The organism is Hymenobacter ruber, assembly GCF_054783255.1.
Genome location: NZ_BAAGQX010000004.1, coordinates 1,138,341 through 1,253,683, shown reverse-complemented (window position 1 = coordinate 1,253,683; position 115,343 = coordinate 1,138,341). Strand labels below are relative to the sequence as shown.

At 61.4% G+C, this 115,343-nt stretch carries 90 protein-coding genes and 1 tRNA gene (2 of these 91 cut by a window edge); 54 read left to right on the top strand and 37 right to left on the bottom strand.

The window, feature by feature from the left end:
• Both ACYVM5_RS15915 and sbcD read right to left on the bottom strand, forming a co-directional pair.
• Positions 1 to 2,428 carry the 5' portion of an AAA family ATPase gene (locus tag ACYVM5_RS15915; protein WP_460619096.1) on the bottom strand. It extends 1,286 nt beyond the left edge of the window, so only the first 2,428 of its 3,714 coding nucleotides appear in the window; it begins with the start codon at positions 2,426 to 2,428; its stop codon lies beyond the left edge, outside the window.
• Positions 2,429 to 2,495: 67 nt separating this feature from the next.
• A complete protein-coding gene (sbcD, locus tag ACYVM5_RS15910; protein ID WP_460619095.1) occupies positions 2,496 to 3,749 on the bottom strand; it encodes an exonuclease subunit SbcD in 1,254 nt (417 codons plus the stop codon).
• A gap of 292 nt (positions 3,750 to 4,041) precedes the next feature.
• Between sbcD and ACYVM5_RS15905 the strand changes: the two genes are divergently transcribed.
• The gene (locus ACYVM5_RS15905; RefSeq protein ID WP_460619094.1) at positions 4,042 to 5,928 is read left to right on the top strand and encodes a chloride channel protein; all 1,887 of its coding nucleotides are present in this window, start codon (positions 4,042 to 4,044) and stop codon (positions 5,926 to 5,928) included.
• A 56-nt stretch (positions 5,929 to 5,984) separates the two neighbouring features.
• On the opposite strand, the gene rhuM is transcribed toward ACYVM5_RS15905, so the two are convergent.
• Positions 5,985 to 6,869 (bottom strand): RhuM family protein, encoded by an 885-nt coding sequence (gene rhuM, locus ACYVM5_RS15900; RefSeq protein WP_460620192.1) that lies wholly within the window; start codon positions 6,867 to 6,869, stop codon positions 5,985 to 5,987.
• A gap of 207 nt (positions 6,870 to 7,076) precedes the next feature.
• A complete protein-coding gene (gene lpdA, locus ACYVM5_RS15895) occupies positions 7,077 to 8,471 on the bottom strand; it encodes a dihydrolipoyl dehydrogenase (protein WP_460619093.1) in 1,395 nt (464 codons plus the stop codon).
• A 222-nt stretch (positions 8,472 to 8,693) separates the two neighbouring features.
• Here lpdA and ACYVM5_RS15890 point away from each other — a divergent pair, with 222 nt between their 5' ends.
• The gene (locus tag ACYVM5_RS15890; RefSeq protein WP_460619092.1) at positions 8,694 to 9,617 is read left to right on the top strand and encodes a tetratricopeptide repeat protein; all 924 of its coding nucleotides are present in this window, start codon (positions 8,694 to 8,696) and stop codon (positions 9,615 to 9,617) included.
• A gap of 115 nt (positions 9,618 to 9,732) precedes the next feature.
• Here the strand turns inward: ACYVM5_RS15890 and ACYVM5_RS15885 are convergent, their stop codons facing one another.
• A complete protein-coding gene (locus tag ACYVM5_RS15885; protein WP_460619091.1) occupies positions 9,733 to 10,974 on the bottom strand; it encodes an NAD(P)/FAD-dependent oxidoreductase in 1,242 nt (413 codons plus the stop codon).
• 135 nt (positions 10,975 to 11,109) lie between these two features.
• Between ACYVM5_RS15885 and fabG the strand changes: the two genes are divergently transcribed.
• Complete coding sequence (fabG, locus tag ACYVM5_RS15880; protein ID WP_460619090.1) at positions 11,110 to 11,859, top strand: beta-ketoacyl-ACP reductase; 750 nt, start codon at positions 11,110 to 11,112, stop codon at positions 11,857 to 11,859.
• 56 nt (positions 11,860 to 11,915) lie between these two features.
• Here the strand turns inward: fabG and ACYVM5_RS15875 are convergent, their stop codons facing one another.
• Complete coding sequence (locus ACYVM5_RS15875) at positions 11,916 to 12,611, bottom strand: hypothetical protein (RefSeq protein WP_460619089.1); 696 nt, start codon at positions 12,609 to 12,611, stop codon at positions 11,916 to 11,918.
• Between the two features lie 70 nt (positions 12,612 to 12,681).
• Between ACYVM5_RS15875 and ACYVM5_RS15870 the strand changes: the two genes are divergently transcribed.
• The gene (locus ACYVM5_RS15870) at positions 12,682 to 13,359 is read left to right on the top strand and encodes a C40 family peptidase (protein WP_460619088.1); all 678 of its coding nucleotides are present in this window, start codon (positions 12,682 to 12,684) and stop codon (positions 13,357 to 13,359) included.
• Here ACYVM5_RS15870 and ACYVM5_RS15865 read toward each other — a convergent pair.
• Entirely contained in the window at positions 13,356 to 16,841 is a 3,486-nt protein-coding gene (locus ACYVM5_RS15865) for a beta strand repeat-containing protein (protein WP_460619087.1), read from the bottom strand. The genes ACYVM5_RS15870 and ACYVM5_RS15865 overlap by 4 nt on opposite strands.
• Before the next feature lie 689 nt (positions 16,842 to 17,530).
• Between ACYVM5_RS15865 and ACYVM5_RS15860 the strand changes: the two genes are divergently transcribed.
• From ACYVM5_RS15860 to ACYVM5_RS15815, 10 genes are all read left to right on the top strand, one after another.
• Complete coding sequence (locus ACYVM5_RS15860; protein WP_460619086.1) at positions 17,531 to 19,612, top strand: VWA domain-containing protein; 2,082 nt, start codon at positions 17,531 to 17,533, stop codon at positions 19,610 to 19,612.
• 116 nt (positions 19,613 to 19,728) lie between these two features.
• Complete coding sequence (locus ACYVM5_RS15855; protein ID WP_460619085.1) at positions 19,729 to 20,409, top strand: Rossmann-fold NAD(P)-binding domain-containing protein; 681 nt, start codon at positions 19,729 to 19,731, stop codon at positions 20,407 to 20,409.
• 4 nt (positions 20,410 to 20,413) lie between these two features.
• On the top strand, positions 20,414 to 21,544 hold the full coding sequence (locus ACYVM5_RS15850; protein ID WP_460619084.1) for an MBL fold metallo-hydrolase: 1,131 nt from the start codon (positions 20,414 to 20,416) through the stop codon (positions 21,542 to 21,544).
• A 90-nt stretch (positions 21,545 to 21,634) separates the two neighbouring features.
• Positions 21,635 to 22,222, top strand: coding sequence for a pseudouridine synthase family protein (locus ACYVM5_RS15845; RefSeq protein ID WP_460619083.1), 588 nt, complete (start codon positions 21,635 to 21,637; stop codon positions 22,220 to 22,222).
• Between the two features lie 8 nt (positions 22,223 to 22,230).
• On the top strand, positions 22,231 to 23,196 hold the full coding sequence (locus tag ACYVM5_RS15840; protein ID WP_460619082.1) for an alpha/beta hydrolase: 966 nt from the start codon (positions 22,231 to 22,233) through the stop codon (positions 23,194 to 23,196).
• 27 nt (positions 23,197 to 23,223) lie between these two features.
• Entirely contained in the window at positions 23,224 to 23,829 is a 606-nt protein-coding gene (locus ACYVM5_RS15835) for an immunity 53 family protein (protein ID WP_460619081.1), read from the top strand.
• A 238-nt stretch (positions 23,830 to 24,067) separates the two neighbouring features.
• Positions 24,068 to 26,008 (top strand): Hsp70 family protein, encoded by a 1,941-nt coding sequence (dnaK, locus tag ACYVM5_RS15830; RefSeq protein WP_460619080.1) that lies wholly within the window; start codon positions 24,068 to 24,070, stop codon positions 26,006 to 26,008.
• A 152-nt stretch (positions 26,009 to 26,160) separates the two neighbouring features.
• Positions 26,161 to 26,889: a hypothetical protein gene (locus tag ACYVM5_RS15825; protein WP_460619079.1), complete on the top strand. Its 729-nt coding sequence runs from the start codon at positions 26,161 to 26,163 to the stop codon at positions 26,887 to 26,889.
• A gap of 27 nt (positions 26,890 to 26,916) precedes the next feature.
• Positions 26,917 to 27,579 carry a hypothetical protein gene (locus ACYVM5_RS15820; RefSeq protein ID WP_460619078.1) on the top strand — a complete coding sequence of 221 codons (663 nt, stop codon included), beginning with the start codon at positions 26,917 to 26,919 and terminating at the stop codon, positions 27,577 to 27,579.
• Positions 27,580 to 27,683: 104 nt separating this feature from the next.
• On the top strand, positions 27,684 to 28,346 hold the full coding sequence (locus tag ACYVM5_RS15815) for a hypothetical protein (protein ID WP_460619077.1): 663 nt from the start codon (positions 27,684 to 27,686) through the stop codon (positions 28,344 to 28,346).
• Between the two features lie 101 nt (positions 28,347 to 28,447).
• On the opposite strand, the gene ACYVM5_RS15810 is transcribed toward ACYVM5_RS15815, so the two are convergent.
• Positions 28,448 to 29,566, bottom strand: a complete 1,119-nt coding sequence (locus tag ACYVM5_RS15810) for an endonuclease/exonuclease/phosphatase family protein (protein WP_460619076.1) — start codon at positions 29,564 to 29,566, stop codon at positions 28,448 to 28,450.
• Between the two features lie 159 nt (positions 29,567 to 29,725).
• Positions 29,726 to 30,211 (bottom strand): 5-(carboxyamino)imidazole ribonucleotide mutase, encoded by a 486-nt coding sequence (gene purE / locus ACYVM5_RS15805; protein WP_460620191.1) that lies wholly within the window; start codon positions 30,209 to 30,211, stop codon positions 29,726 to 29,728.
• A 211-nt stretch (positions 30,212 to 30,422) separates the two neighbouring features.
• Here purE and ACYVM5_RS15800 point away from each other — a divergent pair, with 211 nt between their 5' ends.
• The 5 genes from ACYVM5_RS15800 to ACYVM5_RS15780 all read left to right on the top strand — a co-directional run bounded on the left by ACYVM5_RS15800 (position 30,423) and on the right by ACYVM5_RS15780 (position 35,617).
• Positions 30,423 to 31,043, top strand: coding sequence for a MarC family protein (locus tag ACYVM5_RS15800; protein WP_460619075.1), 621 nt, complete (start codon positions 30,423 to 30,425; stop codon positions 31,041 to 31,043).
• Between the two features lie 64 nt (positions 31,044 to 31,107).
• Entirely contained in the window at positions 31,108 to 31,542 is a 435-nt protein-coding gene (locus ACYVM5_RS15795) for a MarR family winged helix-turn-helix transcriptional regulator (protein ID WP_460619074.1), read from the top strand.
• Between the two features lie 147 nt (positions 31,543 to 31,689).
• Entirely contained in the window at positions 31,690 to 34,134 is a 2,445-nt protein-coding gene (locus ACYVM5_RS15790; RefSeq protein ID WP_460619073.1) for an outer membrane beta-barrel protein, read from the top strand.
• Between the two features lie 118 nt (positions 34,135 to 34,252).
• On the top strand, positions 34,253 to 35,278 hold the full coding sequence (gene hemE / locus ACYVM5_RS15785; protein ID WP_460619072.1) for a uroporphyrinogen decarboxylase: 1,026 nt from the start codon (positions 34,253 to 34,255) through the stop codon (positions 35,276 to 35,278).
• A 129-nt stretch (positions 35,279 to 35,407) separates the two neighbouring features.
• Entirely contained in the window at positions 35,408 to 35,617 is a 210-nt protein-coding gene (locus ACYVM5_RS15780) for an alkylphosphonate utilization protein (RefSeq protein ID WP_460619071.1), read from the top strand.
• A gap of 75 nt (positions 35,618 to 35,692) precedes the next feature.
• Here the strand turns inward: ACYVM5_RS15780 and ACYVM5_RS15775 are convergent, their stop codons facing one another.
• The 5 genes from ACYVM5_RS15775 to ACYVM5_RS15755 all read right to left on the bottom strand — a co-directional run bounded on the left by ACYVM5_RS15775 (position 35,693) and on the right by ACYVM5_RS15755 (position 41,324).
• On the bottom strand, positions 35,693 to 36,688 hold the full coding sequence (locus ACYVM5_RS15775; RefSeq protein WP_460619070.1) for a bifunctional heptose 7-phosphate kinase/heptose 1-phosphate adenyltransferase: 996 nt from the start codon (positions 36,686 to 36,688) through the stop codon (positions 35,693 to 35,695).
• A 138-nt stretch (positions 36,689 to 36,826) separates the two neighbouring features.
• Positions 36,827 to 38,050, bottom strand: a complete 1,224-nt coding sequence (locus ACYVM5_RS15770) for a pyridoxal phosphate-dependent aminotransferase (RefSeq protein WP_460619069.1) — start codon at positions 38,048 to 38,050, stop codon at positions 36,827 to 36,829.
• Between the two features lie 113 nt (positions 38,051 to 38,163).
• Complete coding sequence (locus ACYVM5_RS15765; protein ID WP_460619068.1) at positions 38,164 to 40,179, bottom strand: glycosyltransferase; 2,016 nt, start codon at positions 40,177 to 40,179, stop codon at positions 38,164 to 38,166.
• Between the two features lie 227 nt (positions 40,180 to 40,406).
• Entirely contained in the window at positions 40,407 to 41,021 is a 615-nt protein-coding gene (recR, locus tag ACYVM5_RS15760; protein WP_198068955.1) for a recombination mediator RecR, read from the bottom strand.
• A gap of 21 nt (positions 41,022 to 41,042) precedes the next feature.
• Complete coding sequence (locus tag ACYVM5_RS15755) at positions 41,043 to 41,324, bottom strand: ATP-dependent Clp protease adaptor ClpS (RefSeq protein WP_460619067.1); 282 nt, start codon at positions 41,322 to 41,324, stop codon at positions 41,043 to 41,045.
• 175 nt (positions 41,325 to 41,499) lie between these two features.
• Here ACYVM5_RS15755 and ACYVM5_RS15750 point away from each other — a divergent pair, with 175 nt between their 5' ends.
• Both ACYVM5_RS15750 and ACYVM5_RS15745 read left to right on the top strand, forming a co-directional pair.
• Positions 41,500 to 42,057, top strand: a complete 558-nt coding sequence (locus ACYVM5_RS15750; RefSeq protein ID WP_460619066.1) for a hypothetical protein — start codon at positions 41,500 to 41,502, stop codon at positions 42,055 to 42,057.
• Between the two features lie 30 nt (positions 42,058 to 42,087).
• Positions 42,088 to 42,801, top strand: coding sequence for a hypothetical protein (locus tag ACYVM5_RS15745; RefSeq protein ID WP_460619065.1), 714 nt, complete (start codon positions 42,088 to 42,090; stop codon positions 42,799 to 42,801).
• A gap of 124 nt (positions 42,802 to 42,925) precedes the next feature.
• Here ACYVM5_RS15745 and ACYVM5_RS15740 read toward each other — a convergent pair whose 3' ends face one another.
• Together ACYVM5_RS15740 and ACYVM5_RS15735 are read right to left on the bottom strand one after the other, a co-directional pair.
• On the bottom strand, positions 42,926 to 43,561 hold the full coding sequence (locus tag ACYVM5_RS15740; protein ID WP_460619064.1) for a YceI family protein: 636 nt from the start codon (positions 43,559 to 43,561) through the stop codon (positions 42,926 to 42,928).
• A 77-nt stretch (positions 43,562 to 43,638) separates the two neighbouring features.
• Positions 43,639 to 44,124 (bottom strand): MarR family winged helix-turn-helix transcriptional regulator, encoded by a 486-nt coding sequence (locus ACYVM5_RS15735; RefSeq protein WP_460619063.1) that lies wholly within the window; start codon positions 44,122 to 44,124, stop codon positions 43,639 to 43,641.
• A 157-nt stretch (positions 44,125 to 44,281) separates the two neighbouring features.
• On the opposite strand from ACYVM5_RS15735, the gene ACYVM5_RS15730 reads away from it, so the two are divergent.
• Positions 44,282 to 44,857, top strand: a complete 576-nt coding sequence (locus ACYVM5_RS15730) for a DUF6799 domain-containing protein (RefSeq protein WP_460619062.1) — start codon at positions 44,282 to 44,284, stop codon at positions 44,855 to 44,857.
• A gap of 18 nt (positions 44,858 to 44,875) precedes the next feature.
• Here ACYVM5_RS15730 and ACYVM5_RS15725 read toward each other — a convergent pair whose 3' ends face one another.
• A complete protein-coding gene (locus tag ACYVM5_RS15725) occupies positions 44,876 to 45,880 on the bottom strand; it encodes an enolase-like domain-containing protein (protein ID WP_460619061.1) in 1,005 nt (334 codons plus the stop codon).
• 208 nt (positions 45,881 to 46,088) lie between these two features.
• Here ACYVM5_RS15725 and ACYVM5_RS15720 point away from each other — a divergent pair, with 208 nt between their 5' ends.
• From ACYVM5_RS15720 to ACYVM5_RS15700, 5 genes are all read left to right on the top strand, one after another.
• Positions 46,089 to 47,339 carry a DUF6799 domain-containing protein gene (locus ACYVM5_RS15720; protein WP_460619060.1) on the top strand — a complete coding sequence of 417 codons (1,251 nt, stop codon included), beginning with the start codon at positions 46,089 to 46,091 and terminating at the stop codon, positions 47,337 to 47,339.
• Positions 47,340 to 47,498: 159 nt separating this feature from the next.
• Positions 47,499 to 48,881, top strand: coding sequence for a dicarboxylate/amino acid:cation symporter (locus ACYVM5_RS15715; protein WP_460619059.1), 1,383 nt, complete (start codon positions 47,499 to 47,501; stop codon positions 48,879 to 48,881).
• 217 nt (positions 48,882 to 49,098) lie between these two features.
• Positions 49,099 to 49,758, top strand: coding sequence for a hypothetical protein (locus tag ACYVM5_RS15710; RefSeq protein WP_460619058.1), 660 nt, complete (start codon positions 49,099 to 49,101; stop codon positions 49,756 to 49,758).
• Between the two features lie 113 nt (positions 49,759 to 49,871).
• Positions 49,872 to 50,441 (top strand): hypothetical protein, encoded by a 570-nt coding sequence (locus tag ACYVM5_RS15705; protein WP_460619057.1) that lies wholly within the window; start codon positions 49,872 to 49,874, stop codon positions 50,439 to 50,441.
• 74 nt (positions 50,442 to 50,515) lie between these two features.
• Positions 50,516 to 52,885 (top strand): GAF domain-containing protein, encoded by a 2,370-nt coding sequence (locus tag ACYVM5_RS15700; protein WP_460619056.1) that lies wholly within the window; start codon positions 50,516 to 50,518, stop codon positions 52,883 to 52,885.
• A gap of 1 nt (position 52,886) precedes the next feature.
• Here ACYVM5_RS15700 and ACYVM5_RS15695 read toward each other — a convergent pair whose 3' ends face one another.
• Both ACYVM5_RS15695 and ACYVM5_RS15690 read right to left on the bottom strand, forming a co-directional pair.
• Positions 52,887 to 53,567 (bottom strand): phosphatase PAP2 family protein, encoded by a 681-nt coding sequence (locus tag ACYVM5_RS15695; protein ID WP_460619055.1) that lies wholly within the window; start codon positions 53,565 to 53,567, stop codon positions 52,887 to 52,889.
• Positions 53,568 to 53,662: 95 nt separating this feature from the next.
• Positions 53,663 to 53,744: transfer RNA gene (locus tag ACYVM5_RS15690), tRNA-Leu, on the bottom strand.
• A gap of 191 nt (positions 53,745 to 53,935) precedes the next feature.
• Here ACYVM5_RS15690 and ACYVM5_RS15685 point away from each other — a divergent pair.
• From ACYVM5_RS15685 to ACYVM5_RS15635, 11 genes are all read left to right on the top strand, one after another.
• Entirely contained in the window at positions 53,936 to 54,637 is a 702-nt protein-coding gene (locus ACYVM5_RS15685; RefSeq protein ID WP_460619054.1) for a class I SAM-dependent methyltransferase, read from the top strand.
• A 338-nt stretch (positions 54,638 to 54,975) separates the two neighbouring features.
• Entirely contained in the window at positions 54,976 to 56,886 is a 1,911-nt protein-coding gene (locus tag ACYVM5_RS15680; protein ID WP_460619053.1) for a M61 family metallopeptidase, read from the top strand.
• A gap of 208 nt (positions 56,887 to 57,094) precedes the next feature.
• Complete coding sequence (locus ACYVM5_RS15675; RefSeq protein ID WP_460619052.1) at positions 57,095 to 57,790, top strand: hypothetical protein; 696 nt, start codon at positions 57,095 to 57,097, stop codon at positions 57,788 to 57,790.
• A gap of 36 nt (positions 57,791 to 57,826) precedes the next feature.
• Positions 57,827 to 58,822: a hypothetical protein gene (locus tag ACYVM5_RS15670; protein ID WP_460619051.1), complete on the top strand. Its 996-nt coding sequence runs from the start codon at positions 57,827 to 57,829 to the stop codon at positions 58,820 to 58,822.
• Between the two features lie 110 nt (positions 58,823 to 58,932).
• A complete protein-coding gene (locus tag ACYVM5_RS15665) occupies positions 58,933 to 59,949 on the top strand; it encodes a hypothetical protein (RefSeq protein ID WP_460619050.1) in 1,017 nt (338 codons plus the stop codon).
• A 197-nt stretch (positions 59,950 to 60,146) separates the two neighbouring features.
• Entirely contained in the window at positions 60,147 to 61,199 is a 1,053-nt protein-coding gene (locus ACYVM5_RS15660) for an MBL fold metallo-hydrolase (protein ID WP_460619049.1), read from the top strand.
• 119 nt (positions 61,200 to 61,318) lie between these two features.
• Positions 61,319 to 62,824 carry a sodium:solute symporter gene (locus ACYVM5_RS15655; protein ID WP_460619048.1) on the top strand — a complete coding sequence of 502 codons (1,506 nt, stop codon included), beginning with the start codon at positions 61,319 to 61,321 and terminating at the stop codon, positions 62,822 to 62,824.
• Positions 62,825 to 62,916: 92 nt separating this feature from the next.
• Complete coding sequence (locus ACYVM5_RS15650; RefSeq protein WP_460619047.1) at positions 62,917 to 63,411, top strand: energy transducer TonB; 495 nt, start codon at positions 62,917 to 62,919, stop codon at positions 63,409 to 63,411.
• An 80-nt stretch (positions 63,412 to 63,491) separates the two neighbouring features.
• Positions 63,492 to 65,342 (top strand): ABC transporter ATP-binding protein, encoded by a 1,851-nt coding sequence (locus tag ACYVM5_RS15645; protein ID WP_460619046.1) that lies wholly within the window; start codon positions 63,492 to 63,494, stop codon positions 65,340 to 65,342.
• A gap of 23 nt (positions 65,343 to 65,365) precedes the next feature.
• Complete coding sequence (locus tag ACYVM5_RS15640) at positions 65,366 to 65,890, top strand: hypothetical protein (protein WP_460619045.1); 525 nt, start codon at positions 65,366 to 65,368, stop codon at positions 65,888 to 65,890.
• 86 nt (positions 65,891 to 65,976) lie between these two features.
• The gene (locus ACYVM5_RS15635) at positions 65,977 to 66,861 is read left to right on the top strand and encodes a DUF2911 domain-containing protein (RefSeq protein ID WP_460619044.1); all 885 of its coding nucleotides are present in this window, start codon (positions 65,977 to 65,979) and stop codon (positions 66,859 to 66,861) included.
• A gap of 103 nt (positions 66,862 to 66,964) precedes the next feature.
• Here ACYVM5_RS15635 and ACYVM5_RS15630 read toward each other — a convergent pair whose 3' ends face one another.
• From ACYVM5_RS15630 to ACYVM5_RS15610, 5 genes are all read right to left on the bottom strand, one after another.
• On the bottom strand, positions 66,965 to 67,759 hold the full coding sequence (locus ACYVM5_RS15630; protein ID WP_460619043.1) for an SDR family NAD(P)-dependent oxidoreductase: 795 nt from the start codon (positions 67,757 to 67,759) through the stop codon (positions 66,965 to 66,967).
• A 249-nt stretch (positions 67,760 to 68,008) separates the two neighbouring features.
• Positions 68,009 to 68,902, bottom strand: a complete 894-nt coding sequence (locus ACYVM5_RS15625) for a glycerophosphodiester phosphodiesterase (protein ID WP_460619042.1) — start codon at positions 68,900 to 68,902, stop codon at positions 68,009 to 68,011.
• Positions 68,903 to 69,053: 151 nt separating this feature from the next.
• Positions 69,054 to 69,695: a phosphatase PAP2 family protein gene (locus ACYVM5_RS15620; protein ID WP_460619041.1), complete on the bottom strand. Its 642-nt coding sequence runs from the start codon at positions 69,693 to 69,695 to the stop codon at positions 69,054 to 69,056.
• 103 nt (positions 69,696 to 69,798) lie between these two features.
• Positions 69,799 to 71,175: an aspartate kinase gene (locus ACYVM5_RS15615; RefSeq protein ID WP_460619040.1), complete on the bottom strand. Its 1,377-nt coding sequence runs from the start codon at positions 71,173 to 71,175 to the stop codon at positions 69,799 to 69,801.
• A 127-nt stretch (positions 71,176 to 71,302) separates the two neighbouring features.
• Positions 71,303 to 73,924, bottom strand: a complete 2,622-nt coding sequence (locus tag ACYVM5_RS15610) for a PIG-L family deacetylase (RefSeq protein ID WP_460619039.1) — start codon at positions 73,922 to 73,924, stop codon at positions 71,303 to 71,305.
• A 338-nt stretch (positions 73,925 to 74,262) separates the two neighbouring features.
• Here ACYVM5_RS15610 and ACYVM5_RS15605 point away from each other — a divergent pair, with 338 nt between their 5' ends.
• Positions 74,263 to 74,730 carry a hypothetical protein gene (locus tag ACYVM5_RS15605; protein WP_460619038.1) on the top strand — a complete coding sequence of 156 codons (468 nt, stop codon included), beginning with the start codon at positions 74,263 to 74,265 and terminating at the stop codon, positions 74,728 to 74,730.
• A 142-nt stretch (positions 74,731 to 74,872) separates the two neighbouring features.
• Positions 74,873 to 76,528 (top strand): S8 family peptidase, encoded by a 1,656-nt coding sequence (locus tag ACYVM5_RS15600; protein WP_460619037.1) that lies wholly within the window; start codon positions 74,873 to 74,875, stop codon positions 76,526 to 76,528.
• 181 nt (positions 76,529 to 76,709) lie between these two features.
• On the opposite strand, the gene ACYVM5_RS15595 is transcribed toward ACYVM5_RS15600, so the two are convergent.
• A complete protein-coding gene (locus ACYVM5_RS15595) occupies positions 76,710 to 77,519 on the bottom strand; it encodes an SDR family oxidoreductase (RefSeq protein WP_460619036.1) in 810 nt (269 codons plus the stop codon).
• Positions 77,520 to 77,794: 275 nt separating this feature from the next.
• On the opposite strand from ACYVM5_RS15595, the gene ACYVM5_RS15590 reads away from it, so the two are divergent.
• From ACYVM5_RS15590 to ACYVM5_RS15570, 5 genes are all read left to right on the top strand, one after another.
• The gene (locus ACYVM5_RS15590) at positions 77,795 to 80,065 is read left to right on the top strand and encodes a GEVED domain-containing protein (RefSeq protein ID WP_460619035.1); all 2,271 of its coding nucleotides are present in this window, start codon (positions 77,795 to 77,797) and stop codon (positions 80,063 to 80,065) included.
• Positions 80,066 to 80,177: 112 nt separating this feature from the next.
• Positions 80,178 to 86,243 carry a T9SS type B sorting domain-containing protein gene (locus ACYVM5_RS15585; protein ID WP_460619034.1) on the top strand — a complete coding sequence of 2,022 codons (6,066 nt, stop codon included), beginning with the start codon at positions 80,178 to 80,180 and terminating at the stop codon, positions 86,241 to 86,243.
• Between the two features lie 186 nt (positions 86,244 to 86,429).
• Complete coding sequence (rlmD, locus tag ACYVM5_RS15580) at positions 86,430 to 87,842, top strand: class I SAM-dependent RNA methyltransferase (RefSeq protein WP_460619033.1); 1,413 nt, start codon at positions 86,430 to 86,432, stop codon at positions 87,840 to 87,842.
• A gap of 9 nt (positions 87,843 to 87,851) precedes the next feature.
• Entirely contained in the window at positions 87,852 to 88,379 is a 528-nt protein-coding gene (locus tag ACYVM5_RS15575) for a hypothetical protein (RefSeq protein ID WP_460619032.1), read from the top strand.
• A gap of 5 nt (positions 88,380 to 88,384) precedes the next feature.
• Positions 88,385 to 88,759 carry a hypothetical protein gene (locus ACYVM5_RS15570; protein WP_460619031.1) on the top strand — a complete coding sequence of 125 codons (375 nt, stop codon included), beginning with the start codon at positions 88,385 to 88,387 and terminating at the stop codon, positions 88,757 to 88,759.
• Positions 88,760 to 88,848: 89 nt separating this feature from the next.
• Here the strand turns inward: ACYVM5_RS15570 and ACYVM5_RS15565 are convergent, their stop codons facing one another.
• The 4 genes from ACYVM5_RS15565 to ACYVM5_RS15550 form a co-directional block, all read right to left on the bottom strand.
• Entirely contained in the window at positions 88,849 to 89,304 is a 456-nt protein-coding gene (locus tag ACYVM5_RS15565) for a YybH family protein (RefSeq protein WP_198066345.1), read from the bottom strand.
• A 123-nt stretch (positions 89,305 to 89,427) separates the two neighbouring features.
• Positions 89,428 to 89,952, bottom strand: coding sequence for a hypothetical protein (locus ACYVM5_RS15560; protein WP_460619030.1), 525 nt, complete (start codon positions 89,950 to 89,952; stop codon positions 89,428 to 89,430).
• 142 nt (positions 89,953 to 90,094) lie between these two features.
• On the bottom strand, positions 90,095 to 91,123 hold the full coding sequence (gene thiL / locus ACYVM5_RS15555) for a thiamine-phosphate kinase (protein ID WP_460619029.1): 1,029 nt from the start codon (positions 91,121 to 91,123) through the stop codon (positions 90,095 to 90,097).
• A gap of 150 nt (positions 91,124 to 91,273) precedes the next feature.
• The gene (locus ACYVM5_RS15550; RefSeq protein ID WP_460619028.1) at positions 91,274 to 92,428 is read right to left on the bottom strand and encodes a T9SS type A sorting domain-containing protein; all 1,155 of its coding nucleotides are present in this window, start codon (positions 92,426 to 92,428) and stop codon (positions 91,274 to 91,276) included.
• A gap of 285 nt (positions 92,429 to 92,713) precedes the next feature.
• On the opposite strand from ACYVM5_RS15550, the gene ACYVM5_RS15545 reads away from it, so the two are divergent.
• On the top strand, positions 92,714 to 93,334 hold the full coding sequence (locus ACYVM5_RS15545; protein ID WP_460619027.1) for a hypothetical protein: 621 nt from the start codon (positions 92,714 to 92,716) through the stop codon (positions 93,332 to 93,334).
• A 103-nt stretch (positions 93,335 to 93,437) separates the two neighbouring features.
• The gene (locus ACYVM5_RS15540; RefSeq protein ID WP_460619026.1) at positions 93,438 to 93,605 is read left to right on the top strand and encodes a hypothetical protein; all 168 of its coding nucleotides are present in this window, start codon (positions 93,438 to 93,440) and stop codon (positions 93,603 to 93,605) included.
• Positions 93,606 to 93,683: 78 nt separating this feature from the next.
• Here the strand turns inward: ACYVM5_RS15540 and ACYVM5_RS15535 are convergent, their stop codons facing one another.
• Together ACYVM5_RS15535 and ACYVM5_RS15530 are read right to left on the bottom strand one after the other, a co-directional pair.
• Positions 93,684 to 95,426, bottom strand: a complete 1,743-nt coding sequence (locus ACYVM5_RS15535; protein WP_460619025.1) for a M3 family oligoendopeptidase — start codon at positions 95,424 to 95,426, stop codon at positions 93,684 to 93,686.
• Between the two features lie 255 nt (positions 95,427 to 95,681).
• Positions 95,682 to 96,782 (bottom strand): 2Fe-2S iron-sulfur cluster-binding protein, encoded by a 1,101-nt coding sequence (locus tag ACYVM5_RS15530; RefSeq protein WP_460619024.1) that lies wholly within the window; start codon positions 96,780 to 96,782, stop codon positions 95,682 to 95,684.
• A gap of 196 nt (positions 96,783 to 96,978) precedes the next feature.
• Between ACYVM5_RS15530 and ACYVM5_RS15525 the strand changes: the two genes are divergently transcribed.
• The gene (locus ACYVM5_RS15525) at positions 96,979 to 97,665 is read left to right on the top strand and encodes an aminotransferase class III-fold pyridoxal phosphate-dependent enzyme (protein WP_460619023.1); all 687 of its coding nucleotides are present in this window, start codon (positions 96,979 to 96,981) and stop codon (positions 97,663 to 97,665) included.
• Positions 97,666 to 97,852: 187 nt separating this feature from the next.
• On the opposite strand, the gene ACYVM5_RS15520 is transcribed toward ACYVM5_RS15525, so the two are convergent.
• Positions 97,853 to 99,076 (bottom strand): ABC transporter permease, encoded by a 1,224-nt coding sequence (locus tag ACYVM5_RS15520; RefSeq protein WP_460619022.1) that lies wholly within the window; start codon positions 99,074 to 99,076, stop codon positions 97,853 to 97,855.
• Between the two features lie 109 nt (positions 99,077 to 99,185).
• Between ACYVM5_RS15520 and ACYVM5_RS15515 the strand changes: the two genes are divergently transcribed.
• The 3 genes from ACYVM5_RS15515 (at position 99,186) to ACYVM5_RS15505 (ending at position 102,282) form a co-directional block, all read left to right on the top strand.
• Positions 99,186 to 100,409, top strand: coding sequence for an exo-beta-N-acetylmuramidase NamZ family protein (locus ACYVM5_RS15515; protein ID WP_460619021.1), 1,224 nt, complete (start codon positions 99,186 to 99,188; stop codon positions 100,407 to 100,409).
• A gap of 299 nt (positions 100,410 to 100,708) precedes the next feature.
• Positions 100,709 to 101,644, top strand: a complete 936-nt coding sequence (gene fmt / locus ACYVM5_RS15510; protein ID WP_460619020.1) for a methionyl-tRNA formyltransferase — start codon at positions 100,709 to 100,711, stop codon at positions 101,642 to 101,644.
• A gap of 149 nt (positions 101,645 to 101,793) precedes the next feature.
• A complete protein-coding gene (locus tag ACYVM5_RS15505; RefSeq protein WP_460619019.1) occupies positions 101,794 to 102,282 on the top strand; it encodes a dihydrofolate reductase in 489 nt (162 codons plus the stop codon).
• A 71-nt stretch (positions 102,283 to 102,353) separates the two neighbouring features.
• Here the strand turns inward: ACYVM5_RS15505 and porU2 are convergent, their stop codons facing one another.
• Positions 102,354 to 107,546: a putative type IX secretion system sortase PorU2 gene (porU2, locus tag ACYVM5_RS15500; protein WP_460619018.1), complete on the bottom strand. Its 5,193-nt coding sequence runs from the start codon at positions 107,544 to 107,546 to the stop codon at positions 102,354 to 102,356.
• A gap of 95 nt (positions 107,547 to 107,641) precedes the next feature.
• Entirely contained in the window at positions 107,642 to 108,757 is a 1,116-nt protein-coding gene (locus tag ACYVM5_RS15495; RefSeq protein ID WP_460619017.1) for a putative type IX sorting system protein PorV2, read from the bottom strand.
• A gap of 388 nt (positions 108,758 to 109,145) precedes the next feature.
• Between ACYVM5_RS15495 and ACYVM5_RS15490 the strand changes: the two genes are divergently transcribed.
• On the top strand, positions 109,146 to 109,493 hold the full coding sequence (locus tag ACYVM5_RS15490; protein ID WP_198066359.1) for a PadR family transcriptional regulator: 348 nt from the start codon (positions 109,146 to 109,148) through the stop codon (positions 109,491 to 109,493).
• A 61-nt stretch (positions 109,494 to 109,554) separates the two neighbouring features.
• Complete coding sequence (locus ACYVM5_RS15485) at positions 109,555 to 112,221, top strand: PspC domain-containing protein (protein ID WP_460619016.1); 2,667 nt, start codon at positions 109,555 to 109,557, stop codon at positions 112,219 to 112,221.
• 97 nt (positions 112,222 to 112,318) lie between these two features.
• Here ACYVM5_RS15485 and ACYVM5_RS15480 read toward each other — a convergent pair whose 3' ends face one another.
• The 3 genes from ACYVM5_RS15480 to mce all read right to left on the bottom strand — a co-directional run bounded on the left by ACYVM5_RS15480 (position 112,319) and on the right by mce (position 114,853).
• Complete coding sequence (locus ACYVM5_RS15480; RefSeq protein ID WP_460619015.1) at positions 112,319 to 113,758, bottom strand: CCA tRNA nucleotidyltransferase; 1,440 nt, start codon at positions 113,756 to 113,758, stop codon at positions 112,319 to 112,321.
• A 40-nt stretch (positions 113,759 to 113,798) separates the two neighbouring features.
• A complete protein-coding gene (locus ACYVM5_RS15475) occupies positions 113,799 to 114,371 on the bottom strand; it encodes an L-threonylcarbamoyladenylate synthase (protein ID WP_460619014.1) in 573 nt (190 codons plus the stop codon).
• A gap of 77 nt (positions 114,372 to 114,448) precedes the next feature.
• Positions 114,449 to 114,853 (bottom strand): VOC family protein, encoded by a 405-nt coding sequence (mce, locus tag ACYVM5_RS15470; RefSeq protein WP_460619013.1) that lies wholly within the window; start codon positions 114,851 to 114,853, stop codon positions 114,449 to 114,451.
• Positions 114,854 to 115,063: 210 nt separating this feature from the next.
• Here mce and ACYVM5_RS15465 point away from each other — a divergent pair, with 210 nt between their 5' ends.
• A protein-coding gene (locus ACYVM5_RS15465; RefSeq protein WP_317191669.1) for an IscS subfamily cysteine desulfurase crosses the window boundary here: on the top strand, positions 115,064 to 115,343 show its 5' end (the start). 935 nt of this gene lie beyond the right edge of the window; only the first 280 of its 1,215 coding nucleotides appear in the window; it begins with the start codon at positions 115,064 to 115,066; the stop codon falls past the right edge of the window.

The following is a 115,343-nucleotide window of genomic DNA, read 5'->3' as shown; positions in this document are numbered from 1 at the left end:
GCGTGGCCAGCAGGCCGTCGTAGGGCGGCTGGGCGGGCAATGGCAGCTTGTGTGGCTGGAGGAAATCCCGAATCGAGCTTTGGAAAATTTCAGCCTGTTCCTGCCAATGCACCAGCTCATCGGCCAGCTTGGCCAGGTCGGTTTCAATGGTCGCTTCCCGGTCCACAAGGCGCGGAATCTCACGTTGCGCGGCGGTGATAGCCTCGCCGGCCTGCAGGTATTTTTCGCGCAGCTCGGCCAGCTTTTCATCCAGCACAGCCAGCCGGCGGCGGGCGGCCACCGCAGCTTTCTGCTCTTCGTCAGCGACTTCCAGCAGCGCACGCACGGCGGCGGGGTCAGCCGGCTGGGCGGGCACGGGCACCAGCGCCGCGGCCATTTCAGCCGCTTGCTGCCGGGCAGTTTCGGCGGCGGCAGCGGCATTCTCCCGCAGCTGCTGGCGCTGGCGTTGCTCGGTTTGGTGGCGGGTGAGGGCTGTGGTGGCCTGGCGCAACTCCTCATCGAGCGAGGCCAGGGCCTGTTCCTGCTGGGTCACGCGTAGTTCCTGGGCATCGGCTTCGGCCGTAAAATCGGGGGCGAAGGCGTGCTCCAACGCGCCGCACAGCGGGCAGGGCTGGCCGGCCTCCAGGTGCTGGCGGTGGGCGTTGAGGTCGGCCAGGGCCTGCTGGGTACGGAGCTCGCGGCGGTAGCTATCGAGCAGCTTCTGGCCGTCGACCCGATGTGTTTCGAGGTGAGCAGCGGCAGTTTCGGCGGTAGTTAGGGCTGGGGCTTGCTGGTCGATTTCAGCGGCCAGGGCATCGGCGCGGGTCTGGTGCTCGTGGGCCGCTTCGGCTTTGGGCAGCAGCTGTTGCAGGGCTTGCCGGTGGGCAGTAAGGTCGTCGGCGCGCTGGACGAGGGCGGCGGCCGTGGTGCCGGCTAGCAGGGCGTCGCGCTCGGTGCGGCAGGGCTGGCCTTCGTCCTTGATGGCCTGCTGGCGGGCCTGAGCCTCGGTTTCGAGGCCGCGCTGGCGGCGTAGGTCGGTGGCGGTTTGGTCCTGGGCTTTGCGCAGCTCAGTGCGGCTGGCTTCGCGGGTGGCTATTTCTTTCTGCGCACCTTGCAGGTCGATGATTTCGCGGTCCAGTGCCAGCACCTGGTTTTTCAGGTCGATTTCGGCACTGTGCTCAATGAGCCAGCGGTCCAGGGCCTCGTTGCGGGTTTGCAGGGCTTCAATGGCCAGCGTCTCGCGGCTCAGGTCGGCTTCAGCCTGGTCGTAGGCTTTCCGGTTTACGTCGTGGGCTTCGCGCTTTAAGTTGAGTTGATGTAAAGCAGCGACAATTTCGGCATCCTGCTGCTGCGCCTTGCTGAGCAGGGGGCGCAAGCGGTTTTCGTCGGCCAGCGCGGTGGCGTGGGCGACAGTAGCAACGGTGTGGGCAGTGGCAGCAGCATCAGCGGCCAGGCGCAGGCGGGGTAAAGATTCGGCCAGTTCCCGCAGCTGCGCTTCGTCGCTGGCAACCTCCTTTTCGGCGGCTGCGGCCAACTCCAGCGGCGTATCCACCGCAGCGGCGCGGGCGTGGCCGTCCAACCGGGCAAACTCAGGTTGCAGGGTTTCGTCGTCGCGGCGTAGCCGTTCCGTTTCGCGGGCTGTGTCGCTTAGCTGGCGGTCAAGCTGGTCGAGAATGGTGCGCCAGGTCAGGCACACAGTCAGTTCCTGCTGCTCGAGATGGTGCCATTCGGCCTGCTGGTGCAGCACATCAAGCTGGGCTTCCAATTCAGCCCGCTCCTCGTCGGTCAGCAGCCGGGTGGCATCAAGCTTGGCGCGCAGCAATTTGGTTTTCAGCTCCTCTTCCTTGGCCTTCTCAAACGCCGCCACGCTCAGCCGCGAGTAGATGCCCACGTTGGTCATCTTTTCCAGCAGGGCGCTCCGCTCCTTTTCGGGCGCGTGCAGGAAGCGCGCAAATTTGCCCTGGCTCAAGAGTACCGACTGCTCAAACTGCCCAAAATCCAGCCCCGACAACTCCCCCACCCGCTTCGGCACCGCCTCCTTGCCGCTGATGACGGCCACATTGGAAGGGCTCATTACCAGCGTCATGGCATCGGCATTCAGCGCGCCCTTGTCTTCGCCGCGCACCTTGCGCTTCACTTCCCAGCGCGAGCGGTAGCGCACGCGGTCCACCACGCCGGTGTCGGGGTTGGTTTCGTGCACTTCAAATTCTACCTCCGAAAAAGCGTCTTTGGCGTGGCGGCTCACCATCTCGCCCACCTGGCGGTCGTGGCGCGGCACGCGGCCGTAGAGGCCCACGGCAATGGCGTCAAGCAACGTGCTTTTGCCCGCGCCGGTGGGCCCGGTGATGGCAAAAAGCCCCGTGTCCGCCAAGGGCGTTTCATCAAAGCGAATCAGAAACGGGCCGGGCAGCGAGTTAAGGTTAGCGAAACGGACGCTGATAATTTTCATGCGGATAGTTTTCCCATCAATACATCCCGAAGGTACAGCCGGGCAGCAGCGCGCGGCGTATTGCGCGCTACTGTCCGCCCCAGGCCAGCGGGTCGGCTTCGGCCAGCAGCTGGCGCAGCTCGCCGAAGGTGGCGGCCAGGGCGGCAGCCCGCTCGGGCGGCAGGCTGGCCACGCGGCGGCTAAACACTTCGTCCACGGTTAATTCATGCAGCAGGGCCAGCGGCATCGTGCTTTCGGCCAGGTCCGCAACCTCAGTGGCGCGCTGGTGGCGCACGCCGCGCGGGGCCAGCACCTGGGCCTTTTGCAGCTGCAATACGGCCTGCACGCGACGCTGCACCTCGGCGGGCGTTTCGTCGGAGCGCACCAGCACATCGGCCCAGGCCACCAGTGGGAAAGCCGAATTATCAAAAGCCAGAATGTCGGCTTCCACCTCTTCCAGCGTGCCGTGGAAGCGCTGCAAGCGCCGCGCTACCGGCACGGGCAGGCTGGTGATGGCCGGCGCGCCGGCCCCACTAAACTCGAGCAGCAGCACCTGCTGTCGGTCGTCGGCTTCGGTGAAGGATAGCGGCACCGGCGAGCCCGAGTAGCGGATGTGCGCCCGCCCGCCCACCAGCTGCGGGCGGTGCAGGTGGCCCAGCGCCACGTAGTCGAACGCAGCCGGGAAATGCTCGGCCCCAATCAGGCCTAGGCCACCAATGTGCACGTCGCGCTCGGCCCCTTCGCGGGCTTCGCCGCCGGCCGCGTAGAGGTGGCCGGTGGCCAGCACGGGCACGTCGTGCTCGCGCTGGCGCACTACGGATTCGTGGTCGGCCAGGGCGGCGTAGTGGCCGGCAATACTCTGGCGGATGCGGAGTTGGCGGTCGTCGGGGGTTTCGCCGGCCACGGCCAGGCGGATGTCGCGGTCGCGCAGGAAAGGCACGGCGCACACCACCAGCCCCGGCCGGCCATCGGCGGCGTTGAGGTGCAGGATTTGCTCGGTCGCATCGGTGGGCACGCCGCCCACTACGTGGATGCGCAGCTGCCGCAATAGCCGCCGCGAAGCATTGAGCATGGTGGGCGAATCGTGGTTGCCGCCCACCACCACAATGTCGCGGCAGCCGGTGGCCTGCATCTTCACCAGGAAAGTGTAATACAACTCCTGTGCCGTGTAGGACGGCGTTTGGGTATCGAAAATATCGCCGGCTATTACCAGCACCTCAATGGCCTGGGCCTGCACCGTCAGCAGCAGCCAGTCGAGAAAAGCCTGTTGCTCGGTGGTGCGCTCCTGGCCGGTGAGGAAGTGCTGGCCGAGGTGCCAGTCGGCGGTGTGAAGGACGCGCATTTGGAAAAGTTGCGGTAGTTGAGAAAGGCGAAGAACTGCTGCAACGAAAATCGAAGCAGAAAATTCACCCACAAAGGTCGGCCAAAGTCCACAGACGGATTTGGCTTTCCGGCTGGCCTGTTCAATAAAACCAGCCAAAGCCATGATGCCCTGGACTTACAACCGCTCAAAGGCGCACCCCGTTATTCTCAACGAATATCCGGGTGGCGGGGCACTCATCCCGCTTTCATGAAGTTGGTATTAAAATGCACCGCCAATTCGTTGGTCTGCGCTTCACCCTTTTCCATCTTCTATGAAACATTCGCCACTGGCCCAGGCCGGTATTCCCATTGCCCCTTCCCTCGATTCTACCCTGGCCGATGACGGCGTGCGGCCCCGCGTGGCCCCCGACAAGCAGCGTCTGGTGCGCATTTCGGCCCTGGCCGTGCTGGTGGCCGTGGTCATCAGCTTCGTGGCCCGCCTGCTGGTGTATCTCATCAACCTCGTCACCAACCTGGTTTTCCACGGCACGGCCTCGGTAGAATACCACAGCCCGGCCGATAACCACCTCGGCCTCTGGGTTATTCTCATGCCTGCGCTGGGCGGTTTGTTGGTGAGCCTGATGGCCATTTATGGTTCGAAAGCCATTCGCGGCCACGGCATCCCGGAAGCCATGGAGCAGATTCTCACCAACCAGAGCCGCATCAAGCCTTCCATTATGTACCTGAAGCCGTTGTCGGCGGCTATTTCCATTGGTACGGGCGGGCCGTTTGGGGCCGAGGGGCCGATTATTGCCACCGGCGGGGCGCTGGGCTCCACGCTGGGCCAGCTCATCAAAATCACCCACCACGAGCGCAAGGTGCTACTAGCAGCGGGCGCGACGGCGGGCATGTCGGCCATTTTCGGCACGCCCATCGCAGCGGTTTTCCTGGCCATCGAGCTGCTGCTGTTTGAGTTTTCGCCGCGCTCGCTGCTGCCGGTGGCGCTGGCCTGCATCACGGGGGCGGCGGGGCACCACTTGCTGTTTGAGCAAGGCCCGACGTTTCCCATGCCCGCGCTGCTGGCCCCCAGCAATGGTGCGCTGGCTACCTATAGCGCCATTGGCCTGCTGATTGGACTGGCCTCGGTGGGCATCACCAAAATCGTGTATTTCATTGAGGACCTGTTCGAAGAACTGCCCATTCACTGGGCGTGGTGGCCGGCGCTGGGCGGACTGGCCGTGGGCGGCATCGGCTACTTTGCGCCGCGCACCATGGGCGTGGGCTATGAGAACATCACCGCCGTGTTGTCCGGCAATGCGCCCCTGAGTTTGCTGCTGACACTGTGCTTATTGAAGTTTGCTTCGTGGGCCATTTCACTGGGCAGCGGCACGTCGGGCGGCACGCTGGCGCCGCTGCTCACTATTGGCGGGGCCACGGGCGCGCTGCTGGGCGTGGCCATCCGGCACTTCTTTCCGGCCTCGGATATCGTCATTCCGCTGGCGGCGCTGGTGGGCATGGCTGCCATGTTTGCAGGCGCGTCGCGGGCGCTGCTCACGTCCATCGTGTTTGCGGTGGAGGGTACGGGCCAGGCGCAGGCGTTGCTGCCGCTGCTGGGTGCCTGCACCGGCGCTTACCTGGTGTCGTTTCTGCTGATGGGCAATACCATTATGACCGAAAAAATTGCCCGCCGCGGCGTGAAAACGCCCGTCGACTACGAGCCCGACCTGCTCGACAAAGTGAACGTGGGCCGCGTACTGCAAAACGGCATGCTGGCCATCAGCACCGACAATACCATTGCCGAAGTGCGCACTTGGACCGAGCGCGAGGCCGAACACACCGGCCCGCACTTAGTGGTGGTGAACCCCGACGGCGCTTTCGCCGGCATTGTGAGCACGGTGGCCCTGGCCGGCTGGCACGCCGACGAAAACGCGCCCATTAGCGCCCTGCTCCAGCCCCGCTCCTCCACCCTGCTGGCCACCGATACCCTACGCACCGCCGTGGAGCGCATGGCCCGCGAAAACGTGGATGTGCTGCCCGTGCTCGGCAGCAAGGCGCAAGTGAGCGGCGTGATTTCCTACCGCGACATCCTGACGGCCTACAAAAACCGCCTCGACGACGACGGCAACATGGCTTCCAACATTTCGCTCAAACGCAAAAGCCTGCGCGTGCTGCTGCGCGGCCAGGCCATGTTCCAGAAGCAGAAATCGGAGATTGAGTAAGCCGCTTGAAATTGGCTGATTCATCGAAAAGCCTCCCGCACCATGCGGGAGGCTTTTTAATTGTCTTGATTAATCAGGTTCACCACCAGCGTTATCATCGTGGTTTTGTCCTCTGGTTTGCTTTCGGCAATGAGCAACGTGAGGGCCACTAGTGCATTGTCGGCCAGTCGGCGCGTGCCGTCGGGGTGGTACAGGCAGTAGTTGCGGTCCAGAAACCAGACGAACAGGAAGGCCGCGATGCGCTTATTACCATCCGAAAACGAGTGGTTCTTCACCACAAAATACAGCAAATTAGCCGCTTTTTCCTCCACGCTCGGGTACAAGTCCTCGCCGCCGAAACTCTGATAAATAGAGCGTACTGAGCTTTGGAATGAAGCATCCTTTTCCCGTCCAAACAGAGCGCTGCCCCCAAACTGCGTGCGCAGGCTGTCCACCGCCTCCAGCCCAGCTTCGTAAGTTAGTTCGAAGGGCTCTTCGATAGCCGTGCCACGCACCCGCAGGCGTTGGTGGTCGTACTGGTCGAGTACGTCAAGTGCGCGGGCGTAGTCGCCTAGCACCCGTAGCAGGGCGTCCGACTGGTCCGAAGTCAACTCCTGATTCGCGGCTACTTCGCCTTGCAGTTGCACCAGTCGCTTGAGGTCGGCCAATTGGCGGGCGCTTTCACGCAGGCGCTTTTCATTCAGCGCATAGCCCTGCACAAGATATTGGCGCAGGATGTTGGTGGCCCACTGGCGGAAGTGCGTGCCGCGCAAGGACTTCACGCGGTAGCCTACCGAGATGATGACATCCAGATTATAGTGCTTGACGCGGTAGCTTTTTCCATCGGCGGCAGTTGTCAAGGATTCCTTGACAACTGAATCTTCCGCTAACTCAGCCTCACGGAACAAATTCCGAATGTGTAGGCTAACATTCTGTTTGGTTGTATCAAACAATTCAATCATCTGCGCCTGCGTTAGCCAAACCGTTTCGTGGTCCAACTGCACTTCCAATTGTGTTTGGCCATCAGAAGCTTGGTAGAGCAGAACATTATCGGTAGAATTCATAGGGGTCGGGATTACAAGAACAAGATAGTAGGATAAAATCCTGCCCAAACGAAAGAGGCCCGACTGAATCAGCCGGGCCTCTCGGTTGCTTGAGCTTCTAAAATGCTACAGGTGAATCACCTCGCCATAAGCCGCCGCGGCAGCTTCCATAATGGCTTCCGACATGGTGGGGTGCGGGTGCACAGCCTTTATGATTTCCATGCCAGTGGTTTCCAGCTTGCGGGCCACCACTACCTCGGCAATCATCTCGGTCACGTTCATGCCAATCATGTGGGCACCGAGCCACTCGCCGTACTTCTTGTCGAAAATGACTTTCACGAAGCCGTCTTTGGCACCAGCGGCGCTGGCTTTGCCCGAGGCCGAGAAGGGGAACTTGCCCACCAGCACGTCGTAGCCTTTGGCTTTGGCTTCGGCTTCGGTGTAGCCCACGCTGGCGATTTCGGGCGAGGCGTAGGTGCAGCCGGGGATGTTCTGGTAGTTGAGGGGCTCGGGGTGGTGGCCGGCAATTTTCTCAACGCAGATGATGCCTTCGGCCGAGGCGACGTGGGCCAGCGCGGGGCCGGGCACGATGTCGCCAATGGCGTAGATGCCGGGCACGTTGGTCTGGTAGAAGTCGTCCACCAGCACGCGGCCGCGCTCTACTTTGATGCCCAGCTCTTCGATGCCGATGTTTTCGAGGTTGGTGGTTACGCCCACGGCGCTCAGCACCACGTCGCACTCAATCACCTGCTCGCCTTTGGCGGTTTTGATGGTCACTTTGCAGCCTTCGCCGCTGGTGTCCACTTTGGTTACTTCGGCGCTGGTGAGCACGTTCACGCCGATTTTGCGGAACGACTTCTCCATCTGGCGCGACACTTCCTCGTCCTCCACGGGCACGATGCGGGGCAGAAACTCCACCACCGTCACCTCCGAACCCATGGTGCGGTAAAAGTAGGCAAACTCGACGCCGATGGCGCCCGAACCTACCACCACGAGGCGCTTGGGCAGTTGCTCCATGCTCATGGCCTTGCGGTAGCCGATGATTTTCTTGTTGTCAACCGGCATGGTGGGCAGCTCGCGCGAGCGGGCGCCGGTGGCCAGGATGATGGATTTGGCTTCCACCATTTCCTTGCTGCCGTCGGCTTTGGTTACCTCCACTTTGCCGGGGGCCACCACTTTGCCGGTGCCCATCACGGCTTCAATTTTATTTTTTTTGAACAGGAAGTTGATGCCCTTGCTCATGCCGTCGGCCACGCCCCGGCTGCGCGAAATCACAGCGCCGAAGTCGTAGCCAATGCCTTCGGCCTTCAGGCCATAGTCGGCGGCGTGGTTGAGGTACTCGAACACCTGCGCGCTTTTGAGCAGGGCTTTGGTGGGAATGCAGCCCCAGTTGAGGCAAATGCCACCCAGCGACTCGCGCTCGATAACGCCCACTTTCAAACCCAACTGCGACGCCCGAATGGCGGCTACGTACCCGCCGGGGCCGCTGCCGACCACGACCAAATCAAATTGCAATGCCATAGAATGCTGCGAAAGAAAAAAGAAAACCGGGCCCGGCTGGGGGGCCCACCCATTACGAGCCGTAAAGATAGCCGCCGCGCCGCGTCGGGATTGTAGTGGCCGCCGGGTTATCTTGCCAACAAGATTTTGGCGCGCTCTGTGCTGGCAGCCAATTTTTCAATTTTCCCGTATAAGGCCCGGCTCCGGCGCAACTTGCCGTGGCCACACATTTTCTGCAATTCCATGAAACCACATTTTCGCGCTCCTATGGCGGCCCTCGGGTTGCTCGCTTTTCTCACCAACTGCGCCACCACCGTTACTGAAAAAGAGAAATCGGGCAACACCAGCCAGCTTTTGAACATGCCGCCCGTATCCGACGCGCGCCGCCCTGACTCGACCGGTGCGGCTACTTCGGCCCCCGACGCCCGGACCACCGGCGAAGCCAACGGCATTGCCGCCACGCCCGCCACCGCCGTGGCTTCGGATGCCGCCTCGGCTGCCGCGCTGGCCGCCGACCGGCCCGACCCGAATGCGCTGTCGGCCTCGGCGGCCTCGGCCGAGCGGGAGAAAGAGAAGAAAATGACGGCCCTCGACTACCGCAATATGCTGGCCAATGCCGACGCCATTCTGAAAGTAGACCCCAAAAATTCGGCGGCTTACCTGCAACGCGCCAAGGCCAAAAGTTACCTCAAGAACTACGCGGAGGCCTTGCCCGACTACGCCACGGCCATCAAGTACCAGCGCAACAACCCCGACGCCTACTACAACCGCGGCGTGAACCGCCTGATGATGAAGCAGTACAAAGCGGCTTCGACCGACTTCTCGGGCGCCATCAAGTACCGGGCCGATGACAAGGAATCGTACTTCGGCCGGGGCGTGGCCAAGATGCAGATGTACCAATACAAGCCCGCCGTGGCCGATTTTACCAAAGCCATCCAGCTCGATTCGACCTACGCCGATGCCTGGGAATACCGCGGCATCAGCTACTCGTCGTTCGATAAATTATCCGAAGCCCGTCGCGACTTGGAACGCGCCACCAAGCTGAACCCTGAGGCCGCCAAGAGCCTGCGCCGCTACGTGGGCAACGACGAGGGCAAAGCGCCCATCAAGCCCGCCCCGGTAGCCAAGCCCGGCACCGGCTACCACCCCAAGCCCGGCCAGCACTAGGCCGTAGCTTGGACTCTGCGAGTCCGAGCCGCGAGCAGAGCGAGCATCCGGAACCGGACGAATCCCCTGACGCGCGATGCTCGCTCTGCTCGCGCTCGGACTCGCAGAGTCCAAGCTACTTCCCGCCGAAAAATAGCTTGAAGTAGAAACTCGGCTGGCGCAGCCGCTCGCGCAGGTCCAAATCCATGAACATCATGGATAGGGTTTCGGCCAGCGTGGGGTTGTTCACGGCGCGGTTGGCCACAATGTTGAAGAGGCTGGGGAAGTTGAGCAGGCGCTGCATTACGCGGCTCAGGCGCAACTCCTGGCCGAGACGGTTGTACACGGCCTTGTCGTAGTTTTTGAGGAAATCGGGGCTAAAATCGGATTTTTTCACGGCCTCCACGGCCCAGATGGCGGCGTGGCGGCCGCTCACCATGGCGTGCGAAATGCCCTCGCCCGAGAATGGGTCGATGAGCGAGCCGGCATCGCCGAGCAGGAAATACCCCGCCCCCGACAGCGCCCGCCGCTTCGAGCCCAGCGGTAGGCCGAAGCCTTTGACGGAACCCAGCCGCGTGGCCCCGGCGAAGCGCGGGGCCAGCGTGGGGTGCGTGGCCAGAATCTCGTCGAGGCGCTGGCGCAGGTTGATTTTTTTATCGGCTACGGTTTTGGAGAGCATGCCCACGCCTACGTTGGCCTGGCCGTTGGGCAGCGGGAATACCCAGAGGTAGCCGGGCAGAAAGTCCTTGATGAAGTGCAGCTCGATGAAATTATCGGGGCTGAGGCCACTTACGCCGTCGTAGTAGGTGCGGAGGCCGGCGCAATGGTGGTCGGGCTCCAGGGCGTGGCCGGCCACTTTGCGGGCGAACTCGGACTGGGCACCGTTGGCGACGAGGAGCAGGCGGCAGGTGGCGATTTCCTGGCCAGCTTTGTCGAAGAGCTGCCAGCCGGTGGGGGTGCGCTCGGTGCGGGCCACGTCTACGTTTTCGCGGAAGTCGATTTCGGGCCGCTGGCGCACTTCTTCGACCAGGAAATTATCGAAGTCGATACGCTTGGCCACGTGGCCGGCGGTGTGGTCGGTGGCCTTGTCGAACTTGGGCTTGAAGGGGATGCCGAGCTTGCGGCCGTTGGGCGCGATGAAGTCGATGCCCCAGCTTGGAATCTGGATGGGCGAGGCCGCGAGCTTGGCGTGCAAGCCGGGCGCGATGCGCTTCAACTCGTTGATGACCTTGCCGCTGAGGGCGTCGCCGCAGGTTTTATCGCGCGGGAAGGCGGCACGGTCCAGCAGCAGGCAGGGCTGGCCGGCGTTGGCGAGGTGCAGGGCCGCGGCGGCCCCGCCGGGGCCCGCGCCCAGAATGCAGATGTCGTGATGGGGCATAATGTAGGGCGAAGTTAGCCCGCTGCAGCGCGAACGTAGCGCGGACTTTGTAGTCCGCGAGACTTCTCTCGTCAGACCCATTTCCTAAACCACTCACTCGCGGACTACAAAGTCCGCGCTACTTACCTTCGCCCCATGACCAACACACTCACCGGAAAAGTGGCCCTCGTGACGGGCGCTTCCAAAGGAATTGGCCGCGCCATCGCGGCGCATTTTGCCCAGCTCGGCGCCGATGTCGCCTTCACGTATTTATCCTCGGTAGAGAAGGGCCAGGCCCTGGAAACCGAGCTTTCGGCCAACGGCACGAAGGTGAAAGGCTACCGCTCCGACGCCTCCGACTACGCCCAGGCCGAAAAGCTGATTGAAGACGTAGTGGCCGATTTCGGCAAGCTCGACATCCTCGTCAACAACGCCGGCATCACGCAGGACGGCCTACTGATGCGTATGAGCGAGCAGCAGTGGGACAACGTGCTCACCGTAAACCTCAAGTCGGTGTTTAATCTCACCAAAGCCGCCACCAAGCCCATGATGCGCGCCAAAAGCGGCTCCATTATCAATATGACCAGCGTGGTGGGCATCAAGGGCAATGCCGGGCAGGCCAACTATGCGGCCAGCAAAGCCGGCATTATCGGCTTCACCAAATCGGTGGCGCTGGAGCTGGGCTCGCGCAACATCCGTTGCAACGCAGTGGCCCCCGGCTTCATCGAAACCGAAATGACCGACGCCCTCGACCCCAAGCAGGTGGACGAGTGGCGCAAGGCCATCCCGCTCAAGCGCGGCGGCCGTCCGGAGGACGTGGCGAAGGCCACGGCGTTTCTGGCATCGGACGATTCAGCCTACATCACTGGCCAGGTGCTGCAAGTGGATGGGGGGATGCTGACGTAAGAAAAAGCAAAAGCCTTCAACGAGGGCCCGCGCGATTTCGGCCGCGTCAGCTTTTCCTAAGCATCGGAAAAGCTGACGCGGCCGAAATCGCGCGGGCCCTCGTTGTTTTCGTGCACTGTGGCCGTTGTGTCGTTGCAAGAATAGCTTGATTCGCTTCTGCTTTTCAGAAACCAATCATGCCGGGCTGGGTCGTACGCAAACTCGCTGACGTACTCCGTTTTATCGCAGGCCCCGAATAATTGCGTCACCTTAAAACCCTGGTCATAGGCCTCAAAACTTTGAAACGGGTCGCCTACGCCGGCACCGCCGCAGTCGGTGCAGCCTACCAAATTCTTGCTGACAGCTGCCACCCGGAACCCGGCGGCTCCGGCATTGAGGACAATGAATACTTTTCGGCCATAATTAACATCTTCGGCGAGTTTTTCGATGGGACGTCTCGAACGGGTCAATACCAAGTAATCCCATTGCCCATCGCCATTGAGGTCTCCTTCTGAATAATCTTCGAACTCGACCGTGGAATCAGCTTTTGCGAGTACGGCTATTACGCGTAAGGAATCAGCGCGTTCCCGTGCCAAAAAAGCGGCAGCTGAGATTGGTTTGGGCGGTATCGACGGGCGAGCAGTTGTAGCTGGAGCAGCACTTGCATCGGCTCTCAGGGCTGAAGGGGCAACAGCATTTATCTTCTTATTAGCTTGCTCGCAGGCAGCAGCGGTAACAAGCAGACAAATGCAAACCAGAGTAGTATTACGCATGCGTCGCAATTGGCTAAATTTTCCTAAAGCTAGCAAGAGCGCATGGCTAGTTGACTTGCACTGTAAGACAATGACCCGCCGCCTGCTCCTCCCCTTTCTGCTGCTGGCCGCCCTCGCCCTTGCCGCCTACCCGCGCCTGCATCGCCGCCTGCTCCGCTACCAGAGCCACCGCGCCGCGACGGCTACTGCGAACCAAGTTGCAGCTCAGCTTTGCGAAGGCGACCTGATTTTTCACACCTCTCAATCGGCCCAGAGCCGGGCCATTCAACTGGCCACGCACTCGCCCTGGAGCCATTGTGGTATCGTGTACAAGGATGGGGCAAACTGGCAGGTATTCGAAGCCGTGCAGCCGGTGAAGCGCACGCCGCTGGCCGATTGGGTGGCGCGGGGCCAGGGCGGCCACTTCGTCACCAAGCGGCTGCGCGATGCGGCCACGGCCCTCATACCCGCCGCCCTGGCCCGCCTGAAAGCGGCCGGGCAGCCGATGCGGGGGCACAGCTACGACCTGTATTTCGGCTGGTCCGACGACCAGATTTATTGTTCCGAGCTCATCTGGAAAGTGTATGAGCGCGGGCTGGGCCGGCGGCTGGGGCAGCTGCAGCAGCTACGCGATTTCGACCTGAACCACCCCACCGTGCAAGCCAAGCTGCGCGAGCGTTACGGCGACAAGCTGCCGCTGAATGAAACCGTCATTTCGCCGGTCAGCATCTTCCGCAGTCCCGAACTGATTACCGTGCTGGCCCGCTAAGGCCGCACCAGCTTGATTTGGGCACGCTGATTCCGGCCTTTCAGCAGCAGATAGTACAGGCCGGAAGTGGTAATCTCACGAGAGAAGTCGAGCGGCTGAACGGTCCCGGTCAGCTGGCCACTTGCCAGCTTAGCTCCCAGCACCGATACCAGAGAGTAAGCCACCGGCCCCTCAACATCATCGGGCAGCGCTACCCACAGCCGGCCGTCATCGGTTGGGTTGGGGTACACCTGAGGCATGGCGCTGCCGGTGGCACCGGTTAATCTCGCCTCATCCGGGGTGTGGCTGATGCCGGTTGACGGGGACGGCTGCGTGGCGCTGTTTAATTCCGAGTTCAGAATGGTTCTGGCTGCACTGGTTGTGTTCTGGCGCCACACTTCCACCCCCGACAGGTTGGCGTAGCCGCCACTGGTGCTCAGTACCAACGTTCCGTTGCCGGTGACGGTGGCAGTGTATGGCCCCAGCAGGCTCCAGCGCCCCGCCGGGCCGCTGTTGTAGTTGGCCAGTACTACCTGGCCCTGCACGCGCACATCGAAGGTCTCCGGGCTATTGTCCTCCCACACGTAGGCGTACACGGCGTAGGTGCCCGCCGGCACGTTGCGCAGGGTCGCGTCGATGCTGGGACCGTACACCGACGAGCGAATCATGCTGGCCCGGAGAGCGTCGGTGGCAGGGTTCAGGGTTACGTTCTGATTCGCAAACCGCGTCCCCGTCACGGTGAAGTTGGCCGCGCCCGTGGCGGCTTCCCAGTTTTGGCCGTCCAGCACCAGCGCGTTGCCGTTGATATTCAGGGCGCGGTAAAAGGTTAGGCCAGTGCCGCCAGTGGTAGTGGCCGTGAAAGTGGCCGTGATGGCCTTATTAGCCGTCATCGTCACCGTCAATGGATTGGTGCTGCCGCTGGCATCGCCGCTCCAGCCGCTGAACTGGTAGCCGGCGGCGGGCGTGGCCGTTAGGCTGACCGTGGTGCCGCTGGAATAGGTAGCCTGGTTAGGGTTTTTAGTTACCGTGCCACTGCCGGTAGTGGCCGTGGTCAGCGTGTACGTCGTCGGGGCCACGGCCGTGAAAGTGGCGGTGATGGTCTTGTTGGCCGTCATCGTCACCGTCATCGGATTGGCCGTGCCGCTGGCATCGCCGCTCCAGCCCGTGAAGGTGTAGCCCGCCCCGGCCGTGGCCGTGAGCGTTACGCTGCTACCGCTGGCGTAAGTAGCGGCGTTTGGGTTTTTCGTCACCGAGCCCGTGCCCACCGTGGCCGTGGTCAGCGTGTACGTCGTTGGGGCCACAGCCGTGAAGGTGGCGGTGATGTTTTTGTTGGCCGTCACAGCTACGGTAAGCGGGTTGGTGCTGCCCGTGGCGCTGCCGCTCCAGCCCGTGAAGGTGAAGCCCGCCGCTGGGGTAGCCGTCAGCGTCACGTTGGTGCCGCTGGGGTAGCTGGGCTGGTCCGGGTTTTTGGTCACCGTGCCGCTGCCAACCGTATTAACAGTGAGCGAATAATTGGCCGGAGCGGCCTGATTCGATACACTGAAGCTGATGCTGAGCGGCGTGCCGGCCGTGCCATTGCCACTGCCCGCCGTGTAAGGCGTAGCCGTGAGGGTATAACTGCCCACTGCCGGCGTCCAGGAATTGTATTTGCCCGCGCCGTTATCGCCGAACAGCGAGTAAGGGGCCGCCGTTTCGGTCTGGTTCTGGGTTTGCGTTCCGCGCAGGGCGAAGACGACACTGCCCACCGTGGCCGGATTGGTAGTGGCCCGGATATTCAGGTTGCGGGTGGGCAGCGTAGCCAGGTTGAGCGTCGCGCCCGTCGCAATTACCTGAATATCCGTGTTGCTATCGGCGTTTACCAGCATATAGCTCACCACGCTTTGGCCAGTAGCCGTGAAAGTGGCGGTAATGGCCTTATTGGCCGTCATCGTGACGGTGAGCGGATTGGTGCTACCCGTGGCATCGCCGCTCCAGCCCGTGAAGGTGAAGCCCGCCCCGGCCGTGGCCGTGAGCGTCACGCTGCTGCCACTGGCATAGCTGGCCTGATTCGGACTTTTGGTGACCGTGCCCGTGCCCACGGTGCTGGTGGCCAGGGTATAAGTAGCAGGCGGGACAGCAATGAACGTGGCGGTGATGTTTTTATTAGCCGTCATGGTCACCGTCATCGGATTGGCCGTGCCCGTCGCGTCGCCGCTCCAGCCACTAAAGGTGTAGCCGGCGGCAGCGGTAGCCGTCAGGCTCACGCTAGCACCACTGGCATACGTGGCCTGGTCCGGGTCTTTAACGACTGTACCATTACCGGTAATGGCCGTGGTCAAGGTGTAGGTAGTCGGGGCCACGGCCGTGAAGGTGGCGGTGATGGTCTTGTTGGCCGTCATGGTCACGGTCAGCGGATTGGTCGTGCCCGTGGCGTCGCCGCTCCAGCCCGTGAAGGCGAAGCCCGCCGCTGGGGTAGCCGTCAGGCTCACGCTCGTGCCACTCGCGTAGCTGGCCTGGTCCGGGCTCTTGGTCACCGTACCGCTGCCAGTGGCCGCTACCGAAAGGGAATATGTGGCAGGACTGGTCGTAGCACTTAGCTGGTTGTAAGCCACTTGCTGCAAGGCCACGGCATCGGCCGGCGCAATACCCAGGTCGGCAGCGGCAGTTTCACCGGTCCCCAGGCTGCGCGGGTCCGCCCCCGTGATTTGGCCAAACAACACACAGGCACTCAGGTACGAGCCCCATTTGCTGGCGTGGAAATAGCTGGACCACAGGTCGAGCTGGCCGGCGGTGGGATTATAAGGGTTGGGCATGGCCACCCCGGTTTGCATGGCCAGCTGCCAGGCATCGCCCACGGGCGCCACTGCTTCAAAATGCCCATCCTGTGTAAATAGCTGGCTGTAGGCGTTGTGCAGGTCCGTGCCCATAGCCGTAATGGGCTGCCCCGAATACGGCTGGCCGGCCGGATAAGTGAGGTCGGCCCGCGCCCAGGTTTCGTATAAGTACACCCTGGCCGCCGCGTTCGCCGAATGAACCGCTTGTTCCAGCCGCGTGGTATAAGTGAAAAAGTCGGCCGGGTTGCCGCCTTTATTCGTCGGCAATGGGCCGGTGCTTAACTCCTGCAGCACCACTTTGTCCCAGCCGGCCGGTCGCCCGATAACCGCGAGGGCGTTGGTGTAGTGGTAGGTAAGGTCCACGCCATTGATGGCTTCGATGTGCACTTCATAGGCCAGGCCCGCCTCGTCGGTGAACCGCTTGAAAATGCCGGGTACGCCACCCCACGGCCCTGTGCCGTCGCTTTCGTGCCGCGGGGAGTTTGCGGGCAACCCGTAATTCTCGTCGAAAATAGCCGCAGCGTTGTAGTTGAGCACGGGTGCGACGTAGCCGTGGGTGAAGCTGTTGCCCACAAATAAAATGCGGGTTTGGGCCAGCGCCGTGCCGGAACCGGCCAGTATGGCCAAGCCGGTGCACAAGGCAGCAATCAGCAATTTCAAATCACGGAAGGAAGTGTACAGAATTGGCATGGCGCGTTTATTAATAAGTGTTAGAAATTATATGTTTCTATGTTTTTGGATACAGGGCATGCGCTGCCAGACCGTGAGGCATGGTTTAGCAACGGGCTATTGGTAGAAAGCAGAAGAAGCAATGTGGGCAGTTCAGCCGCACCTGCCGGCTAGCAGCGCCTGGCTTTGGCGATGTGCAGGTCGCAGCTCCTCCATTTTCATGGGCTTATACGACCTTATGCGCCACGAAGTCGACGATTTACCATGCCGGAGCTTTGGCGCAAACCGAATGGCAGCAACCCTGGCCTACCAGACAGGCATACCTTTTCATGCATAATATCATTGTTTTCCAATTATTTATGTCAACATAATGCTCACCTCTCCGGACGTAAGCCTTCCATAATATTATAAACAAAATATTAAATTCTTATTATTAACTATCCTCATTCTCACTTTAAGAAGGCTCATGCGGGCCGCTGGTGCCCGGTTGGTGCTGCTTCATTTCGCAAAAGGGATTTCCAAGCGACTTCGCTTTACCGCTTCTGCCACCGACTTTAGCCGCAGCCGGCAAGTTCGCCGGGGCATAATTTTGTTGGCAAACCGTGCGCCTGGCACCAAACAGCCAGCCACGCCCAGCCGTTGAAGCAGCGGCCGGCTGCAACTTTAGCGGCGCGGGCCGACCTTTAGCGCTGATTCAATCCGATATCCGTTTGCTGACCACTCAATATTCCTCCTGGTTTATCCTGCTCTGCCTGGCCGTAGGCGCAGGCTACGCGGCCCTGCAATACTCGGCCAACGCGCCCTGGAGCAAGCAGCGCAACTACGCGCTGGCCGCCCTGCGCTTCGCGGTGGTGAGCTTTTTGTGCTACCTGCTGCTGGCCCCGGTCATCCGGACAACCACCACGCACACCGAAGCGCCAGCGCTGGTGCTGGCCGTCGACAACTCGCAGTCGGTCGAATTATTTACGCCCAAAAACGTGCTCAGCCAGGCCACCACCGGCCTCGCCCGTCTTGCCGAAACGCTGCGCAGCAAGGGCTTCACCGTCGAAACCCGCAGCCTGACCTCCACACCCGCCCGCCCGGCCCGGCTCGATTCGCTGCGCTTTTCCGCTGCCACTTCTGACCTCGACCAGCTGCTCAGCGGCACCCGCGACGCCTACGAGGACCGCAACCTGGCCGGCGTGGTGCTTCTGAGCGACGGCCTCGTGAACCGGGGCCGCAGCCCCGCCTACTCCGATTTCAACTTCCCGATTTACAGCGTGGCCGTGGGCGACACCATCCCCAAGCGCGACCTGCGCCTGACCGGCCTTACCTATAACCGCGTGGCCTTCAGCGGCAATAAATTCCCCATCGAGGCCGAGCTGGGCTTTGAAGGCTACGCCGGTGGCGCGGCCACGGTGGAATTGCGCGAGGGCAGCCGGGTGCTCGACAACCGCCGCGTGGCCCTGCCGGCCGGCCGCCGCCGGGTGCGCACCACCTTCCAGCTTACGGCACCCGCGCCCGGCAAGCGGCGCTACGAGGTGCGCATCGTGCCCCAGGCCGGCGAGTTTACCGAACTGAACAACGCCCGCACGGCCTTCATCGAAATTGTGAAGGGCAAGCTGCGCGTGCTGCTGGCCGGCGCGGCCCCCCACCCCGACCTCAAGGCCCTGCGCGCCGCCATTCTGGCCAACGACAACTTCGACCTCACCCTGGCCCTGCCCGGCGTGCAGCCGCTCAAAGCCGGGGCTGATTTCGATGTGGCCATTCTGCACCAGCTGCCGGCCCAGGGCGGGCTCGGCAATGAGATTCTGGCCCAGGTGAAGGCCCGGCGCACCCCGGCGCTCTATATTATTGGGGCGCAGTCCGATTTGGGGGCTTATAACCAGCTCGGCGCGGGCCTCACCGTGCAGCCGCGCGGGGCGCAGACCGATGAAGTGACGCCGCTGCCCAACCCTGGTTTTGCCCGGTTTGCGACGGACGAGGAATCGGCCCGCCGCTTTGCGCAGTACCCGCCCGCGCCGGTGCCATTTGGCGAGCTGCGCCTGGGCCCGGGAGCCGAGGCCGCGCTCTGGCAGCGCGTGGGCCGCGTGCCCACCCAGAAGCCCCTGCTGGTTTTCGGTGGCGCTACGGACCGCCGCCAGGCCACGCTGCTCACCGATGGCAGCTGGCAATGGCGCCTGAGCGAGGCCGTGGCCCACGACGACAAGCCCGAAGCCTACGACCGCCTCATCATCCGCACGCTCCAGCTCCTCACCCAAAACGCCAACAAAAAGCGCCTCGACGTGTACCCCACGCAGGATGTGTTCGGCACCCAGGACGACGTGACCCTCGGGGCCGAAACCTACAACGCCGTGTTCGAGCGCCTCTACAACCAGCAAATTGACCTGACGCTGACCGACGAGAAAAAGCAGGCCCGCCGCTTCTCCTTCGCCAACCCCGAGGACGGCTCGCCCCTGCACCTGGGGCCGCTGCCCGCCGGTCTATACCGCATTCAGGCCCGCGCCACGCTGGGCGGCCAGCCCCAGCAGGACGTGGGGGAACTGCTGGTGCAATCCCAGCCCCTCGAAGCCCTGGAATCGAAGGCCGACCACAACCTGCTGGCGCAGCTTTCGCGCCGCAGTGGTGCGCGGCTGTACTACCCGGCCCAACTGGATAAGTTGGCGCAGGACATCATCAAGGCCAACTACAAGCCGGTGATTACGGCCGAAGAAGACCTGAAAGACCTGATAAATCTGAAGTGGATTTTCTTCGTTATTCTGGCTTTCCTGACGGTGGAATGGGCCGTGCGGAAGTATTCGGGCAGCGTATAAATCAGAGCATCGAACGGTGTGGAGACGCAAGGATGCGTCTCCACACCGTTCTTTTGGCATCTGCGTAAAGTAGAAACGCCCTCACTGCGTCCTCCCTCCTACTTTACCTCATCCCTATGAAACTACGAGTCATCCTGACCGGGGCCACCGGCATGGTGGGCGAGGGCGTTCTGCTCGAATGCCTGGAGAACCCCACCGTGGAGCACGTGCTAGTGCTCACGCGCAAGCCCACCGGCCGCAGCCACGCCAAAATGCGCGAGCTGCTGGTGCCCGACCTGGCCAACCTGAGCGCCGTGGAAAGCCAGCTGACGGGCTACAACGCCTGTTTTTTCTGCGCGGGGGTGTCGTCGGTGGGCATTTCGAAAGAAGAATACGAACGCATCACCCACGACATGACGCTGGCCGTGGCTAAGACGCTCGCACGACTAAATTCGGATATGACGTTCATCTACGTATCCGGCGCGGGCACCGACAGCGCCGAAAAAAGCAGCCAGCACTGGGCCCGCGTGAAGGGCCGCACCGAAACCGAGCTACTGACGCTGCCCTTCTACGCAGCTTATATGTTCCGGCCGGGCTTTATGAAGGCCACGCCCGGCCAGCGCAATATTCTGAAGTATTACGGCGCCATTGCCTGGCTGTATCCGCTGGCCCGCAAGCTGACCCCGCAGTTTGTGAGCACCATGCAGGAAGTAGGCCAGGCCATGATTAACGCCGCCGATTTCGGCTACACCAAACCCGTGCTCGAAGTGCGCGACATTGTGGCCCTGGCCCACAGCACTGCCGCACCGCGCGACTAAGCACATGCGCCAATTCTTAAAGAAAATTCTGATGGCAACCGGCGGCATCCTCGGTACCTTACTTATTGCGGTGGTGGCCTTCACCAGCCTCAGCCCGCAGCTGGGGGGTACGCCCACCAGGGCCGACAAGGCAGTCTACCTCAAATCGGGCCATTACAATGCGCAGGAGGACAAATTCGTCAACCTGATTCCGACCCGGGAAATGACCGGCGGCAGCATGCCCTCTGTGATGTGGAAATTCCTGTTTCATAAATCGCCGCAGGCGGCCCCGCCCGCCCCCCTGCCCCAGCAGCCGCTCGATTCGCTGGCCATCACCCACAAAACGCCCGAACTGGTGCGCGTGACGTGGTTTGGCCACTCGGCCAGCCTGGTCGAAATCGCGGGCCAGAACATTCTGCTCGACCCCATGCTGAGCGTGAAGATGGGCCCCGTGAGCTGGGCCACCCCCAAGCGCTACAACCGCAGCCTGGCCATCACACCGGAAAAGCTGCCGCCCATCGCCGCCGTCCTCATTTCGCACGACCATTACGACCACCTCGACTACGCCACCATCCGCAAAATCAAGGACAAGGTGGGCCATTTTTACGTGCCGCTTGGCATTGGCCCGCACCTGCGGGCGTGGGGGGTGCCGGCTGCGCGCATCACCGAAATGAACTGGGGCGACAGCGCCGCCATCCCCGGCCTCACGCTGCGCTGCACGCCCAGCCGCCACTTTTCGGGGCGCGGCCTCACCAACCGCAACTCCACGCTGTGGTGCTCCTGGGTGGTGCAGGCACCGGCCAAACGCGTTTTCTACACCGGCGATGGCGGCTACGGGCCGCATTTTGCCGCCATCGGCCGGCAGTATGGCCCGTTCGATTTGGCGCTGGTTGAGTGCGGGCAATACAACGAGAGCTGGGCCGATATCCACATGAAGCCTGAGCAAAGCGTGCAGGCCGCCCGCGACGTGCGCGCCGCCGTGATGATGCCCGTGCACTGGGGCGCGTTTACCGAATCCCTCCACGCCTGGAACGAGCCCGTGACCCGCGCCACCGCCGAGGCCGCCCGCCTGGGGCAGCCCATCACCACGCCCCACCTGGGCGAGCCCGTAACTTTGGGCACCGAGCTGCCAAAGTCGCGCTGGTGGGAAAAGTAGCGTGGACTTTGTAGTCCGCGATTGAACAAGTTGCCTGCTGCCGGCCAACCCACAAGACTTATACCCGCGGACTACAAAGTCCGCGCTACGATGCGTTACATCCTCCTCAACAAGCCCTACGAAGTCCTCACCCAGTTCACCGACGAGCACGGCCGCGCCACGCTCAAGGATTTCGTGCCCGTGCCCAACGTGTACCCCGTCGGCCGACTCGATTTCGACAGCGAGGGCCTGCTCCTACTCACCGACGACAAGCAGCTCCAGCACCGCCTCAGCGACCCCAAGTTCAAAGTCCCGAAAACCTACTGGGCCCAGGTCGAAGGCCTGGTTTCCGAAGAAGCCTTGCAGCTGCTGCGGCGCGGCGTGCAGATAAAAGAAGGCCTCACCGCCCCCGGCGAAGCCACCGAGCTGCCCGAGCCCGCCCACCTCTGGCCGCGCACCCCGCCCATCCGCTACCGCGCCAGCATCCCCACCAGCTGGCTGGAAATCCAGATTTCGCAGGGCATGAACCGGCAGGTGCGCAAGATGTGCGCCGCCGTGGGCCTGCCGTGTCTGCGGCTGGTGCGGGCGGCCATCGGGCCGCTGGGACTGGGCAAGTTGCAGCCCGGCGAGTGGCGCGATTTGACCCAAGCGGAAGTGGATTTGCTGCGTAAAATATCCGGCGTGGCGCGGCGTTTCTGAGCCCGATTATGCTAAAACGCTCCCGCCGCTGGCTACTCCTACTGCTCCTCACCGGCTTCGCCACGATGAATGCCGTGGCCTTCTTCCACGCCTGGCGCTTCACGCATTTCTCCAACGAGCCCGGCCTGCACTCGCCCAACCCCGAGCAGCTCAGCCCCGGCCAGAAGCTCTGGTTGCTGCTCACCGGCATCCGCAACCCCAAGCCCCGAAACGGCCCCAAACCCGGTTTCCCGGTCGAAACCGTGCGCATTGCCAGCCCCAACGGCCCCCTCGAAGCCTGGTATGCCCGCCCCGACAGCAGCCAGGCGCGCGGCACCGTGGCCCTGTTTCACGGCTACACCAGCAGCAAGTCGCACCTCACCCACGAGGCCGGCTACTTCCGCCGCCTGGGCTACAACGTGCTGCTCGTGGACCAAGCCGGCAACGGTAACTCGGCCGGTTTCCGCACCACCGTGGGCTACCGCGAGGCCGACGATGTGGCCGCTGCTGTGGCATGGTTGTATGATAACGATAGTGCAACAACAACCAAAGGCCACGCACTTATTCTTTATGGTGTGAGCATGGGTGCAGTGGCAATAATGCGGGCCGAAGCCGATTTACGTGTCCGTCCCACCGCCAACATCCTGGAATGTCCCTACGGCAACATGCGCCAAACGGCCTACAACCGCTTCGAATCTATGCACGTCCCTGGTTTCCCGATGGCCGATTTGCTGGTGTTCTGGGGCGGCGTGCAAAACGGCTTCTGGGCCTACGGCCTCAACGCCGAGCATTACGCCAGCCAAATCCACATGCCCACCCTCCTGCTCTGGGGCACCGCCGACCCGCGCGTGACCCGCGCCGAAACCGATGCCATCTTCGCCCACCTCGCCGGCCCCAAAGCCCGCCACGACTTCCCCGGCGTGGGCCATGAGCCTTACTGGCACCGTTACGCCGCCGATTGGGAGCAGCAGACGCGGGAATTTCTGGGGCGCTGAGTCGTCGGATTCATCGTTATTCGCTGCATGGACTTATTACAACGAATTCAGCGCTGGTACACCATCAATTGCAATGGAGATTGGGAGCACGATTATGGCGTTTCCATTTGGCATGGAATCTCTGTTCAGACATTAGATAATCCCGGATGGATAGTTACAATTAATTTGAAAGACACTTGCCTTGATGCAAGTGATATGCCTTCCGTATTGCACGAACGCAGTACAACAAACTGGATTGCCTATAAGGTCGAAAAAGGAAATTTCGAAGGTGTTGGGGGTCCTGAAAATCTCACTGAAATCCTCACCTATTTCCTCGACACCTTTCTACCTGAACATATTAATACTGAATTTACCTACGATGTGCGCCTTCCTGTCCGAGATTATGAAGGGAAGTTATGGCTGAAGGCTGAAGCGACTGTCATCTCCGAGTCGGCAATGAGAATTGTATCAATTGATAATCCGAGCTTTCCGCCATCGTATAATTGGGACTTCATTAATGAGCCTGATTTATCGGATGTATTGGAGGCTAATATATTGGAATTAGGTACAGATTATAATATTGGTGACCTGATAGAACCTTCATTTCTCCACGCTGGCGATAACACCTTTTTAGTTGCGCCACTCAAAAAATGATACTCGAGTTGCTGCGGAAGCTTCAGCAACCGCCCTTTCCGCCCCCTTGTCAGGAAAATTTTGACCCTTTGCAACAAATCCCGCCACCGCGTCGGATAATCTCTCACGCCGGGCCGAATCGGTGACAATCTGTCACCAAAACGACGCTGGTACGTTGCTTGTAATCCCCCGGTAGCGGCTGCAAAGCTGCTTCAAACCTGACAAACTCCACTCTTCTTAACCCAACACACCCCCTATCATGGGCAAAATAATCGGCATTGACCTCGGCACCACCAACTCGTGCGTAGCCGTAATGGAAGGCAACGAACCCGTTGTAATTCCCAACAGCGAAGGCCGCCGCACCACCCCCAGCATCGTCGCTTTCCTCGACGGGGGCAAGGGCGAGCGCAAAGTGGGCGACCCGGCTAAGCGCCAGGCCGTGACCAACCCCCAGAATACGATTTCCAGCATCAAGCGCTTCATGGGCCGCCACTTCAACGAAGTGACCGCCGAGCAAAAGCACGTTTCCTACCAGGTAGTAGCCGGTGCCAACAACACCGTAGCCGTGAAAATCGGTGACCGCAACTACACGCCGCAGGAAATCTCGGCCATGGTGCTCCAGAAAATGAAGCAAACCGCTGAGGATTACCTCGGCCAGCCCGTAACCGAAGCCGTTATCACGGTGCCCGCTTACTTCAACGACGCCCAGCGCCAGGCCACCAAAGAGGCCGGTGCCATCGCCGGCCTCGACGTGAAGCGCATCATCAACGAGCCCACCGCAGCCGCCCTGGCTTACGGCCTCGACAAGAAGCATAAAGACCAGAAAATTGCCGTGTATGACCTCGGCGGTGGCACGTTCGATATCTCCATCCTGGAGCTTGGCGACGGCGTATTCGAAGTATTGAGCACCAACGGTGATACCCACCTCGGCGGCGACGACTTCGACCAGGTTATCATCAACTTCCTCGCCGACCAGTTCAGCAGCGAAAACGAAGGCCTCGACCTGCGCAAAGACCCCATGGCCCTCCAGCGCCTAAAAGAAGCCGCTGAGAAAGCCAAAGTAGAGCTCTCCAGCTCGACCGAAACCGAAATCAACCTGCCCTACATCACCGCTACGGCCTCGGGCCCCAAGCACTTGGTGGTGAAACTGAGCCGCGCCAAGTTTGAACAGCTCGCCGATGACCTCGTGCGCCGCTCGATGGAGCCCGTGAAAAAGGCCCTGCAAGACGCTGGCTTGTCTACTTCGGATATCAACGAGGTTATCCTCGTGGGTGGCTCGACCCGCATTCCCCGCATTCAGGAGGAAGTGGAGAAATTCTTCGGCAAGAAGCCTTCCAAAGGCGTGAACCCCGACGAAGTAGTAGCCATCGGTGCTGCCATCCAGGGCGGTGTGCTGACTGGCGAGGTGAAGGACGTGCTGCTGCTCGACGTGACCCCGCTTTCGCTCGGCATCGAGACGATGGGCGGCGTGATGACCAAACTCATCGAGTCGAACACGACCATCCCGACCAAGAAATCGGAAACCTTCTCGACGGCCTCGGACAACCAGCCTTCGGTTGAAATCCACGTGCTGCAAGGCGAGCGTCCGCTGGCCGCGCAGAACCGCACCATCGGCAAGTTCCACCTCGACAGCATCCCGCCCGCACCTCGTGGCGTGCCGCAAATTGAGGTAATCTTCGACATCGACGCCAACGGCATCCTGAACGTAACCGCCAAGGACAAAGGCACCGGCAAAGAGCAGAAAATCCGCATCGAAGCCAGCAGCGGCCTGAGCGAGGACGATATCAAGCGCATGCGCGATGAAGCCGCCGCCAATGCTGAGTCGGACAAAGCCGAGACCGAGCGCATCACCAAAGTGAACGCCGCCGACTCGATGATTTTCCAGACCGAGAAGCAGCTGAAAGAGTACGGTGAGAAGCTGAGCGGTGGCAACAAAACCGCCATCGAAGGTGCCTTGGCCGACCTCAAATCGGCCCACGAAGCCAAAGACCTCGCCCGTATTGACACGGCTATGGAGGCCATGAATGCCGCCTGGCAGGCTGCCTCGCAGGAGATGTACGCCGCTGGTGGTGCCGAAGGTGGCCAGCCCGGCGGGGGCTTCCCCGGCGGCGACGGCCAGCCCCAGGACGGCAACGGCCAGGGCCAGCCTGCTGGCGACCACGTAACCGATGTGGACTACGAAGAAGTAGACGGTAAATAAGGACCACGGATTCGCTCGGATTTTTCGGATTCCACGGATTTTGTGAATAAGAAAAAAGGCCGGAGGCGCATGCTTCCGGCCTTTTTTTGTAGGTTTATGGCATGTTGACTGGCTGGAATTGTAAGCTTTGGCTGATTGGGTTTCTGGTGTTTTTGAGTAGCGCTGCCGTAGTGGCGCAGGATAAACCGGCGCTGGGTGGCTCGGAGGCCACGCCGGCCGCCAAGATTCCGGTGCGGCCGTTTCTTGGCCACGCCAGTACGGCCGACACCTCCCGATTTCCGCTCAATTACTGCATCGCGCTGCCGACCATCAATCCTGCCGAACAGTGGGAAAAAGACTACGCCCGCTACCATCGGCTACTGCCTCCCGAAATCAGGAAAACCCAGCTGGGCCTTGATTTCATGGCTGCCAACGGCGTGGACACCTGGTGGTGCGCCAACTCGGCCAGCCCTTACGCCCAATTGGACACAACCACCCGCATTGCCGACGCACAACGCCTGGTGGGCGAATGGCAGGGCGTGGCCAACCGGCTCATCACGCACATCGACTCGTTTTCGATAGCCGACCAGAAGTTTTACCGCAGCGTGACAGCGAAGGACACCCCCGGCCCGTTCACGGTCCGATTCACGGGAAGCAAGCTGGAACTGAAGCCGGCCTCGCTGCGCCGAAACCGAAACCACCGCAACTACGTGCTGCTCAACCAACGCTACCTGCTGCTGTACGGAACGACGAAAAGCAGCGGCAATGTGTCGCTGGTGGGTCTGGACCCGGCGGGCCGGCTCGTGTTTCACACCAGCACCGTAGTCGAGCGCAAAGTGCGCGGGCAGTTTCTCACGTACCAAACGGTAACCCGCCAGCTCATTTGCGAGCGCACGCCATAAATCGGCAGTCACCCCATAGTTTTTTCCATGCTCGATTTTCTACCATTCCAGTCGTTTCCCTCGGCTGAGGCGGCCCAGCCGCTGCTGACGATGCTGCGGCAGCGCGCCATTCCCTTCGAAACCGCTACTGATACCGGCGAGCCCGTTTTCAACCCGGCATTTACCTTCAACAACACCTACGCCACCTTCGTGGTGAAGCTGCACGGGGCCGACTTTGAGTGGGTGCGCCGCTTGCAGGAAGAGGCCAACCGCGACGCCCTGGCCACGCTCAGCCCCGACCATTACCTGTTCAGCTTCTCCGACGCCGAGCTGTTTGACCTGCTGGCCAAGCCCGAAGAATGGAGCCCGCTCGACGTGAGCCTGGCCGGGCAACTGCTGCGGCAGCGGGGCCGCGATGTATCGGCCGATGCCGTCCGACTGCTGCGCGAGCACCGCGTGGTGGAGCAGAATAAGCCGGAGCGCAACAACGCCGGCCGCATCCGGCTGGGGTATTTGTTTGCGTTGCTGGGCGGCTTCGGGGCCATTTTTATGGGCTGGGAGCTGTATTCGCACAAGAAAACCCTGAATGATGGCCGTCAAATCCCCGGCTATTCGGCCCGCGACCGGGTGCACGGCCTGCGCATTATGACGCTTGGGGCGGCCAGCTTCATCCTTTGGATTGCGTGGCGCGTGGCAATGATGCCGCAATAGCCGGGCTTACCTTTGCAGCCATTGGCCCCGCATTCGCGTAAGCACGCCCACGGCGGCGCTTAGTGCCAGCCTCGCTTCTATTTCGATTTCTTGCTTCCCTTTTTATGAAAGTTTCTTCCCTCCTGTCTCCCGCCCGCGCCCTGGCTTTGGGCTCGCTGCTAATTGCCGCTGCTTCGTGCAGCGTGAGTGAACAAGTAAAAGACAAGCCCACCGGCAAAAACGTCTCGACCGAAGCCCTCGAAAACGAAGCGTACAGCCTGATGCAGTACCGCCTCAATTTCATCGACGAAGCCAAGCTCGGCGGCCAGGACATCCTGTTTGTGCGCCAGGCCACCGACATTGCCTCCCCCCAGCAGGCCCAGCTCCAAACCGCACTGCAAAAGGGCAACCTGCCCCTTCACCTCAAAATGCGCGTGTACGCCAAAAACCCCAGCGCTACCACCAGCATTCAGCTCAAGCAGCTCGACTACAAGCTGCTCCTCGACGGCAAGGAGCTGACCGCCGGCACCACCGGCGCGGGCACCACCGTAGAGTCCAGCGCCATCGAAACCCTGCCCATCACCGTTGACCTCAACGTGAAGCCGGCCCAGCTCGCCGGTAGCACCCCGGCCGCCTTCGCCGCCGGCCTCACCGATTTCACCGCCGCCAACCGCCGCCTCACCGTGCAGATTCGGCCTATGTACGTGGGGGCCAACGGCCGCCAGGTGCCACCCGCCGGCTTTGAGACCGTGGAGCTGGTGACGGCGAAAAAAGCCGCAGTAAAGTAGCACGGGACGCACGGCATTATCCGCGCTGCCCCAAAAAAGAACGTCATGCTTCGACTTTGCTCGGCATGACGTTCTTTTTTTTGATACCCCTTCGGCCCGCATTAATCATTGCCCGCCGCCACGTCCTCCACGCCTTCTTCAATCTTCTCCTCGGCCTCCTGATGGTCGTCAGAGTCGGCGGCTTCGAGCTCGTTTTCCTGCTCCTGCCAGCCTTGGGGCTCGTAACTGAGGCGGATGTAGATGGGGTAGTGGTCGGAGCCGATGTGGGTAAGGCGGCGCAGGTCCTGCAAGCGGAAGTGGGCCGAGTGAAACACGTGGTCAAGCGGCCAGCGCAGCAGCTTGTAATCGGCGTGGAAGGTGGGCAGCAGGCCCCGCCCGATGCGCGGGTCGAGCAGCCGCGACAGCCGCCGGAACAGCTCCGACGTGTGCGACCACGCCACGTCGTTGAGGTCGCCGGCCACGATGGTGGGGCCGTCGTGGTGCTGAATGACCTTGCCCACCACCAGCAATTCCGCATCGCGGCGGGCGCTGGTTTTCGATTCCTGCGGGGCCGGTGGCTTGGGATGCAGAAAGTGCAGATTGACGGTGAGGCCGCTGGGCAGCCGCACACAGCCGTGAAACGACGGAATATCGGGGTCGAGAATGTAGTGAATCCGCGGTTCCACCAGCGGCAGGCGCGAGAACACCAGCATGCCGTACGTATTGGGCAGCGGGGCGTGGCAGGTGTACGGGTAGTCTTTTTCGATGCGCTGGAGCTGGCTTAGCCACCAGTCGTCGGTTTCCACGGCCAGCACCACATCGGGCCGCAGATGCGTGATGTGGCCCAGCAGGCGCGAGGCATCCCGGTTATACATCAGCACATTGGCCACGATGATGCTCAGGTGGTGGGCATCGTCGCTGGCCGGGCGGCTGGCATCGGACACCTGCTTGCGGTGCAGCGGCGTGTAGGGCCAGATGCGGCTGAATTGGTACACCACCGCCACCGCCAGACTCACCACAAACAGGCTGTTGCCGAAGCTGCGCGGCGTGGGCAGCGCCAGCGCCGCGCTCAAACTCAGCAGCAGCGCCGCCACAATTTGCAGGCGCGGAAAGTCGCAGATGCGAATCCACCACGCGGTTTGGCGGAACACGGGCAGCAGCGTCACGAGCAGGCCCGCGCCGCCAATTATCCATACCGCCCAGTGGCCGGTGGTCAGCATTGCAGAAAGAAAAGTGGGCATTAACAGGGGAAGCGGGTGGGATTTGTAAACAAGCGAAGCGGCAACGAGCAGCTGTCATCCTGAGCGCAGCGAAGGACCTTATCGCGTCTGAACAATTTACTCAGCGGTGATAAGGTCCTTCGCTGCGCTCAGGATGACAGATTTGGAAAACAAAATGGCCTACACATCATCCTGAAACCCGCCCTTGCGCAGTTCCTCAATGGTCCGCATCACCCGGTCCTTGAGGGCGGTACGGTACTTCTCCAGCGCATCGGCCAGCCGGGCGTTGCCGATGGCCAGCATTTGAATGGCCAGCACGGCGGCATTGGCGGCGTTGTCGAGGCCCACGGTAGCAACGGGGGTGCCGGCCGGCATCTGAATCATGCTAAGAATCGAATCGAGCCCCTGAATGGACAGCGTGCTATTAATAGGCACCCCAATCACGGGCAGAATGGTGAACGCGGCCACCATGCCCGGCAGGTGGGCCGCCCCGCCCCCACCCGCAATCAGCACGCGCAGGCCGCGCTTGCGGGCGCTTTCGGCGTACTCTACCATGCGGTGCGGCGTGCGGTGCGGCGACACCAGCGTGATTTCGTAGGGCACCCCAAACTGGCGGCACACTTCAGCAGCAGCCGACATAATTTTCAAATCGGACCGCGACCCCATAATAATGCCCACCAAGGGAATTTCGGTGGTGGGTCGGTCGTCGGCACCGCTCGGAGCGGCGGCAGGAGTAGCGTCAGGAATCATTCGGCGAAAAGAACAAGAAGGGCGAAAAACCGGCCTACGCCGGCAATGGGCGGACCAAGAGCCGCCGTTGAAGCGGCAAAATAGGGCTTTTCTGTCCGGTCCGCCCCTTCTCCTACCTTTGTTGCCTATGGAAATTCTGCTCGCCACCTTCACCACCCTGTTTTCCATCGTCAATCCGTTCGGGGCGATGCCGGTTTTCCTCACCCTCACGGCCGACGACCGCGCCTCCGAACGCGCCCGCACGGCCCTGCGCGCCTGCATCTACATGGTGGCCGTGTTGAGCGTGGCCTTCTTCGGGGGACAGTATATTCTGAATTTCTTCGGCATTAATATTCAGCACCTGCGCATCGCGGGCGGCATTCTGCTCATCCGCTCGGCGTTCGATTTGCTCACGCCCGGCGGCAACCGCGACCGGGTAGGCCCCGAAGCCCTCGAAGAAAGCAAGCAGAAGGACGACATCAGCTTCACGCCGCTGGCCATGCCCATGCTCTCGGGGCCGGGCTCGATGGCCATTTGCATCGGCCTGATTCGCCCCACCTACGTCGACAAGGCCATGACCGTGGCCGGCTTCGTGCTGGTGGCATTGGCTGCTTTCATTGTCCTAATTTTTTCATTACGCCTCACGCGAGTGCTGGGCAAGCCTGGCATGGCGGCCATGTCACGCATCATGGGCTTTATCACGCTGGCCATCGGGGTCAATTTTCTGGCTTCGGCCATCGGCGTGCTGTTTCCGGGGCTGACGCGGTAAGTCAGTTGTCAGCTGGATAAGGCGAACTGCATCCGCATCCGCCCGCGCTACTTTTGCCCCGCCCATGCTTAACTCCGTCATCTTCTATTCGCTTGATAAGGCCATTCGCAGCTACCGGCGGCTGGCCCAGGCCAACATCGACCGGGCCGGGCTGGACATCACCATCGACCAATGGCTGGTGCTGCAAGTGCTGCTGGAACACGACGACCTAACCCAGCAGGAAATCGCGGAGAGGGTATTCAAAGACCAGGCCTCGGTGGCGCGCATGCTGAGCCTGTTGCTGAAGCGGGGCCTGCTCTCGGCCGTGCCCCTGCCGCACGACGGCCGCCGCACCCGGCTGCGGGTGACGGAAGACGGCCACCGCATGCTGGCCGCCGTGCAGCCCATTGTACTAAGCAACCGGGCGCTGGCGCTGGCCGGCATTTCGGCCGCCGACCTGACTTTGCTGCAACAGGTGCTGGAGCGCATTGCACTCAACTGCACGCCAGCCGCCGAGTAACGCACTTTTCTGGAAAGCCCATTAGCCTACAGGCCGCTGGCAAACGCAGCACCGTGCAACCTTTATGATATGTCATAATCTTTTGTTTGTTTTCCCTCAAACTGCTTTCCCTGACTGTCATCTTTTTCTCTGCAATTCCATTTCACTATGAAACGTCACCTCTTTCCGTCTGCTGTTGCCAGTCTGTTGATGCTGATGATTGGGCTGCTAAACGGGCAGCCGGCCCGGGCCCAAACGGGCACCGCCGTGCGCGGCAAGGTGCAAAGCGCCGGCAGCAAGCCCGTTGAATTTGCCACCGTTACCCTGCACCGGGCCACCGACTCAACGGTGGTCAAAACCGAGTTCAGCGACGCGCAGGGGGCCTTTTTGTTTGAGCGGGCCGCGGCGGGGCGCTACCTGGTTTCGGCGGCGCAGGTGGGCTTTGGGCGGCAATGGACCACGCCATTTGAAGTGACGGACCAGGCCGTGGAACTGCCCGCGATGCTGCTGACGACCAGCGCCGCCACGCAGCTAAAAGAAGTGACGGTAGTGGGCCAAAAACCGCTGTACGAGCACGAGGCTGACCGCACCATTGTGAACGTGGAGGGCTCGACGCTTGCGGCCGGCAACACGTCGCTGGACGTGCTGCGTCGCTCGCCGGGCGTGACCGTGGATGGCAGCGACAACCTGGCCCTGCGCGGCCGGCAAGGCGTGCTGGTGCTCATCGACGGCAAGCGCCAGCCCATGACGGGCACCGAGCTGGCCGACTACCTGCGGGCGCTACCAGCCGAACAGTTGAAGAGCATCGAGCTGATAACCAACCCACCGGCCAAGTACGACGCGCAGGGCGGCGCCGGCATCATTGCCATCAACCTCAAGAAAGACCAGCGCCTGGGCACCAACGGCACCCTTAACCTGACCTACGGCCGCAGCCAGTACAACAAATACACGAGCGGCCTGAGCCTGAACCACCGCCAGAAAAACCTCAACCTTTTCGGCGCTTACAACTACGCCGACCGTTCGGGGCTGGCCCAGCTCACCATTCACCGCGACTTTTATGGCCGGCCGGTGGGCGCCGACCGACCACTGACCGGCACCACCGACCAGGACAACCGCGTGCCCAACCAGCAACGCTCGCAGAGCTGGCGCGGCGGCCTCGACTACAACTTGTCGGAGCGCACGACGGTGGGCGTGGTCGTGAGCGGCCTCGACAACCACAACTCGGCCGACGGCACCAACTTTTCGGTGCTGCACGACCTGGTGCGCGGCACAACCCAGAGCTATAACTCCGTCAATACGAGCACGGGACTTTCGGGCAATGTGGCGGGCAACCTCAACTTTCGGCATACCTACACCAATGCGTTTGGCGCGCAGGAGCTCACGGCCGACGTGGACTACGCCCGTTACCGCTCCAGCCGCGACCAGCTGCTGACCACCTATTTGGTGAACGAGCCCGACCAGGCCAGCAGCAGCGACCAGGAGGGACGTTTGGCTATTCAGTCGGCGAAGGTGGACTACACGCACCCGCTCAGCAGGGAGTTGCGGCTGGAACTGGGGGCCAAGTCCAGCCTCGTGACGGCGGATAATGACCTGAAGTTTTTCACGAATAACCTGCTGGATTTGAACCGCTCAAACCGCTTTCGCTACGACGAAAACATCAATGCCGGCTACGCGAACCTGAGCTACAGCAAGCCAAAACTGACCCTGCAGGCCGGCCTGCGTGGCGAACATACCCATGCCGTGGGCCAGCAGGACCGCGAAGTGGAGTTTAAGGATTTCACCCGCAATTACTTCCAGCTGTTTCCGAGCGCGGCCATTAAGCGCCAGCTTAGCGAGAACCACGAACTGGCCTTGTCGCTCAGCCGCCGCATCGACCGGCCCAGCTACGGGCAGCTCAACCCCTTCCGCCAAATCATCGACCGGACCACCTTTGGCAGCGGCAACCCCACCCTGCTGCCCCAAACCAGCTACAATTTCGAGCTCACGCACACCTTCCGGCAGAAGTACAGCTTGGGCCTAAGCTACAGCCGCACCACCAACCCGCTCATCGGCGTGGTGCAGCCCGAAACCGACAGCACGGTGCTCGCCACCACGCGTAACCTCTCGCAGCAGCATTATTACGCCCTCACCCTGACGGCCCCGGTGGACATTACCAAATGGTGGAAAGTGTACAACAACGCGGTGCTGTACTACAACCGCTTCACTGGCGAGCTGGCCGGCACCAACCTCAACCGCGGCGGCGTGAGCGTGGAGCTGACGTCGAACCACACCTTCACCTTCGGCAAGGGCTGGACCGCCGAGCTGAACGGCAGCTACGAGTCGCAGCAGGTGTACGGCTTTCTTGTGCAGCAGCCCAACGGCGAAGTGAGTGCCGGCCTGCAAAAAGGCCTGTGGGACCGCAAGGGCAGCCTGAAACTGACCATGGCGGACATCCTCTACACGCGGCCGGTACACGTCACTTCGACCTACGACAACTACGTGGAGCGTTTCTACCAGCGCCGCGATAGCCGCTTCGTGACCCTCGCGTTCAGCTACCGTTTTGGTAATGACAAGCTGGCTCCCTCGCGCCGCCGCAGCGGCGGGGCCGAGGACGAAAAGCGCCGCGCCGGCTAAGCTGCCGGGCAGCTTGGGCAAGTTAGACACCGTTCAGCAGGGCCGCTTTTCGTGGGGGTAGACTTTTCGGCACGGCGAAAAAAGCACCGGGCCGCCGGGTGTACCTTTGCGCTTCCTTATGCTGAAAAACGACCTTTTCCTGCGTGCCGCCCGGGGCGAAGCCACCGAGCGCACCCCCGTCTGGCTCATGCGCCAGGCCGGCCGCATCCTGCCCGAATACCGCGCCCTGCGCGCCCGCCTCTCCGGCTTCAAAGAGCTGGTGGAAACCCCCGAGCTGGCCGCCGAAGTCACCATTCAGCCCATCGACGCGCTGGACGTGGACGCCGCCATCATCTTCTCCGACATCCTCGTGGTGCCCGACGCCATGGGCCTGCCCTACGAAATGGTGGAAGCCCGCGGCCCCCTCTTCCCCACCACCATCAAGACGGCGGCGGACATCGACAAGCTCCGCATCCCCGACCCCGAAGAAGGCCTCGGCTACGTGCTCGAAGCGCTGCGCATCACCAAAAAAGCCCTCAACGGCCGCGTGCCGCTCATCGGATTCGCGGGCGCGCCCTTCACTATTCTGGCCTATATGATTGAGGGCCACGGCTCCAAAACTTTCAGCAAAGCCCGCGGCTTCCTCTACAAAGAGCCCGCCCTGGCCCACCGCCTGCTGGCCAAAATCACCGCCACCACCATCGCCTACCTGCAAGCCCAGGTTGCGGCCGGTGCCCAGGTGGTGCAGGTGTTCGATTCGTGGGCTGGCATCCTGCCGCCCGTGCACTACACCGAATTTTCGGCCCGCTACATCGCCGAAATCTGCGAAGCCCTGGCCCCGCTCGTACCCGTCACGGTATTCGCCAAAGGCGCTTGGTGGGCCGTGCCCGAGTTCGCCGCCATGCCCTGCCGCACGATAGGGCTCGACTGGAACCAGACCCCCAGCCAGGTCCGCACCGAAGCCGGCGACAAAACCCTGCAAGGCAACCTCGACCCCTGCGCCCTCTACGGCACCCCCGAGCAGGTGAAAGCCGCCACCGAAGCCATGATGCGCCAGTTCGCCGGCGGCCCCCACATCGCCAACCTCGGCCACGGCGTCTATCCGGATACCAATCCGGATAACGTGCGCGTCTTCGTGAAAACAGTGAAGGCCTGGCGGGGGTAATATAACTCACCTGTCATCCTGAGCGCAGTGAAGGACCTTATCACGTTAGAAATTTACATATCTCTAACGTGATAAGGTCCTTCGCTGCGCTCAGGATGACAGGTCAAATCCTAAATTTTTGGTATTGCAATGGACGTAAAAGACAGCAACGGCTCCCTGCTCGCCGAAGGCGACTCGGTCACTATTATCAAAGACCTCAAGGTGAAGGGCTCCTCGCTCACGCTCAAGCGCGGCACGCTGGTCAAAAACATCCGGCTCACCAACAGCGCCGCCGAAATCGAAGGCCGCGCCGGCGGCAGCACCATGGTGCTCAAAACCGAGTTTCTGAAGAAGGCGTGATAATGTAGTCCGCGAGCCCGCTCAGTTTGCAAATTGTTCGGGGTCGCGGACTACAAAGTCCGCGCTACTATCGCGCTACAACCCCGCCTCTACGGCTTCTTCCAGCAGCCGCTGTTTCTCTACGGGCACCACGCCCACCTGCTCGCACACCAGCCCGCCGCCCAGGTTGGCCAGCGCCGCCGTGAAGGCCGCCGGCTGGCCCAGCGCCACGCACAGTGCCGCGATGCTGATAACGGTATCGCCCGCACCCGACACGTCGGAAATGGTGCGCAGGTGGGCCGGCAGGTAGGTTTTCTCTGCTTTCTGCTGAGCAAATACGCCGTATTCACTCAGCGTCACCAGCACGATTTCGGGCGTCAGCACTTCGCGCAGCCGGGCCACAGCGGCCTCGAAACCAGCGCGGTCGATGTTAGGCTCGCCGAATTCCAGCTTCAGGCCTTCGCGCAGCTCTTTCAGGTTGGGCTTGAAGAGGGTGCAGTGGCGGTAGGCCAGGAAATTCTTCTTTTTGGGGTCCACCACCGTGGGGATGCCACGCTGGCGGGCGCGGGCAATGCACTCCGTAATAATGGCTTCGCTGAGCACGCCCTTGTCGTAGTCCTCAAAAATCACCACGTCGGCGCGGGCCAGCAGGTCGTCGTAGGCGGCCAGGAGTTGGTCGGCTTCCGCATCGTTGAGGTCGGTTTCGATTTCCGAATCGATGCGCAGCAGCTGCTGGCCGTGGGCGAGGATGCGCTGCTTCACGGTGGTGGGCCGGGCCGCGCTGCGAATGAGGCCATCGGCGGGCAGGTCGTGGGCGTGCAGCAGGTCCAGCAGCTGCACGCCGCCGGCGTCATCGCCAATCACGGCGCAGAGCAGCGGCGTGGCCCCGAGGGCCTGCACGTTCAGGGCCACGTTGGCAGCCCCGCCAAGGCGGTTTTCGGTGCGGGCCACGTGCACCACGGGCACGGGGGCCTCGGGCGAGAGGCGCGTGGCGCGGCCCCATACGTAGGCATCCACCATCACATCGCCGATGATGAGGACGCGCAGGTTGTTGAAATCGTTGAAAAGGTCGGTGAGGGAAGTTTCGCGCAAGGGTTCGCTGAATTTACGACGCCCGAAAGAACGTCATGCAGAGCGCAGCGAAGCATCTCGCGTGCTTTAACTAACTCAATCGGTTGAATTAACTTGAGCACGCGAGATGCTTCGCTGCGCTCTGCATGACGCGTATAATTACGCCAGCTTCGCCAGGCTGGCTTTGATGCGCCGAAACGCTTCCACCAGCTTATCATCGGCGGCGGCGGTGCTGAAGCGCATGCACTCCGGCGCGCCAAATGCATCGCCCGACACGGCCGAGACGTGCGCATCATTCAGCAGGTACAGGGCCAAATCCATTGACGATGCAATGGTGCTGCCGTCGGGCGCGGTGCGGCCGAAATAAGCCGAAACTTCGGGAAAAATGTAGAATGCACCGCTGGGCGTGGGCGTGTTGAAGCCGGGAATGTCCTTCACGATATCCAGCACCAAATCGCGGCGGCGGCGGTAGGCAGCCACCATCTCATCGGCCGAAGACCGGCCGCCGCGCAAGGCGGCCAGGCCCGCCCGCTGGGCAATGGAGCAGGTGCCGGACGTAATCTGGCTCTGCATCTTCTCGCAGGCGGCGGCGACATCCGGCCGGGCGGCCAGGTAGCCCAAGCGCCAGCCCGTCATGGCGTAGCCTTTCGAAAAACCGTTGACGGTGATAACCCGGTCTTTAATTTCATCAAAATTGGCCAGACTGGCGTGTTCGCCCACGAAATTGATGTACTCGTAAATCTCATCGGCCAGGGCGTACACCTGCGGGTGACGGGCCAGCACCTCGGCGATTTCGCCCAGCTCTTCGCGGCTGAAAACCGCACCCGTGGGGTTGCAGGGCGAAGAATACATGATGAGCTTAGTGCGCGGCGTGATGGCGGCTTCGAGCTGCGCGGCGGTCACCTTGTACTCGTTTTCGAGGGTGCCCACCAGCGTCACGGGCACGCCTTCGGCCAGCTTCACCATCTCCTCGTAGCTCACCCAGTAGGGCGCGAATACGATGACTTCCTCGCCCGGATTGACCAGGCTGAGCACGGCGTTGGCCAGGGCCTGCTTGGCCCCTGTACTCACCACAATCTGGTTGGGCTGGAAATCGAGCTGGTTGTCGCGCTTGAATTTGTCGCAGATGGCCTGCCGCAATTCCGGGATGCCGGGCACGGGCGTATAGAAGGTGTAGCCATCGTCGAGCGCCTGCTTGGCGGCGTCCTTGATGTATTGCGGGGTTTGGAAATCGGGTTCGCCGAAGCTCAGGTTGATGATGTCGATGCCCTTGGCCATCAGCTCGCGGGCTTTTTTGACCATGGCGATGGTGGCCGACTCGTTCATCGCCAGCAGGCGGTGCGAGAGCGGCGAAACGGGCGCGAGGGTGGCGGTATCGGGCATATTGAGCAACGGTGAGTAGGACGGCAAAGGTACGGCAGCAGCGCAGTAGCGCGGACTTTGTAGTCCGCGAGTCCAAAGGTTCCAGTCGCGGACTAAAAGTCCGCGCTACAGCACTACTGCCCCAGTTGGCGCCAGCAGCGCCATAGCACGCTCAGGTCGGTGCCGGGCTCGTAGTCTTTGGCGTAGAGCAGCTCCAAGCGGCGAAGCGTCACCTCGTTGAGAGGCGCAGCGGAATCGGCCGCATCGGCGGGCGAGAGCACGGCGGGCACGGCGCGGGCCGGGCCATCGAGGTGGCGCAGGCCTACCCAGGTGCGGCGGCCGAGCAGTACCGACGCACAGTTACGCAGGAACCCGGTCTTTCTCGACTGAAACCAGACCAGCACCGGGCTCAGCGCCAGCAGGCCGACGCTGGTGAGCAGGTCGAGCAGGCGCTTGGCGCGGGCCTGCTGGGGCTGGTAGAGGTTGAGGGCAATGTCGAGGGTGTAGTAGTCGCCGGGCGAGTCTTTGCTGCTGCTGCCGATGATGTACTGGCTGTCTTCGGGCAGGATTTTGTAGGCCACGGGTGGCTCGGCAGGCAGGCCCAGCATGAGGGCGATAATCTGGCTCGCGGCCAAGTCCTTGCCGCAAAAAATCAGCTCATTAAGCGCATAGAGGCGGATAATATCGTCGAGCTGGCGCAACTCGCCCAGCGGCTCGATGAGGGACTGCGTGAGGGAATGACTGAGCGAATGGTCATCGGCGGGGACCGGCACCCCAGTGGCAAGGTCCTCCCCCACGCTCACGTAGCCGATTACGCGGGCCGATACCTGGGCGGCGTCCAGCAGCTGGCGCACGCGGCGGCTTTCGGGGCCGGAGCCTACAATAGCAATGTTTTTCTGCCGCCGCTCGCTCAGATGCAGGTTTTTATACTTGATGAAGTGGGCCACCAGCTGCCGGCCCACCAGTGCGGCTACAGCCCAGGCCCCGCCCAGAATAATGAGCGCCTTGGAAAACCGCCAAGCATCCAAGAAATTCGAAGCCGCCGAAATCAGCAGCGTGCCGATGAAGATGCCGCGCACCACCCGCGAGGTGCGCACCGGCTGGTCGTAGCCCCCGCTGAGGTAGGCCGAAGTGAGCCAGACCGCGATGTAGGCCGGCACGGCTACCGCCATGTATTGCGGCGGGTACGCGCCCGGCACAAATTTGTGGTTGTGCTCCCAGTAGGTTTTCAGGAAGTACATGCCGCCCCAAATCAAGCCGGCATCGAGCAGCAGCGGAGCGGCGCGCACGGCCAAACGCTCAGCCACGGCCGCGCCGGCCCGCAGCCAGATGGCCGCATTTATCAGCAGCGAAAACAGGCCCGCCCGACCCGGTGCGAAGTGCTTCTGGGCAAAAATCACCATCGCCCGGTAAAACACAAACACGTAGTTTACGCTGGTGCGCTTCGTGCTTTCGCCCTTGTAATGGATGATGCGGGTGCCGGGGAAATAATAGTTTTTCCAGCCGCCCTGCGTGAGGCGGTACGAGAGGTCGATGTCCTCGCCGTACATGAAATAGTCTTCGTCAAGCAGCCCCACCTCATCCAAAGCGGCCTTGCGCAGCAGCATGAAGGCCCCGCTGAGCACCTCAATTTCGTGGGTTTCTTCCTTGTCGAGAAAGCCCAGATGGTAGCGCCCGAAGGTGCGCGACTTCGGAAAAACACTCGCCAGCCCGAACATCTTATAAAACGCCACGGCCGGCGTGGGCAGGGCGCGCTTGCTTTCGGGCAGGAATTTGCCTTGACCGTCGAGCATTTTGATGCCCAGGCCACCGCAGTCGGGGTGCGCGTCCATGAAATCGCAGCAGGCCCTGAAGGTATCTTCCTCCACCACGGTGTCGGGGTTCAGCAGCAGTTGGTACTGGCCGGTGGCGCGGCGCAGGGCCTGGTTGTTGCCTTTCGAGAAGCCGGGATTGTCGCGGTTGGCAATGAGGATGACCTCCGGAAACCGCGCCCGCACCATGGCCACCGAGCCATCGGCCGAGTTGTTATCGACCACGAACACCTCCACCGGCTGGCCCAGCTTCTCCACGGCCCGCCGCACCGAGAGCAGCGCCTGCTCCAGGAAATAGCAGACGTTATAATTAACAATGACGACGGAGAGCTTGACCACAGAAGGCGAAATTACGGGCATAAGCGGCATTGCGAGCGCAACGAAGCAACCTATCCTGTTCTCAGCGCCCAACCTTTTGTTGTGACAGGCCTCGTTAGCCGACAAAAAGCCCCGGCGCTGGGTAGCACCGGGGCTAAAGAATGTAGCGCGGACTTGGTAGTCCGCGATTGAAGACCAATGAATAAGTGATGCACGAAATCGCGGACTACCAAGTCCGCGCTACGCCCCTACCGGGCCTGCCGCAAACGGTCGACGATGCTACGGCCGAGGGTAATTTCGTCGGCGTATTCCAGTTCGCCGCCCATCGGAATGCCGCGGGCAATGGTGCTGATGTGCACGTTGGGCAAATCGCGCAGGCGGCGCGAGAGGTAGAAGGCTGTGGTGTCGCCCTCCATCGTGGGCGAGATGGCGAGGATGACCTCGCGCACTTCCGAGTCTTCGGCCGAAGCCCGCTCCACCAGCGAATCAATGTGCAAATCGGAAGGCCCTACGCCCTCAATGGGCGAAATCACGCCGCCCAGCACGTGGTACACGCCCTTGTACTGGCCGGTGTTTTCGATGGCAATCACGTCGCGCACGTCCGACACCACGCAGACCAGGCTATGGTCGCGCAGCTTGTTGGCGCAAATGCCGCATTCCTCGGCATCAGAGATGCTGTGGCAGGTTTTGCAGTAGGTGATTTCGAAGCGCATCTTGGCCAGGGCCTCGGCCAGGGTGGCCGTGGTGTCCATTTCGGCTTTCAGCAGGTGCAGGGCCAGGCGCAGGGCCGTTTTCCGGCCAATGCCGGGCAGGCGCGAAAGTTCGCCGACGGCGTTTTCAATCAGTTTGGAAGGGAACTCCATTCAGTTGAGTAGGATGGATGGCTAAACGACGTCGGCCGAGATGCCGCGGTCGTGAATGGCGGTGCAAAGGGGCTCCAGCTCCTCGTAAGTGCCGATTTTGACGGCGCACTTGCCCTTGTAGTGGATGAGCAGGGTGCACTGCTCAGCCTGCTCGGGCTGGTGGCCGCACACGTCCATCAGGGTTTTGATGACGTGGTCGAAGGTGTTGATGTCGTCGTTGTACACCACCAGGTTGCGCAGTTCCACGGCTTCTTCCAGCAGCAGAACGTCTTCTTCGTAATCAATTTGCGGACGGGTATTCATAGGGCAAATTTACGCAGGAAAGCCCGCGTGAGGCAGCCATTAATAACCCCAAATCCGTCTTATTCGTTTCGTCGGTTCCCGAAGATTTGTCCCGCGTCCTGCCGTTTTCAGGCGTAGTTTTCGGTTTCGGTGCGTCAGATTTCGCCGGCCCGCCCATTTTCCGCTCCTGCTTGCCATGCCCGTTCCCTCCGCCGATTTTAAAAAAGCCCTCAAACGCCTCTCCGAGCCCGAAAAGGAAGCCCTGCTGCTCCGTGCCGTGCGCCGCGACGCCGAGCTCTACGAAACCTTCCGCTTCGAGCTGCTGGCCGACGTGACCCTTGGCCAGATTCAGGAAGAAACCGCCGACCGCATCCACGAGCTGTTTGCCGTGGCCGTGACCGGCCGCCTGCTCAACCGCAGCCTCGTGAAAGCCGTGCGCGCCGGCGTGCAGGAAGCCGCCCGGGCCCGCCGCATCACCAAAAACAAGCAGCTCGAAATCGACCTGCTGCTCTACATCCTGCGCCAATGCATCGATAATTACTCGGGCCAGTTCGACAGCGTGTGGGACGGTTTTTATAACGCTACCGCCCGCCTGGCCGCCCGCCTGCCGGCCCTCATTCTCAAAAGCCTGCACGAAGACCTGTGGGTGGAATACCAGTCGGAACTGGACGACGTGCTGCGCGAACTGCACAGCCGCAAAAAAAGCCACAACCTGAAATTCGATTTGCCCCGCAAGTTCGAAATCCCGGCCTAGCTTTGTGGTTCATTTGTCTTCCTTTTCTTTATGAACCAACGTGTAAACACGTTTTGTGCAATGGGCCTGCTAGCCCTTGCCACCAGCTGCGCCGGCTCGTACGCCCCCATCCGGCCCAAGCGCTTTGCCTCCTACCTCGCCTCGCCTTCCTCCGGGCCGGTTTCCTTCGCCTACCAGTTTGACGCCCTGCGCCTGGGCGGCCCAAACAAAAAGTACGTGAAGAAGGAAATGAAAAAGGGCTACCACGTTGTGGCAGTGCGCGTCACCAATAACTGGGACCGGGAAATCAACTTCTCTCGCGACCTGACGCTGCTCTACGGCGACCGGCCCATCGCGCCGGTGCCGTCCACCATCGCCGCCCGCGACCTGCGCCAGGGCGTGGCCATTTACTTGCTCTATCTGCTTGGCAACGTGCAGGTGGGCGGCACCGTCGACCCACGCACCGGCGCTACTACTGGCGGCACGTTCCTGCCCACGGGCATTTTTATGGCCGGCGGCAACATGCTCGGCGCCGGCCTAGCCAACAGCAGCCTGCGCAAAGAGTTCGAGTCCTACGACCTCACCAATCGCACCATCAAGCCCGGCGAAACGGTCTACGGCATCATGAGCCTGCGCGAAACGGCCGTCGCGCCGCTGCGCGTCGAGTTCCGCGCCAGCACCCCGCCCACCGCCCCGGCAGCGGCCGTGCCGGCACCGGATACAGCCCCTACTGCCACCCCAGCACCGGCTACCTCCCCGCGCTAGACCTCAACGCTGAACAACAAAAAAGGCCCTGCTACATTAGCAGGGCCTTTTTTAATGGGTTATCGAACGGAACCAACGCGGCTGCAAAGGCAGTACCGGTTGCCGGTTCCGGCCGGAACCCAACTTAGGCTTTCTTGGCGATTACGTTGAAAGTCAGGTCGAACGTGTCGTAGATGGCTTTGTCGCCGATGCTCTCGAAGAACGACTTCGAGCCGTATTTCAGGCCGAACTTGGTGCGGTCGATGGTCACCTTGCCGCTGGCGGCGGCCACGCCGTCTTTCACGCCGGCTTTGGCGGGGAAGCTGATGCGCTGCGTCACGCCCTTGATGGTCAGGTCGCCGGCGATGGTCACGTTATCGGCGTTAGCGGCGGCGCCTTTGATGGGCGTTACGCTGGCAATTTTAAAGGTCGAAGTGGGGTACGTAGCCACGCCGAAAAAGTCGTCGCTGCTCATGTGGCCCACAAATTTGCCGTGGCTTTCGGCATCTTTGATGTCGGTGGCTTTCATCGACTTCATGTCCACGGTCACGGTGCCGCCCACGATGGAATTGCCTTTCACGAGCAATTCGCCGTCGGAGAACTGCATGGTGCCCACGTGGCCGTGGGTCACGGCTTTGCCTTCCCAGCCCAGGGTGCTCAGCTGCGGCTGCAGCTTGTAAGCGGGGGCGGGTGCTACGGTGGCTACTTTAGGAGCCGAAGCAGCGGAAGTTGCGCCGATGGTGGCAACAGCAAACAGGGCGGGCAAAAGGTATTTTTTCATTTGAAGAAAAAAGTTAAAAAAAGGTAAGTATCAGATTTAAGCTGTGGCCGGGTAGCCACTAAAAAACGTGCGAATGCCTACTCGCAGGAAGGCAGGTCGGGGGTTGCCCCATCTTCGGTTCGAATTTTATCGAGCAGGAGGTTCAACTGTCGGGCTTCCTCGAGGCTGAGGAAGCGCGTGCCATTCTTTTCCATCACGCCGGATTCCTCAATGCTCTTCAGCAACTCTAGGCCGGCCGGGGTGATGCGGATGTCCACGGCGCGGCGATTGGCCGGGCATATGGTGCGGGTCACGAGCTTTTTTTCCTCCAGGCGGTCCACAATGCGGGAAGCGTTGCTGGTTTTGTCCAACATCCGGTCGATGAGCAGCGCCACGGTGGCAGGCAGCGGGTGCTGCCCCCGCAGAATGCGCAGAATGTTGAATTGCGGCAGGGTCAGGCCGAACTCTTTAAAAGCAGTGGCTTGACGCAGTTGCAACCAGCCGGACGTGTAAGTCAGGTTGATGATGGCCTTCTGGTGTTCGTCGCGGAAAGTGGGCTGTTTGATTTCGTCTTCGATGCGCATGGTAGGCAGTGGAATCGGATGCAAATATAATGTACATACATTTAATGTCACAACATCGTTCCAACTTATTTTAAAAAGTTTTGCCTTCCTCCTCTCCCGCCCTACCGCCGGGGCTTAAAATCCGTATCCCTGCACGTTCACCAATTCTTTTATTGCCATGAATCGTTTCTTCCTGCTCGCACTCGCAGCCGGCTGCCTGGCCACAACTCCGCGTCTGGCGTCGGCCCAGGCCGGGGGCTTTCCGGTGCAAACTACCAGCCGCACCCAATTTGTGATGACCAACGGCGAAGTAGTGCGCCGCGAAGGCACCCAGACCACGCCCCTCACCCAAAACGTGAAGCTGCCCAGCGGCGTGAAAATCAACTACAAAAACGGCATCGTGGAAATGCCCGCCGACAAGGTGAGCCCCCAGGGCAAGAAAATTACCCTGCACGAAGGCGACTACGTGAAGCCCGACGGTGGCGTGGTATTCGCCACGCCCGCCAGTGCCGCTGCGGCCCGGGGCGAGGGCACGCCGCCCGCCACGCCCCCCGGCACCAAATTCGAGCCCTACGTGCAGCACGGCCCCGGCTTCTCCGACCCGGCCATGCAGGTTTCGCTGCTCAACAAAAAGATTGAGCTGCTAAACCAAAAAGTCCAAGTACTCAGCCAGGGCCAGCCCACCACGCCTAACACCAAAGCCATCGACGACCAGCTCACGCAGTTGGATGCGCAATTGAACGGGCCAAAGTAGCAACCGAACAGGCCGGCGCTACGCGCGCCGCAGCAGCCCGGCCTGTTCCTGCACCAGCCCAAAAGGCTCATCCTTCACAATCAAGAAGCCGTCCAGGTCCAGCACCTCGGCCAGGGCGCTAATTTCGAGGGCCGCCGCAATGCCCACGCTGGTTTCCACCATGCATCCCAGCATGGGCAGCAGGCCGTGGGCGCGGGTGCGGCGTAGCAGGTCGATGCCGCGCCGGAAGCCGCCGGCCTTCATCAGCTTCACGTTCACGCCGTTGAATTGCTTAGCAATATCGGCGAAATCGGCCGTGTCGGTCACCGACTCATCGGCGATGAGCGGCACACTACTGCGGGGGCACAGGTAGCGGTAATCGTCGGCGAGGGCGGCGGGCAGCGGCTGCTCCAGCAGCTTTATATACAGGCCGGGTAAAGCGGCAGCGGTTTCCTGGAAGCGTAGCACGCTATCGGCATCGGGCCACGCTTCGTTGCCGTCCACCAGCAGGGCGTGGCATGGCAGGGCGCGGGCCACCTCGCGCAGCAAGTCGAGGCCGCCGGCCTGGTTCACCTTAATTTTCAATAGCTGAAAGCGGGCGGCATCCTGCTCGCGCAGAAAGCCCGCGACTGCGCCCGGCTCCATGATGGGCAGCGAAAACGCCGTGGGCACCGCCGCGGCGGGCGGCGGCACGCCCAGCCATTGCCACACCGGCTGCCCGGCGCAGGCGGCCAGCCATTGCACCAAGGCCGATTCGAGAGCAAAACTCAGGGCATGGGCCACGGGGTAGGCCGCCAGCAAAACATCAAGCTCCGCCAGGGACGTGACCTCGGCCAGGCCATTGGCCAGCAGGTCGGCAAACTGTTGCTGGAGCAACTCGGGCGACTCTCCGTAACGGACATTGGGCGCGGCCTCGCCGGTGCCCTGATGGTCGTGGCCGGCTACGCGCAGCACCAGATTGGTTTTGGTGGCCGAGGCATTACGGGAGATTTTCCACACGTAGCGCAGCGGAAGCAGGTGCGGGGTAAGGGTCCAGATAGGCATGAAGGAAATAACGGAATACCCGGGAAGTTGGCTCAAAAACGAAGCCGGAATTAAGCAAGTGATAACGGCATCCAAATATTTTTGGCCATTCGGCGTGATTTTGGAGCTATTGAGCTAAAAGATATCGGGAGAATAGCGAAATATGCAGAGCTTTGCCGCGTCATAATTCTTCGTAATTATGTCCTAAACCCACCCATTATCCTCTTTTATGCAAAAATCCTTACTCACTTCTTTTCTGCTTGGCGCTCTGGTATTTGTTTCGCCGTTTCACCACGCCCGGGCACAGGCAGAAGCCACCAAAGCCACTAGCTCCATTCCGTGGTTTGCGGTGAAAAACAGCGCCATGGTGGTGCAAACCGGCGAAAAAGTAAAGCCGTTGAGCAAAGACGTAACGCTGCCGAATGGAATCCGGGTCGAGCACCTCACCCGTTCCGTTGTGTTCACCAATGGCACCCGCGTGAAGCTCAAAGAAGGCGACATGCTGAGCCTGAACGGGGAATTCATCCGAAAAAACACCACGCCTGAACCGGAAGTAGCAGCTGCCCCTGCCGCCTCCACTCTTTCGGCGTCGGCAGCCCCGGCGGCACCTGCGCCGGCTTCTGCGCCAGCATCCGTTCCTGCTCCTGCGGCTAGTCCGGCCCCGCCGGCTGCGCCCACTTTCACTTACCGCCCCACCGCGCCCGTCGATGGCAAACTGAAAGGCGTGGTAGAACTGGGCGCCAGCGGCTTCAACCTGTTTATTATTCGGGTTGACAATAAGCACAACTGGAAGCTCGAAAAAGCCGAGTTCGGCAACAGCCTGGTGATGGAAAACATGGCCACTGAGGACGATGTGCGCAACGGGCTGAAAAGCTACATTGGCAAAATGCTCGATTTTGGGGTGTCCGGGCACGATATCCATTTCGTGGTGAGTTCCGGCGCGGCCATGTCAGACGTGACGCGCCACATCGTGAAGTCGCTGGAGGCGCTCAAGTACGTGGTGACCACCGTGACGCCGGAGCGTGAAGGCATCCTGGGTCTCAAGGCCGCCCTGCCAACGCCGTTCGCCGATAAAGCCTTTGTGCTTGATATGGGCTCGGCCAACAGCAAAATCGCGTGGCTGGCGGGCGGCCAGCCCCACGTAGAGGATACCTACGGCTCGAAATACTACGAAAAAGACATCTCCGACGCCACGGCAATTGCCGACGTGAAGGCCAAGGCCGAAAAGGTACCTGCCAAGCTGCGCAGCACCTGTTTCGTTATCGGCGGCGTGCCCTACGAGCTGGCCAAAACCAGCCGCCAGGGTCAGGAGCCCTACACCGTGCTGAAAGCCGCCGATGCTTATTCGCAGCTGTCCGGGGCTAAAATCAAATCGGGCCTGAACATCTACCAGGCTGTAGCCACCGCCACCGGCTGCCAGCAGTTCGTGTTCGGCTACGACCCCAATTTCACCATCGGCTACCTGCTCTCGCTGCCGTAGCCTCACCGAGGTTGGTCGGTTCTAAACGCCTCGTGCCGATGGGTACGAGGCGTTTTTTTGTGGTCGGTACAAGGGTCGGCTTCGCCACGGTCGGGTTTGCTGGCGGGATAATGCCGTTCTTTGATGCCTCATTCCGTATTCACGGCCTTTTTCAATTGCATGGCAAAATCCCGTTTACTCCTCGTTGCTATTATGGTGTTGCTGGCTGGTGCGCTCACCGTGCTCGCCGCCACCCAAGCGCTGACCCTGCCACCCATGGTGCCGGTTGCGGCCCGCTGGCTGGCCTTGCTGGCCATTGCCGCCGCCGTGGCGCCCCGGCGCTCCCTTACCCTCTGGATTGTGGTCAGCATGCTGATAGGCATCGAGCTGGGCCACGACGCGCCAGGCGTAGCCATGAACCTCAAAGTATTGAGTGACGCCTTCTTACGCCTCGTGAAAACCATCATTGCGCCGCTGGTCTTCGCTACGCTGGTAGTGGGCATTGCCGGCCACGCCGACCTCAAGCAGGTGGGCCGCATGGGCCTGAAAGCGCTGGTTTACTTTGAAGTTGTTACCACGTTTGCCCTCTTCATCGGCTTGGCTGCTATCAACTTAACCAAAGCCGGCGTGGGCATCAGCCAGTTTGGCGTGAAAGAAGAAGCCCTCACCGCCGCCGCGCCCCAGACGGCGGCCGACATCATCCTGCACATTTTCCCCGAGAACATAGCCAAATCGGTGGCCGAAGGCCAGGTGCTCCAGGTGGTGATTTTCGCCATCATCTTCGCTATCGGCCTGGCCCTCACCCCCGAGCGCCCCCGCCGCGTGATGCTGGAGTTCTGCGAAAGCCTGTCGGAAGTGATGTTCAAGTTCACCAATGTGGTGATGTATTTCGCGCCGCTGGGCGTGGGCGGGGCCCTGGCCTACACGGTGGGTAAAATGGGTTTCGCCCCGCTGCTCAACGCGTTACAACTGTTGCTCACGCTCTATGGGGCGCTCATTGCCTTTGTGTTGCTGGTGCTACTACCGGTGGCGCTGTTTGCCCGCCTGCCGCTGCGCCGCTTTGTGGCGGCCGTGGCCGAGCCGGTGAGCATCGCCTTCGCCACCACATCGAGCGAAGCGGCCCTGCCGCGGGCCATGGAAGCAATGGAAAGCATTGGCGTTCCGCGCCGCATCGTGGCGTTTGTCATGCCCACGGGCTATTCGTTTAACCTCGACGGCACTACGCTATACCTTTCGCTGGCAGCCGTTTTTGTGGCGCAGGCGGCTGGGGTGCCGCTCACGTTCGGCCAGCAGTTGCTTATGGTGTTCACGCTGATGCTCACCAGCAAGGGCGTGGCAGGCGTGCCCCGGGCCTCGCTGGTTATTCTGCTGGCTACGGTAGCCTCGTTCAACCTGCCGGCCTGGCCGGTGTTCATCATATTGGGCATTGATGCCCTGATGGATATGGCCCGCACGGCCGTGAACGTACTCGGCAACTGTTTAGCTTCGGCCGTCGTAGCCCGTTGGGAAGGAGAATTTGTGGACGGCTACCAGGGACCCGACCCGGCGGCCGTTCCGCAATAGAACTTTTTCAATAATACCCAAGTTGAATACATAACCTAGCCGGTCAGTTTTCGCTTTTCAAGGGGCATTTTGAGCCTTTTACCGAGCAGATGCCAATTGGTTGATATTAATCATCTAATTTTGTGTCATGCCTTTGGGGTCATTGCTACAGGATTTGCAAAGGCATTTTTTCGTTTTAATATTTGATTTTTACGATATAAATTTCTACCTTCCGCCTATGAAAATCGTCCGTCCTCTTGCATTACTGGCCCTTTCGCCGATGCTGTTGCTGGCTCCGGCTTGCGTATCGGTCAAGACCATGATGAAAGGCACGCCATCGGCGGCCATTTCCAAACGCCTGCCCCCGCTGGAAATTCTGGCCGACCAGGGTCCGTTGGCGATGAACGATGGTGCTCTGCCCGAAGACCCGCTGAAATTATTTCAGCAGGAGTGCCGGATAAATTTGACGGAGCCCACCGATTCGGCTACGTATGGCTACGCCAAGCTGATTGTGAAGAAGGTACGCACCCTGCGCACCGGCCGCGCCGTGCAGGGCTTGCAGGTACTCACCTTCATGATTCCGGCCGTAGTGGGCGTGCCGCTGGAATGGTATAAGACCACGCTGCAAGCCGAAGTACAGGTTAGCGACGCCGCCGGCAACCTGCTGGGCTCCTACCTCGGCACGGGCACCTCGGAGGTGAAAGTGGCCATGTACCACGGCTACTCGCAGACGGCGGCACCCCGCCTGGCCGATGTTATTGCCCTGCGCAGCGCCATGGCCCAGATTCGGCCCCAGCTCGACACCGCCACCACCCGCCTGCGCCCCCTGCTGATGGCCGGTGGCACCGTGGAAAATCCCACGCTGCCGGCTTCATCGGTGGTCACGGGCAGCCGCTAATCCTCGGGTTAACGCACGGCTTTTCCTCTGCTGAGTTAGCATTATAAGGCCCGTCGCGCCCTACCTCCCGGTTCCGGGCAGTGGGCGCGACGGGCCTTATCTTTGGGCTTACCATGACCCATCTCCTGCCCTCCCGGTTTTCTGCCATTCTGCTTTTGGGCCTCGGGCTGCTGCTGCCCGGCTGCTGCGCCAATAACGTGTGCGACTGCCCCGGCGAAGCTCAGGCGGATGCCATCAAACTGGTTTTCTCGGCAAAAGACTTCGGCAAAGCGACTGACCTTGATACGATTGTGCTGCAGCGCTATCCGTTGGTAATCATTCCGGCCAGCGGCAGCAACCCGGGCACAAAGCCCGAAACCGCTACACTGATTCGCACGGCAGCGCAGGCTTATGACACCATTGTTATCAATAACAGCACACCGTTTGCCCAGACCAGCACGGCCAAGCTCGACCAGTACCAGTATTACGTGCGCTATTTCCCGGCTCCGCGCAAGGTGCGTCCGGCCTTTGCCCTGGTCATCGATAAGGTAGCGTTGCAGGGGAATCTGGACGGCAACGGCTGCTGCACGTGCTACACCAATACACAGAAGTCCATCACCACGCGCAAAGACAGCACGGCCGGCGCTACCACGGCGCTTACCACCAACCTGAAGGACGTCCCCGTCTTTACCATTACCAAGTAGCCCGCCGGGCACTGGCTTACGTATAGCTACCGCCGCGCTGCAACGTTTGGCCGGGCATTCCTGTTTTCGTTTCTATGGCTGCTGAACCTACTCTTACGGTGGCTCCGACGGTGCCCGTTTCACCCCGTCCGGCCGCTCCTGCTTCCGTGTTTCCGTTTCGGTCCACCCTTAGCCTGGAGCCGCTGATTGCCTACTGGCATGCGCGCGAAAGCGCCAGCAATGCCGGCGTAGCGCTGCTGGCCAAGGCTATTGGCCAGCAGGTGGCCGAAGCCGGGTGGTGCCGGGGCCTGCTCACCGATTACTCGGTGCTGGAATGCAACTGCGACCTGGTAGAGACGCTGATGCTGGCTGTTTTCCCGCCGGCTTCTTTTGCCACCGACATCAGCGGTGTGGTGGCGCCGTTTCAGCGGCGCAGCTTCTACTCAACCCCGCTGTTTGAGGAGGTGATGCTGAACAAGGACCGTACCGTGAAGCAGCCGCTCAACATCGACATGGCGGCTATGGAGCGGCAAATGGGCCTGATGGCCTACCACCTGATACTGCACCGCCTGTACGGGGCCGAAATGCCGAGCCTGGGCACCATCGTGTTCACCGTGCCCGACTATAAAATCGGGCTGTACCGGCACTACGGCGTCGATTTCAACTCCGATTTTGTGACGGTGAAAGTGGTGGGTGAGCTGCCCGTACTCACGCCCGAACAGATTGAATTTCTGATTCATAACCGCCACCGGCCGGAATACTGGCACGAGCTGCTGCCGCCCGAGCACTTCGAGTTGGAAGGCTTCAACCTGCTGCAGCTGGTGGATATTACCGACCAGGAAATCCTGTCGGAGCTGAAGTACGACCTGCTGGAGCGCGACGTGCTGCAAACCCCGGCCCGCTTCGAGCAGATTCAGGAGAAGCTGCGGGTGCTGTTTGCGCAACCGGCCTTGCAGCTGGGCATTGCGGCTTATGATGAAAAAAAACGGGCTTTCGTGGATTTTGGGCGCAAAATCAACCACAGCTTCCTCACCAAACAGGTGCAGCACCAGTCGGCCGACGGCAGCTTCCGGCAGATTTATGAGCGCCTACTGCGCGAGCGGGAACCACTGGTGCTCAAGGATGTAGCCACGGCCGACATTCCGCAGGACCTGCGCCAGCAGATTATGACCCTGGGCATTAAATCGGCCATTCTGGCGCTGCTTCCCTACGGCAACGACACCGTGGGCCTGCTGGAGTTGGGCACCCCCGACGTGAACGGCCTCGACGAGTTTGACATGGACAAAGTGGCGCAGTTCGTACCGCTGTTTGCGGTGGCCGTGAAGCGCAATGCCGAAGACCTGCAATCCCGCGTGCAGGCTGTGATTCAGGAGAAATTTACGGCCATTCACCCCACCATGGAGTGGCGCTTTGCCGACGCGGCCCGCAACCTGCTGACGCAGTTGGATGCCGGCAACCGCACCGCCGAGATGGAGGCCATCGTGTTTGATGACGTGTACCCGCTGCACGGCTCCTGCGACATCCGGGGCAGCAGCACGGTGCGCAACGAAGCCATTCAGGGCGACCTCATCGAGCACCTTACCCTAGCCAATAAGGTGCTGAAAAAGGCCTCCGAATGCCAGCAGCTGCCCATTCTGGACGAGCTAAAATTTTACGTCACCAAAAACCTGAAGCGGCTGCGCGAAGGCTTGCTTTCCGGCGACGAGGCCAATATTTACGACTCGCTGAAGCGCGAAGTGGAGCCGCTGTTCGAGTACTTAGCCACGCACACGCCCGAGCTGCGCCCGGTCATCACCAGCTACTGGAGCAATATCGACCCCAAGCTGGGCATCCTCTACAAGCGCCGTCAGGACTTTGAAATCAGCGTGACCACGCTTAACGATGCCGTGAGCGACTACCTTGATGAGGAGGAAGAAAAGGCGCAGCAGATGTTCCCGCATTACTTCCAGCGCTACAAAACCGATGGCGTGGAATTCAACATCTACGTGGGCAGCGCCTTGGTGCAGGACAAACCGTTCGACCTGGTTTTCCTGAAAAACCTGCGCCTGTGGCAGCTGCTGACGATGGTGGAAATCACGCGCCGGACCCACGCGCTGAAGGCCACCCTGCCCGTCCCACTCGATACTACGCAGCTCATCCTCATCCACGGGCAGCCGCTGAGCATTCGCTTCCGGCAGGATGAGCGGCAATTCGACGTAGACGGCGCCTATAATATTCGCTACGAAATCATCAAGAAGCGGATTGACAAAGCCACCGTGCTGGGCACGGGCGAACGCCTGACCCAGCCCGGCACCCTGGCCCTGGTGTATGCCCAAACCCGGGAGGCCGTGGAGTACTACGAGTACATCGACTACCTCCAGGACCGGGGCCTGCTGGAACCCGGCGTTGAAGAGTTGGAGCTGGAAGAGCTGCAGGGCGTGAAAGGCCTGCTGGCCCTGCGGGTGCGGGTGCGGCTGGCCGAGTAGCTTACTCAGCTTGCATAACCGCTTCTTCCTCGCGCCAGAAAAGCTTCAGGCCGGCCCGAAAAGCCACCAGCCACGCCGCACCGCCGGCAAAGCCCGCCAGCACATCGGTGGCGTAGTGCGCGTGCAAATACACCCGGGTGAGGCCAATCAGCCCCGCCCATAGCAGCAGCGGCGCTACCCAAACGGGGCGCTTGAAATGCCGCGCCAGCAGCCACGCCAGGCAGCCGTAAAAGGTAAAACCCAGCATGGCGTGGCCGCTGGGAAAGCTCAGCCCGAAGGTTTGCAGCAGAGCATTGCTGGGCCGGGGGCGGTTGAAGTACAGTTTGAGCAGTTGATTGAGCAGCACGCTACCCGCCATGGCCAGCAGCATTTCCCAGGCCCCGCGCGGGTGGCCGGCCCGGCGTATCAGCAGCGGCGCGATGACGCTGGCCGGCAGCAAAAACGGCAGCGCCGCAAAAAACGTGACTACCCGCACCGGTCCGGTCAGGCCCGGGTGCGCCAGCCGCCAGCCATCCACAATGCCCGAAGCCCAGTTATCCAGCGCCACCGAATGGTGCACAAATACCACCCGCGCCAGGTAAAAGAACACCGCGAACGCCACGATGAACAGCACCAGCCCGAACAGCACTTCGACGGTGAGCAGGCCGGCCAGGGCCAGTAAGCGGGAGGTAAACCGATTCATAGCAGGCAAAAATGCCGGGAAATGGAAAAGCCAGCAACTGCTTTCAGTACGGAAAATAAAAAAAGCCAGCCCGATGGGGCTGGCTTTTTAAAACGTGCGCTCGGAGAGACTCGAACTCTCACACCTTGCGGAACTGCCGCCTGAAGACAGCGCGTCTACCAATTTCGCCACAAGCGCAAGCTGGGCTAAAAAGCCGCTCATCCTGGAAGGGTGGCGGCCTTTTGATGCTGCAAAGATACAGCGCCGTTTTATCGCCACGCAACACATAGGCCGTTTTTTTCAGTTGAACAGGGCTGCCGAACGGCACCGGCAATTGTTTTTCAGTTACTTGCCAACCTATTTTTTTTTCCTGCAATCGTTATTTTCTGATGAGTTCGCCCCCAACGGCCCCTTTTTCTCCCCCCACTGCTCCCGAAAAGCTGGTTGGCTTCGACCAAGCGGCGTGGTTTTATGATGTACTCGCGGGACTGGTTTTTGGGTCGTCGCAACGGGCGGCCCAGCAAGTGGCGCTGCGAGGGCTGCCGGGAGGTGCACCGCATGTCCTCATCCTGGGCGGGGGCACGGGCTGGGTGCTGGGCGAGGTGTTGCGGCGGGTGCCAGCAGCCACGGTGCTGTATCTGGAGGCGTCGCCTAAGATGCTGGCCCGCGCCCGCGCCCGGCTGGCGCATGAGCTTCCGCAGGCGGTGGGCCAGGTTGAGTTCCGGCACGGCACCCAAGCGGCCCTGCAACCGGCCGAACGGTTCGGGGCCATCATCACCTTCTTTGTGCTCGACTGCATTCCCTCGGCCGACCTGAGGGCAGCGTTGGCGCAATTGCGCGCTGCCCAGCACCCCGGCGCACCGTGGCTGGTGGCCGATTTCCGGCCGGCGCGGCGCGGCTGGCGGCACTGGCTGCTCCAACTGATGTACCTGTTCTTCCGCCTCACTACCGGGCTGCGCGCTCGTGAGATGCCCGACGTGCGCATAGCGCTGGGAAGGCTGGGGCTGGCGGCCGGCCCTTCGCAGCTTTTTTTTGGTGGAGCAATAGAAGCCCTGATTTTCAGGGAAAAACCGGCTGTGGCCCAACCTTGATATGTTGCTAACACTGTTTCACCAAGTTGAAACATGATTTTATCATTATCGAGCCCGTTTTTCACAATGATTACCCTTATTTTATTGTAAATTTTCTGCAACTTTGTATTCCACACCGTTCACGGCTTTCTATTGCATTACTTGTTTCCTTATTATTTCTGCCCATGAAACACACTGTCGCTACTGCTATTTTATTGTCTTTGGGACTGGGCACTTTTCAGGCGCAGGCACAGGTAAAACCCGTTCCGGGAAAGCCTTTGCCACCTAAGGCCGCGCCGGCAGCAGTTAAGCCCGCCTGGGTCAAACCAGCACCGGCCAAAGCAGCCCTTGTTAAACCAGTGCCTGCCAAACCCGCTGCGCCTAAGCCGGCAGCCCCCAAGCCGGCGCCCGTGAGTGCCGCGCCAGTGGCCCCGGCTCCGGTGGCAGCTCCGGCTCCTGCCCCTGCCCAACCCAAGGCTGATACGGGTCCGGCGGTGCGCTACACAGTGTCGTTTCCGAACGCGGTGCACCACGAAGCAAAAGTGACGGCCACATTTGCGGGCCTGCCCGGTGGGCCGCTGCACGTGCGCATGGCCCGTAGCTCGCCCGGCCGCTACGCCATCCACGATTTTGCCAAGAACGTGTACTACGTGGTGGCCACCGACGGCGCTAACCACCCGCTGCCCCTGAACCGCCCCGACCCCTACGGCTGGGACGTGATGCCGGCCGCTGACGGCACGGTAATTTTCAGCTATACCCTGTACGGCGACCAGACGGATGGCACCAACGTGGGCATCGACCAGCAGCACGCCCACCTTAACCTGCCGGCCGCCCTATGCTACGCCACCGGGCTAGAGGGCCGCGCCACCGAAATCAAGTTTGACCTGCCCGCCACCTGGAAAGTAGCCTCGCAGTTGCGCCAAGGCTCGGATAAAGCGGTGTACACGGCCCCCAACATGCAATACATGATGGATAGCCCGGTATCGCTGGGCCCGCAGCAGGTGCTGTCGTGGCAGGAAGGCGACCAGACCATCGAGCTGGCTACGCTGTACATGGGTCCGACCTCGGAAATTGATGCCTATGCCAAGAAAATCCAGAAGGTGGTGAAGGAGGAAAAGGCCGTTTTTGGCGAGCTTCCCACTTTCGATTTTGCCCGCTACACCTTCGTGGCCGACTACCTGACCCAGGCCAAGGGCGACGGCATGGAGCACCGCAACTCCACGTCGGTTACCAGCCCCCGCTCGCTGAAGGACGAGGATGCCACCAAGAACCTGGGCACTGTGGCCCACGAGTTCTTCCACGCCTGGAACGTGGAGCGCCTCCGCCCCAAAGACCTGGAGCCCTTTGATTTCCAGCGCGTGAACATGAGCGACAACCTCTGGTTTGCCGAAGGTTTCACGCAGTATTACGGCCGCCTGGCCCTGCGCCGCGCCAAGCTGATTGAGGACGAGGATTTCTTCGATGATATCAGCCGTTGGGTGAACCTGCGCCAGAACAGCCCCGGTGCCCGCTACGCCTCGGCCATCGACATGAGCCGCCAGGCTGCTTATACCGACGGAGCCGGCACCGGCGCACCCATGAACCTGGTAAACACCAACTTGTCGTACTACGACCAAGGCGCGGGCATTGCCTTGGTGCTCGACTTGCAGCTGCGCCAGCACCACCGCTCCTCGCTCGACAAGTTCATGCAGGCGATGTGGCAGCAGTACGGCAAAAAGCAGGCGGGCTACGCCCCCACCGCGCCCTATACCACCCGCGACCTGCAGCGCGTGCTGGGCGAGGTGAGCAAGGACACGGTGTTCGCCAACCGCTTCTTCCGGCAGTACGTGTACGGCCGCGAGCAGCCGCGCTTCACCGAAAACCTGCTGGTGGCCGGCCTGGCCGTGATTCCGACCCGCGCCCTGGGCGCGGCCCTGCCCAGTCAGGTAGAGTTTGACGAAGATGGCCGCTGCTTAGTGGCCTACAACACCCAGATTGGCTCGGGCCTGTATAAGGCCGGTATCGACCGGGGCGACCAGATTGAAGTGCTTGACGGCCAGACCATCAAAAGCTCCGGCGACCTCGACGGCGTGCTGCACAAGCACTCGCCCAGCGACGTGGTATTCGTGAAAGTGAAAACGCGGGGCGGCGTGGAGCGCACCACCCAGCTCATCCTCGCCGAAGACCCCAACGTGCAGGTAAAACCCGTGGAATCGGTGGAGAAAATGGTGCTGTCGCCCGCGCAGAAAACCCTGCGCGAGGCCTGGCTGGCCAGCCAAGCGTCCAACTAAAAACAACATGATATAAAGGTTGGCCCCGGTGGGCTGGAGCCGCGTAGAGCGGCCCGGCCCACCGGGGCTTTTTGCTGCGTGGGGGTTGGGGCCGGTTGATTGGCTAAAATCTCTACCTTTGGACGGTTGGTGACGGTTTTTACGCCGTTCAGCTAATCCCTGCGCACCAGCTATTCCCTTTCCTTTACTTCCATTTTTCTATTTCGTCATGGCAATTTTCGATAAGCTCGCCAACGCTGCCAAGGACTTTTTTATCGAGCCCGAAGAAGGCGCAGTTCCCCCCACTACTCCTCCTACTGCCCAGTACGGAGCCTCTGCCCCGCCCGCCGCCGCCCCCGTTGCTCCTGGTGCAATGCCTGCTACGCCCTCGGCTCCCGGCCAGGCCGAACAACGCCACCTCGACCACATTGCGGGCCTGCTGGCCGGCGATGGCAAGGATTTCGCGGCCTATATGAAAATGGTGAAAAGCATGGCCGCCGCCGGCCTGAGCGGCCCCATGCTCTACCAAACGGCTTTCAACGCCTTCACCGCCGTGAATGGCAGCACCGTACCGGCTTTGTTGGCCTCGGCCACGCAGTTTGAGCAAACCCTGGCCGACGACCGCGCCAAAGTGCTGACCCGCCACCGCGAGAAAATGGGCGAAGGTGCGGCCCCCGGCGCTTCGCCCGGCCCGGTGGCCCTGCTCATGGCCCAGGAAAAGAAGCTGGCCGCCGACCTCGCCGAACTCACCCAACAGTTGCAGGCCAAACAGCAGCAGCTCCAGCAAACCCAGCAGCAGCTGGGCGAGGAGCGCCGCAAAACCCAAAGCGCGCTGGCCTCCTATGAGCTGGCCAATGCCGCCGCGATGGCCGACCTGCAAACCCACCACAAAGCCGCCGAAACGTTTTTGAACGCGGCGAAGTAAGCTCCTGCGATTTTCACCTTTCATTCTTTCTGCGAAATGAATACCCCGTTATTAGGTCCGCCCTCGCCCGCCGACGGCCTGCCATCCTGGCAAAAACCGGAAAAAGCCGCTGCCTGGGTTTTTGTGGCTGGGCTGGTTGGCTTGGGCGTGTACTACTGGGGCAAGATTCTGCCCTTTCTGGTTGACATCGTTTTCAATACCGTGAAGCTGGGCGTTGGGCTGGGCGTTTTGTTTGTCCTGATTCTGCTGGCCACGAATAAGCGGATTCAGACCGGAATATGGTACCTGGGACAACGCATTTTCCGCACGGTCGCCAGCATTTTCGTCAACACCGACCCCATCGGCATCATGGAGGACTACATCTCGAACACCGAGAAGGAAGCCCGCAACATGGACGCCGAAGTGGGCCACATTGAAGGAGCCAACGAGCTGGTGAAGCGCAAGATGGCCGCCAATACGGCCCAGATGAAAGAGTACTTGTTCCTGGCCGCCTCGGCCCAGCGTCAGGGCGAGAAAGACAGCGCCGACAGCTACGCCAGCCGCGCCGCCCAGCTCGAAGACTATAACAAGCGCCTGCAACCGATGGCCACTACCACGGCCAACGTAAGCTTGGTGATGCGCCAGATTCTGAAAGCGGCCCTGCGCCAGATTGACAACAGCAAGTTCAAAGTCAATCTACTCAAAGACGAGTACGCCCTGGTGAAACGCACCAGCTCGGGCATGCGCGCCGCGATGAACATCCTGCGCGGCGACCCCGACAAGAAGTACTTCTTCGACCTGGCCACCGACCGCGTGGCCGAGGACATGGCCCAGCAGCTGGGTCAAATCAAGCAGGCCATGCGCTACAGCCAAGAATTCGTGAAGGAGATGGACATTCAGAACGGGGTGATGAGCGAGAAGGGCCAGCACCTGCTCGACCAGTACCAGAAGGGTGAATTCAGCGCCATTATGAACAACGAGCCGCCCGTGCCGATGACGGCCGCCGCCACCCGCCAGGCCACCGACGATGCCTACGGCAAGCTGCTTGACTAGCGGTACAGTTGTACGAATGGGAACGTCATGCTTCGCTACGCACTCTATGACATTCTAGATAAAATAAAGTCTTAACAAACCTCTCTTTCATCACCTTAACTGCAAGCACCATGCGGCTCACCTTCGCCAGCAAGGCCATTATCGCGGCCATCATCCTCATTGGCCTGTACTTCGGTATCCGCCGCTTCACGGCCACTAATCCGGAACTTGCCAAAACGGGCCGCTCGGCCATCGACCCCGTGGCCGACACCACCAGCCGCTCCGGTGACCAGGGCGGGTCGGGCTCTTACGAATCGCCGGCCCAGGCCGGTGGGACCAAACCGGCCTTCTCCTACGAGGCGCCCGCGCCCGTCGACGGCAAGCTGAAAGGCGTAGTGGAACTGGGCGCCAGCGGCTTCAATTCCTTCATCGTCCGCATTGACCAGAACCGCACCTGGAAGCTGGAAAAAGCCGATTTCGGCAACAGCCTGGTGATGGAGAACATGGCCACCGACGACGACATTCGCCGCGGCCTCAAGGCCTACATCGGGCAGATGCTGGACTTCGGCGTGAGCGGGCGCGACATTCATTTCGTGGTGAGTTCGGGCGCGCTGAAAGCCGACGTAACGGGCAAAATTGTAAAAGTGCTGAAGGGCATGGGCTACGTGGTGAACACCGTGACGCCCGAGCGCGAAGGCGTGCTGGGCCTGCGCTCGGTGCTGCCGGCCTCGTTTGCCGACCGCGCTTTCGTAACGGACATTGGCTCGGGCAACACCAAAATCTCGTGGCTTGATGGCAACCAGCCCAAATCGGTGGAAACCTTCGGGGCCAAATACTTTGAGAAAGGCACCGCCGATGCGGCCGTGGCGGCCGAAGTAAAAGAGAAAGCCAATCAGGTACCGGCCGATTTGCGCGGCACCTGCTTCATCATCGGCGGCGTACCGTTTGAGTTGGCCAAGAAAGTGCGCAAGGGCAAGGAGCGCTACACCGTGCTCGACGCGCCCAGCGCCTACCAGCTCGACAACGCCAAATCGAAAGCCGGCCTGAACATCTACAAATCCATTGCCGAAGCCACCGGCTGCAAGCAGTTCGTGTTCGACTGGGACGCCAACTTCACCATCGGCTATTTGTTGACGCTGCCGAAGTAAACCGCGTTATTCATCGGCAAACGGTTAGTAATAAACGTCTGTCATCCTGAGCTTGCGAAGGACCTTATTACGTTTGAGCAATTCGTTCTAACGTAATAAGGTCCTTCGCAAGCTCAGGATGACAGACGTTATTCGTTTGTAGAAACACTTCCGCCGTCCGCCCGTTTCCCTAGCTCCCCAAGCTTTTCCCGAATCTCATGCCCCCACGCATTTCCTACCTCCGCAACGAAGCGCTGCCCACCGTGCGGCCCGGCTACCCCGGCAATAAGCTGTTCGGCAACGAATTCGCCAACGGCGAGGAATTGTTTGAGCCCAGCTTCGCGAATGTGCTGAAGTGGCAGCTCTCGACCAACCCGCAGAAGGAAGAGAAAAAGCACGACACTTGGGCCCCGGAAGTGGTGGACTGCACCGCCTTTTTAAAAAGCACCGAAGACGGGCTGGTTTGGCTGGGCCACTCCACCTTTCTGCTGCGCATCGAAGCCACTACGTTTCTGTTCGACCCCGTGCTTTTTTCCTCATTGGGGCTCAAACATCGTCATCCCCTGCCCTGCCGCCCCGAAGACCTGAACGACATTGATGTTTTGCTTTTAAGCCACGGCCACCGTGACCATTTGGATGAGCAATCAATAAAATTACTGGCAAAGCAGAACCGGGGCATGCAAATTTTGGCACCGTTACGCATGGGTCCTTTGCTTCGCAATATGGCTCCAACCACAACAGCTTATATTCAAGAAGCGGGCTGGTGGCAGCAATATCGAATTGATTGGGAAAACATGGGTTGGACGGAGCCATCCAATCCCCCGGTTGATATCTATTACCTTCCTGCCGCCCACTGGCACCGCCGCGGCCTGACCGACCTGAACCAGGTGCTTTGGGGCAGCTTTCTCATTCGAGCCCGACAAGCCGACAAGCTCATCTACTTCGCCGGTGACACGGCCTACGCCGAACACTTCGAGGCCATCGAAGCCCGTTTCGGCCCCATCGACATTGCGCTGATGCCCATCGGAGCATACAAGCCGGCCTACATGATGGCCAAAAGCCACGTCAACCCCCACGAAGCCGCCAAAGCCGCCAACGTGCTGCGCGCCGGCCACGTGGTGCCCATGCACTACGGCACCTTCGCCCTGGCCGACGAACCCGCCTCCGAGCCCCTGCGCCAAATACAGGAAGTAGCCGCTGGCGGCATGCTGCGCGGCGAGCTGCACGTCCCCGCCGTGGGCGAAATCCTGCGCTGGCAGGACTGGGAGTAGGTTTTTAGGGCTTGAGCGTAGGAGGGCAAGGGGGCATGAGTTATTCTGCCGACCTTTGTCCCCAATTCCCTTTCCAAACTCTTACCCTCCTACCCCCATACCCTCCTGCCCTAGCTTACATGTCGCCAACTTTAGTATTGAGCCTGGTTGCGGGCTACTTCGTCGTCCTCATCATCATTGCCCTGCTCACGTCGCGGGGCGCCACCAGCGAAAGCTTCTTCGTGGCCAACCGCAACGCGCCGTGGTACATGGTGGCGTTTGCGATGATTGGCACCTCGCTCTCGGGCGTCACCTTCATCTCGGTGCCGGGCAACGTGTACGGCAAAAGCTGGAGCTACCTGGCCGTGGCGGCGGGCTTCGTGGCCGGCTACGTCGTCATCGGCACCGTCCTGATGCCGCTCTACTACCGCTTGCGGCTGGTGAGCATCTACTCCTATCTGGAGCAGCGCTTCGGCTACTGGAGCTACAAAACTGGGGCTTTGTTCTTTCTAATTTCCAGGTCTTTGGGCTCAGCCCTGCGCCTGTACCTGGTGGCGGGCGTGCTGCAACTGGCCGTGTTCGATGCCATGGGCGTGCCCTTCGCCGTCACGGTGGTGGTCAGCATTCTGTTCATCTACCTCTACACCTTCAAGGGCGGCCTGAAAACCATTCTCTGGACCGATACTTTCCAGACGCTGGCCATGCTCAGCTGCGTGGCCCTGAGCATCTATTTCATGTCGGATGCGCTAAATTATTCCTTCGCCAAGCTCGTCACTTCGGTGAAAGAAAGCCCGATGTCGCAGGTCTACTTCTCCGATTTTCGCGACGACAAATTCTTCTGGAAGCAGTTCGCCTCCGGCATGTTCATCACCATCGTGATGACCGGGCTCGACCAGGATTTGATGCAGAAAAACCTGAGCTGCCGCAGCCTCGGCGAGGCCCAGAAGAACCTGTTCTGGTTCACGCCCGTCATCGTGTGCGTTAATATTCTGTTCCTGACGCTGGGCGTGCTCATGTACCAGTACGCCGCCGCCCGCGGCCTGCACCTGACGGAAATGAAACAGTTACTCAACCTCAAAGGTACCCTCGATACCGACAAGGTATTCCCCTATCTGGCCACCACGCAGTTCTCGCTCACGGCCGGCATCATCTTCATCCTGGGCATCATCGCCGTCACCTACGCCTCGGCCGACTCGGCCCTGACCTCGCTCACCACTTCGTTCTGCATCGACTTCCTCGACATCAAGCAATACCCCGAAGCCCGGCAGACGCGCCTGCGCCAGCTCACCCACCTGGGCTGGTCGGTGGTGCTCATCGTCATCATCCTCATCTTCCGCGCCCTCAACGAGCAGAGCCTGATTGATGCCGTGTACAAAGCCGCCGGCTTCACCTACGGGCCCCTTTTGGGCCTGTTCGCCTTCGGCATCTTCACCCACCGCCAGCTGCGCGACAAGTTCGTATTGCCCACCTGCACCGCCGCCGTGCTGCTCACGCTGCTCATCGTATCGCACTCCGTGGAGTGGCTGAATGGCTACAAGTTCGGCTTCGAAATCCTGCTGCTGAACGGCGCTCTGGTATACCTCGGCTTGCTGCTTATTTCGCGCCCCGCCAACGTAGCCGTAGCGCCCGCGAACCTGCCGGCCTAGTCCGGGGTTTGAGGTATTTGAGCCGTTTGTTCGTCTCCTCTATTATGCGATTTATAAATGGTGCGGGCGCTGGCCCGGCCGTTATGCTGCCTATGAAAAACTTTCTCCCGGCCCTCGGCCTGCTACTCATTACCGGCGCGGCCCACGCCCAAACGCCTGCTCCCGCCACCGGCCAAACCATCATCCTGAAGCCCGGCCAGATGCAGGTGCAGCGCAACCCCGCTGCCAACCGCCCCGACCGCGCCCCCGTGTACCCGGGCGGCGAGCAGGCCATGGGCCTCTTCTTCCTCGAACACATCAACTACCCCGAAGCCGCCAAAGCCAAAGGCCTCAACGGCAAGGTGCTGGTGAATGCCACCGTGAACGAGGACGGCAGCATCAGCAATCCCGTAATCGCCCAGTCGCTTTCGCCCGAGTGTGATGCCGAGGCCCTGCGCGTGGTGAGCCTGCTCTCGGGCTGGCAGCCGGGCATGCGCCGTGGCCACCCGCTACCGGTGCTGGTGCAACTGCCAGTGCCCTTTGGCGAGGCCGGCGTGATGCACGTGGAGCAGGTGCGCCGCCAGCCGGCGCGCGGGAGGCACCAGTAAGTGGCGTAAGCTTCACCCGCGCCTCATGCCCGGCGGCCGAAATTACCGCGTTATAAATTAGTAGAATTAGATAAGACCCGATGGCCCGTAGTGGACTCAATACCAGCGGCAACGATGTTGCCGCCGACTTACCCAAACCCAAAGTCAACAAGGAATCGCTGCGGCGCGGCCTGCGGATATTCCGCTACGTGCTGCCCTACCGCAGCAAGTTTATCGTGGGCATGGTGCTGCTGGTGCTCAGCAGCTTAAGCACTATGTCGTTTCCATGGATTGCCGGCAAGCTGGTGAACGTGGCCACCGGCCAGCCGCTGGTGCTGCCCGGCGGGCTGGTGCTCGACATCAACCGCGTGGCCATCGGCCTGTTTCTGGTGACGGTGATGCAGGGCTTTTTCTCGTTTGGCCGCATCTGGTTTTTCACGCAGGTGAGCGAGTTCACGGTGCGCGATATTCGGCAGGCGCTCTATGCTAAGTTCGTGCAGTTGCCCATCCCATTTTATGAGAAAAACCGCGTGGGGGCCATCACCTCGCGCATTACGTCCGATGTGGGTCAGATTCAGGACTCGTTTTCGCTGACGCTGGCCGAGCTGTTCCGGCAGGTATTTACGCTGCTAGGTGGCATCGGCTTCATCATGGTGGTGTCGTGGAAACTGTCGCTGTTCATGCTGCTCACGTTCCCGCCCATTGTGCTGGCCGCTGGACTGTTCGGGCGCAAAATCCGCACGCTTTCCAAGACCGTGCAGCAGGAGCTGGCCCACACCAACACCATCGTGGAGGAAACCCTGCAAGCCATCAATTCAGTGAAGGCTTTCACGAATGAAAAGTTCGAAACTGGACGCTACAATACCTCGCTGGGCAAAGTGGTAAAGGCCGCGCTGCAAAGCAATTTGTACCGAGGGGCCTTCGTGTCCTTCGTGATTATCGGCCTGTTTGGCGGTATCATCCTCATCCTCTGGCGCGGGGCCACGCTGGTGCACACGCCCGTCACCGACCCCAACCACCTGCAGATTGGCGACCTCACGGCCTTTATCATCTACACGGCCTTCATTGGGGCCTCGGTGGCCGGCCTGGGCGAAATTTACGGCAAGGTGCAGAGCACGCTGGGAGCCTCCGAGCGCATCCTCGAAATCCTGGACGAAGTCCCTGAACCTACCCACATCGAGCCGGCCGTGGGGCTGGTGCCGGCCCGCCTGCACGGCGACATCCGCTACGAGCACGTGGCCTTCCGCTACCCCACCCGGCCCGACGTGCCGGTGCTCTCGGATATTGACTTCCACATTTCGGCGGGCGAGAAAATTGCTCTCGTCGGCCCCAGCGGCGCGGGCAAAAGCACCATTGCCGGCCTGCTGATGCAGTTTTACCCGCTCAGCGGCGGCCGCATCATCGTGGATGGGCACGACGTGCAAGACTACGACCTCACCGGCCTGCGCCGCCATATCGGCATCGTGCCGCAGGAAACGCTGCTCTTCGGCGGCACCATCCGCGAGAACATCGCCTACGGCAAGCCCGGCGCCAGTGATGCCGAAATCATCGAAGCGGCCCAGCGCGCCAACGCTTGGCAATTCATCCAGGCCTTCCCCGAGGCGCTCGATACGGTGGTGGGCGACCGCGGCATCAAGCTCTCGGGCGGGCAGCGCCAGCGCGTGGCCATTGCCCGCGCCATCCTGAAAAATCCCGCCATCCTCATCCTCGATGAAGCCACCTCCTCGCTCGACAGCGAAAGCGAAAAGCTGGTGCAGGGCGCCCTCGATGAGCTGATGGAACACCGCACCAGCCTCATCATCGCCCACCGCCTGAGCACCATCCGCAAAGTCGATAAAATCCTGGTGATTGACGGCGGCCGCATTGTGGAGGCCGGTACCCACGAAGAATTGAGTGACCGCGAAGGCGGCCTCTACGCGAACCTGCTGCGCCTGCAGTTTGAGCTGAGCTAATTTATTCTTTCTGCTCGCTACTTATGCAGCAAATTGTAATTGCTCCTTCTCCGCTGTCTTACACCGAATATAAGAAGCTGATGTTTGCTGACTTACGAGCAAGGCATCTACCTCGACTCATCGGCTTCGCTTTTTTGTCGCTTACCATGCTAATAATTGTCGGGGTAGCGCTTTACGATGAAGGGCTGACCGCAAAAAACATGCAGGACTTAGCCCTGCCGATGTTATTTCCAGCCGGGCTGGTATTTATCTGGATTGCCACTTGGCTGAGCTGGCGAAAACAGTATTATCAATCCGATGCTTTGCGAAACGGAGCAACATATTATCTGAGTGACCAGGAGATTGTACGTGAGGGCCTTTCGCAGGAATCCATACGTTGGTCCAATATTGATAGAACAGCCAAACAGGCGGGCCAATGGATATTGTTAAGGCAAGCAACGACTTCATTAAATGGAATATGTTTCTTGAATACCGCCGCCGTGCTTTCTCCCTCAGTTCGTGAGGAACTATTGGCATTGCTAAAGCGAAAGCGCATCAAGCCGATTTAAATCAAAACACCCTCAAAACCCGAGCCCCAAGCGCGGGTTTCGTATTTTTAGCCCCTCAACAACTCCCCCTCACCCTCTCCTTACTGATGAGCAAGCACTTCGCACCTTTCTCCGTTGCTGTTGCAGCGGCTGCTACCCTGCTGGCCGCGCCGGCCGCCCAGGCCCAAATCAAAACGCCCGCCGCCAGTCCCCAGAGCACTGTGACCCAGCGCGTGGGCCTCACGGATATCACCATCGTGTATTCGCGGCCGGGCGTGAAGGCCCGCAACATTTTCGGCACGGTGGTGCCGTTTGGCAAGCGCTGGCGCACGGGCGCCAATGCCACCACCAGCATCAAGTTCTCGGACGATGTGATGATTGAGGGCAAGAAGGTGGCTGCCGGCGAGTACGGCCTCTACACCATCCCTAACAAGACGGAGTGGCTGGTGGTGCTCAACAAGAGCCTCAAGCAGGGTGCCGATGTGGACGGTTTCAAAGACGACCAGGACGTGGCCCGCTTCACCATCAAGCCCTACAAGCTGGCCAGCAAGGTCGAAACCTTCACCATCAACTTCACCGACCTTACCCCCGCCACCGCCAACGTGGCCATGGAGTGGGAAATGACCGGGGCCAAGTTCAAGGTTACCGCCGACGTGGACAGCAAAGTAATGGCTCAGATTGACGAGAAAATCACCAAAGCCGCCACCCCCGCCCCCGCCGACCTCGCCTCGGCCGCCGTGTACTACTACGACAACAACAAAGACCTGAAGCAGGCCCTGGCTTGGATGGAAAAAGCCAACGCCGCCGAGCCCACCAAGTTCTGGAACCTGAACACGGAAGCCAAAATCCGCCTGAAAATGAAGGATTACGCCGGCGCCACCAAAGCCGCCGAAGCCTCGAAAAAAGCCGCGCTGGCCGCCACGCCGCCGAACGGCGAGTACGTGAAAATGAACGAGGACCTGATGGCCGAAGCCAAGAAAATGGGCAAGTAGAAACGCCAATCATCTGGAATTAAAAAGGCCGCGACATTGATGTCGCGGCCTTTTTGTTTTTGCTGCCCACTCTGAGAAGGTCGTTTCTGGGCTGGGGCCGGGCCTACTTGTGCTCGGCCGGGTGCAGCTGACTGTTCATGAGGGTGGCCAGCATGGAATCGGGGAGCACGAGGCTGGTGAAGAAGTTCATTTTGGCGCTCATGGTGGGCAGGCTGCGGGCCCCGCCTTCCATGAGCACATCGTAGCCTTCTTCGGCCACGGCGCGGGCCGACGCGGGGTGGCTGGCGGCGCGGGTGTTTTCGGCGTGCGCCGTGCGGAAGAAATTGGTGTCGGTGGGCGGCGGGCAGAGCACGGTCATGGTCACGGCCGATTTCTGCTGCTTGAGCTCGTGCTGCACGGCTTCGGTGAAGCTGAGCACGAAGGCCTTGGTGGCGGCGTACACGGCCTGGCACGGGCTGGGCGTGAAGGACGCCAGCGAGCCCACCTGAAGAATGCGCCCAGAATTGCGGGCCACCATGTCGCGCAGGTAGAGCTTGGTGAGCTGCACCAGCGCCGCCGTATTTACCTGAATGATGGCCAGCTCCGTAGCCAGGTCGGTATCGGTGAAGTAGCCGGTTTCGCCAAAGCCGGCGTCGTTCACCAGCGCGTCGATTTGCAGGCCCCGCGCCGTGGTTTCGGCGTAGAGCTTGGCGGGCGTTTCGGGGTGGCTCAGGTCGAAGGGCAGCAGCACGATATCGACCGTTTCGAACTCCTGGTGCAGCAGCCGGGCCGCTTCGTGGAGTTCATCTAGGTGGCGGGCCACGAGGACTACCCGGTAATCGTCGCGGGCGAAACAACGGGCCAGTTCGAAACCGATGCCACTCGAAGCACCGGTTATCAGGGCGGTTTGGTCGTTCATAGCTGATGGGATTATGGTGAATCGCGTTTTATTATAATATATAGATTAATAATTTAATTCAAGGTTGCACGACGCAACCTGTCCTGCCCCAGCAAGCTCTCTTTGCTGTTGATTCTTGCACGCATGTAAAAGCCGTGCAGCCCACACTAAATGCAGAAGCCTCTGACGGAATTAGGCGTAGCGACAGACAGCAAAAAGCCCGATTCTGTGTTGAATCGGGCTTTTTCATCGATAATCTCGGAGCCACTCCTACTTCTTGCCCCGGCCCTGCATCTGGAGCAGGCGCTTCACGTTATCCACCTCAATCTCGTCGGGCTGGGTTCTGAGCACGCGGCGCAGGTCTTTAGGCGAGCGGCCGCCAAACACCACCACCTTGAAGCCGGCGGTGTGGGCCTGGGCACTCTGCTCGGGCGTCACGCGGTCGGCGTCGAGCACCACGGTGTGCACCTTCTCCGCTTTGGCCGTTTTCAGGCCGGCGGCAAAGTCATCGGAGGCGATTTCGAGGCCCACGCGCACGCCCGGCATGGCGGCGCGAGCCAGCCGCACCGTGGAGCCTTCCTGGGTTATGAACAGGATTTTGCTGAGCGGTGCGTGGTAGCGTGCCAGGGTGTGGGCAATCTGGCGCACCAGCAGCGGCACTTTTTCATTCTGGCGGCCGGGGGGCAGGCACTGGTCGTCCTCGTGCAAATCGAGGTGAATGAAGGGGAACGTGGGCCAGCGGTTGAGGCGGGCCAGCAACGTATCGAAGGTGATGGGGCGCTCCTTCTGGATGAGGTCGTAGGGGAAGCCGCCCTGGTAGCGGAGCTGGGTGAGTTCGGCGGCGGTGCGCTGGCTCACGCAGCCGGTGCCGGTGCTGCCGTCCTGCAAGTGCTGGTCGTGGTAGAGCATCACCACACTGTCGCGGCTCATTTGCAGGTCAATTTCCACGCCGTCGGCCCCGCGCAGCAGGGCGCGCCGGATGCCGCGCCAGCTGCTCGGCGGCCGGTAGTTGAACGGACTAATGGGCGTGTAGAAGCCGGAGCCGGCGTGGCCCAGCACCACCAGGTTGGGGTTGGCCACGGGCTTGGTGGCGGTGCAGGCCACCAGTGTCGATACCAGAAAAAAAGCCAGCGCAGCGGCAGGGAGTAAGCGGTATTTTCTCATGCAAAAGCGAAAGCCGGCATGCGCCGGGAACAACCTGAACGATAAACGCAGCATGGAGTTGTAGAGACGCGACACTTCGCGTCTCGGCGGGCAATGAGGGCATCTGAATACGCCCCACGGTGCGAGCGATGAAACGCGAAATGTCGCGTCTCTACACCACCGCTATTCTGCGCGGCTTATCCAGCAGCCCGAACAGAAACGTGAGCGCCACCACCAGCCAGATGGAAAACCACACGTCGCTCAGATAATGCATGCCCAGCACCAGCCGGCCCAGCGCAATGAGCCCCGGCAGCACCAGCAGCGGCCCCCGAAACCTTGGAAACGCCACCGCCAGCGGCCAGAACAGACTGAAATAAGTGGCAGTGTGCGTGGACGGGAAGGAGTCGTTGTGCGGGCCGGTGGCCCACAGGCCGGTACCCTCGTAGCCGGTGCCGAACAGCACCTCCGGCCGCAGGCGGTGCACCGTGCCTTTCAGCACATTGGCCAGCACCATGCTGAACTCGTGGGTGAGCAGCAGAATGAGGAAAATGGTGGCGGCCTTTTTTTTGAGGGCGTAGCGGCCGATGGCGAAGGCAAGCCCCAGCGCCAGAAAGATGATGGGCAGGCCCGCGACGTGCGTCATCAACGCATCATGAATCCGGTCGGCGGTGCCGGTGAGGGTGGCGAAGAACGGCGCGGCCCCACCGAAATGCCCGTGGGTGAACCGGGCCAGCGGCTGGTCGAAAAAGAGAATGAGCAGGGCGCAGGCCGGCAGCGTGAGGGCCGTGAAAACGAGGAACTGGCGGAGCGTCATAAGTACGTAGCGCGGACTCTGTAGTCCGCGAATCCAAACGGCGCGGGCCAAAACAAGTTTTCATTGCTCATTTTACTCGCGGACTACAAAGTCCGCGCTACTGTTACCCCAGCGCCTGGTTCAGGGCGATGATGGCGGTTTTGTAATCCTCGCGGCCCACGATGAACTGGATATTCACCTTGCGCAGGGCAAAGCCGGCGCTGCGAATGTTGATGCCTTCATCGGCCAGAGCGCGGGCGGCGCGGGCCAGCAGGCCGGGCTCGTCGATGTTGGAGCCGATGAGGCAGACCAGCGCGGCCGGCTGCACGGTCACGTTCTCGTACTTGGCTTCGAGGGCGGCCACGAGCTGGGGCTTGAGGTCCTTTTCCCAGATGAGCAGCGAGATGCTGTTGGCGCTGGTGGCTTTGAAAATGTAGCTCACGCCGAGGTCGAAAAACACCTGCATCAGCGTGAGGTCGAAGCCGGCGGCGCCCACCATCAGCGGGTCGTGGATGTCGATGATGACGACCTTTTCGGTGCCGGTGATGACTTCGATGCGCTTGGTGGGCGAGATGTAGTCGCGGGTGATGAGCGTGCCGGGGTGTTCGGGCTCGAAGGTGTTTTTGATGCGCAGGTCGATGGCGTTTATCTCCAACGGCTTCGAGGCTTTGGGGTGGATGGCCTCCATGCCCACGTCGGCGAGCTGGTCGGCCACGTCGTAGTTGGTGAAGCCGATGGGATGGCACTGGTCCACGCCCACCAGGTTGGGGTCGGCGGAGCTGAGGTGGTATTCCTTGTGAATAATGGCCTCCTGGGGCCGCACGGCCACGGCAATCTTGCTGAAGGTGACTTCCGAATAGCCCCTATCGAACTCCCGCATGATGCCCTCAGTGCCCTTGGTGTAACCGGTGGCAATGCAGATGGTGCGCGGAAAATCAATGTCGGTAAACGCCTGCCGGATGCGCTCGTCGATGGTCAGCGGCTGGGCGTCGTCGAAGCCGCTGAGGTCGACCAGGGTGGCGTGCACGCCCCGGTTTTGCAGGATGTTCACGGAGTTGAAGGCCGAGTGGGCCTCCCCTATCGAGGCCAGGATTTCGCGGGCCGCCTGCAGAATGTTCACGCTGTTGACGTAGCCGGAGGCCAGCACGTTCACGAGGCTTTCGAGGTAGGTCTGGGCCTGGTCGATGCGCTGCTGGATGAAGGCATCGGCCACGGCCAAATCCAGCCCCAGCGGCTCGTACTGCTTGTTAAGCTCTTTGAGCTGGGCGGCTACGTCCTGCAGCGGCAGGCTGAATTCCTGGCCCTGGGTGATGTGGTGATACACGCCGGGCGCACCGGTTTTCTTGTTTTCGAGCAGCCAGTTGGTGACGTTGGCGTAGGCCGACACCACGAAAATGCGGTTGTACAGCTTCGCGCCCTCGCGGCCGTGGAAGATGATGTTGTCGAGGACGTCGGCGAAGGCGGTCATCGAGGTGCCGCCGATTTTTTCTACTGTAAGCACTATTCGTTGGCATGTAGAGACGCAATATTTTGCGTCTCGTCGTTGCTGATGTTGTTTAGTTAATAGCCGCAGCGCAGTTCCTGCCGTTCAACGCAAGTTCAACGACGAAACGCAAAATATTGCGTCTCTACTGCGCCGGTTCCTTCCCGTAGGAAATCATGTTCGTAATAATGCGGTACGCGCCCGGCACGCCCGCCGGCAGCTCCCGAAACAGCGACAGGCCCGTGTAGATGTAGTGGCCCTTGCCGTAGTCCGTCACCAGAATGGCGCTTTCCTTGGGAGCCTCGCCAGGGTCGCTGCTCGAAATCACGGTCTGGTATTTCGGGTCCCACTTCGAGGGGTAATAGAGGCCCTGCTCCTGCACCCAGCCTTTGAAATCGTCGGCCGTAATCTTGTTCGGGGCGGCCAGCAGCTGGTGCTTTGTGAGCGTAACGGGGGCGTCTTCCACGGTCACGCGGTCGGTGCTTAGCGTCATGGGGTACGGGCCGATTTCGGGCATCACGGTGCCGCGGTTCACCACGTATTGCACCACCACGGTGCCGCCCTGCTCGATGTATTTGAGGATTTCGGGCTGCTTGGTTTTTAGCGCATCCACTGTATTGTAGGCGCGGATGCCCACGACCAGGGCATCGAATTCCTTGAGGCGGGCGGCGGTGAGGTCTTTGGGTTCGAGCAGGGTCACGTTGTAGCCGATTTGGCGCAGGGCGTCGGGCACTTCGTCGCCGGCGCCCATGAGGTAGGCCACGTTCTGGCCGCGCCGCTTCAGGTCGAGCTTCACCAGCGGGGCCACGGCTTCGGGGAAGAGGAACTGCGTGGGGATGTGCGGGTACTCAATCTTCTGGATGCCGCGGGCGTAGGCCTGGCCGGCCACGGTGGCGGTGGCGCGCAGCTCGGCGCGGCCGGGCGCGGCGCCGGCCAGGGGCTGCACCTGGAAGTTCACGGTCAGTTCCTCGTCTTTGGCGGCGAGGGCGAAGGGGACGGTGGCGGGCTCGCACTTCCAGCCGGCGGGCAGGGCCAGGGCCAGGCGGCCGCTCACCCCGGCGCGCCCAGCCCGCAGCGTGACGGGCACGGTCTTGGGCTGGGCATCGGCGAAGACGTAGGAACGGGCGGGCGGCAGGTTCACCAGCACGGGCGGCACCACGGCCAGCGGCTGGTATAATTCGCCCAGCACGGGGTCGGTGTGCTTGTACTGGACGGGGACCATGAATTCAACTGAGCCTTCCTGAATTTTTGCGCTTACATAGACGCTTGGCAAGATTGGGTTTTCAGGTAGGCCAATCAATTGCTGTTGCTCAATATTTTCGCCCGACCCAGGAATTTGCTCGAAGCCGTGTCGCCCAAACGCATATACCGTTGACGGCGAATTTCCATTCGGAATTTGCTTGGGCAACTTATACATACCCACACTTGGCACCTCCCGTAGCCAATAAGGCTGCGAGTTCTGGACCGTATTTGACACGTTAATCGACACTGGCAGCGAAAGTGACTGACCAGCAGCAAGCGTTTTATTTATTAAGGTATCGAGTTTGAAACCGTAGATATCTAAGCTTTGAACTTGAATAGCTATTGGTGAGCGGTTCACCATAGTCAATGTCACAGGAAGTTTCTGTCCCGAAGCAACAGTGACAGCAGAAGCATTTGCTTCAATGTAAAGCCCAAGGCAAGCTTTAATCAGGTCATTTATTTCAGCCAGCTTTTCCTTGTGATAAAAGCTGAATTTGCTGGGGCCTTGAATGTCTCGCGCCGTTGTAAAAACCTCCCGCACCTTCAGCAGCCCCGCCACGCTGGCGCTGGGGTTGCTCGGGTCGTACCTGCGAATCACCTCCTCGATGAGCTTGCCCACGGCCGCGCCGCCGGGCACCCGGTTCCAGGTCTGGTCCACGCCTTCGAACAGGTCTTTGGTGGCTTTGTCGCCTTTCACGGGCTGGAAATACTCCAGCGCCTCGCCCCGCTGGGCAGCCGAGCCGAAGCCCTGGCTGCGGTGGTTGCTGCGGCTGCGGGCCGCGATTTCGCCGTAGCTCTGGCCCAGCAGGGGGTTGTAGCCGCCGGCGTCAGCCTTGAGGTAGCCGTCCATGTTTTCGCCGGGCTTCACGAAGAAGCTGCCGGTGTTCCAGAGCAGGCGCTTGGGCTGCCAGGCTTGCACGTATTGCAGCTGTTCGGGGAAGCGCTTGGGGTCGCCGGCGGCGTCGAAGGCTTCGGCGGCGAGGATGGCGCTGGCCTGGTGGTGGCCGTGGCCGGCGCGGGCATCGGGCGGGAATCGGGTGATGAGCACGTCGGGCCGGCGCTGGCGGATGACCCACACCATGTCGGCGAGCACCTGCTCCTTGTCCCAGATGCGAAAGGTTTCGTCGGAGGTTTTGGAGAAGCCGAAGTCGTTGGCGCGGGTGAAGAACTGCCGGCCGCCGTCGAGGCGCCGGGCCGCCAGCAGCTCCTGCGTGCGAATCACGCCGAGGCCTTCGCGCAGCTCGGGGCCGATGAGGTTCTGGCCGCCGTCGCCGCGGGTGCAACTCAGGTAGCTGGTTTCGAGCAGGCGCTCGTTGGCCAGGTAGGCGATGAGGCGGGTGTTTTCGTCGTCGGGGTGGGCGGCGAGGTACATCACCGAGCCGAGGACGTTGAGCTTCTTGAGGCCCAGCAGGATTTCGGAGGAAGTGTAGGACTTCGGCGTTTGCGCCTTCGTCTCGGTTAACAGGGAGCAATTAACCGTGAGCAGTAGCAGGGCCGCAGCGAGCGGGCGTAAGGAACGAATCATGCGCAGGAAACCAGATGGAGGCCGCGAAGTTACCAGCCGCCGCGGCTGCCCGCGCCCATCCCTTTCCCCGAAACCACGCGCCGGGCCTTAGAACACCTGTTCCGCCGGGGAGTTGTTCTTTTGCTTGCCTTAGTAGGGCCGGTACGCCTGCTAGTAGTTCAGGTACGCCATGCAGTAGTTCACTTTCGGCGTTCCGATGTGCTTTTCCGCCTTTTTACAGTTCTTTTCCGCCTTCTGGTTGTTCATTTACGCCTTCTCGTTGTTCATTTACGCCTGTTTTTAGTGCTTTTCCGTTGGCGGAAAAGGCTGTCGGAAGGATGGATTTTGCTTTCGGAAGAGTGAAAAAGACTGCTGAAGCACTACCTTCGGCCGGCGGGCTGCTCACTTCTACGGCCGGTGCCTTGATTATGGCCGATACTCTGGCGGAACGCCTCGCCCGGCGCATCGAATTGCGCGACAATCCCCCGCCCCCGCCGCCCCTGAGCCAGGAGCCGGCCGCCGTGCATGGGCGCATTGCCCAGTGGCTGCGCACCACCCACGGCCACCGCGACCGCCGCACCAGCGCCGTGCAGGCCCACTTTCTGCTGCATTTGCTGGAATACCCCACCCTCACCACCCAGGAACTGCTGAAGCTGCTGGGTCAGGGCGAGCGCGCCACCGCCCGCATGGCCCACACCCTGGGCGAGTACGGCCTGACCACCTACACCGCCCGGGCCGGCAAGCGCTACCACCGCCTCACGGCCGCCGCCGAAGATGCCCTGCTGCTGGTGGTGGCGGGGCCACCAGGGCCTGCCGCACGGGCATAGCTCGCGGCAGCGCCCTTATCGCAGGGTGCCCCGGCGCAACGCCGGGCGGGCTTGGCGCGTCTTTGCCCCGGCTGAACTTCATTTGTGTGAAATTCGGTTTACCACCCACACCGGCTGCCCGTTGCGGCCCCATCCTTTGCGTATGATGATTACTCCTTTCCGCCGCTGGTCGCTTTCGCTGGCCTTATTGACGCTGCCGGTTCTGGCCCAGGCCCAGGCGGTAAACAGCCCTTCGACTCCCGCTGCCCCGGCGGCCGGCGACCAAAGCGCCGCCCAGTGGTACCTCAAAGACCCGCAGCTCGACCACGTGCCCGGCGTGGGCGCGAACCGCGCCTACAATGAGATTCTCAAAAACCTAGTGCCGACGCCCGTCATCGTGGCCGTCATTGACTCGGGCATCGATACGGCCCACGTCGACCTCAAGCCGGTGCTGTGGGTGAACCGGGGCGAAATCCCCGGCAACGGCATCGACGACGACAAGAACGGCTACATCGACGACGTACACGGCTGGAACTTCCTCGGCGCGCCCGACGGCCGCAACGTGAACGCCGAAACCCTGGAAATGACGCGCATTGTGGCCGCCGGCCGCAAGCGCTTCAAGGGCATCACGGCCAAAACCGTGAAGCCGGCCGATAAAGCCGCTTACCTGCTGTATCAGAAGGCCGAAAAGGCTTATTCGGCCCGCCTCAAGGAGGAAACCGAGCGCAGCAAGCAGGTGGAGGAAATGAGCGGCCCGCTCACCCAGATGGTGACCAACATGAAGCAGGCCCTCGGCACCGACAAGCTGGACACCACCGCCCTCAAAAACGCCAACCCCGACGACCCCAACCTGAAGCGCGCCGTGGCCGGCATGCTCGACATGATGCGCCAGACCGGGGCCGGCGACGCCGATGCCCTCCTCAAGGAGTTGAACGAAGGCGTGAAGCAGGAGCGCAGCATGCTGGATAATTCGCTCAATCTGGACTTCAACCCCCGGGCCGACATCATCAAGGACAACCCCGAGGACGTGACCCAGCGCTTCTACGGCAACAACGACCTCCACGGCCCCGACCCCATGCACGGCACCCACGTCTCGGGCATCATCGCGGCGGTGCGCACCAATAACCTCGGCATCCAGGGCCTCGCGCCCGACCCCGTGCGCATCATGATGGTGCGCGCCGTGCCCGACGGCGACGAGCGCGACAAGGACATTGCCAACGCCATCCGCTACGCCGTGGACAACGGCGCGCAGATTATCAACATGAGCTTCGGCAAGGAATTCTCGCCCCAGCGCCCCGCCGTGGAAGCCGCCTACAAATACGCCGCCCAAAAAGGCGTGCTGCTGGTGCACGCCGCCGGCAACGAAAACCACAACCTCGACGTGGCCGACAACTACCCGGCCTCGTTCTACATCAACAACACCACCATCCCGAACCTGCTGACGGTGGGCGCGTCCGGCCCCAAGGACAACGTGAACCTGACCGCCGACTTCTCGAACTACAGCAAAAAGGGCGTGGACGTATTCGCGCCCGGCGTGGGCATCTACAGCACGCTGCCCGGCAGCACCTACGGCAACGAAAGCGGCACCAGCATGGCCTCGCCCGTGACGGCCGGCGTGGCCGCAGTGCTGAAATCCTACTTCCCCAAGCTCACGGCCACCGATTTGAAGCGCATCATCATGCAGAGCGCTCAGGTGCACCACACCAAAGTGCAGGTGCCCGGCACCGATAAGCAGACCGATTTCTCAACGCTCTCCGTGACCGGCGGCGTGGTGGATATGTACGAGGCGGTGAAGCTGGCGCAGAAGGCGACGCTGTAGGGTTATTAAGAGTAAAGAAAAAGCCCGTCTGGATTCACCAGACGGGCTTTTTCTTTACTGTCATCCTGAGCGCAGCGAAGGACCTTATCACAGCTGGACCGATTGAGCTTCTGCAAATTGTTCTTCGGTAATAAGGTCCTTCGCTGCGCTCAGGATGACAGGAGGCTGTTTTGTTCTCAACTCACCCCACGTCCACGCCCTTTTCCTCTTTCCGAAAGTGGTTCAGCACGAGCTTATCGCTCAGGCCGGGCAGCCACTTATTGAGGAACACCACCAGCTTGCCCTGGCCCGTGAGCACGATGGTGCGCTTGCGCTGCTGCACGGCTTTCAGGATTTCATCGGCCACGGCCTCGCTGCTCATCATGGCCCCTTCGTCGCGCGGCGACTCGCCCTGCGAAGAGCCATCGGCCGCCAGGGCCGTGTTGCGGATATTGGAAGCCGTGAAGCCGGGCGCGGCCGTGAGCACGTTCACGCCCTGGTCGAGCAGCTCCGTGCGCAGGGCTTCGAGGAAGCCGTTCATGGCAAACTTGGAAGCCGAGTAGCCGGTGCGCCCCGGCAAGCCCCGGTAGCCCGCAATGCTGCTGATGCCCACAATAGTGCCCTTGCGCTGCAGCAGATGCGGCAGCGCAAACTTGGTGGTAAACACGGTGCCGAAGAAGTTGGTCTGCATCAGCCGCTTGATGACTTCCAGGTCAGCATCCTGAAAGCGGGCGCGCATGCTAATGCCGGCGTTGTTGAGCAGCACGTCGAGACCGCCGAAGCGGGCCACGGTTTCCTGCACGGCGCGCTCGGCGGCAGCCTCGTCGCCCACATCGGCCCGGATGGTGAGGTGGGCCACGCCGGCGGCGGCCAGCGCGGCGGCGGTATCGGCCAGTTTAATTTCGTCGCGCCCGGTGATGGCCACCTGGTAGCCGGCCCGGCCGAAAGCCAGCGCGCAGGCCCGGCCAATGCCCGATGTGCCGCCGGTGATGAGAACAGTGGGAGTTGGCATAAGCTAAATGAATGGCCCAGCTGGGCCAGCGAGAAAGAGAGAACGAATAATCCGGGCGAAATTACGGCTGGGTGGTGCGATTTTTGCGAAGGGTAATTAAACCTCCTTCACGGGTTCTGGTCAGCCAGTTGCTGGCCGGGCTGGGACGGGTATTAGGCGAACCCGCGTGCGGGGTGGCCGACTCAGAATGCGTAATGGCCGATTGCGAATGGGCCATCCCTGCTTTCTGCTTACATTTATCCGTTGAATTCAATTGCTTTCTTTCAAAGTACCGTATGCATCCACACTTACGTTCCTGGTCCCGGTTTGCGCCGGGTTTTATTGCTGTTTTGCTGGGGCTGGGCGTAAGCTCAGAGGCCGCCGCCCAAACCACCTGCCCCATTGCGGCCGTGTGCACGCCAGGCAATGCCAGTAGCGGCCAGGCCAACCTCTACGGCATGGGCATTCTCAACGTTAACGTCGGGAGTGGCCTCATCAACAACACCACGGGCAACTACATCGACGGTTACCACGACTACGGCTGCACCTTTAACGCGGCCCTGACGGTGGGCCAGACCTACAGCATCAGCGTGCGCACCGGCCCGAACGTGAACGAGAACGTGAAGGTCTGGATTGACTACAACAACGACGGGGCCTTCACCGGCAACAGCGAGCTGGTGTTCGATGCGCCCAACGCCATCCTGCACACGGGCACGTTTGCGCCACCGGCCACGGCCGTGCTCAACACCAACCTGCGCATGCGGGTGTCGTCGGACTACGCGCTGGGCACCGTGCCCACCTCGTGCTCCACGCCCCAATACTCGCAGGTGGAAGACTACAGCGTGCGGCTGTCGTCGAACGTGAGCGCGCCGGTAGCGGCCTTCACCACCAACGGCACCACCACCTGCTCCGGCACTGTGCAGTTCACCGATGCCAGCCAGAACCTGCCCACGTCCTGGCTCTGGACCTTTGGCGACGGCGGCACCAGCACCCTGCAGAACCCCTCGCACACCTACGCCACGGCCGGCACCTACGCCGTGACGCTGCGCGCGACCAACGCGGTGGGCAACAACACCAGCGCCGCCACCAGCATTGTGTACAATGCGTCGGTGCCGCTGGCGGCCACCTGCTCGCCCCAAACCACCAACTACTTTGCCAACTACGGCATCACCCGCTTCCGGCTGGGCACTATTGACAATACCTCGGCTGATGGGAGCGCCGGCTACCAGGACTTCACCTGCCCCCAACGCACCGACCTGATTGTGGGCGTAAGCAACCAGATGATTATCACCACGGGCGGCGTGAACCCACACGATATCCGGGTGTATCTGGATGCGAACAACAACGGCATTTTCGCCACTTCCGAACTGGTGTACACGGGCCTGAACACGCCCAGCCCCGGCGCTACTACCACCCTTACCCTGCCCGCTGGCACCACGCTCAACCAGCCCCTGCGCCTGCGCGTGATTGCCGATGCCATTGGCAACACCAGCGGCCCCTGCGTGAGCCCCGTGAGCGGCCAGGTGGAAGACTACACCGTCATAGCTCGGCCCAACACGCTGCCGCCCATCATCAACTTCAGTACCAACTACGTGCCTGGGGGCTGTGTAAACCCCATCGTGTTCACCGACCTCACCACCAACCTGCCCACCTCCTGGGCCTGGAACTTCGGTGATGGCACCACCAGCACGCTGCAAAACCCCACGCATACTTACACCGCCTCGGGCACTTACAACGTGACCCTGACGGCCACCAATGCCAACGGCACGGCCAGCGTGACGCGCCTGAACGCGGTGACCATTCAGGTGCCCTGCCTCACGTTCTGCGCATCGAATGGCACGGGCGGCACCGGGCCCACCGGGCAGCAGTTGCCCAGCCCGTTCTTCATCACGACCGTGAGCATTGCCAATGCCACGCCGGCTTTCACCAACAGCACCAGTGTAGCCACGGGCGGCTACGCCAACTACACCAGCCTGTCGTTGTCGGCCAACGTTGGCAACTCCCTCAGCCTGACTGTTGCCACAAACCTGGCGGCCAACCACCGCACCTCCGCCTGGGTGGATTGGAACATGAACGGCACGTTTGAAACCTCCGAGCTGGTGGTGAACGGCACGGCAACCGCCAACGCATTTACGGCTCCCTTCACGGTGCCCGCCGGCACGGCCGGTATCAATCCCCGCATGCGGGTGATGGTGGTGGCCAACGCCACCGGTGGCACCCCCACCCCCTGCGCCGTCAATCTCCTCAATGCCGAGGTGGAAGACTACCAGCTGCGCATCCTGCCTCTGGCCACCCGCGATGCCCAAGCCCTGCCCACGCTCAGCCTCTTCCCCAACCCCACTCTGGATGGGCGGGTGAGCCTGCGCCTGCCCGATGCCAGCGCCGCCGGCCTCTACGCCACCGAGGTGCAGAACGTACTGGGTGCGACGGTGCTGCGCACGGCCCTGCGCCTCGGCCCCACTGCCGATGCCCAGCTGGACCTGAGCACGCTGCCGGTCGGCGTGTACGTGCTGCGTCTGCGCGACGCGCAGGGCCAGACCGCCCTGCGCCGCCTGGTGCGCGAATAACTACAAATGTTCCTTCGGGCAGCTACGATGTCCGAAATCAACTTCTAACCGCCCCGGCCGCCTTCTGGTGGCTGGGGCAGTTTTTCGGTTTCCCTCCCCTTCATTTTATTGTATGCCTACAACCTTACTACGGCGTTTTTTTGGGTCGATGCTACTACTGGCGCTGCTGGTACTGGGCACGCGCCCGGCGCAGGCCTCGCACCTATTGGGCGGCGAGATGAGCTACCGCTACCTCGACGCGACCGGACCGGCGGCTACGCCCTTTCGCTACGAAATCACCCTGACGGTGTACAGCAACGGCTTGTACACCAATGCCAACCCCAATGGCATTGCGGCCCCTCCGGTAAACGCGCCGATTGATATCTACAACCGGACCACCGGGGCGCGCATTGGCAGCTATAGCTTCAACCGCACAGCTCCTACGCCTACCAATGCCAACCTACCCCCGCCCATTGCCCCGCCCGTGCCGCAAGGCTGCGCGGTGAGTGGGCCCAGCCAGCCGTTCTACCTGTGCAAATACGTGCAGACGGTGAACCTGCCGGTTTCCTTCGATGGCTACTACGCCGTGTACTCGGTGAGTGCCCGCAACAACACCCTCACCAACATCAACAACCCCAGCGGGGGCACCGGCGGCAACGTGCCCCTGACGCTGTACGTGAGCATGGCCCCGCCGCTCATTTACAACCGCTCGCCCGTGTTTTCGGATACGGCCGTGGCCATCGTATGTCAGAACGATACGACCATCTCGCTCAATAACGCCTTCGACCCCGATGGCGACCGGCTGGTGTACTCCTTCGGCACCCCCTACGGCTTCCTGACCAACGCCGCTACCTTCCCGCCCCTGCCCCAGCCGGTGCCTTACTACCCGGCCTACAGCGCGGCCAATCCGTTTGGCACGGGCGCGGGCAACTTTGCCACCATCAATGCCAGTACGGGCATTGCCAAGTACGGGGCCCGCACCAACGGCCTGTACGTAGTGGCGGTGGACGTAGCGGAATACCGCTCCATCAACGGCGTGGAAGTGCTGATTGGCACCACCCGACGAGACTTGCAGCTGGTGGTTTCGACCTGTCCGCCCACCACACCGCCGCTGCTACCGGCTCCTACAATCACGCCCCGCAACTATACCATCGAAGAAGGCCAGTCGCTGAGCATTCCGATTACGGCTACTCAGGCCAGCAGCAACCACCCGCTGGTGCTTACCGTGAACAGTGCCCTGCTCGATGGCAGCGGGCCGTTCAACACCACCTTTAATGGCAGCACCGGTGTGGTGCAGGCCGGCAACCTGACCGGCACGGCCACGGCATCCGGCACGGGCTCGGTATCGGGCACGTTCATCTACAACTCCAGCTGCGGCCAGGCCCGCACCACGCCCTACGACCTGGGCGTGACCGTGAAGGACAACGGCTGCGGCGGCAAGCTGGCTTCGGATATTTTCCGGGTGACGGTAACCCGCGCCGCTGGCCCCAACGCCATTTCCGGCCCGGCCACGGTGTGCGACCCGGCCACGGTACGCACCTACACCGCGTCCGGCCCGGTGCCAGCCTCTTACCGCTGGCGCATTACGGGCGGCACCATCACGAGCGGCCAGGGCACCAACACGGTGCAGGTAACCTGGGCCAGTGCCAACACCACCGGCACGCTGTCGCTCAAGGGTGTTTCGACCTATGGCTGTTTGTCTGACTCGGTAGTTAAAACCGTGGATATCCGGCCTCTGCCGGCCCTTACGGCCGTAGCCGCTGCGCCCAGCATCTGCCAGGGCACGTCCACTACCCTGACGGTAACCGGCGTGGCGGGCCTGACTTACGTCTGGACCGGCGGCGGTATCAACTCGACGAGCACCACCGTTACGGTATCGCCCACCGCCACCACCACCTATACCGTGACCGGCACCGACGGCACCTGCTCCATCACGGCCACCGTGACGGTGACGGTGACGCCGCCGCCCACGTCCAACGCCGGCCCCGACCTTACCGTGTGCCCCAACGTGGCCTCCACGCCGCTGGGCACGGCGGCCGTCACGGGCTTCACCTACGCCTGGAGCCCGGCCACTGGCCTGAGCAGCACCAGCGTGGCTCAGCCCACCGTGACGCTGCCCAACACCACCGGCGCCCCCATCACCCAAACCTACACGCTCACGGTATCATCTGGCCCGAACTGCCTGAGCACCGATGCCGTGGTGGTAACGGTGAGCCCTGCCGCCGTAGCCGATGCCGGCCCGACCCGCAGCACCTGCTCGGGCGTGGCCTCGACGGCCATTGGCACCCCGGCACTGGCCGGCTATACCTATAGCTGGAGCCCGGCCACTGGCCTGAGCAGCAGCACCGTGGCCCAACCCACCGTGACGCTTCCCAACACCACCGGCGCCCCCATCACCCAGACCTACACGGTGACGGCGACCAGCGCTGCTGGCTGCACCGCGACGTCGACGGTTATTGTGACCATCAACCCTGCGGCCGTAGCCACACCCGGCCCGGCCATCAGCTTCTGCTCGGGCACAGTTTCGGCTCCGCTGGGCGGCACGGCAACGCCCGTGGCCGGCACCACTTATAGCTGGACGCCTACCACTGGCCTCAGCAACCCGAATATCCTCAACCCGACGGTGACCGGCACCAATACCACCGGTGCGCCCATCACCACCACTTACACGCTGACCACTACCACAGCCAACGGCTGCGTGGCTACCGCTACCGTGGCCGTGACCATCAACCCCGCCGCCGTGGCCGATGCCGGCCCCGCCCGCAGCACCTGCTCCAACGTGCCCGTGGCCATTGGCAACGGCGCGGCCGTGGCCGGCACCACGTATGCCTGGAGCCCGGCTACCGGCCTGAGCAGCACTTCGGTGCTGAATCCGACCGTGACCCTGCCCAATCTCGGTACCACCAACATCACCCAGACCTACACCCTGACCGCCACCACTGCCAATGGCTGCGTGAGCACCGGCACGGTCGTAGTTACCATCTTCCCGGCCGCAGTAGCGCAGGCTGGTCCGGCCGTGGCCTTCTGCTCGGGCGAAACCCGGACGCTGGGTGCTGGCATCGCTGTAACGGGCACCACCTACGCCTGGAGCCCGGCCACCGGCCTGAGCAGCACTTCCGTGCTGAACCCGACCGTGACGCTGACCAACACCACCGGCGCGCCCATCACCACGACTTACACCCTCACCGCTACCACCGCTAACGGCTGCTCGGCCACCAGCACCGTGGCCGTAACCGTGAACCAGGCCGCCGTGGCTCAGGCCGGGCCGGGTAAGGCGACCTGCTCCAACGTAGGCGTGGTTATCGGGACCGGCACGGCCGTGGCCGGCACCACCTACGCCTGGACGCCCACCACCGGCCTGAGCAGTGCTACCGCCCTCACCCCCACCCTGACGCTGCCCAACCTGACGGCCGCGCCCATCGTGGTGACTTACACGCTGACCGCTACCACAGCCCAGGGCTGCACCGCCACCAGCACCGTGGCCGTGACCATTAACCCCGCCGCCGTGGCGCAGGCCGGCCCCGACAAAGCCACTTGCTCGAACGTAGGTACCCTCATCGGCGCTGGTACGGCTGTGGCCGGCACTACCTACGCCTGGAGCCCGGCCACCGGCCTGAGCAGCACTTCGGTGCTGAATCCAACCGTGACCTTGCCCAACCTGACCGGCACTACCATCACCCAGCAGTACATTCTGCTGGCGACGACGGCCAACGGCTGCTTCCAGCGCGATACCGTGGTGGTTACCATCAACCCGGCCGCCGTGGCCGTGGCGGGTGCCAACCAGGCCGTGTGCTCGGGCTCGACTATCACGCTGGGCGCGGCCCCGGTAACGGGCTACACCTATAGCTGGAGCCCGGCCACCGGCCTGAGCAGCACCACCGTGGCCAACCCCACGTTCACGCTGACCAACACCACAATCACGCCGAACCCCATCGTCTTCACCCTGACTGCTACCACCGCCAATGGCTGCGTGGCCACCAGCACCGTGACGGTGACCGTGAACCCCGCCGCCGTGGCCGATGCCGGCCCCGACGCGGCCGTGTGCGACCTCAAGACCATTGCCCTGGGCACCCCGGCCCGCGCCGGCTACACCTATAGCTGGGCTCCGGCCACGGGCCTGAGCAGCACCGCCGCCGCGCAGCCCGTGTTTACGGCTTCCAACACCACGACCGCGCCCATCACCCGTACTTACACCGTGACGGCCACCACCGCCAACGGCTGCGTGAGCACCGATGCCGTGGTTATCACCATCAGCCCGCGCCCGGCGGCAGCGGCCATTGTGGGACCGGCTTCGGTGTGCCCCACCGTGACGGGCATTGCCTACTCGGTGACCACCTCCACGGGCACGGCTTACCCGCCCGGTACGCCCTTCACCTGGCAGATTAACGGCGGCACCATTGCCAGCGGCCAGGGCACTCCGGCCATCACCGTGGACTGGGGCGTGGCCAGCACCGGCGGCTACATCAAAGCATTCAGCCTGAACGCGCAGGGCTGCTCTTCCGATACCACTACGCTGCCCGTTATCATCAACCAGCGCCTGCAAACCGTGCGGCCCACCGGCCCCGGCGACGTGCTGGCCGTGGCTCCGCTGCCGCGCGCCGTATGCCAAGCCGATGGCCCCTATCGCTACGTGAGCGGTGCGTTTGCCGCCGGCTCCAGCTACTCCTGGACCATCATCGGTGGCACACAGGTAAGCACTTTCCAGAATACGGTGACTGTGAACTGGGCTCCCGTGACGGTGCCTACCATCGGCAAAATTGTGGTGACGGAAACCAGCAACCCGGCCGGTGGCCGCTGCCTGGGCACTTCCGATACCCTGCGGGTACTCATCAACCCCTCGCCGCGCACCACGCTGGCCATCACCGCCCCGGTGCGCGTGTGCCAGACCAACGGCCCCGTGACCTTCGGCCTGCCCGGCGGCTTCACCGGTTCGTCCTACGTGTTCCAGCTGAATGGCACCACGCTGGCCGGCACCGGCAACACCCGCGTGCTGAATACGCTGCCCGCCCCCGGCACCTACACCCTCACAGTGCAGGAAACCACCTCGGCCGGCTGCGTAGGCCCGCTTTACACCACGCCTTTCACGGTGGCACCCACGCCCACAGCCCCTACCATTTCGGGCTCGGGCTTCGTGTGTAATGTGGCTACGCCGCAGCAATACGCCATTGCCAACCCCACCACCGGGGCCAGCTACCAGTGGACTGTGGTGGGCGGCACCATCACAACGGGCGGCACCGGCAGCCAGATTACGGTGCGCTTCAATGCCACCGGCCCGTACACGGTGAGCGCCGCCGAAATCAGCGCGGCTCCCGCTTCGTGCGCCGGCCCGGCCACTACGCGCATCATCCTCTTCGATAGCCCCACGGTGGTGCTGACCAACGCCTCAGTGGATGCCGCCAGCAACAACCGCGTCATCATCAGCCTGAGCGTGCCCAACAGCGGCAACACCCCCAACCCGGTGCAGGTGCTGCGCCGGGTGGCGGGCTCGGGCAGCTTCGTAGCAGTGGGCACGGTAGCCGCTACGGCCACCACCTTCACCGACAACAGCGCGGTGGATGCCAACGCCAACTCCTACGAGTACCAGCTCAGCCTCACCAACGGCTGCGGCACGGCCAACACCACCGGCGTGGCCCAGACCATCCGTCTGCAAGCCATCGCTACCACCACCGCCGGCGGCCGCGACCAAGGAAGCACCGCTCTCACCTGGAACGCTTTTGTGGGCTTCGCGGTGAAGGAGTACCGCATCTACCGCCGCTCCGATGCCGGTGCGCCGGTGCTCATTGCTACGGTGAGCCCCACGACGCTGCAATACACTGCCACCAACAACGACCCGAACGCCACCGCCACCGGCGTAGGCTTTAGCCAGAACTTCCGGGTGGTGGCCGCCAGCACCGATGCTACGCCGCTGCTCTCGAACTCGAACGAAACCAGCGTGAGCTTCGCCAACGCCGTGAAGACCTACAACGTCATCACTCCGAACCGCGACGGCCTCAACGATGTGCTCGTTATCGACAACATTTCGCTTTATCCCGGCAACACCTTCACCATCTTCAACCGCTGGGGCCGCGAGGTGTACAAAACCACCAACTACCAGAACAACTGGGGTGGCGACGACAGCACGCCCGCCGGCAACTACTTCTACATCCTGACCCTGCCCAACGGCACCAGCCAGAAGAACTGGTTCGAGATAATCAAGTAGCCGCCGGACCACGGATTCGCTCGGATTTTTCGGATTCCACGGATTTTGTAACCGACATCTTTCCACTAAAAAGGCCTCCTAATTTCGGGAGGCCTTTTTTTGTTGGGTGAGTGGTACGGCACCGGTCCACAAAATCCGTGAAATCCGAAAAATCCGAGCGAATCCGTGGTGTAGTTTTGCACCCTTATGAGCCGAGCCAAAAAAATAGCCCCCGAGTTACTCCGCAACGTCACCATCCAGGACATGGTCGCCGAAGGCAAATGCCTGGTCCGCGTCGAGAACCTCGTCATTTTCGTGTCGCAGGTCGCCCCCGGCGACGTGGTCGACCTGCACGTCACCAAAGCCAAAAAGAGCTTCCTCGAAGCCGTACCGGTGAAATTCCACCAGTACTCCGAGCTGCGCACCATGCCGTTTTGCCAGCACTTCGGCACCTGCGGCGGCTGCAAGTGGCAGCACCTGGGCTACGACACCCAGCTGCACTTCAAGCAGCAGCAGGTCGTCGACCAGCTCACGCGCATCGGCAAAGTAGCCTTGCCCGAGATTCCGTTCATCCTCTCCTCGCCCCAGCGCACCTACTACCGCAACAAGCTCGAATATACCTTCTCGGACAACGGCTGGCTCACCACCGAGCAAATCAACGACGATACCCAGACCTTCGACCGCAACGTGCTGGGCTTCCACACCCCCGCCCGCTTCGATAAGATTATCGACGTGCAGCACTGCCACCTCCAGGCCGAGCCCAGCAACGAAATCCGCCTCTTCGTGCGCGACTACGGCCGCGAGCACGGCCTCGAATTCGGCAACATGGTGCGCCAGACCGGCAACCTGCGCAACCTCATCATCCGCACCGCTCAGAGCACCGGCGAAATCATGGTGATTCTGCAGTGCTACCGCCCCCACGACAGCATCGAGCCCCTGCTCGACGCCCTCTACGCCAAGTTCCCGGGCATCACCTCCCTCAACTACGTCCTCAACAGCAAGGGCAACGAAACCTTCCACGACCTCGACGTCATCACCTACCGCGGCAAGCCGTACATCGAGGAAGAGATGGAAGGCCTGCGCTTCCGCATCGGCCCCAAGTCCTTCTACCAAACCAACTCCGAAGGCGCCCACCAGCTCTACAAAGTGGCCTGCGACTTCGCTGACCTCAAAGGCGATGAGCTCGTGTACGACCTCTACACCGGGGCCGGCACCATCGCCAGCTTCGTGGCCCACCAGGCCCGCAGAGTTATCGGCGTCGAGTACGTGGAGCAGGCCGTGGCCGACGCCCACGTCAACGCCGAAATCAACAACATCACCAACACCGAGTTCTACGCCGGCGACATGAAGGACATCCTCACCGCCGACTTCACCGCCCACCACGGCCGCCCCGACGTCCTCATCACCGACCCGCCCCGCGCCGGCATGCACCCCGACGTGGTGGCCCGACTCCTGGAGCTGCGCGCCCCCCGCATCGTCTACATCAGTTGCAACCCTGCCACCCAGGCCCGCGATTTAGAGTTGCTCGACGCCGCGTATAAAGTGACGCGCGTGCAGCCGGTGGATATGTTTCCCCACACGCACCATGTAGAGAATGTGGTGGCGCTGGAGTTGAAGTAGAAATTACAAATGACCAAGCAGGAAGTCAACGTAGCAATTCGTCTCGGTAAGTTACCTGCCATGCCCGGATGGTATGGAGGATTTCTCGTGCTATTCTACTGCCTATGCTTTTGTGCGATTGGCACAGTATTCATTTTCGATAGACCACTCAACCCATATGCTCCCGCTGGCTTATTGCTATGGAGCGGATTATCATTTTACACGCTGTACTGCTTACTAACTGAGCGAAATTTGACACCTCTTAAAACGAATTTAAGTGCAGGTGATAATCATCAATTGATAATCCATGTATTCAACGTACTAGGGTGGCAAGTTTCATCAATAACTCAGCTAAGTATTATTGCTAAGAAGGGTTCAAATTGGTTTGGTATCCCAGTACATGCCACTGTTTTAGTAGAAGAAAGTGTAGTGTATTTGAACCTAATGAATGGTGGTGGTAACATTAAGGGCCGACTTCCTTTTTCATTTGGCCGAAACGAACAGAAGCTTCGTCTGCTCATTGATAAAATAAATAAAAGCAGACAATTAGCCAAATAATCAAAATGGACTACTTCAACGACCCCGAACTCAACGGCAAATACCTCGGCACCATCACCAAGGATTTCGTGAAGGTGTGCGACACGCTGGCCGAAGCCTCTTCCCAGATTCGCAAGGGCGACTTCAGCCAATACCCCATTTTCGTCTTTGCCAAGCAGGAAGTGCCCCTCGGCGGCCTCCTCGTCAACGCCGACGAGCTGAACCTGGAATGGCACGTCTTCGCCAGCTACTTGGAACTGTTCGTGCAGCAAGGCATTATTGATGTAGATGGCGTGGAAGCCTTCAAAGCGACCTACAAGGATGCCGACGAATTCTGCTGCCTCTTCGTGCTCGATGAGGAATTCACGAATTTCGTATTCGTGCCCTACCCAGAGGATTAGAGCCGATACCTGTTGAAAAACAAAAAGCGCCACGACTTAAAGCCGTGGCGCTTTTGTTGTAGGGTGCGGGGCTCACCCCCTACAACAGCCTAATTCCGGCGCTGCACCGGCAAGTCTTCCAGCTGCGCGTAGCTCAGCTTCCAGGTGTTATCGGCGGCTTTTTTCCAAAGGAAAATGTAATTCCCTTCGCCAAAGCCGGCGGGCTGGCCGGGACCGGCCGGCTGCACATCCACCGAGAATGTGCCGGCTTCATACGCCGTGTTAGCGTCGGTGCCCGAGCTGCTTACGCTGGTTTTGAGGTTGCTGATGGTGGCAATGGTGGCGCTCACCCACTTCTGGCCCACTTCGTCTTTGCCCTTCCAGTGGGCATTGCCTTGCACAAAGGCCACGTCGTCGGCCATCATGCCGGTGATTTTACCCGAGTCGCGGCTGTTCCAGGCGTTGATAAAGTCCTGGTCCAGGGTCTGAACGTTGACGGCCTCGCCGGCTTTCGAACAAGAGGAAAGCGTCACGGCCACGAGTAAGCTGCAAAAAAGGGATTTCATAAATCCAGAAGGTTGGTGAAGAAAAAACGCGACGGGCAGATTCCCCGCCGCTGCAAAACCGGCTAAAACAACCAAACCCCAGGCCAACGGCCCGGGGTTTGGTGTACCTATCATTACGGGCAATTACCAGCTCTTACGACGAACCTGCTCCATCGAATACGGCTTCGAAGCGTCGCCGTACGAGTCGTTGGGCAGGTAGGCCCCATTCGTCAGCTCGGGCTGCGCCCCCTGCATGGCCGCGGCCGAGGCCGTGAAGCTATTCGCGGGCACCAGCGCGGTTTGGGTGGTGCGGGTGGTCGTCACCGTCTGGCGATTGCGGGCCAGGGCCAGCTCGCGGCGGTAGTTGGCTTCGCGGGCGGCTACGGCCGCACGTTCGGCAGCAGCAGCGGCGCGCTGCTTGCGCTTGTTGTCAATATGCTTGCCCACCCCGTAGCCAATGGCACCACCGGCCACGCCGCCTACCACGCCACCCACCACGCGGTTGCGCTTGTTGATGAGAGCACCGGCAGCGGCACCGCCGAGGCCACCGATGGCGGTGCCTTTGGCCTGCGGGCTCCAGCTTTTCAGGATTTGGGCCTGGGCCGAACGAGTGCCGAAAGAGGTGCTCAACAGCACCAGCAAAGCGAAGAGATAAGGAAGCTTTTTCATGGCTTAACGATTTATGGAGACAAGAAATCCGCCCGGATAATGGGTAGGAAGACAATTAGCGTGCCATTCCCGCCGCCGGCCGATTTCTCCCTCCCTAACGGTAGCGCTTACAGAAGGTTGGAATTCCTATATAGAAACCGGGCTAAAAGCTCGTCCAGCCCTGCGCCTGGAGCGGTACGGCTTGGCCGGCTTTGGTCACCAGATTGGCCCCGTCGGCCTTATCCGTCAGGTGGCCGATGATGGTGATATCGGGGTGGTTCTTAATCTTTTCGTGGTCCGTCACCGGCACCGTGAACAGCAGTTCGTAATCTTCGCCACCGTTGAGGGCACAGGTGAGCGGGTCGAGGTTAAACTCGGCCGCCGCTTCCAGCGTAGGGTTGGCCAGGGGGATAAATTCGGTGAAAACCCGTGCCCCCGTGGCGCTGGCCGCGCACAGGTGCAGCACCTCCGAGGCCAGCCCATCGGAAACATCAATCATGCTGGTGGGCCGGATGCCGCGCTCGCGCAACTCGTGCACGATGTCGAGCCGGGCCTCGGGGCGGAGCTGGCGCTGCACCACGTACTCGTAGTTGGCCAGCTCGGGCTGGGTTTCGGGGTCGGCCAGGTAGGCTTGCTTTTCGCGCTCCAGCACTTGCAGGCCCAGGAACGCGCCGCCCAGGTCGCCGGTCACGCAGAGCAGGTCGGTGGGCTGGCCGCCGCTGCGGCGCACGGCCTCGCCGGTGGGCACTTCGCCCAGCACGGTGATGGCCAGCGTGAGGCCGCCGCGGCTGGCGGTGGTGTCGCCACCCACCAGGTCCACGTTGTAGGCCTCGCAGGCCAGGCGCATCCCGGCATACAGCTCCTCAATGGCCTCCACAGTGAAGCGCGGGCCGGCCGACAGGGCCACCACCAGCTGCGTGGGCAGGGCATTCATGGCGGCCACGTCCGACACGTTCACGGCCACGGCCTTGTAGCCCAAGTGCCGCAGCGGGCAAAACGAGAGGTCGAAGTGAATGCCCTCAACCAGCAAGTCGGTGGTCATCACGGTATCGGTGCCGGCCGTGGGCCGGATGATGGCCGCATCATCGCCAATGCCAAGCACGGTGCCGGGCTGGCGCGCGGTGATATTGGCCTGCAAGCGGCGGATAAGGGCAAATTCGCCAATGGCGGAGAGGGGCGTGAGTTCGGACATGGTTAGTCGGCAGTAGTCAGTATTAAGTAATCAGGGGCAGCCGCCCGCCAATCAGGGCCAGTGGCACTGCCCGGCGGGCTGGCAAAAGTACGCCCACAAAAAAAGGAGGGAATTGCTTCCCTCCTTTTTCAATTTCAGACAACGGGCTGCTTATTCAACAACCAGCTCTTTGTAGATTTTGGTTTGGCCGTCGGCGCTCAGAATCTGTACGAAGTACATGCCGGGCTTCAGGGCCGAGATGTTGAGCTGGAGCTTTTCCTGGCCCTGGCCTTTGGCTTCGGCGCTGATGCGCTGGCCCAGGTTGTTCAGAACGATAACGCTGCCCACTTTGGCATCTTTGATTTCAACCGTGGCCGTGCCGTGGGCCGGGTTCGGATACACGCTGATGTTGCTGTCGAACTTACCCAGCGTGCTCAGCACAGCCTGGTAGGTACCGTAAGGGCCGGTGTAGTCGTTGTGGTTGCCCAGTTGGTCGTAGAGCTGGCCAGCGGGGTTCGATGCTCCACCGGGACCGTTGAAAGCCGTGGAGTACATATACCACTCGTTGGCAATGTTGTAGCCACCGGCGGCACGCACGGGAGGGCACGAGCCGGGCACGTTCTGCGCGGCCGGGTTTACCGTAACGCCGTGCGATACCGTAGCCCGACGAATAATAGTCTGGTTAGCCGAGGCTACGTAAACCGCGTTGGTGCCGGTACCATCCAAGGGGTTGGTGCCGCTCCAGTTGCCGCCTGCCGCGCACGACTGCAATACGGGGCCTTCGCCAATCACGCCGATAAGGTCCACAATCACGCCATTGCCCACACCGGCCGTGCCGCTGGGGTAACGCACCAAGGCCATGGCGTCGTCGCCGCTGAAGTAGATGGGGCCACCGCCTACAATTACCGAGTTATTGGCGGCAGGAGCCAGTGCGTAATCGGCGCAGAACTGGTTGGCCGAGTTCACGATGGCCGGCAAAGTAGCTTGTCCGCAGGCGATGACGAAGGTCGTGCGCGGGTTCATGCTGTTCGTGCCTACAGCCACGTGGGCAGCGTTGCTACGGAACACCTTCTCTTCCTGGAAGATGGGAGTGTTGCCGTTGGAGTAGCGCCGTACCGAGTACGGGTTCAGGTTGACGGTATTATTGGTCGGGTTGAAAATCTCCAGAGCGCGCTCGTTACCGGTCGAGTTGGTGGTGCCGCCGTAAGGCTGGCCCGACTGGTGGGCTCCTTCGGCGTATTCCGAGAAAAACAGCTCCGTGCCTTGGGCATGGGCGACTCCGGCCAGCAGCAGCGCTGCCGAGAGCATCAAGTAGTTCTTTTTCATATTTTTTGGAACGTGTATTGTCAGTGCAAAGGCAAAGATACGCGCTTTTTGTGGCTAGGTTCATTACGATTATAAGTACTCTTAAAAGCCTTTTTCTCTAGATAAGCCTCTGGGCCGGACCAAGAGGCGCTGCCGGATATACTGGACAGCCTCATTCAGGCGTTGTAGCCCATATTGTAGTGCCGAGCAGGGTCCGTCCCTGCCCGTCCAGCTCGTACATTTTTTTTCGCCGGGTCCCGTAGCTTTGCTATGCCGGGGCTTTCTTCTCCGGCCACTTCTCCTTCTATGCGCTCTATTTTTTCTTCTCCGGTCAAAACTGCCGTGCTCTCATTGCTGATTTTTTCGGGCTGTGCGGCCTCCTGCAAGCGCGATGGGGCCAAGACGGCCGCATTCAACCCGGCTTCGGCCGCAGCAGCCAAAGCGCAGTTCGATATACTGCGCGATTCCGTCGACCTCAAGTGGCGCAACATGACGGAAAGCGACGACCAGAAAATCGGCATCACCCGCCTGCTGCTGCGCGAACTCAAGGGCCGGCCCGGCATCGATGCTACCCAGCTGCAGGGCCTGGACCGCGCCAACACCCGCCTCAAGGCCCGCCGCTACACCCAGCAAACCATGTCCAGCTCGGACCTGATTGACCAGTACGATGCCGCCCAGGACTCGCTGCTGAAAGCCGTGTACCCCGTGGCCGCCCCCAACGGCAACGCGCCCACCGAAAACGCCCGCAATTTCGTGGAGGGCATCCAGCAGCTTGATGCCGGCGTAGTGGCGTTTCGGGTGCAGTACGACCGCGCCGTGCACCAGTACAACGACTACCTCAAGCTGCACCGCGCCGAACTGGAATCGCTCGGCGGTAAGTATGCCACGCTCCAGCCGCTGTCGTTTTTCACGATTGGGGATAAATAGGCGAGTACCCATTAATTCCCGTGGGGTATAATCGGTGTTGAGCAGCATTTGCTTATATTTAAGCCTCAGCTACTCAACGTCATTCACCAAACGCCCCACGTATATGCACACCGCTACTTTTTTCCGCCGGCTGCTGCCGGTTATGCTCCTCACCAGCCTCGCGCTGGCCTCGTGCGAGGGCTGCAAAGACCGCGACCCGCGCCCTAACAAGGGCAAATGCGGCTCAACGGCTCCCACTAGCACCACGCCTCCTCCCGGTGGCCATTCGTAAGCACCATTTGTTGCTCTGCAACAGAAAAGGCCGGCAAATTTGCCGGCCTTTTCTGTGTTAATCGGAGTGCTGATTTGATTACAGCGCGGCCATTTCCTCGCGTACAAAGTCGGCCAGGGTGCGCAGGTACTCGGTGCTGAAATCGAAACGGATGCCAGCGGCGGCGTAAATCTGGCCGATGGGCGCGGTGTAGCCCAGCGCCAGGGCGCGCTTGTAGGCGGCCAAGCCTTCGGTGGGATTCTGGCGGAAATTGCGCCACACGGCAATGGCCCCGAGCTGCGCCATGGCGTACTCGATGTAGTAGAACGGCACTTCGTAGAGGTGCAGCTGCTTCTGCCAGAGGTAGGGCTTGAAGGTTTCAAGACCGGTCCAGTCCACGGTGCGCTGGTTGAATTCGTCGAAAATCTCGACCCAGCGGCGGTGGCGCTCCTCCTCGGTGTGCGTGGGGTGCTCGTATATCCAGTGCTGAAACTTGTCGATGGTGGCCACCCAAGGGAAGGTTTCGAGCACGCTTTCGAGGTGGGTTTTCTTGGCGCGGCGCAGGTCTTCCGCATCGGGGAAGAAGACGTGCCACTGGTCCATGCTCATCAGCTCCATGCTCATCGAGGCCAATTCGGCCACTTCGGATGGTGGGTGCTTGTCGGCGCCCAGCGGCAGGCCGCGCGTGAGGAAGCTGTGCACGGCGTGGCCGCCTTCGTGCAGCATGGTCACCACGTCGCGCAGGCTGCTGGTGGCGTTCATGAAGATGAAGGGCACGCCGGTTTCATCCAACGGGTAGTTGTAGCCGCCGGGGGCTTTGCCCTTGCGGCTTTCCAGGTCGAGATGGCCCATTTGGCGCATGGTGCGCAGGCAGTTGCCGAGGTAGCTGTCGAGGGTTTCGAAGACGGTGATGGTCTTTTCCAGCAGCTCCTCGCCGGTGCCGAAGGGACGCAGCGGCGGCTGGCCGCTGGGGTCCACGTCGAGGTCCCAGGGGCGCAGGGCGGGCAGGTTCAGGTCCTGGCGGCGCTCCAGGTCGAAGTCGTCGATGAGCGGCACCACCGTCTCGCGGATGGCGGCGTGGAAGTTGAAGCAGTCCTGCGGCGTGTAGTCGAACCGGCCCAGGGCGGCAAACATGTAGTCGCGGAAATTGGTGAAGCCCGCGTTCAGCGCCACCTGGTGGCGCAAGGCCACCAGTTCGGTGAAGAGCTGGTCGAGCGGCTGGGCGTCCTGCAGGCGGCGGGCCTGAATGGCACGCCAGGCGGTTTCGCGCACGGCCCGGTCGGGGTTTTTGAGGCGGTCGGCGGCCTGGGGCAGGGTCAGGTCCTGGCCGTCGAGGGTCACGTTCATGGCGCCCACCGTAGCGGCGTATTGCTGCTGCTTGGTGCTGATGTCGGTTTTCAGCGGGATGTTTTCGGCCCGGTAGATTTCCGAGGCGCGACGCACCGAGCGCAGAAACACGCCGTAGCGGGTTGAATCCAGCCCGGCCAGGTGCGGCGAGGCCAGCATTTTTTCGTTGAGGGCGTGGTCGTGGGGGGCTACCTGCGGCTCCACTTCGTTCACGAAGTACTGGAAAGCCTCGGAGCGCGCCGGGTCCTGCGTGTCGCAGGTCATGTGGATGTAGCGCCAGGCGAGGTCCTCGCTCAGCACCGATTCCAGCTCGGAACGGTCGAGCAGCCAGCGTTCCAGTTCGGCGGGCGTGTTTATGGGCCGAGCCTGTAGTTCCTGAAAAAAGGGCTCAATCGCGGCCCAATCGGTCACGAGAAAATCCTCGGGCAAATAGTGGCGCGGCGGCCGGCTCGTATCGGTGGCCGACTCGGCAGTAGGTTCAGCTAGAAGCATCATAGTACAAGTATAATCGAACGTAACCCGGAATGACGGAAGTCGCCTTTCCTTACGAGCGCAAAGCCGGGGCAGACTGTTTTTTTTAAATCGGGACGAGCGTTTGTCATCCTGAGCATTCTGCGATTAAAGCAGAGACGAAGGACCTTGTCACCGCCGAACGGTTTAGTGGAAACTCAAACGGCGCATGTATGATAAGGTACTTCGTCTCTGCTTTAATCGCAGAATGCTCAGGATGACAGACGTAAAGCCAAGCCCCTACCCTATTTCAATCACTACATCCTCCGTCATCGGGTGGCCTACGCAGGTGAGCACGTAGCCTTGCTTCAGCTCCGAATCGGAGAGGCCTTCGCGCTCGTCGAGGTGCACTTTGCCGCTCAGGCACTTGCCGCGGCAGGCGGTGCAAAGGCCGGCCTGGCAGGAATACGGCAGGTCGATGTCCTGGTCGAGGGCGGTTTCGAGGATGGTTTTGCCGGCGGGCACTTCGATGAGGTACTCGCTGCCTTCGTACTGGATGGTGACGGTGCGGGTATCCTTTATTTTATCGTCGGGGCTGGCCGACACGTCGCCGTGGCCGCTGGGCTGGGCGGCGGCCAGTTCGGCGTTGTCGGCGCTGGCTACGAAGCTTTCGCGACGGATGCGGGCCTCCGGCACGTTCAGCAGGCTGAGGGCGGCCTGGGCTTCGGCCATCAGGCCCTCGGGGCCGCACATGAAGTATTCGGCCTGCTCGGCCGGGAACTGGTGGCGCTGCTCCAGAATGCGCAGCAGCATGGTGCGGTTCAGGCGGCCGGTGTGGCGGTGCGGGGCCATGGGCTGCAGGGGCTGGCTATACACGTGCTCCACCTGCAGGTGGCCGTTGGAGCGGGCTTCGAGGTCGGCGAGCTGTTGCTGAAAAATCACGGATTCCTCGTTGCGGTTGCCGTAAATCAGCAGCACGTAGCTCTGGGGCTCAGCGGCTACCACGGCTTTGAGCATGGCCATGAGCGGCGTAATGCCCGAGCCGGCCCCGATGAGCACCAGCGAGCGGGCCGCCTTCGGGCTGGGGCTGAGGGTGAAGTTGCCGAGCGGCTCCATCACCTCGATTTGCTGGCCCACCTGCACCGTATCGAGCAAATAATTACTCACGAGGCCGCCCGGCACGCGCTTCACCGTCACGGACAGGCGCGGGGCCTCGGCCGGGGTGCTGCTGAGCGAGTAGGCCCGGCGCTCCTTCTTGCCGCCCGGGCCGCAGGGCACGATGAGCGTCAGGAACTGGCCGGGGCGGGCGGCGATGGGCGCCCGGTCGGGCCGCTCCAGGTGAATGGTGACAGAATCGGCGGTTTCCTGGGTGATGGCAACGACGGTGAGGGTGTGGTACATTGAGCGGGGTGAGCGAATGGGGGAACGAGGGGCCGGGGCGGCGCGCTGGTTCGCGGTAAAGTCGGTAACGAAAAAGCGGGCCGAATGATGAAAATATTCCCACCGGCCCGCCGGCAAAGGTAACTTGCCAGCCACATTACGGGGTTGCGGCCGGGCCGTTTTCCTTTGTTCACTCACGCTTTTACTTCTTTCGCGCTTGCTCTCCACCCTGCTCCAACGCCATCAGACCAGCTTCGGCCCCGTGCTGCCCGTCGACCTCAACGGCCCCACCGTCGCCCGCCTCGACTTCACGGCCAACAACCCCCAAATCACCAGCGCCGACCTGCGCAACACGGCCGACTTTGACGAACTGGTAAACACCATGATGACCGAAAAAAACGCCGCCATCGGCATCGGCGGCTACCTCGAAAACCGGGTTATCTACCGCCGCAGCGCCCATTTTGGGCTGGATGCGGCCGAGGAGCCGCGCTCTCTGCACCTAGGCGTGGATGTGTGGCTGCCGGCCGGTACGCCGGTGCTGGCTCCGCTGCCCGCTGTGGTGCACAGCCTGGCCGACAACGATAATTTCGGCGACTACGGTCCCACCGTCATCCTGCAGCACGAGCTGGAAGGCACCATTTTCTACAGCCTATACGGCCACCTCAGCCGCCGGGAGTGGCGGGCGCTGCGCGTGGGCCAGGCGCTGGAAAAAGGCGAGGTGTTTGCCACCGTCGGCCCTTTTCCGGAGAATGGCGACTGGCCGGCGCACCTGCATTTTCAGCTCATGGCCGATATGCAGGGCCGGGTGGGCGACTTCCCCGGCGTGGCCCGGCCCAGCGAGCGGGAAGCGTGGGCAGCCCTGTGCCCCAACCCGAATCTGGTGCTGCGGAGCCGGTATATCTGAACCGCAGATTTGAACGGATTTGACGGATAGGAACGGATTCTAACTGCCGCGCTTTCGTGCAGGAACCACACCTCAACCCAAACCAGAACCGGCCGCTACTGATGTAGCGGCCGGTTCTGGTTTGGGTTGTTTCCGGAGTGGATTAGAATCCGTTCCTATCCGTCGAATCCGTTTAAATCTGCGGTCCTTAGTCGAACTTGATGGCCACCACCGGCTTGATGCGCGCAATCAGGTACGTGGGGATGAGCACGGCCAGCAGCGAGGCGGCAAAGGTGGCCACGTTCAGGAGCAGCAGCATTTTGGGGTCCCACGAAATCGGGACGCGGTCCATGTAGTAGTTCTCGGGGTCGAGGGGAATGACTTTGAAATAATACTGGATGGCGCAGAAGCCCACGGCCACGAGGTTGCCGATGAGCATGCCCCGGATGGTGAGCGAGAGGCCCCGGAAGAAGAACATTCGCCGAATCTGGTTGTCCGTTGCGCCCAGGGCTTTGAGAATGCCAATCATGTTGGTGCGCTCCAGAATCATGATGAAGATGGTGGCCACCATGTTGAACGTGGCCACGAAAATGATGAGGAGCAGGAAGATGATGACGTTGCGATTCAGCAGCTGGAGCCAGTCGAAAAGCTGGGCGTACTGCTCCGTGATTTTGTCGATTTTGAGGTCGTAGGGCAGCCGCTCGTAGAAGTTGTCGGCGGTTTTATCGAGGGTTTTGAAGTCTTTGAGCACGACCTCCATGCCGCCCACCAGCGAGTCGGGCCAGGCCGGCGAGTTCAGCTCCCGAATCTGGCGAATGTCGCCGATGACGTACACCTCATCAAACTCATCGAGGCCCGTGGAATAGATGCCGCAGACCCGAAACTGCCGGATGCGCGGCGGGTTCTGAATGAAGTAAAACAACGCTTTCTCGCCCACGGCGAGGCGCAGCTTGTCGGCCACTTTGCGCGAAATCAGCACGTCGTCGCTGGCCGAGGAATCGGGAAAGCTGATGAACTTGCCGGCCACCAGGTTCTGGCGCATGGGCGAGGGCCCGCCGGTTTCGGCAATGCCTTTGAGCACCACGCCCAGCACCTCATCCTTGGTTTTGATGATGGCCGTTTTGACGGCGTAGGGCTGCGTGGACTTTACCTCGGGAAACTCCTTGAGCTCCTGCACCAGCTTGGGGCCGGCGATGGGGGCTACTTCGAGCGAGTTGTTGGTGTCGTAGCGCGAAATCTGGAGGTGGGCGCCAAAGGAGAAAATTTTATTCTGAATCTCGTTGCGAAACCCTTGCAGGATGGCAAACGACACCACCATCACCGCCAATCCCATGGCAATGCTGATGATGGCTATTTTTGTGACCGACGAGGTGAAGGAGCCGGAATCGGCTCCCCCGTCAATCTTCTGCGAAATGTAGCGGGAGACATTCATTGTTCGGCCGTAAAGCTACGTTTTGAACCGCTACCGGCCACGCTCCCGCCCTTTGGGTGCGGCCAGGCGTGGCGCCGGGTCCTTTTTTCCGCCTTTTTTCTCACTGTCTATGGTTGGGTTATTCGCTAAAATCGCCTTTTCAACGCTGCTGGCTGTGCCGGCCTGCGGCAGCACCCGCCCGGCGGCTCCGGCCGCGCCGCATACGTTGGGCACCCCGTCCCGCGTTGCCGCCCTCACCGTGGGGGCCGAGCGGCTCGATAAATACCTCCCCCAACTCAAGGGCAAGCGCGTGGGCCTCGTCATCAACCAGACCTCCCGCGTGGGCCGCGCCTACCTCGTGGATACCTTAAAGGCGAAGGGTGTAAATGTCACGGCCATCTTCGCCCCCGAGCACGGCTTCCGGGGCGAAGAGGCCGACGGCGCTACCATCACCGACGGCCGCGATGCCCGCAGCGGCGTGCCGGTGCGCTCGGTGTACGGCAAAACCAAGAAGCCCACCCCCGAAATGCTGGCCGACGTGGACGTGCTCGTCTTCGATATCCAGGACGTGGGGGCGCGCTTCTACACCTTCATCAGCACGCTGCACTACGTGATGGAGGCCGCCGCCGAGCAGGGCAAAGCCGTCATCGTGCTCGACCGCCCCAACCCCAACGGCGACCTCGTGGACGGCCCCCTGCTGGAGCCGGCCCACAAATCCTTCGTCGGCCTCGACCCGCTGCCCATTGCCCACGGCCTCACGGTGGGCGAGCTGGCCACCATGATTAACGGCGAAAAATGGCTGGCCGGCGGCAAAAAATGCGCCCTCACGGTGGTGCCGCTGGCCACGGGCTACACCCACGCCACGGCCTACGCCCTGCCCATTGCGCCCTCGCCCAACCTGCCCACTGCCCATGCCGTGGCCCTCTACCCCAGCATCTGCCTGTTTGAGGGCACCAACGTGAGCGTGGGGCGCGGCACCCCCACGCCGTTTGAGGTGATTGGCAGCCCCGCGCAGCCGGCCACGCGGCCCTACACCTTCACGCCCGCCCCCAATGCCGGCTCGCCCACCCCGCCCATGAAGGGCCAGGCCTGCCACGGCCTCAACCTGGCCGGCGCGCCCACCCGCGCCGCCAGCGGGGGGCTGGTGCTGAGCTACCTGCTCGATTTTTATCAGCAAAGCACCGACAAGGCCCATTTCTTCGGAAAGTATTTCGAGGAGTTATCCGGCACGAACAGCCTGCGCGAGCAAATTATCGCCGGCAAGACCGAGGCTGAAATCCGCGCCTCCTGGGCGCCGGGCCTGAACAAATTCAAAGCCCTGCGCAAGAAATACCTGCTCTATCCGGAGCGGTAGAAACTCCCCGAGGCTCGGAATCTGGATTCCGCGCTTCAGGGAAACTCCCCGGGGCTTGGGATTCGGATTCCGACCTTCGGGGAACCTCCCCGGGGCTTGGTTTTGAGATTCCGGGGCTCAGGGAGACTCCCCGGGCCCTGATTTTCGAATTTCGAGGCTCGGGGAGTCTCCCCAGGGCTTGATTTTCAGTTTTCGAGGTCGGGGGAAACTCCCCGGGGCTTGATTTTCGAAAATCAAGCCCCGGGGAGTTTTTTGGCGGGTTGGGGGCGGGTTGGCGGGTCCGGCGTTTTCTTTGCTCCATGAATACTCCCCTGCGCCTGGTTTTCATGGGCACTCCTGATTTTGCCGTGCCCACCCTGGAAAGCCTGCTGGCCTGGCCCGGCGGGCAGGTGGTGGCCGTCGTCACGGCCCCCGACCGGCCAGCGGGGCGCGGGCGGCAGCTCCAGGCCTCGGCCGTGAAGCAGGCCGCCGAAGCCCACGGCCTGCCCGTGCTCCAGCCCACCAACCTGAAATCGCCCGAGTTTCAGGCCGAATTAAAAGCCTACGCCGCCGATTTGCAGGTGGTCGTGGCCTTCCGGATGCTGCCCGAAGCCGTGTGGAACATGCCCCGGCTGGGCTCCATCAACATCCACGGCTCGCTGCTGCCCCAGTACCGGGGCGCGGCCCCCATCAACTGGGCCCTGATGCACGGCGACACGGAAACGGGCGTCACGTCCTTCTTCCTGCGCCACGAGATTGACACCGGCGACCTCATCTTTCAGGATAAAATCGCCATCGCGCCGGAGGATGATTTCGGCAGCGTGTATGATAAATTGAAACTAGTGGGCGCGGCCCTGGCCCGCCGCTCGGTGGAGGCCATCGCGGCCGGTACCGCCCCCAGCACCCCGCAGGAACAGCGGGCCGACCTGCGCCCCGCCCCCAAGCTCCAGAAGGAAACCGGCCGCCTCGACTTCGCCCGCCCCGCCGCCGAGCTGGTGAACTGGGTGCGCGGCCTCTCCCCCATTCCCACCGCCTTGGCCGCCCTGCCCGATGGCCGGATAATAAAGATTTTCCGCGCCGCCGCCCTGCCCTTCGAGGGCGAAGCTGCCCCCGCCGGCACCTGGGCGTCGGATGGCAAGAAGTACCTGCGCGTGGCCGCTGCTGATGGCTGGCTCGATTTGCTGGATGTGCAGCTGGAAGGCAAGAAGCGGATGCCGGTGCAGGAGCTGTTGCGCGGGTTCCGGCTGCCGGCTTAGGGCTTGAAAAAAGAACGTCATGCTGAGCGCAGTCGAAGCATCTCTACCGCAGTAGTAACCGATTTACTTAAGCAGTAGAGATGCTTCGACTGCGCTCAGCATGACGTGCTAATTCGTATTACTATCATCTCCCTTACCCCCCAAAACCCATGGTTTCCTTCGTCGTGGCCGTAGCCGAAAACAATGCCATCGGGAAAGATGGCGAGCTGCCCTGGGGCCACCTGCCCGATGACTTGCAGCACTTCAAGCGCCTCACCCTGGGCCACCCCGTGGTGATGGGCCGCCGCACCTACGACAGCCTCGGCCGGGCCCTGCCCAAGCGCCCCAACATCGTGGTGACGCGCCAGCCCGGCTGGGCCGCCCCCGGCTGCGAAACCGCCGCCTCGGTGCCCGCCGCCCTGGCCCGCGCCCGCGAGCTAGACGAGGAAGTGTGCGTGATAGGCGGCGGCGAAATCTACCGCGAAGCCCTCCCCGCCGCCGACGTCATCTACCTCACCGAAGTCCACCACAGCTTTGAGGGGGATGCCTTCTTCCCCGCCCTCAGCCCCACCGAATGGCGCGAAGAAACCCGCGAGCGCCACGAGGCCGACGAGCGCCACGCTTACGCCTTCAGCTTCGTGACGCTGCGGCGGCGGTAGCTTCCGGTGGTGTTACTCCACAAAAAAAGGCAGCCGACTGGCTGCCTTTTTTTGTGTTCGGTTGGTGTGGGCTAGCGCATGAGCACTAGCTTGCCCCAGTCGTTTTTGAAGGCCTTATCGCCGCCCGTAGCGCGGTGGCCGAACTGGGCCCCGGGGTCGTCGAGGGCCACGCGGTAGAGGTAGGTGCCGTTGGCGAGGCGGTCGCCGTAGCTGTCGGTGCCGTCCCAGGCAAAATCGGTGATGTTGTTGCCGATGTGCAGCGGGCCGAGCTCGTTCATGAAAATCTCGCGCACCACCTTGCCGGTGAGGGTCACAATCTGGATTTTCATGTTGCGGGGCAGCTCTTGGCCCGTGAGGGTGAACACGAAGCGGGCCTTACTCACCACCGGGTTGGGGTACGGATACACGTTGGAGATTTGCGAGGCATTCACCACTTCAAACTTCACCTGGAAGTTCTGGGCACCGGCGCTGGAGTTGCTGGGGTCGCGTCCCTGCACTTCGAGGGTGTACATGCCATCGGGCAGGGGGCCGGTTTTGCCGGGCTCGTAGACGAGCTTGGCCACGCTGCCATTGGTCTGGTCCAGGCTGAAATGGAAGCTGTTGCTGTTCACATCCATCACGCTGGGCACCGTCTGGCCGGGGCGCTGCAGCAGCACGGTGAAGAACGAAGCGTCGGTGATGTGGCGGAATTTGTCCTCGTCGTTGAGCTGAATATTGATAACGGGCATGGCCGATACCAGCTCGCCGTTGAGGATGTGGCGGCCATCGAAGGCCACGTCAAGCGTCGGGGGCACGTTGCGGTCAATTACCGTGAATTGGGGCAGCGACAGCTCGTTGTTGGCGTAGTTCTGCTCACGCTGGAGGCGCGGGTTCACCACTACTTCCACCACGAAGGTGCCGAACTTACCAATCATGCTGAATTTGACCGGGATGGTCAGCGTATCGCCCGGCAGCAGCACCGTGGTGGTGCGGACATCGGCCGTGGCCACAATCGCCTGGCCTCCCGCGGTCGAGCGCAGGTTTACCCGGGTTATCAGCGGGGCGGCAAAGGGCGCGTCTGAAATATTCTGAAACATCACGGGGAAGGTGATGTAAGCGGAGTCGGCGGCCTGACGCGCAAATTTGGCCGGGTCGTAATCCGCGGTAGTAGCCAGGTCACGCCGCACCACGCCTTCGGGCACGCCCTGCGAGGTCACGAGCCACTGCTCCAACTGCGGCGGAATGCGCGTCACGTTGTCAGATAAGGCTAGCTCCAGGCGCAGGTACGGGTAGGTTTTGGCCGAAACCACCGATGTCAGCGGCTCCACCGCGCGCGTCACATTAGGCAGCACCACCGTTTCGTGGCCCAGCGAATCGATACCCACCACGCTCAGCGTGTGCTGGCCATCGGGGGTGAGGGTGCGAATGGTGCTATACAAATTAGTCCATTGTTTTGATGGGCCAATGCGCGTCGACACGATGCGGCCGGAAGAATTGGACTGTTGCAAAGTGTCACGCAGCACGATGGTCTGAATATTTTTGGCAATGGTGCTGCTGGCATCCGGTCCGGCCTCGTGCATGAGGCGGCCGGTGGTAGCGGTGAGTTTCTGGCCCAGCAGCGCCAGTGGTTCGCCATCGGCTAGCTGGGTGATGAGGCGGGAGCCCAATAGGGTCTGCAGGCGGGTTTTGAGGGCCGTGGGCAACAGTGAGTAGCGCAGACGGTTGGCCGATACCACGGCCACGTATGAGCCCGCCGGAATAGCTGTCAGGAAGTCATTCAGCTGCTGCTGCCGGGTGGCACTATAGTTCAGGTTATCGAGGGTGTCAACCGCAGTAGCTGTACTGGCTGGGTCGGCCACTGAGAAGTAGTAAAAATTATCCGGCGCCTGCCCGCATTGCTGGTAGCCCGCCGGCATGGCCACCGGCAGCAGCGAAGCTCCGCTGTACACGGCAATCAGCAGGTTGGGCGAGCGTACCCCACACCCGCTTACGGAGGGCTGCCCCGCTGCTGTGCGTATGTAAATACCTGCCCCACTCAACGAGGCAAAGTTGGGCAGGCTGCGGGGTGGGCCGCCTCCGCGAGTGCGCAGCACCAGCGGCACCCGCGTGGCAGCAAATTCCCAGCGACCGGTGGGAGCTTTCACTTCCACTCCGGTGCGTGTATCCTGCTTGAACTGCGTGTAATGGCTCTGCGACCAGCCGCCGGGGCTGCCCGGAATCACACGCAGCGAGGAAGTAGTCCAATCGCCGCTTTCGCCAGCAGCCGGGGTATGGAAACGCGCGCGCCAGTACCAAACCAGGCTGTCGCGCTGGCCCAGGCTGGCCGGCAGCGTGGGCGTCCACTCCGCCAACAGACCGGCCGTGATGGTGGTGCGCTGCACGGCCCCGTTAAAGGTTGCCACCGTGTCAATCTCAAAATCGTAGTCGCGCTGCGTGCCAATCAGGTTGTTTGATTGCACCACCAGTCGGGGCCGGGTCGAGCCGACAATTGCAAATTCGGTGGGGTTGAGTACCGAAACGCCCCCGCTCAAAAAGGTATAGTCGATTTGGGCGGAGTTGTTGGTTTCGCTCACCTCCGTAATCCGGTTGTTCGGGTCCAGCATGACCACAAACGTGCTGCTGCCGCTTGCACCTACGCTGTTGCGCATGGGCAAGGCGTAGGTAGTGTCAGGGCCCCAAGCGGCGCGCACGGTGAAGGTGTACACCGAGTCGGCCCGGGTAGGCGTTGGAGGAAACTTCCGCGTCACCCGAATTTCTAAAGGCTCAGTGGGAATTTTGCCGGGGTTGGATACGCCCACGTTTAGCACAAAGTCATGCGAGTCGGCACGCACTGTCGTCTGGCCAGTGGCGGGCACGATGGAAAGTTTAGCAGAACTGGCAATGAAATCGGGCAGCGGCGGCGCGTACAGGCTCAGAGTGGGGTCGCCCTGCCAGCCAGTGCACAGCAGCTGCTCCATTTCGTAGTCCTGCGTGAAGGTGCTTTGCAGGCGGCGCACTACCTCGTCGTGTACCACCGTGATGGGCTTACCATACCAGGCCGGGTCGTTGAACAACAGCTTGTAAATCGTATCCTGGGCAATACTCAATGGCGTCGCGTAGCTAAACCCAGTTTCCGCCAGCGAGCCCAGCGCGCCCTTGCGGTCAGCAAACAGCCAGTCTTCCACCACAGTAGCAGACCTGGTGAAGGTGGAATTAGCCGAGCAACCACTCAAAAACAAAAACGGATACTTACGATAATTTGCAAAGGCCGGCATGGTAGACGGCATGCCGAAGTTGAAGGTAAAGGCGGTAGGAGCCGCGTGACCAAAATAGGAAATCAGTGAAACCCCGGCATTGAGTTGGGCCGAGATATCGACGTTGACCGGCAGCGGCGTATTCCGCACTATTGTTTCGACCTGCCCGCCAAACAGTGGACGCTCGACTCGGGCCTTCGCCGCATCCATATAGCCTTTGAATTCAACTGCTTGGTCTATTTTATCGGCTCCAACCAGGTGCAGCACGTTTTTGCGCCAGGGCTGGGTTCCCAGCGGCTCCAGGTTCTGCAAATCCTGGTCAATTACCTTGTTCAGGTAATTCATTATTTGTTGGGGCGTGGTCACGGTGAGGCGGCCGGTGTGCAACTGGGCCACGAAGTTGTTGTTGGCGTAGTCGGCCGTCAGCAGGTTGTCCGATACGGAGCGGGAGCTTGTAGGCACCAAGTCGAGGCTCAATTCTCCGTTACGGGCGAAATAAGCCCCTCCCACCGGCTCACTGGGTACAATGCCCTTACCCAACAGTAGCAGGTAGCGGTTGGTGGCGTTGGGTGTAGCCGCTGCCAGCCACCGCGTGAAGTGGCGCAGCGCCAGCCACGACTTTTCGCCGTAGAAAAACTGGTCGTAGAGCTGCTGCGAAGTCACCATCAGCGTGTCGTAGTGGCCCCCGGCCGTTGACGCCCGGTAGTTGGCGTAGGCGCGGGCCGCGTTGGGCACTGTGCCTACAGCCCCCATCAGTTGTGGATGCGTGATGATGGTGAACGTAGGCACTGCCGGATTGATGGTCCGGAACCGTACCCGGCGAGCTGGCAAGGGCTTGGGCAGCGTGGCCTCGTCGGCTAGCATGAGGCGGTGCGTGGCTGCCGCCGTAGCTCCCGGAAACACAAAGCGCTTCAGTCCGGCAGTGGAACTGGACGTTGCCACTACCCGCTGCACATTATATAAATCATTGATATCGAAGCCAGTCACTGTAGCGGGCACGTTCGCCAGCTCGTAGGTGGCCGGGCCGCTTAGTAGAGAATCGTTCTGAAAAAGAAGCCGGTTGCGGGTAGCCAACCAGGTTGGAGCCTGCGGGGCAATGGTGCGCAAGTAGTGCGACACAAAATAATCCTCCGCTGCGACCGGAACCACGCTTTTCAGCTTAATCACCACCGTACCGGTACTGCTGATGTCGGAGGCTTGCAGTGCAAATGTTTGTCGGGCCCGCACCAGTCCCACATAGTTCATCACCCCCAGCACCCGCTCGGTTCCACCAGGCGGTATCACTATCACTTGCGTATGGTGAGCGATACCTGTACCGCCGGCCCGCTGAGAAAAGTCCTGTCCACCAAACAAGAGCACCTCTACCCGAGGCAACGGCCCGGTAGTCGATGGATTGACGGAAACAGAATCAAGGGTGTACGTTAATTCCTTGTTCGCATTATTGCTGCCATTCATGTAGAAGCCCTCGCCAGCTTGCATCCAAGGCAGGTAAGTGTCCTTGTTTTCCGGGTAGTCAACGAAGCCCTCAATGCGCAGCGTGAGCCGCTCGCGCAGAGTGTGCGGGTGCACGGCCCCGCCAGCCGCAACCGGCTCCTGCATGTGGCGGCCGGCAGTGCCAGTACGCCAGGTCAGGAAATAGCTGGCCGTATCGGTATAAAGGCTGAAGTATTGATGCGGCTGGTCGGCGGCGTTTTTATAGAGCTCCGCATCGAGCCGGCCATCGTTGTGCACGGCGTAGAACTCAATGAATGAGGTGGCATCCAGCGTGGTGCGGCTGCCGCCCACGTAGGTAGCAATTTCCCGGCCGCGCCGCCAGATTTGGAGTTCGTTGGGCACCACACCGGTGATGCCAGCCTGGGTCAGGTACTGATAATCAATTTTATATAGACCATCCCGCACTATTTTCATTTTATAGTACGTCTGGCCGGGCACAATCCATTCGTTGCCTACCGGCCCGGATTGGGCGTGAGCAGCAGCACTGGTCAGCCACAACCCCAACCAAATCAGCAGCACCACCCATCGCTGCTTCGATTGCGTGTAGTTTTTATCCATTCTATTTCGACAATTCATTTATTTACTACTAATCAAGCTTCTACGCAGGCTGCTGCCAATCAACCTGCTAACTCCAGCAAAAATAATTTGAGCTCCTATTTGAAGCCGTAGCCCAGCGACACAATCAGCGAGTTGGTCTGGGATGCGCTGCCCAGCTTCTCCACCGCCAGGCGCGAGAGCGCCAGGTCGATGCGCAGGCTGCTCACCGCCACACCTGCGCCAAGGCTGTACTGGCCCTTCCACTGCATGGACTTATCCAACACGTTGCTGATTTTCTGAAAGTTGCCAACTCCGCCCCGCAGGAATACCAGGTTTTTGTAGCCCAACTCCACGCCCAGGCGTGGGTCCACGCTCACGGCTTTGCTGGACACCAGGGTGTTGCGCTGGCCGTCGGTGGTAGCTTCCAGGTCGACGGCAACGAGGGCGGCGAACTGCTTGGGCAAGTCGAAGCGGCGGCCCACGCCCAGCACGAAGCGCGGCAGCGTGATTTCGGTGCTGTTTTTCGGAATGGAATCCGACTTAATGGCCGTGTTGCTGTTCAGTCCCTTCACGTACTCGGCCGAGTTGATGTTCCAGGAGTTGAACGTGGTGGTGATGTCGCGGGCCATCAGGGCCAGGTTCCAGCCCTTGCGGTTGTACTGCACACCGGCATCGATACCGAAGCCGTAGCCGTGGGCAAACTTGCCGATGTTGCGGTAGATGATTTTGCCGCTGCCGCCCACGCTCAGACCTTCCACGCCCAGCTTGCGGGCGTAGGACAGCAGCAGGGCATAGTCGGCTACCGAGAAATATTCAATCTTGCTGTAGTCGACGTAGCCGTACTCGTTCACCAGGGCGCGGGTATCGGCAATATTATCAACACCCAGCCGCAACACACTCACGCCCAGCGCGCTTTTATCATCGAGCGGCATGGAGAAGGCGGCGTAATCGTTTTTCACCACGCCCGAAAACAGCTCTGAGTGCATCAGCACGCCGTCGTACTTGTGGGTTTGGTTGGTGAGGCCGGCGGGGTTCCAGTAGCCGGCGGTGGCATCGTTGGCTAGGCTCACCTGCACCTTGCCCATGCCCAGGGCACGGGCTCCCACGCCAATGTTCAGAAATTCGTTGCTGTACTTGGGGGTTTTGGTAGACTGCGCGGCGGCCGGTAGGGCCAGCGCGGCGGTGGCTCCCACGAGGACCAGCCCACGGGCAACAGAGGAAAATTGGGACATAGAAAGGTGACTGGTAAAGTTTGCGCAGACGGAACGCAAGTTACTCCATTATAGTGCGTCCGGCCCCGCGAATTTCGGGCCAGAACTCCACGTGCGGGCAGCCTCTGCGGTAGCGGGAGCGGTAGTGCCCAGCTTTTAACGGGGTGTAAGGCTGAAGTCCATGCTGAACACGGGCTACTCCCCTGCCAGTCAGCCCACGGATAGTGCGACCGATGCCCGGTGTACTGACAAAATTCAGGTGGATTTGACAAAAATTTTATCCTTGATAATCAATAAGTAAGAAACTATTTTACTTGATTTGATTGAATTATTTATCCAGTACCTTGCGTTACAAAGTACCTACCATACATTTGTACTGTTCGTCACCCACTAGTCAACCAACTCGCCCATGAAACTCGAGAACACCCAGGTTCAGATGCGCAAGGGAATCCTTGAGTTCTGCATCCTGGAAATCATCGCCCGCGGCGAAGCCTACGCCTCCGACATGCTGGAGGAGCTGACTTCAGCCCGCATGATAGTGGTGGAGGGCACGCTCTACCCGCTGCTCACCCGCCTCAAAAATGCCGCCCTGCTCGACTATGTCTGGAAGGAAAGCACCAGCGGCCCACCCCGCAAGTACTACACCCTCACCGACCCCGGCCGCCAGTTTCTGGAGGAGCTGCGCGAAACCTGGGAGGAAATGGCTACCTCGGTGGGCATCATTCGGCACAGCCGGCCGCCCGGCGACAGCCGCTAATCCTACCTCTTTTTCTGCTTCACTCACCAGCATCCAATTGGCCCGTTCGGCCTTCTTTCACATGAAAAAGAACATCAGTATCAACCTGCAAGGCATCATCTTCCACATCGAGGAAGACGGTTTCGACGTCCTTAGCCGTTATCTGGCCGAGGTGAAAGCCCACTTTGCCAACTACCGCGGCCACGAGGACATTGTGGCCGACATCGAGGGCCGCATCGCCGAGCTGTTCTCGGCCCGCCTCTCGCCCATGCAGCAGGTCATCAGCCTGGACGACGTGAACGCCATGACGGCCAAAATGGGCCGCGTGAGCGACTTCGCCGACGAAGCCGATGAGGACGACGAAGTAACCGCCGCCGAAGCTGCTTCGGCTACGGCTGGCTACGGCCGCGCTGCCGACTCCTACACCACCGCTGCGGCGGGTGCGGCGGCTGCCACCGCCACCGACGAGCCCAAGCGCCTGTACCGCGACATGGCCAACCGCAAGGTGGCGGGCGTAGCGGCCGGCATCGCCCAGTACTTTGCCGTAAACCCGCTCTGGATTCGCCTGGCTTTGATATTCGGCACCGTCTTTTCGCCGGCCATCAACATCTGGTCGCGCCACAGCATGCGGGTAGATTTTGGCGGCTGGCTGGTGCTGGCCTACATCATCCTCTGGATTTTGCTGCCCAAGCGCTACGACGCCCCCGCCCACCCCGAGGCGCTGCTGAACTCGGGCCCGCTGGCCGGCCGCCGCTTGTTCCGCGACACGGGCACCGGCAAAATTGCCGGGGTAGCGGCCGGCCTGGCCGCCTACTTCAACATCGATGTAACGCTGGTGCGCGTGCTTATGCTGGCCGGTTTGTTTGCCGGGGGCTTCACCTTCCTGCTCTACATCATTCTCTGGATAGTATTGCCCGAGGCCAAAACGGTCTCGGACAAGCTCCGTATGCGCGGCGACGCCATCACGCTGGAAAGCTTTGACAGCAGCGCCCGCAACAACGCCTTCGCCGATGGTCCGGTGACGACCAACCGCCCCGTGGGCGCGTTTGTGGAAGACGCCGCCCGGGCCCTGCGCCCCGCCGTTGACTTCGTGGGCTCGGCCATTCGGGTGGTAGCGGGCATCCTGCTGACGATGACCGGCTTTGGCCTGCTCTTGGCGCTGGCCATCGGGCTGGGTGCCAGCATTGGCCTGTTTCCCAATGCTGAGAACATGATTTTCACCCACGTGCTGCTCAACGGCGTGCCCACCTGGGGCCTGCTGGCCGGCTTCCTGGCCCTGGGCATTCCGGCCCTGGCCCTGCTGCTGAGCGGCCTGAACCTGCTCTTCCGCCGCTCGCTGATGCCCCGCACCGTGGCCCTGTCGCTGCTCGGGATTTGGTTGCTGAGCATTGTGGGTGTGACGGTGGCGGCCGTGCGCCAAAACCGCAACTTTCAGTACGATGCCGAAGTGGAGCAGCTGGAACAATTCTCGAAGCTGACCACGCCGGTAGTTATGTTCGACTCGCGCCACGTGGACCGCGACTGGGACCAGCACGTGGACGTGAACCTGGCCGCCGCCGATAGCGGCAAAGTGGTGGAAGTGCTGCGCACCCTGAGCGCCAAAGGTGTGAACGAAGCCGAAGCCCGCCGTACGGCCCTCACCACCATCGACTACACGGTGCGGCCCAGCGGCGACTCTTCGCTGGTGTTCGACGACCATTTCTCCTTCCTGCCCAACTCGGCCTACCGCAAACAGGAGCTGAGCCTCACCATTCGCCTGCCCCGCGACCGCACCTTCCGCATGAGCCGCGACTTCGCCTTCAACATCCTCGACGACGACGACTTCGTGGGCAACCGCCGCCCCGAAGACCCCGAGCAGCACCAGTACCGCCTGCGCGGCAACAAGCTGGAGTGCATTGGCTGCACCGACGAGCAGCTCGGCCGCGACGATGAGGACAACGACAACGATGGCAAAATGCACATCAACATCGACAGCGACGACAACAACGACAGCGCCGATAGCAACGATGACGACGACAGCGGCGACGATGAAGCTTCCAACAGCGGCACCACCATCAACTACGGCGGCGCGCCCTCCTTCGACACCGATATGAACAGCTACGGCAGCGCCCGCCGCACTTTCCAGGAAAATGGTTTTAGCCGGCTGAGCGTGGCCGGCGGCTACCGCGTGGTGGTGCGCCACGGCGACACCTTCAAAGTAGAAGCCGGCGGCAACGACAAGGCCCTGAACGAAATGCGCGTAGAGGTCAAAGGTGACGAGCTGCAAATTCGTCCCCGCAACAGCGGCAGCTTTTTCGGCGGCAACTGGGGCAACAACCAGAGCAAGGTGCTCATTCGCATTGAAATGCCCAGCATCGACCGCCTGGAGCTGGCCGGGGCCGTGCACGCCGACTTCGGCGGCTTCGAGCGCCAGGAAGAGTTGCGCGTGGAGCAGGCCGGCGCCAGCCACCTGCGCCTGAACGGCAGCTTCGGCACCCTGAAGCTAGAGCAGGCCGGGGCCTGCCGCACCACCGCCACCGGCCAAGCCGACAACCTCGACCTCGACGCCGCCGGCGCCTGCGAGCTGGCCGGGGCCAACCTCAAAACCATCGACACCAAGGTTTCCATTGCTGGCGTGTGCAAAGCGCGCCTCAACGTGACCGGCAGCCTGGAAGGCGACGCCGTGGGGGCCAGCGAAGTAGCCTACAGCGGCAAACCCTCCCGGGTGAAAATGGACGCCACCGGCCCCTCCAGCATCAAGCATCTGTAAATGCCGGAATTTCTTTGTTACCAAATAAATCCATAGGCAACCTTCGCCGTATAGCTGCATCTATCCCCCCGAAAAAAGAAAGAAAAAGAAGCCAGGCTTAGTTTGGTGAGTGAACGAGGCCTCCTTCCGGAGCCAGTCCTTTGGCCGCCCCCTGCTGCAACAGGAAGGCCATGGCTGGCTCCATTTCGTTTGTAATAACGCCGTCGAGAATGGCTTCCATCACGGCTTCCTTCAGCTCGCCCACGGCGCGCGAAGGCTTCAGCCCGAAGGTTTCCATGATGATTTCGCCGGTGATAACCGGGCGGAAGCTGCGCAGGTGGTCCTTCTCCTCCACTTCCTTCAGCTTCTCCTCCACCTCCGTGAAGTTGCGCAAATACCGCTCCTTGCGGGTGTGGTCCTTGCTCGTGATGTCGGCCCGGCACAGCAGCATCAGCCGGTCAATATCTTCGCCGGCCTCGAACAGCAGGCGGCGCACGGCCGAGTCGGTCACGGTTTCCTTCACCAGCGCGATGGGGCGCAGGTGCAGCCGCACCAGCTTCTGCACCATGCGCATTTCTTCGCCCAGCGGCAGTTTCAGGTCGGTGAAGATGCCGGGCACCCAGCGCGCGCCCTTGTCCTCGTGGCCGTGGAACGTCCAGCCCACTTTGGGGAAGTAGCGCTTGGTGGCGGGCTTGGCAATGTCGTGCAGCACGGCGGCCCAGCGCAGCCACAGGTCGCCGCCGGCATTGGCCACGTTATCCAGCACCTGCAGCGTGTGGTAGAAATTGTCCTTATGGGCGTGCGTGCCCACTTTTTCCACGCCGTGCAGCAGCGCCATCTTCGGAAAGATGAGCTGCAATAGCCCCGTTTGGAACAGCAGCTTGAACCCGTAGCTCGGCGTGGGCGACTCGATAATCTTGTTCAGCTCGACGGTAATGCGCTCCTGCGACACAATCTTTATCCGGTCCTTGTTCCGGATAATAGCGTCGAACGTATCGGGCTCAATATCAAAGTTGAGCTGCGAGGCAAAACGCACGGCGCGCATCATGCGCAGCGGGTCATCGGAGAATGTCACGTCCGGCCCCAGCGGCGTGCGGATGGTTTTGCTGGCCAGGTCCTTCATGCCCTCGTAGCGGTCCACCAGCTCACCGAAGTTCTCGGGGTTCAGGCTGATGCCGAGGGCATTGATGGTGAAATCGCGGCGGGCCAGGTCTTCTTCCAGCGTGCCGGCCTGCACTTCGGGCTTGCGGCTTTCGGCGCGGTAGCTTTCCTTGCGGGCTCCCACAAACTCAATGTCACCGGCCTCCTTAGTCGGCAGCATGGCCGTGCCGAAGTTCTTGAAAACCTGCACCCGTCCCCGGCCTTTCAGCTTGTTGCCCACGGCCTGGGCCAGCGCAATGCCATCGCCCACCGTCACCACGTCAATGTCCTTGCTATCGCGGCCCAGCGCCAAATCCCTCACGTAGCCGCCAATAACATAGGCCGGCTGATTCAACTCAGCTGCCGCTTCGGCAATGGTACGGAAAATGGGCAGTTCGGGCAGTTTTGGCGTGTTCATGGGCGCAAAGTTCGGCACTGGCCGCATAACGCCCCCGCCCCTACTCCCGCACCACTTCCAGTTTCCCGCCTTCGCCCAGCCGCACTACCCGCGAAGGGGCGGTACGCGTGGTATCGTCCTGCCGCCAGTTCACCACATGGTCGGCCCCGCGCACAATGGCCGGGTCTACTTCCGCATACACGGCTGGCGTGGGCTCGCCGGCTTTGTTGGCCGAGGTCGAAACCAGCCCGTGGCCCAGTCGCCGCACCACTTTGTGGCAGAATTCGTCCTTCACCACGCGCAAGCCTACGGTACCGTCTGGTGCCACCAGTTCCTTCGCCACGGCCCGACTGGCGGGCAGGATGTAGGTAGTCGGGCGCGTATCAGCGGCCAGCATGGCCTCCAGTTCGGCGGGCACTTCGGCGGCGTAGCGCTTTAGCATGGCCAAATCGGCCACCAGCACGATGCTGGGCTTGCCGGCCTCGCGGCCTTTCAGCTTGTAGAGCGCCTTCACGGCTGGTAGCGCTTCGGCGTCGCAGCCCACGCCCCACACAGTATCAGTCGGATAGAGAACAACTTGCTGAAGCAGCAACGCATCGACGGCGGCTTCTACTTCTTGTTGAAAACGGTTCATGAGGTAGCGCGGACTTTTAGCCCGCGATTGAATTTATGAATAAGATAATCAGACCATTCGCGGGCTAGAAGTCCGCGCTACTTGATGCTCTGGCACAGCTCCACCAATACGCCGGCCGCGCTTTTCGGATGCACAAAACACACCAGCTTGTTATCGGCCCCGTGCTTGGGCTCTTCGTTCAGCAGCACGAAGCCCTCCGCTTTTAGTCGCGCCATCTCGGCCCGAATGTCGTCCACCTCGAACGCGACGTGGTGAATTCCCTCGGGCTTTTTGGCCAGGAATTTCGTAATGGCGCTGTCCGGCGAAGTCCCCGCCAGCAGTTCAATCTTCGAGCCGCCAACCTGAAAAAAGACCGTATCCACGGCCTCGCTGGCCACGTGCTCCTTCTTATAAGGTGCCGCGCCAAGCAGCGTGGTGTAGAGCGCGGTGGCGGCTTCGAGGTCGTTTACGGCTAAGCCGAGGTGTTCGAGGTTGGTAATCATGGATGGGAATTTTGGGGAGCGGGTGCCGCTGGCCGGGCTAAAAAGCGGTGTTTACCGCGCATTTTGAGCCATTGCCGCAAGTCGGCGCATTTCCTTATTTAGATTGTGTCTACTTTTGTGGGACCAAAGAAAACTGATTGCCCCCGAACCGTGTTCTAAAGGCCAACCAGGCTTTCCTAGGTTTATCTTTTTGCTATACCGCTGCGCTCAATGCTGAAGCTCCCCATTTACCTCGACAACAACGCCACCACGCCGCTCGACCCGCGCGTGCTGGAGGCCATGATGCCTTACCTGACCGATGTATTCGGCAACGCGGCTTCCCGCAACCACCCCTTCGGCTGGGCTGCCGAGGAAGGCGTTGACTACGCCCGCGAGCAAATCGCTAAGCTCATCAACTGCGACCCCAAGGAAATCATCTTCACCTCGGGCGCTACCGAGTCGGATAACTTGGGCATCAAGGGCGTGTTCGAGATGTATAGCCAGAAAGGCA

What these genes read in the sequence shown, in the direction of transcription:
- sbcD (WP_460619095.1), bottom strand. Translation starts at nt 3,749, where the DNA reads ATGCGCGTCCTTCACACCGCCGACTGGCACCTCGGCCAGCACTTCCTC.
- ACYVM5_RS15905 (WP_460619094.1), top strand. Translation starts at nt 4,042, where the DNA reads ATGAAACATTCGCCACTGGCCCAGGCCGGTATTCCCATTGCCCCTTCC.
- rhuM (WP_460620192.1), bottom strand. Translation starts at nt 6,869, where the DNA reads ATGATTGAATTGTTTGATACAACCAAACAGAATGTTAGCCTACACATT.
- lpdA (WP_460619093.1), bottom strand. Translation starts at nt 8,471, where the DNA reads ATGGCATTGCAATTTGATTTGGTCGTGGTCGGCAGCGGCCCCGGCGGG.
- ACYVM5_RS15890 (WP_460619092.1), top strand. Translation starts at nt 8,694, where the DNA reads ATGAAACCACATTTTCGCGCTCCTATGGCGGCCCTCGGGTTGCTCGCT.
- ACYVM5_RS15885 (WP_460619091.1), bottom strand. Translation starts at nt 10,974, where the DNA reads ATGCCCCATCACGACATCTGCATTCTGGGCGCGGGCCCCGGCGGGGCC.
- fabG (WP_460619090.1), top strand. Translation starts at nt 11,110, where the DNA reads ATGACCAACACACTCACCGGAAAAGTGGCCCTCGTGACGGGCGCTTCC.
- ACYVM5_RS15875 (WP_460619089.1), bottom strand. Translation starts at nt 12,611, where the DNA reads ATGCGTAATACTACTCTGGTTTGCATTTGTCTGCTTGTTACCGCTGCT.
- ACYVM5_RS15870 (WP_460619088.1), top strand. Translation starts at nt 12,682, where the DNA reads ATGACCCGCCGCCTGCTCCTCCCCTTTCTGCTGCTGGCCGCCCTCGCC.
- ACYVM5_RS15865 (WP_460619087.1), bottom strand. Translation starts at nt 16,841, where the DNA reads ATGCCAATTCTGTACACTTCCTTCCGTGATTTGAAATTGCTGATTGCT.
- ACYVM5_RS15855 (WP_460619085.1), top strand. Translation starts at nt 19,729, where the DNA reads ATGAAACTACGAGTCATCCTGACCGGGGCCACCGGCATGGTGGGCGAG.
- ACYVM5_RS15850 (WP_460619084.1), top strand. Translation starts at nt 20,414, where the DNA reads ATGCGCCAATTCTTAAAGAAAATTCTGATGGCAACCGGCGGCATCCTC.
- ACYVM5_RS15845 (WP_460619083.1), top strand. Translation starts at nt 21,635, where the DNA reads ATGCGTTACATCCTCCTCAACAAGCCCTACGAAGTCCTCACCCAGTTC.
- ACYVM5_RS15840 (WP_460619082.1), top strand. Translation starts at nt 22,231, where the DNA reads ATGCTAAAACGCTCCCGCCGCTGGCTACTCCTACTGCTCCTCACCGGC.
- ACYVM5_RS15835 (WP_460619081.1), top strand. Translation starts at nt 23,224, where the DNA reads ATGGACTTATTACAACGAATTCAGCGCTGGTACACCATCAATTGCAAT.
- dnaK (WP_460619080.1), top strand. Translation starts at nt 24,068, where the DNA reads ATGGGCAAAATAATCGGCATTGACCTCGGCACCACCAACTCGTGCGTA.
- ACYVM5_RS15820 (WP_460619078.1), top strand. Translation starts at nt 26,917, where the DNA reads ATGCTCGATTTTCTACCATTCCAGTCGTTTCCCTCGGCTGAGGCGGCC.
- ACYVM5_RS15815 (WP_460619077.1), top strand. Translation starts at nt 27,684, where the DNA reads ATGAAAGTTTCTTCCCTCCTGTCTCCCGCCCGCGCCCTGGCTTTGGGC.
- ACYVM5_RS15810 (WP_460619076.1), bottom strand. Translation starts at nt 29,566, where the DNA reads ATGCCCACTTTTCTTTCTGCAATGCTGACCACCGGCCACTGGGCGGTA.
- purE (WP_460620191.1), bottom strand. Translation starts at nt 30,211, where the DNA reads ATGGGGTCGCGGTCCGATTTGAAAATTATGTCGGCTGCTGCTGAAGTG.
- ACYVM5_RS15800 (WP_460619075.1), top strand. Translation starts at nt 30,423, where the DNA reads ATGGAAATTCTGCTCGCCACCTTCACCACCCTGTTTTCCATCGTCAAT.
- ACYVM5_RS15795 (WP_460619074.1), top strand. Translation starts at nt 31,108, where the DNA reads ATGCTTAACTCCGTCATCTTCTATTCGCTTGATAAGGCCATTCGCAGC.
- ACYVM5_RS15790 (WP_460619073.1), top strand. Translation starts at nt 31,690, where the DNA reads ATGAAACGTCACCTCTTTCCGTCTGCTGTTGCCAGTCTGTTGATGCTG.
- hemE (WP_460619072.1), top strand. Translation starts at nt 34,253, where the DNA reads ATGCTGAAAAACGACCTTTTCCTGCGTGCCGCCCGGGGCGAAGCCACC.
- ACYVM5_RS15780 (WP_460619071.1), top strand. Translation starts at nt 35,408, where the DNA reads ATGGACGTAAAAGACAGCAACGGCTCCCTGCTCGCCGAAGGCGACTCG.
- ACYVM5_RS15770 (WP_460619069.1), bottom strand. Translation starts at nt 38,050, where the DNA reads ATGCCCGATACCGCCACCCTCGCGCCCGTTTCGCCGCTCTCGCACCGC.
- recR (WP_198068955.1), bottom strand. Translation starts at nt 41,021, where the DNA reads ATGGAGTTCCCTTCCAAACTGATTGAAAACGCCGTCGGCGAACTTTCG.
- ACYVM5_RS15755 (WP_460619067.1), bottom strand. Translation starts at nt 41,324, where the DNA reads ATGAATACCCGTCCGCAAATTGATTACGAAGAAGACGTTCTGCTGCTG.
- ACYVM5_RS15750 (WP_460619066.1), top strand. Translation starts at nt 41,500, where the DNA reads ATGCCCGTTCCCTCCGCCGATTTTAAAAAAGCCCTCAAACGCCTCTCC.
- ACYVM5_RS15745 (WP_460619065.1), top strand. Translation starts at nt 42,088, where the DNA reads ATGAACCAACGTGTAAACACGTTTTGTGCAATGGGCCTGCTAGCCCTT.
- ACYVM5_RS15740 (WP_460619064.1), bottom strand. Translation starts at nt 43,561, where the DNA reads ATGAAAAAATACCTTTTGCCCGCCCTGTTTGCTGTTGCCACCATCGGC.
- ACYVM5_RS15735 (WP_460619063.1), bottom strand. Translation starts at nt 44,124, where the DNA reads ATGCGCATCGAAGACGAAATCAAACAGCCCACTTTCCGCGACGAACAC.
- ACYVM5_RS15730 (WP_460619062.1), top strand. Translation starts at nt 44,282, where the DNA reads ATGAATCGTTTCTTCCTGCTCGCACTCGCAGCCGGCTGCCTGGCCACA.
- ACYVM5_RS15725 (WP_460619061.1), bottom strand. Translation starts at nt 45,880, where the DNA reads ATGCCTATCTGGACCCTTACCCCGCACCTGCTTCCGCTGCGCTACGTG.
- ACYVM5_RS15720 (WP_460619060.1), top strand. Translation starts at nt 46,089, where the DNA reads ATGCAAAAATCCTTACTCACTTCTTTTCTGCTTGGCGCTCTGGTATTT.
- ACYVM5_RS15715 (WP_460619059.1), top strand. Translation starts at nt 47,499, where the DNA reads ATGGCAAAATCCCGTTTACTCCTCGTTGCTATTATGGTGTTGCTGGCT.
- ACYVM5_RS15710 (WP_460619058.1), top strand. Translation starts at nt 49,099, where the DNA reads ATGAAAATCGTCCGTCCTCTTGCATTACTGGCCCTTTCGCCGATGCTG.
- ACYVM5_RS15705 (WP_460619057.1), top strand. Translation starts at nt 49,872, where the DNA reads ATGACCCATCTCCTGCCCTCCCGGTTTTCTGCCATTCTGCTTTTGGGC.
- ACYVM5_RS15700 (WP_460619056.1), top strand. Translation starts at nt 50,516, where the DNA reads ATGGCTGCTGAACCTACTCTTACGGTGGCTCCGACGGTGCCCGTTTCA.
- ACYVM5_RS15695 (WP_460619055.1), bottom strand. Translation starts at nt 53,567, where the DNA reads ATGAATCGGTTTACCTCCCGCTTACTGGCCCTGGCCGGCCTGCTCACC.
- ACYVM5_RS15685 (WP_460619054.1), top strand. Translation starts at nt 53,936, where the DNA reads ATGAGTTCGCCCCCAACGGCCCCTTTTTCTCCCCCCACTGCTCCCGAA.
- ACYVM5_RS15675 (WP_460619052.1), top strand. Translation starts at nt 57,095, where the DNA reads ATGGCAATTTTCGATAAGCTCGCCAACGCTGCCAAGGACTTTTTTATC.
- ACYVM5_RS15670 (WP_460619051.1), top strand. Translation starts at nt 57,827, where the DNA reads ATGAATACCCCGTTATTAGGTCCGCCCTCGCCCGCCGACGGCCTGCCA.
- ACYVM5_RS15665 (WP_460619050.1), top strand. Translation starts at nt 58,933, where the DNA reads ATGCGGCTCACCTTCGCCAGCAAGGCCATTATCGCGGCCATCATCCTC.
- ACYVM5_RS15660 (WP_460619049.1), top strand. Translation starts at nt 60,147, where the DNA reads ATGCCCCCACGCATTTCCTACCTCCGCAACGAAGCGCTGCCCACCGTG.
- ACYVM5_RS15655 (WP_460619048.1), top strand. Translation starts at nt 61,319, where the DNA reads ATGTCGCCAACTTTAGTATTGAGCCTGGTTGCGGGCTACTTCGTCGTC.
- ACYVM5_RS15650 (WP_460619047.1), top strand. Translation starts at nt 62,917, where the DNA reads ATGAAAAACTTTCTCCCGGCCCTCGGCCTGCTACTCATTACCGGCGCG.
- ACYVM5_RS15645 (WP_460619046.1), top strand. Translation starts at nt 63,492, where the DNA reads ATGGCCCGTAGTGGACTCAATACCAGCGGCAACGATGTTGCCGCCGAC.
- ACYVM5_RS15640 (WP_460619045.1), top strand. Translation starts at nt 65,366, where the DNA reads ATGCAGCAAATTGTAATTGCTCCTTCTCCGCTGTCTTACACCGAATAT.
- ACYVM5_RS15635 (WP_460619044.1), top strand. Translation starts at nt 65,977, where the DNA reads ATGAGCAAGCACTTCGCACCTTTCTCCGTTGCTGTTGCAGCGGCTGCT.
- ACYVM5_RS15630 (WP_460619043.1), bottom strand. Translation starts at nt 67,759, where the DNA reads ATGAACGACCAAACCGCCCTGATAACCGGTGCTTCGAGTGGCATCGGT.
- ACYVM5_RS15625 (WP_460619042.1), bottom strand. Translation starts at nt 68,902, where the DNA reads ATGAGAAAATACCGCTTACTCCCTGCCGCTGCGCTGGCTTTTTTTCTG.
- ACYVM5_RS15620 (WP_460619041.1), bottom strand. Translation starts at nt 69,695, where the DNA reads ATGACGCTCCGCCAGTTCCTCGTTTTCACGGCCCTCACGCTGCCGGCC.
- ACYVM5_RS15610 (WP_460619039.1), bottom strand. Translation starts at nt 73,924, where the DNA reads ATGATTCGTTCCTTACGCCCGCTCGCTGCGGCCCTGCTACTGCTCACG.
- ACYVM5_RS15600 (WP_460619037.1), top strand. Translation starts at nt 74,873, where the DNA reads ATGATGATTACTCCTTTCCGCCGCTGGTCGCTTTCGCTGGCCTTATTG.
- ACYVM5_RS15595 (WP_460619036.1), bottom strand. Translation starts at nt 77,519, where the DNA reads ATGCCAACTCCCACTGTTCTCATCACCGGCGGCACATCGGGCATTGGC.
- ACYVM5_RS15590 (WP_460619035.1), top strand. Translation starts at nt 77,795, where the DNA reads ATGCATCCACACTTACGTTCCTGGTCCCGGTTTGCGCCGGGTTTTATT.
- ACYVM5_RS15585 (WP_460619034.1), top strand. Translation starts at nt 80,178, where the DNA reads ATGCCTACAACCTTACTACGGCGTTTTTTTGGGTCGATGCTACTACTG.
- rlmD (WP_460619033.1), top strand. Translation starts at nt 86,430, where the DNA reads ATGAGCCGAGCCAAAAAAATAGCCCCCGAGTTACTCCGCAACGTCACC.
- ACYVM5_RS15575 (WP_460619032.1), top strand. Translation starts at nt 87,852, where the DNA reads ATGACCAAGCAGGAAGTCAACGTAGCAATTCGTCTCGGTAAGTTACCT.
- ACYVM5_RS15570 (WP_460619031.1), top strand. Translation starts at nt 88,385, where the DNA reads ATGGACTACTTCAACGACCCCGAACTCAACGGCAAATACCTCGGCACC.
- ACYVM5_RS15565 (WP_198066345.1), bottom strand. Translation starts at nt 89,304, where the DNA reads ATGAAATCCCTTTTTTGCAGCTTACTCGTGGCCGTGACGCTTTCCTCT.
- ACYVM5_RS15560 (WP_460619030.1), bottom strand. Translation starts at nt 89,952, where the DNA reads ATGAAAAAGCTTCCTTATCTCTTCGCTTTGCTGGTGCTGTTGAGCACC.
- thiL (WP_460619029.1), bottom strand. Translation starts at nt 91,123, where the DNA reads ATGTCCGAACTCACGCCCCTCTCCGCCATTGGCGAATTTGCCCTTATC.
- ACYVM5_RS15550 (WP_460619028.1), bottom strand. Translation starts at nt 92,428, where the DNA reads ATGAAAAAGAACTACTTGATGCTCTCGGCAGCGCTGCTGCTGGCCGGA.
- ACYVM5_RS15545 (WP_460619027.1), top strand. Translation starts at nt 92,714, where the DNA reads ATGCGCTCTATTTTTTCTTCTCCGGTCAAAACTGCCGTGCTCTCATTG.
- ACYVM5_RS15540 (WP_460619026.1), top strand. Translation starts at nt 93,438, where the DNA reads ATGCACACCGCTACTTTTTTCCGCCGGCTGCTGCCGGTTATGCTCCTC.
- ACYVM5_RS15535 (WP_460619025.1), bottom strand. Translation starts at nt 95,426, where the DNA reads ATGATGCTTCTAGCTGAACCTACTGCCGAGTCGGCCACCGATACGAGC.
- ACYVM5_RS15530 (WP_460619024.1), bottom strand. Translation starts at nt 96,782, where the DNA reads ATGTACCACACCCTCACCGTCGTTGCCATCACCCAGGAAACCGCCGAT.
- ACYVM5_RS15520 (WP_460619022.1), bottom strand. Translation starts at nt 99,076, where the DNA reads ATGAATGTCTCCCGCTACATTTCGCAGAAGATTGACGGGGGAGCCGAT.
- ACYVM5_RS15515 (WP_460619021.1), top strand. Translation starts at nt 99,186, where the DNA reads ATGGTTGGGTTATTCGCTAAAATCGCCTTTTCAACGCTGCTGGCTGTG.
- fmt (WP_460619020.1), top strand. Translation starts at nt 100,709, where the DNA reads ATGAATACTCCCCTGCGCCTGGTTTTCATGGGCACTCCTGATTTTGCC.
- ACYVM5_RS15505 (WP_460619019.1), top strand. Translation starts at nt 101,794, where the DNA reads ATGGTTTCCTTCGTCGTGGCCGTAGCCGAAAACAATGCCATCGGGAAA.
- porU2 (WP_460619018.1), bottom strand. Translation starts at nt 107,546, where the DNA reads ATGGATAAAAACTACACGCAATCGAAGCAGCGATGGGTGGTGCTGCTG.
- ACYVM5_RS15495 (WP_460619017.1), bottom strand. Translation starts at nt 108,757, where the DNA reads ATGTCCCAATTTTCCTCTGTTGCCCGTGGGCTGGTCCTCGTGGGAGCC.
- ACYVM5_RS15490 (WP_198066359.1), top strand. Translation starts at nt 109,146, where the DNA reads ATGAAACTCGAGAACACCCAGGTTCAGATGCGCAAGGGAATCCTTGAG.
- ACYVM5_RS15485 (WP_460619016.1), top strand. Translation starts at nt 109,555, where the DNA reads ATGAAAAAGAACATCAGTATCAACCTGCAAGGCATCATCTTCCACATC.
- ACYVM5_RS15480 (WP_460619015.1), bottom strand. Translation starts at nt 113,758, where the DNA reads ATGAACACGCCAAAACTGCCCGAACTGCCCATTTTCCGTACCATTGCC.
- ACYVM5_RS15475 (WP_460619014.1), bottom strand. Translation starts at nt 114,371, where the DNA reads ATGAACCGTTTTCAACAAGAAGTAGAAGCCGCCGTCGATGCGTTGCTG.
- mce (WP_460619013.1), bottom strand. Translation starts at nt 114,853, where the DNA reads ATGATTACCAACCTCGAACACCTCGGCTTAGCCGTAAACGACCTCGAA.